Genomic DNA, 115,343 nt, shown 5'->3' with positions numbered 1-115,343 from the left:
TCGTGAGACCAATTTTCTGCGATCCCTTGCTCGCTTGAGGCAATCTCCAGAAGTGTAGAATAAGAGCTATTTTCACCGGAGCTATCAAACACACGGGTATATACCTTGTCTCCAATATTTAAGTCTTGTGTTGGATTAATTGTGCCTACAGCACTCCACGCAGTATTAGTAACATTATCACCATCAAACTCAACATCGATAACGTTATAAAAAGCATTCACTGTATCACCAACATCCCAAACAGCGAGGATGACATGGTAACCCTCACGATCTGGAACCTGACACTCATGTGTCATATTTGTTGGAGGTTGCTCATAGTTTCCATCCACTTCACAAAAGGGATTAAGATCAAACTGATCACGGGTTAAGGACGCGTTTGGATTCCAGTTCTCTTTGGTAATATAGTATTTCCAATCCCTGCTTACATGGTTCGCAGTGAAGTGCCACTTAAAGGTTTGCCAACCAGAACTGATATAATTCTTAACCCAGCGATCAGAAGACTGTTCATTTAGCTCTGACCAAGAGCTATTCCCCGCACTGGCAATCTGCCCATCAGCGGGTCCACTTTCCGGGAAGCCTTCATTACCCTCTACACTTTGTGGTTCCCACTGAACTGCACCGCAGTTTATATTCATCTCTCCAGAGTCGAGAGGATATTTACATAGTGTCCCACGTGCGGATGCAACCCCGCCATCAGCAGCTTCTACATAACCATGGCCAAGTACATTAGAGCTAATTCCAGTTAAAACTACAGCCATTAATGTATGACTAAAAAAAGGTTGTTTAAATACAGAAGCTAATTTGGTTTTTCGGTAAATCATATCTTTGCCTGTTATTCAATCTTGTCCGATGTCCTTCCCCAGTTAAGCTAGATCCTTCACTTACCGAAGCAGGTTTTACTTCAGAAGTAGCGTTAGCGACAAAGCTATGGACCGCCACTGATTAACACGGTTCCTAGAAACCAAGCAAAAAACCATTTAGATTGAAAATAGAACCCTGCTCTCACTAAAATTCATTAAAAGCAATATAAAACCACTTAAAAAAGCCAAGAGAGCATAAAAAACTGAAGTTATGATTCGAATTCACAATGCCTTGATAAAGTTAATGAACACTAACGACAATTACGGCCAGATTTTTGGCGCAAAAAAACAAGCCAATAAAAAACAAGGAGCAGTAGCCATGTTTTCCATATTTCCTGCACAATTACGCTGTAAAATGTCCAATTGTGGAGATCCATCAATAGTTATCTTCTACCCGCAAGCACAATAAATCCTGGTGACTGACAGGCAAACCGCGCACAAAAAGATATTTCACAACTCTACTTTGGTCCAATTCGAACCGGGATATAAATAAAGTCTGAGCGAGCGCATCTATGTATAGTTGAAAGCCTGCAAGTGTAAATAAATAGAGCTATATAACGTCAATTGCACTCTGAAAACTCTGCCTTCTAGAGTGAAGGACCCAAAACCACTAACCGAAACCACACGCCTATACTTTCGAACAGGAAGGACATTATCTCCACCTTAAAAAACTGAAAGAACTCACCAATAAAATCCCAAGCAATATTTCTCTTTCAATTTGTAATTAACTGATATTGATCAAGGTCACTGTGTGATGTACGGTTATATTGTTTCTGACCAAGCAGTCAAATAATTGATAATTATCCGATAAGGAGGCAATGTTATGGCAGTTCAGCTAGGTGGTAATTATGCTGCTTATCGATTCAGACCGGAATGTACCTGGGTGACAGGCACCAATGCAGGAGAGCTGCGTTCTGATGGTTATGGTTCCTGTGTAGGGCTAGTACTCTATAGCGGCGGCCCTAGAAAGATTGGTGTAGTCGCTCATTTTTCAGGATCAATGCAAGCTCCGCAGGTAAGAAATGATGCCCTTGAGATAATGGCAGCAGTCTGCCCTATTGCGCCGGGAAGAAAGTGGCGGGGATGGGTTTTTGGTGGCGTATCACTCAATGGTAGCTCTTCACATCAAACCATGCTTGGAAATGGATCCAGCTTGACACACACACGAGCGTTAGTTGATACCGTACGTGGCGTGTTGGAATTTAATCGCATGTTTGATGTTAATTTTAATATTACGAATATGGAAAGATTTAATTTCACTACCCAGGGAGTTTTCACTGAGATGACTTTACGTCAAGGTGGAAATTATCTTGGACATCAGGGTGTTAAGTTAGATCTCGCCAGCGGAAGAGTAACCTGGGATGATCTCAATCATGGTTCAGGCAACTCGAAAGCCAACAAGATGATTAATTCTATGTTTTGACCTTCAAAATTTGACCTGGCAGATATCTCACCACTGCTGTCAGGTCAAACCTTTCAGACCCACTTTTTATGAAGATGCCCACTTTATGAGAACATCTTTTACCCTCAAACTCTTGCCTTATAACTTTTGCAGAATTCAACATAATAACGCGAAGATATCAACAGATAAAAAGCTGCAGATGCGCTTATTATCAACCAAACATTTGATATAAAGTACAAGCTCCATAAGTATGCCAAAAATGGAAAAGTAAATATAATTAACTTATGAAAACCAGCTTTTGTTATATGAAGCCCTGCATATATAGAGACCAAAACTGATAAAGATGCACATACTAAAAGCAGTGAAGAAGACTGTAATGTCTGCATTAATAAACCCAGTAGGATAAAAACTATCAGCCCAAACCAACGGGTGTTAGGCTCAAGGGCTCCCATACTGATAGGCGCAGCCATATAACTAACAATATGGTACCCTGTTACTATTACCATAAGTGCTGCCCAACTATCCGCATTAGCCAAAACAATAGCTGCCAATACCCAGTTAACTAGAATGGATCGTCTGGAAATATTGTGCACTGGATCTAGCACCGCTAGCCAGCGAGGCATTTGCCCTACCTTGGCCATCGCAAATAAAATCCTTGATGAAGCTCCAAGGTACGTATATCCAGAAGCTGAGGGGCTAGTGATACTATCTGCAAGTAATATTAACGCCAAAAAGTGCAGGCCAAGCAGAGTGGCTAGATCTAACAGTGGTGAAGCAAAATTCAACCCCTGCCAGCCACCATTCTCTATCAACACCTGATGTGGAACGGCCTCCATAAAAGCAAATTGCAATGACAAATAAACCAAAGTAATGATTACTATCGATAGTGTTATAGCCAAAGGGATATTGCGTTTAGGATTTTTGATTTCACTAGCAAAAGCAACACTTACTTGAAATCCATTGTAGGAATAGATCAAACCTGCACCAATAATGGCTGAAAAGGCACTATGGAACTCAAACTCCTGACTGGAAGGAAGAGAAAAATTTGAGCCTATGTGATTTCGGGTAAAAACTACAATGAGTAATACTGTCAGAGCAAATAGTGGAGTAAAAATCTTGAGTACAGTTACAATATTATTGATTTTAGTTAGCCAACGAATACCATAAAAATTAATCAGTAGATATAGCGCTAAGATGCTAAGGGCAAGTAACTTTCCCCAAATCGTAAGACTATGACTTTCAATCAATAAAGAAGAGCCAATAGCAGAAGAAAGATACTGTGTAGTAGCCTGAGCCTCCGTTGCAACAACCATTAGAATGCCAAACCAATTGGCAAAGGAGAAAGGCATACCAAAGATACTGTTATAAGAAAAAGCACAGGCTTGAGCTAGCGCGCCTCGGACCGGATAAATCGACACGACACGCGCAAGACACAAACCTACCATCAGAACTAAAGCTGCAGCGAGTATCCACGCCATAAATGCCCAGTTACCTGCATATCTAGCCGTTAATTGGGCGCTAAACAGCCAGCCCGAACCTATCATGCAAGTAGCACTGAGCAATGTTGCGCTTAGTAGCGTCGCTTTTTTCTTACCACCCTTCTTATGATGCATGTTTGGTAGATTTTTATAATTTATATTTTGAGTAGATCACCATTTTACCAATCGAAGCATATCAATAGTTCTTATTCACCTGCCTGACTAAAAAACACACACAAGCTTTTGCAACTACTTATCTACAGTTCGCAGCATCCAATAGTTTTTTCGAACTTATATAAAATTACCAGGTTCATAACCTCTAAGAAGTTTTAAAGCCTAATGTTTAACTATTTGTCCTAGATATTCTGTGGTTAACAAATTCAATACCGATCAATTGAAGCACCTAGTATACTGTTTAACTATCAACCGACATCAAATAAGAATCATTCGTCGTGCAATGCCTCTAAACGGCATAGAATTCATCATTTTATCTGCTGATATATCTATTTTTTCTATCTTCCTTTAGCTCACCCAAAAGAAAAATATATTTGATTAATCGATCTATACCTGTACGAACATATTGCAAGTGCATTAGAGTCACAATGGATAGCAAATAGATTTTGGGGAACTCACCTGCATTGGCCTACGTTGGATTGAAGGCTATAAGTAAGCACCAACAAAAATAAAGCCATCATCTTAATAGTTATAAAACTATAAAAACTGGCAGCTCATATAGCAATGAAATACTATTTATTTAACTATCTGCAACTGTTTCAATAGATCGGCATACAAGTTTATCTTTTGTTTTAAAAATTGTGAGATCACCACTTTAAATTGATTATTCAAGACAGTGAAGTATTGTAAGGTTCCTCTGAAAATTATTAAGTTATTTTTCAACCAATTAATATCAATCAAAGATTGATTCAAATTCCATTTAAACATCTTCCCTAACTTGATATTTCAAGGAAATTAAATGCCTAAACACACAAAATAAAAAAACATAATCCCTTACTTTTGTTTAGCATTAGATTTCAAACATTCTTAAAAAATCTAAAACTACAGCTATCGAGAAATTTATTAAGATAAATGGGTATACAAACAAATAATTATGTGAAACCTTGCACAGAATCAGTACATTTGATTGCTAAATGGCACATCCCCAAAAAATTATTGAAGAAGAAGAGGATTTCCTATCAAAAGCATAAACACGATATAGCCAACCAACAGATAGACTACGAAGCTATCTAATAAATTCTGAGCTTTTCACCATCCTGTCTTGTGCTGCTTCCTATTTTTCCTCTGCCGGCAAGTAAGATCCAATCCATAACTCACTAAATAATCTCGTCGAAAGTTAGGGGCAGTCACTTTAGAATTTACAAAGCGACCAATTTCTGTACTTCAATGCATAATATGAATTAGGATGCAATAAATTTACTTCAGCTAATGAGTTAACGGTAATCCGCAATAAAATGTCTTCGCAGCCGACTATTACCATCTACTTTGTATCCTAACTCCGAATAGTTTCTCAACTTCAGCCCTCATTTTCTTGCTGTAGAAAAGCTGTAATCGGAAATGATGCCCCATTTCAAACAGAAACCTTTGATTAAGTTGTCCCAGAAACTTTCACCGCCCCCTAAACAAGTACCTTGCTCTTCCTATAGTTAGTGCCTTTTCCAGCAAGTGCTCGATGGTGATAGTAAAAAGAAGACATTTCCATTGGGCTCAGGATGGAAAAAAGTCATAATATGCTTTCTAGCCGATAAGTGAGCTTTGGGCCTCTGTTAAGCGAAGAAAGGCAGAGTTTGATCATTTCCAATGATCACCTGTTAATCCTGACTTGAATCGACTCTCAACTGTCGGTCTTATTTTTATGTGAATACGTGAGACCAACCAATTTCAAATTATGTAATAGCTTTCAACAATCAAAGGTATCAATTAAAATAACTAAAAGAGATTTAAGAAGCATGGAAATAGCTTTTTGAAATAAGGGTTATAGACACCTCTTTAAACACAATATCTGATACACACCCTAAATGAAATACTCCATCGCATTTTTTCCACATTGAATGTTATAAATTTAATGATGACCTATAAGGAGGCCTCCAATCCTTCTAATGACAAACTAAGCTTATTTAGAGCTTTGAAATATGGTTTACTTATAACTGAGATATTAGCTCGCACACGTAGAGAGATCTAATGCAACTTTTCAGAAAGATAAGGATTAATCTATTTACTCCAGTAAAAACTCCAAAAAGTTTTGTACAGCAGTTTTTAAAGGAGCATGATACTGTAACAACATTAATGGTTTATCGCTTTAAAAAATATGGAAAGAAAGAACTTACGAGTTGCTTGAGCACACTTTATGATTTGGTAGGGCTAACTTCTGCTCCTCACTCTAAGTCTTATTATCTTTCTCAAATAAAACAATTACAAAAGCAGGAAACCAAAAACTCAAGTAGGAATTTTATTTATAGAAACCTAGAAAAAATGAGGATCCCAATTTACATTCATTTCAGTGAGAACAGCACAGACTTCATTATTGATCACGAATACTTCTCAGGATATACAGGGCTGCTGGTTGTTAAATGTGCAAAACATCTATTACAAGGCAATAAAGCTAGATCCGAAAAGTATTATTTAAAGTTAAAAAGGCTCTACCATGGGAGTAGAAATCGCTCTCTTTTGAAGTACTCAATAGATTTCCTCAAGGCCTTATTTCTCATTGCTGGACTACTTTTGTACAACAAGAGGGACCCTAAAACAAATCCTTTTCACCTGAAAGGGTATAGAAATACAAAAAGCGATCTTGGCGATATTGTCATGATATCAGCTAAAGTGAGAACTGAAGAACCTTCTCTTGAGGATATCACTGAAAAATTCATTGTTTCTTTTACAGAATTAATGGGCAGAAAAAAAGCAAACATACTAATAACACAGGAATTTACACAAAATTTACCTAAACAACACATTATTGAGAAAAGAATCGGTAACACTGCGTGTGGATTTAACTTTTCCTTCAGTACACTAAATAAATCTGCCCGTCAGCAGATTCATCTATTAAAGAAATATGATATAGCCTATTACGGAATGGTTTTACTTGATGCTCTTGGAGTGGAAAAAAAATTTGACCGGCTGACAAAAGAAGACTTTATGCTGGGTTACTTGCCTATTGGGGATGATGAGTGCATCGCGGTCTATGCAATTGCTAGAGATACTTTGAATTTTACTATCAATAAATGTGACAAGGGGTATTGGATATACACCACAGCCAATAAAGCGGCCTTTGATATAAAAAAAATAATCTTTTTCTTAAGGCAATTCTCACTTGAATGTAATGTGGCGGACATCTAATGGCTTGAGGCGTATTTTTCACGGATATTGTGAATCATATCTTATTAAGAACCAATAAATTTCTATTTTGATATAATTCTAGATTCCAATAAAAATATATCAGGAAGAATTATAACTACCTCAGCCAATTAAAAATCAGTTAATCCAAATCGCCTGAACTCACGAGTACTAAATTCATAGTATCCGTTAATTTTCTTGCAAATGTACTGATAGTTTGGGTTATTTAGCTTTTCAGTCTTTGAGACTGACTCGTCAACTTTCTCAGCCGGTGCAACCTTATCTTGATGATAAACAACGGCTTTATCTGCAAAAATTGGCTCAATATTTAATTCACTGATAATTCTGTAAGCCATATCAATATCATCATACCCCCATGTACCATCATAAAATTCGTCAAACATTCCCACTTTGATAATATCTTCTTTTTTATAGATCATATTACAACCATAGAAATGGCCCCAGGGTTGTTCCGTATCAGGTAAGTCTTCTATCTTACCGATCCTTCTATCTTTTGTTAACCCATAATTCGATGGGCTTTTAAATCTGGGGCAGGCACTTAGATGTATATCAGTGCCGTCGATCATATCAACCTCAACGTCCTTGAAGTGAATGAACTCCCTCAACCCTGTCATACAGATGTTCTTCCCCTTGTTATTAATTATATTATTAATAAGCCTTAGGTAATTGGAGGATGGAATGCAGTCGCTATCTGTAAAAACACACCAGTCATATTTAGAAATCCTTACCCCTAAATTCCGAGCAGAATTAAGGGCAAAAGGATTGTCTAAAATCCGGCGATAAAGTAAGGTTAAATTCAACTTGTCTTTGTATTCCTTATAACAAGAATAAATATCTGAATCACTTGAATTGTTATCGACAACAATAACTTCGAAATCTTCTTTTGGATAATTTTGGACAGAGAACCCTCTCAGCATGTTGCGCAAGAGATCCGAATTATTATAACAAGGGGTGATTATGCTAAATTGAGACTTCATACTATCAATCGTTCCCTTGCTACCATTAAGTTCACTTTCACTACATAATACTCAATAAAATATTTAAGCAAATTTAACTTCCTCCCTGTGGCTGTAATTCAGAGATTTACCTTATGGGTAAGCTCCCATTCTCGCCTATCATCCGTGTACGCATAATGATTATCAAGGTGCCAAATTCTTAAACAATATTATTCATTGGGATCTTACTTGTGCAGTAGTATAAACATAATATTTGTCTCCTCAAGATGAAATTCATGCAGCTTGACAGCTAGCGATCTACAATAGAGTCGGGCTTGTACACAGATCAATTCAGATCACAACCTATAGATATTCACTAGTGTTATATCCATGAATACAGAAACCAACATTTCGCCTTTCAACTATAGATTGCATCTCAAGAATTTAGGGGTTCACATTCTTACCCCTTAAAGGACAATCCGGCATATACCAAGAGGATGTTGATTTTTTATATCACAATTATTATGAAATATTAAGTAATCATGATCAAACTTGCCCTAATACACAAAGGGAGTCTAAGGCCACAGTTATTATTAGTAATGAAACCCATATTTAACATTAGCATTCATACCAATGATTCGAGAATACCTATGAGTAGTCGCCCACTAAATAAGTGTTAAATTTCACGCAATAAAGAGCCTACATTTAATTAGCCGAAACCAGGCTTTAACATGTATTTCCCTCTTTTGTATTGTACAAAATCTACTTTTAGGGAAAGTGACTAACACCATGGGCTGTAGACTTTCCACAATCAATAAGCTGACAAACAGAATATATACATGCGCTCAGTATTTTTTAATGACGAAATAAATTCTTACTATGGTGCCAACATTCCCCCCTTATCCTGCCCACCCTACACGACTTTACTTACGCTTAAAGCGCCCTGATTTCTTTACGGTGTTCCACTTCACTTCTATAGATTCTAATTCATCATGTTTTTCTACACAGGTAGAATCAGAACATGCCTAGTCAGGGATTACCTGCTCATACTGAAATTTAAATCTCGTACTTATTGGCAGCTATTGTATCGGCGCTATGTGTTAGCCCGCCAGAATCCTATAAATCAACATCCAACTTTACTTCAATATACCTGAATTTTTTTGTATTACGTTGTTCAGGATCACGCTTCTTCTACTTACTCTGTGGAAGAGGATACCAATAAGTCGAACCCCTAACATTTTAAAAAATGCATTCAATGCCAATACAACTCTCAGTGGATACACAAGTAGTGTCTCTCTGGCCCGGTCGTTAATAAGTAAACACTCAAATTTCAGCTCCTTCTATAAAGTGGGAACATTCAACTGAGAAAGAAAGTTCCCCCACGAGTTTTAACTTATACTATGATTCGCCAAATCTGACTTAATGTATAAGTCATACATACCCCAGCAGGAAGACAAACAATACCCCATCAGAATAAAATTATTCAAAAAACCCAGGTAGAGGTTCGAGCAGATTGAAAAATATTCTAGGGGTTGTAAGGGTACATAGGTTATAGGCAGCATTTCACGAATGGCCACAACCCTTCGAAAAATCTTTAATACCGGAATTATGCCGTTCGGAGTTTGTTACACCGATTTTTCAGGATGATTCGTATACACCATTATGAATTTAAAGACTTAGATAGCCCTGCAAAGCCATACCTTGGTTACAAATTATTATTAGAGACAGAAATCTAAATAAAGCAACCAGACTTCCTCAAAATTACTTTACATGTAAAATATAATGTGATCTATCCAATCAGAGCTCTTTCAGTTGAGTAGGTTGTAGAATATGATTTATTCAAGTGTTCTTGACAAGATCCCTAAGTGTATTGATAAATTTTTCCGCGAAGTTTAAAACATTATCTTTCTTAGTAAGGGGAGAACAGTAAGAGAAAATAAATACTGAGTTCCTAATCGTTGAATAGGTTAACAGTGATATTGGGTGAGCACCATGTGTCTGGAAAGGAATAGCTGTTACAATTTCAAAAGATTTCATGTGCGTGCCCAAAGCTTTCATGCTTCCAACATTTGAAATACATAACCCTTCAGAGAAAACTGGTTTATTATTTTCATATTCTTGAGCCCAACCGATAATATCCCCTAGGATATAATTTTTAGGAAAGGCGAACTTACATGATTCTCCCTCCGCGGCTTGGCGATCAAGCTCAACTTGCAAGTATCTTGCTAGCTGCCAAATATTACTAGTATCAATATTAGGTATTACTTCTAAAGTGGTTACTGCTGAAAATGCACCCACTGCGCTTAAACCGATTTCTGATCCACATAAATCTCGAACATCTAAAGGTAAGAGGATTTTAATCCAGTCCCTATGATTAGGTAAAATTTTTGAGGCCTTAATAGCAACAGCACAAAAAAGTGCACTAGGCCTAACTTTGTAGCTCTTCCCCTGCTTTACAATACTTGAAAGATCCTCCATAGGAAATTGTCTATAAATAGCGTGCCCCTCACGCTCTGCAGCAAAGGCTGACTCTTCAACTGGCCATTTAAATAAATCATCTTTAGCGTTACATGACTCCTGTCTTGCGAAGTATTTGGAGGAGCGAAAGTAGCTCTCAACCGCTTCATACAAGGGCTGCCTTCCTAATCTAAATGTCTCAGGCTCCCTAAAATATATATCTAGAACACAAAAAAGAGTCATTACTGACCGGCCATCCAGGGCTGCATGGCTGCTTACCAGGGATATCCAGTCAACTTTATTCTGGGAATTTATATAGAACGAGAGCGTATAAGTACATTTTTCAACATCAAGTCCAACCTCGCCTCTACGCGTAAACTCCTCTTCAAAATCAAGAGGCCCATCTAATTTCACAGCTTCGAAAGGGATAGAATCAAATGACACATCACAACGCCAACGAAGTTGCTCTCCAGACTCCACACGTGCTTGTAATAGAGGATAAATTTTATGAATCGATGCAAACCCAGACTTTAATTGCTCAACGCTTAGTGGTGTAAGAACTTTAATGAAGGAAATAACTAAAGTACCTCCACAGGTCCTCCTGGCTAATTCTGTGAATATTGCTTCTTGAGCACCTAACACTCTGGAAAGGTTTTCACTGGACACAAAATATCATCTCCATAAGGCATATCTATGCTAACTAAAGTAATTCCTAGAGGAGGTAATAACAAAGAAAATTTAGTATTGAAGAGTGATTTTTTTCATACATTTCACACTTAATAGCTGCAATATTTTTTTACTTTTTAGCATCAACCAGGAAATTAATCTACGAAACTGAACTTATACTTCTCGTGTATTGAGTTAAACTCAACTTGGCTTCAGCCTACTAAAAGGACAGGGCAATTTAAAAACCCGATGTAAAACTTCGTTATAGATAGTTGCCAATACGCCTCCCAGAATATCTGCGTACATGACGGCAGTACACAAATTAATTTCAGAGAACATCTAATAAGAAGTGATATAGATTAACGCTTCACCAATAATACTACGGGTGCTCCCCATTAGGCTCCTTGAGCTCAGTATATTTAACTGGACAGTTTTTTTGAAGCCGCATAGTTTTAATCAAGGATGCAGTAAACACTAATTTTGCACTAAAGCGGAAATAATATAGAGTTTTGTACAAGCATTTCTCCCACCTTAATTTATCTTTAAAACTTTAGATCTAGCAATAGACAAAATGGTATCGATAATAATCTGATTTTGGACTCTTTATTTTTCTGCGGTTTTTGACGACAATTGATCCTAACCTTTTCCTACTCAGAGAATAATAATGAAGGATTTTTTGATTATAGGCGGTGGCCATAATGGCCTTGTCTGTGCCTGCTATTTGGCTAAAGCTGGAAAAAATGTAACGATTCTTGAGCGCCGGTCGATTGTTGGTGGTGCTGCGGTTACTGAAGAATTCTACCCAGGCTTCCAAAACTCTGTGGCAAGCTACACCGTGAGTCTGCTTAACCCCAAGATCATCGAAGACCTCCATCTACGAGAGCATGGCTTGGAAATCAAATTACGGCCGCAATCAAACTTCTTCCCACTTTCAGAAGCCAATAGTCTTTCCTTCCATAAGAATCTTGCAGATACACAGGCAGAGGTAGCACGTTTCTCTGAGAGAGACGCAGCTACCTTACCTGACTTTTATGCCATGCTGGAAACCGTTGCGGATATTTTACGCGAAGAGCTACTGCGCGCTCCTCCCAACGTGGGTGGTGGCCTTATAGACCTGGTTCGCGCTGGTGGATTTGGGCTTAGAGCGAAAAAGTTAAGCATGGCATCACGCCGAGACGCTCTGGACCTGTTCACCAAGAGTGCTACCAACGTGCTGGATGCCTGGTTCGAAAATGACCATGTAAAAGCTGCGTTCGCCTTTGACTCTATTGTCGGCAACTATGCCGCTCCAAGCACTCCCGGTTCCGCCTATGTGCTCTTGCACCATGTGTTTGGCGAGGTAAACGGTGAGAAAGGCGCTTGGGGCCATGCTATGGGTGGTATGGGTGCTATCACTCAGGCCATGCGTAGAGAGGCAGAGCAGCTCGGGGTCACTATTCGTACAGACGCTGAAGTTAAAGAGGTGCTTATCGATGGTGGTCGCGCTACCGGAGCACGGCTAAGTAGCGGGGAAACTATTGCAGCTAGTAAAGTAATCGCTAATGTCGGCCCTAAACTGCTCTATTCCCAGATGATTGACGAACAACATCTGGAGCCGGAATTTCACCGCAGGGTACGTGGTTTTAGGGTGGGGTCCGGCACCTTCCGTATGAATGTCGCACTGTCTGAACTGCCAGACTTTGCATGTAAACCCGGTACTCACGTACAACCGCACCACAAGTCGGGAATCGTCATTGGCCCTACCATCGATTACCTGGAGCAGGCCTATATAGATGCGGCTCAATACGGCTGGTCAAAGCAACCCATAGTAGAGATATTGATCCCCTCCACCATCGATCCCTCCCTAGCCCCCGAGGGCCAACATGTGGCCAGCCTATTCTGCCAACAATTTGCTCCAGAACTGCCGGAGGGTAAGAGCTGGGACAACTACCGTGAGCAGGCAGCTCAGACCATTATCAATACCGTCAACAACTATGCACCCAATTTCCGTGATTCCATCATCGCCCAACAAATCCACTCACCGCTGGATTTAGAGCGCAAGTTTGGCTTGATGGGTGGCGATATCTTCCATGGTGCCTTAGGCCTGGACCAACTGTGGAGCAACCGCCCTTTTATGGGCTTTGCGGATTACCGCACGCCGATTCAGGGCCTGTATCTCTGCGGTTCCGGTAGTCACCCGGGAGGTGGCGTTACTGGAGTGCCTGGGCATAATGCTGCGATGGAGATTTTAAGGGATAAATAAAAAATGACCCGCAGAAAGCAGGCCATTATCTGTTTGGATTCAGTAGTGGGGTATGAGTCGAACTCAACCCCCTTTCAGGCGCTACAATGATCTTGTTGATCTCTATTGCAATTAACGCGAGCTCACTCTTAATAGCAAATGATACCGCTTGAAATGCCTCTTTATTAACTCTCTTAGACTTTCTTAGTGGCAATCCAGCGGTCAACAAGTTGCTCTAACACCATCAGCGGTACGGCACCATTAGTTAGTACCACATCATGGAATTCACGTATATCAAATTTACTCCCTAACTTTTGACGAGCACGTTCTCGCAACTCCAATATCTTTAACATACCAGTTTTATAAGCTACAGCCTGACCCGGCATCACGAAGTAGCGCTCAACCTCAGTGGTGACTTCAGTTCTCGGAAAACCGGTCGTTTTCACCATATATTCAATTGCCTCTTCTCGACTCCAGCGCTTGTGATGTATACCGGTATCTACCACTAAACGAACAGCACGAAGCATCTCATCTTGTAATCGCCCAAGATCATCATAGGGATCATCTTGAAAACCAATCTCCTTGGCTAGCTTCTCTGTATAAAGAGCCCAGCCATCCGCATAAGCTGTATTTGATACGGCTTTAAGAAAAGTTGGCAATCCCTCTAAATCTTTTGCAATTGCCTCTTGAAAATGATGCCCTGGAATTGCCTCATGATAAGCCAAGGTTCGCATGGTAAATTTCTTTGTTTCATGGACTTCGCGCAGGTTTACATAAAACACCCCTCCGCGAGACCCATCAATTGCCGGTGGCATATAGTATGCCTTAGGTGCGCCTTGTTCTTTGAACTCCGCAATTCGCTTAACTTCAACACCCGCAGTTGGCTTTATATTGAAATAATCGTCAATACCTGCGTTAATCTCATCGATAATCAATTGATAGTCTTTGATAATCTGCTCACGGCCCTTATCTGAATTTTCATAAAGAAACCGAGGATCATTATTTATAGAGGAGAAACGGGTATTAATGCTTCCCGTATCAAGGCCTACAGAAGAAAAAATCTGCTTCATTTCATCTTCTATGCGTTCTACTTCCATCAAGCCCGTATTGTGCAGTTCATCGGGAGTCAGATTTGTAGTGGTATGAATACGTATTTGATATGCATAAAATTCATCACCTTCCGGGAGGGCCCAAACGCCATTATTCTCTGAAACCTTATACTGTAATTCTTGATAGTAAGCGATCAAGCTTGCGTACGCAGGATAGACATCTGTTTCAATTAATATTTTTCCTCTATCAAGGATACGTGTACGCTCTTGATCTGGTAAAGTTTCAAGAGTATCCAAGCGATTTTCCAGAGAGGTATAAAGTATGTTTTCATGCGCCGGAACGTTAATAAACCCTTGCATTTCTCTTAACACACGATCAATTACAAAGCGTGGAGGCAAGATCTTTTTCTGTTCCCGAATTTTCAACCCATCCAATACTTGAGAAAATTTTCTATCTACTTCACTTAAGCGGGAGAGATAATAATCCGCTTCTTTGACATTGTTAATTTGATGCAACTCAACAAGAAACTCCGGAAGAGTATTTTGCACACCAAACATTTGATTGAGAGGGTAATTATGATGCCTCCAGCGCTCCCCTTCTACTAGACTTTCCAGGTAGTACTCCAGAATATCATAGGAAATTGCCTGCCGGTCATTGAGGCTAGATCTGTCATAGCTCCTTAATGTAGATAGTTCATCCTTAACTATCTGTATCTCATGTTGCTTCATCTTTTCAGAAACATCATCAAGATGGGCATTATGGCCATCAATCCCAAATCGTTCCAGTATGCGGAAAATTGAAAGTGTTTCCGGGCTGGTACTTTGAATTTTTATAAAAGCTCGCTCAAAATATACATTGATAGACCATGGTTTAAAATAAATTGCATTTACGGCAAAGACCGAGACTGCAACCATCCCAAGCAATAGTATCCCGCCAACCCACTTGGCTGTTGTTTTTATCATTATTAGATCCTCCTAATTTGTGCCACTATTTTCACTATGCTCTTAAACAAAGCACAACCATTAGATCTAGATAATGCGTCAAACAAACCGAATAAAGCGATAAGATGCACATTGTAGATAGATCATGACAGAACAATGGCTTTCAGAGAGGCCTGAAGACCAAAGTAGCTCAAATATTAGCAAGCATGAATCTTCCACCATCCTTTCGATTCCAGCTGCGAAAACCACCATATCACCACGTTATTCTGCTAACAAATCACTCAAGAACTGCTGGAGGTCAAAAACTAGAGAACTATCGTGATTGGTCAGCAAAAACTATTACTGGTACCATCACCAACTACAATTCGAATATTCGTAATGCCATCATCGCCTAGAAAATTCACTCTCCCCAGATTTAGAAATTAGGTTTTGTTTGATCTATTGCGATAGATACCATAACCCCTTGGGATTGTATCAAGCGTGGAGGAACTGGCTCTTTATTTACTTTGCGGATTGGCGCACCCTGTACCAAGCCCCGTATATTTGTGACTCCGGTAATCTCGATAAGTGTAGCGATCTGTTTTTGGACTTAAGACACTAAGAATCAGGTGATACAGAGGCAGTGCAGATAAAAACAACTGATAAAAACGCTGACTAAAAAAATCAAAGGTAATTCAGTGGGAATACAAGAATATTGTCAAACGAAAAGGGAAGTTATTGCGTATAATATGAGCAAGGGTGCGCATATTGCTAAACATAGCATAGCTTGAGATTAATACTTGATTTTATGGATTTGTCGCCAACTTGAAATTCCAACATATAAAAACACCGGAGTTCAACCCCAGCCTTTTGGGCTTAAACTGAATAATAGCCCATTAAAGAAAACCAAAAGTAATTAACAATTTTTTATTTACTCGTGCAGCTTTTAAACAATGGAGATAACGCTCGGATAGTATCCATATAGAATCTCACCCAGTTGGCTTTGTCTAGTTGATGGCAGCCATAAAGACACCCTTTGTTTGGTGATCTGTAACTATTTCAATCAAAATCGTCGTTGACGATCAAGACATTGTATCGCCAGCAAAACCAAAGGCGTTCCATTGTTTGATAAATGGTAGAGCTTCACATCTGGTATGGGTCAGTTTTATTCCAACTTTCTTGGAATCTGTTTTTAGTTGATAATGATTCCATCCAATTTCATCTCCAAACAAAATGTGCTGCGCAGGAATATGATCTTGTTAGTAAGCTCAATAAATCAGTCAATCTTTTAATTCTCTAAAGCTCTTTGAATAGCTGGGCCAATTTGGCGTTTTCGCGAGATCACCCCTTTAGCAACAACCATATCATCTACTACCTGGTCCCCAAAAGCGGAGATAATAAGATCTTTGTCTGAGGTGTCACTCCAAAGTAGATAAGATTTATTTTCACGAGTGTCGACAATTGCGAAGATCAAGTGATCGATACCTTTCTCTTTTTTTATCTCGCCCATGGCAGACTTCAGTTCATACCTTCTGTTGATTAACTGCTGAGCTGTCAGCGTTTCAGCAACCCCAATGCCAACTTTTTTTCCTCCGAACTCAAAATCTTTAAAATCAAGTAAAACAATATCCTTGGCGGAAAACCCACCCAGATCTGATTTCTCTAGCAACATCCGCTCTGCAAACTTATCTACATCATCTATACCAGCTCTCTTTGCCAATTTTTTTACATAGACTTTGTCGTACTCGGTTGTGGTAGGTGATGTCAGGTTAACCGTATCCGAAAGAATTGCAGCCAACCCCATACACGCCAGATGAACTGGTAATTCAATAGCAAACTTCTGAGCATGATCAGTTAAAATTGTTGCGCTCGATCCCCATGGCCTAGTCTCTATACTGATTACATTTGGAATATTAATTGGCGATCCACCAATCGCATGATGGTCGATTATTGCTACGATTAAGTCTGGATCAACGCCAGTTGGCAATTGAGTGCCTTGATTAAAATCCACCAATCCAACAGTCTTTCCTGAGAAATTCTCAATTATTTCGGGCTCCTCAGCACCACATTGTTCAATGGCGAAGCGAGTCTCCGGATTGATTTTACTGGGAATTGCTGGCTTACCACCATAAATGAAGGCTGAGAGCAAGCTCCCACTAACGGAATCAGTATCGGGTATTTTATGCCCGGTCCAAACCAAATTCTGGGTGCCTTTTAACTCTTTCCTCAGATAGTCAGCAGCAACTTCTGGGGTAGACGTATCTTGCCCCAGGTCTGAGGAACTGATTTCCTGCGCACCTAATGAAGCGCCTACAACCCAACTGAGTGAAAAAAACAAGGCTCTCGAAAGCAGACCGGGGAAGTCTATTGGGCGGTGATCACTTAGTATTGACGGGCATGAGATTATAAACCTCACCGGCATCCTCCACAGTCATTTGCTGACAGATTAATAGAAACCTTAAAATAGCTGATGGCATGACTAACGTCCGTCCATCACATTCATTCACTCATTGCATATTAAGTGGATCGATAAACTAGCAAGCCTCTCTGTGTAAAGAGGTAAGCAGTTCGGACTATAGACAAGGTATAGGTACTTAGCGGACAAGCCATCCTCACCCTAACTTTACTGGCACTATTTGTCGCATGCGGCTACAAACAAACGTATTTCCCAGAAGGTCTAGTTACTTCACCCACTTTATTTATTGGCACCAAATAACCTAAGGACACTGATCAACACTCACCAAATATAAAGCCTAAACCGCCAACCCTACTGACGAAATTTAATAAAATATCTGCTAATCATCCATATCAATATGAGAATAACCAAGAACTCGGCCCAGAATCATTCAGATATTTCTTGGTGTAACACCCTCTTATCAGTGCATTTACCCCTACGCCTAGTACCAGTTAATTGAAACGCCTATGAATAGGTTGGCACCGAATTTTACACTTAGTAACGTAACCTATACCGTAATGAGTAAACATTACCATATCGTACTTTATATTGGTAAAAAGGCTGACCTGACCAGATATCGAAGTGATTCTTCGCTATCTGGAGCTATTTAAGGCCTTAAACTTGGCACAATGATAACCCAGGGCAGCATACTCGATCACTGTGAATCGCTAAAGCTACAAAGCGTTATCCTTCTCTGGCAGGAAAATTTAATCAATGTCAGCTGTTTTATACACTTCTTAAATGAATCCCACCTAATCCTGAAGACAGCGTTACAGGCCACTAATTAAAATCCTGGGCTTTATTGGATAAAAGCGTTAACGCGGCCAGTATGGGCTATGTAGACCTAAACACAATCAGGGCCAATATCAAAAATACGCCTAAACACCCTGATTACACTTTGATTCAACTATGCATTCGTGCAGCAAGCTCAATAAACATAGGGTACATGGTTTGATCCACTATCGGAGTTTCCTCTTTGATAATTTAACCCTGCTCCAATCTATCAACACTACGATTTCTGACTTATTACCACAAAGTGAAGTTTTCTAAAGCCTAAATACAAGTTCTTAACATTTCACCTACCCTTATTTCCAAATTAGATATGAGTAGCCACCAGAACCGATGCTTGTCGCAAAACTGAGACTTTTCTCCAATTTTTGGGTGCCCTGAATAATTCACTCTGCAAGGCTTGGTGTTATAATTTTGGCATTGTAATAATAACAAGGTGTAAAAAATGGCAAAATACATTTACCTCCCGGTAAACAGTGATGAAATGCTAGAGTTCGCGGAGAATATGGCGAGTGCATGGGATATTCCGAAGAATCAAATTCTTGCCAACAAGGTAACATCTGGTATTGGTAAGTCTATGTACCGCTGGATAGATAAGTGTCTCAGTAGCCTCAAATCTGGTGACACTCTTTATATTGTTGCTCATGGTACCGGCGGTGGCGATGGCAAGCAAATTGGTGCACAACGCAATAGTGGCAAGAATAAACAAGCAAAAGTTTTCGATAGAGGGATAGAGTCGTGGCAGGGCGGAGTATGGAAAACCTATACTCCCACGCAGCTAGCGGGCACGCTGGTTAAAGAGGGTTTGCCTGGCAATTTTGTCGATCTGCATCTCTGCGCTTGCGGGTCAGGTTATGATGGTGAGAAGTTAAGGCCCTGGGCCCAGCGTTTACGTGAGGCGATGGCCACTACCCATAAAAGCCTAGAGGTTACCGGGTATCTCGGCTGGTTTGATGCTACCGGTAGCTCTGTAAAGATTAAGGTTAATACTCAGTATTATGATTTGAATGAGCGTGCAGTCACCTTTTCTTAATAGTTATCGATTAAAAGGTGAAGTGGGCATCTGCAAGGATGTTCAAAACTCTGCGTGAGCTAGTCATCTATAGGCAGATTATTTCTCTCGGCGATCTGGAGAACAGATCGCCAGCTGTAACAGTTCCGGATTCCGGCTTTGAATTGGGCACGCCTAGCATTAGGCAGTTTTAGTTGTATTAATTCAGGACAAATCTGACACACCTTATTTTAATTGAGAGCTGTAATACGGACCACAATTATAAATTTCATGAATCAAATTCTCCCTAAAAGAATCATACTTTGAAGAATATTGCTTATCAAAAGAATAAACCTCCAGCCTCCATTTTCAATCAAGACTCGCAATTTAAAACACACGACTCACCCAAATTTTACTTTTGAAATTAAGTTCATCGCTATTACGCGCCTCTAGAACGGCCTACAATATTTGATAAGATTCAGCTTCAATCAATTAATCAGCCGGCAAAGATATTAGTTCTAAGTTATGCTTCCCCAGGACTGGCCCTATGGAGCCCATCCAAATCCATTGTGGTCAAACGGCTTACAGGGGCAAACGAACCAAACATTTCCTCACAAGGCAAACCAAGAGCTATTTCTTCTACGTATCAATTCACAATACAGCAGTGCTCTAGATTTAAACCGACAAACAGAGACCTACCTCCTTGTGAGTTCAAGTAGTGCCGGGTTATACGCTCCTTCAGTTTACAGTGCCCCAGCATATCAATACCAAGTTACCCGCTTTGTGAAGCGCACCTTGGAATGGAAGTGATGCCAATGCTCCGGAATAGGTTGCCAATTTACTTAATGAAATCCACTACCTCCCCGAAATTGATGCCCACTTGGATATATCCTTTAAAACTGATCATTATTGGAGCTCGATTAATGAACAAGAAAATTTCTACCCCACACTAGTACAGCTTTACCAAACAATTTCTTCCCATATTGCTGCCGCGGAACAGCTAAGTAGTAGGTTCTTTCTTTGCCACAATGATTTTAAGCACTGGAAATCTCATCACTGAAAAGACCGGGCGGCTTTATGCCATTGATTGGGAATACGCGGCTATGGGCGATCGCTTCTATGATCTTGCCGTAATCATTGAGGAACATCAGCTCAACAGAATTCAGCAACAATCCTTGCTCGAGCTGTATCTTAGGTGTAATCCGGCCGGAGAACATTGGCGCAGAGTGTACAAATATCTAGACTTACTCTGGTATGCCGTATAATGGGGCTCTGAGATCCCAAAAACAAATTTTTTGCTTAAAAAATAGTCAGAATCGGCGAAAACCTGCTCCGATCGGAACTCGCCTAACATTTATAGCCTCCCTCACCTAAAGGAGTTTAGACACTTGATGAAGTAAATGTTGTAAAATCAACACTTCCGTTACTAATAATTAACCTCTAAAAACCAGGAAAATAACTTATGCGAAATATTGTTTTTACATTGATGTTGTTTGTTTTGACAATCGGTAACGCACAGGCACAAGAGAAGCCTGAAGCATTCAAAACTATCGAGAATCTTCTAAATTACCTATCCGATGTAGACCATGAGCGTATGAGAGACACCGTAACTGAATCTTTTCTCTTGCTCGAACATGGTGAAGTATGGACGATTGAAGATCTAATTAAGGTAGCAAAGCCATCAGATACTGTTAGAACCAATTACTTTAGCATTATTGACTTTGATGAGAAGCCAGACCTAGTCACAATCAACTATTGGAATAAGGCCAATTTTGCTAAAAAGAATGAGAGCCAAGATGTTTATTGGCTCGAAAGCGCTATTCTAAAGAAAGTGAAAGGAAGGTGGCTCATCTCACAATTGCACTCTACAAGACTGCCATCTGGAAAAGTGCCAGAAAATGTGGTGTTTAAGCCATAAGGCTACCTTAATTGCCAATAAGTAAGAGCCAAAAGGGATTTTGGTCTTATACTTCAGCGCTAATGACGCATTGATATATCCTAATTGACTCAATCAATAGCCCCCTCCTCTCAAGTCAAATTCCTACTGTAAGTCATTTCCTAAGTATCAAACTCTATTGTTTACCACTATTAAGTAACTAAACTAAAAACTGAAAGTATATCCCTCTGGAAAAATACACTCTGACTGGAGAGCCCAGATAATCGAAGGCTGCAATAAGTAGTGACTGGAAATCTCTTTCTTCTTTACGGTGACCAATCACGATGCGAGTGATACAGCTGGCTATGGTCATGGCGTGGAAGCTAACTCCTTCTGTCGAGATCATAAGTCTGCCTAGGTCAACGGGATACAGATTAAACACCACATTGAAAATTGTGGCCTGGCTATTATTCGCTTTAGTGAAAATATAATAAATGGAATGCAGTGTTCGATGCTGGATGCTGCGTAGCGCTTGGTAAATCCTATATCACTCTGCATGATCAATCCTTGGTACCTGCGTTAAAAGAGGTTGATGGTGCCGCTCAAACCTGGGCACAAACACCTGACTAGGTTGACTCACTACACGGGTATCAACTTCAGCTTTATGCCATTAGAGAATCCAATATACCCAGATTTCCCGTAATGACTGTGGGGAACCTGATATTCACGGGAACAAAGCCAGGGTAATAGTCACCGAAGTTTGTTCAGATAGCTTGCGGTACCAATAGAGGAACTGGCTGTAGTTTAGATTGTGATTACGAACATTGGCGCACTTGGATTGAGAGCTTTTCTCCGAAGTTGATTGAGGGGGCATCGTGCCAGCCTGCCAGGGCAAATTAAATACTGTGGCTCATGTACCGCTTATATAGTGACTACTCCTTGCACATCAAGCTCACCAAATTTTATGAGGGAATATAGACTTCCTACAATGCGTTCAGGATCACCTATCACTAGCTTAACCTTTCATTGTGGAAATCTAATATCCCAAACAAGCGTATGCAGTAGCACGCTGGATCGCTTTGACTTTTTTCTACTGGGTTCATCGGCTATTGTTGTCTGGTAATCTGGGACCCAATTTGGCTACTAGTCCACTCCGCTAAATAACAATGGACGATTTCCTATATAACTCCTCTAGTCTTTTCAATACGGGTACACCAGAGAGGCAAGATTATCCCTCCTAGCTGCCGCTTTAAGCGTTTTCAGGCCTTCGCTTTCAGCTGCTTTTTGATCCGCACATAGATTTCTTCACGATGGATAGGCAGTGACCTGGGTGCACTTATGCCTATCTTCACTTGATTACCTTTAACCTCCAGCACTGTGACGGAGACATTTGCTCCAATCCTTAAGTTTTCACCTATCCGTCGCTTTAAAATCAACATACACATTTCCTTCAATAGTCAAAGTCTGGGTACTTCTGGGGTGGGGAAGTCTGGGCTTAGCGTTTGGAGGAAATGTGGGGTGGTGCGCGGGGGCGGTAGACAGAGAAAAGGAAAAGGCGGGCGCTAGGGTTCCAGAGCTTGGGAAAAGGCCCCAACCTGCTGAATGTACTCCACTTTATTGAAGACGAGCGGGTTTCTAGCGTATTATCCATATAGCCATCTTGATACTTATCCTATCAATTTGGTCAGCTGGCCCCGGGTGTTCCTAGCACCTTGGGTCAGCGCCTTTTACTTACTCTTATGTCACGCTACCGTTCTCCTTTGAGGGGATGGGTCTTTTAAAAGCTCTTGGCTCTTTTGAAGCTTTCAAAAATTTTCAAGCCTCTAAGGCCTTTTTAATCGGCTCGCTCAATTGCGACTTAAACACCAAAAATATCTATCGATTTTACGTAGCTTTGACATTGAAACAAACTGAATAAATTCCAATAAGATTATTTTCGCGCCTATATTTTTTGTATTTCCGCCCGGGGAAACTTTAGTCAATAATTGCAAGTTTCAATTTATATGGGAATTTCCTACGTACTTTTCCGAAAAGATTAAAGATCTAATTCCGTTTGTCGGCGGTGAGTGTTTGAATATGCCGAAAGGGCTACCCTTTCAGCTAGATCACCATTTGGAGCTGGCGGACTGGAGTGGCGGGCATTTTGATTCCAGAAAGCGAAGTTGTATTTCCGAAAACACGCTTCCTTTCCTAGAGCGGCTTGGTATCTCATCCATGCACTGGCTATATTCCAACCAGAAATTTAAGGGTCGCCTAAAGGCTTGGTGGGAGCAGTACAATAAGCTTGTAGCCAGCTCAATAAACGTTGGGTACGACATAGGCAACTGCCGGCGCTTCCTCTCAGGTGCCTCCTGCTAACCTAACTCCAAATACTCTACGCCACAATTGTCGATTTTCTATCCGAAATAAAATTTCCAAATCCTGAACACAAATTCTCAGAATTTCATGTCCCTTACCTATAAACCAGAGATAAAGAGCCATCAGAGCTGATGCTTGTCGTGTAACTGACACGCCGCTCCAATCTTTGGGTGCCCAGAATCGGTGTCTTTACTTTCAAATAACTGCAAGTTAAAAAATCAGAGGGTTCTCAAAGTGACCTATAAGTTTTTTAACTGTGAGTTTTGCGTTCATGTTAGCGTCTGTATTTGAGGCTGATTTGGTGTGCAGCGGAAAACCAGTCCGGCAACTATTAAATGTTTCTCAGCTTCTTTAACAATTCCTTACCGCCAGCACTCATCGGCATTTCCATATTCCTGTGCAAAAACTGATCTTTGTCTGGCCCTTCATACAATTGCCCAGCAAGATATAAAATTGAAATCATCTTATTGAGTATATTAGCCAGTGATGAATCGTCGATTTCAATGTTCAGTTGCTTTTTTCCAGTGGAGTAGGTTACATCAAGATGAGCCCCTAGCTTGTTTCGATAGTTTTTGATGTTTGTACTTTTATACAGATAATGCAACTCGGTGATCTGCTCCTCAAAGTCCCTAAAAATCTTATATTTTTTTGCTATCTCTTCATGAAGATTTCCATCTTCACACTCAAGCAAAAAATAGCTTTTAGATTCACTTCTCAATGTCTCGTCAAAACGAGCATGTAATCTATCAAATGTTAGGTTATCTGATCCCATCGTTTTTGCTGGATCAAGTAACGAAGCAATTCTCATAACTATCTCATACTGCAGAGAGCTTTTAATTAGCCCAAATGATTGAGGGGCAGTACGCTTAATCTCTCTAATTGAGTCTTCGCACCCGTATAGCTCCTCAAAAAGAACAACCAAACTTCTCAAACGATCAACTAGCGACCCGATTCTATGAATCTCTACCATAGCCTCTTACCGTATAACAGTTTATTAAATAGCCAGCAGCTCAAGTGTCTGCCCCCCCATTCTTAAACTCATTTTACCCACAATTAAATCAATAAGTTAGAGGCAGCTGTCTTTGAATTTAAGCTATGACTCTATACTTCTAGTTTTTACGCCTGTGATAAGCCCACCACTCTCTGCAGGAAAAAGGTTAATATTATCCACTAGGAATCGTCATCTCTGTAATTGAGATATGAACAGCCAGGCGATTGACCACCTCACGCCACTAAATCAATAGCGTGACTAGTGACGCTTACTGGCTGTCCTGCATCAGCCTGCAGTGTTTTGGTGGTTACACAAACGCTAGACACTAGAACTCCTACTCCACAGGCCTGTACATTGTTCTGATTGTCGATTACGGCAATGGTGCAATTAAGTACTGCAGCAGCTTGAATATCGCTATTTGTTGGCTCTGTCGTTAGTGCCGGCTCTGTGATCATCTTCGATGATGTAGGCAAAGAGAAGTAGCTGTGGGACACTTTAAAGCTTTATCAACTATTTAATGCTGGAAAGCGATATACCCAACCCGACATTTAATCCATTCAATACCAGTGCCGAAGCTCCCAAATTAATTCTGCGCCATCCTAAAGTTCGACAGAGATTAACTATTAGTGAGTTTTAACTAACCTATATTACAGCCGGAGAATTGGGTTATAAGTACTTGCGACTAGTGATGCAGCTTTCTCCACTAGCCAATATGAGACGCGGATATGTGGCCCTTTACTTAATGAGCATATTACTGAAGTTGGTATTTGTAAGTGGACAGAAAAACCTATCAATCAGCGGAGTGAAGAGCGCAAGGTTTATTTACGGTTTACCTACTCAAAATATCCAGGGCTACGACAAATAATAAATCAAACTAGGGAGCTACCACTTAAAAATTACCACTGTTCGCTTGCAGTTTCGTTTCAACCGAAGAAGAGACAGCCCAGAGCGAAGTAAGATGAGCATTGGTATCGACTGATGCCTGCAAGGCTATCAGACCAGTTTAAAGAAGCTCGCTATGCCGCTGGAGTTCGCCAGGACTTACCCAGCAGCGCCAGGCCGACATTTCACGAGGTGCGCGCACTAGCCTCTCACCTGCTCAAGAAATCCGGTCACAGCCCGGAAGAGATTGCAGAAATATGCGCCCATACGGATGCGGAAATTACTGAGAAGTTTTATCTCGGAGGGCATGAGCGGGAATACAAAGAAGTGGGTACCAGCATCGACCCGAAATTACTGGTCCGGAAGTGATTGAGAGTTTTTGTACGGGGTTTTTGTACGCTTGGGAATTGGTTTTTGTACGCTCAACCTGGAAAATTGGCTGAAAGCCGCATGAGATATAAAGAAAGATGGTCGGAGCGGCCGGATTTGAACCGACGACCACCACACCCCCAGTGTGGTGCGCTACCAGGCTGCGCTACGCTCCGATTTTGAAAAATCGCTCACTTCGCTAAGTGATTGATTTTTAAAGACATCGTGTCTCGATGTGGCGTGAATCATACCTGAGTGTAGCTGGATTGCAAGCCCAGGTTTACAGTTTTTTAGAAATTCTTTCTCCCGTCCAGCAAGGCCACTACATCTTTGAGTTCCGCTATCACTTCCGGTAGCACCTGCTGTAACTGCACCACTTCTGCCCTTTCACTACCGGTCTCTATCTGCTGGCGGGCTCCTCCAATGGTATAGCCCTCTTCATAGAGTAGCGCACGAATCTGGCGCACCATAATAACGTCCTGGTGCTGATAGTAACGTCGGTTGCCGCGGCGTTTAACGGGCTTCAGCTGTGGGAATTCCTGCTCCCAGTAGCGCAGTACATGGGGCTTCACGGCACACAGCTCGCTCACCTCACCAATGGTGAAATAGCGCTTACCGGGGATTGCAGGTAGCTGAGCATTATTGCTCGGTTCCAGCATGTTCCTCTACTCGTGTCTTGAGTTTTTGCCCTGGTTTGAAGGTGACTACCCTGCGGGCTGAGATGGGGATTTCCTCGCCGGTCTTGGGGTTGCGACCGGGGCGCTGGCTTTTGTCACGCAAGTCGAAATTGCCAAAGCCCGAGAGCTTGACCTGCTCGTTGCTTTCCAGCGCATTGCGGATTTCCTCGAAGAAATACTCGACGATCTCTTTCGCTTCGCGCTTATTAAAGCCCAGCTCCTCGTACAACTTCTCGGCGAGCCCGGCCTTGGTCAGTGCCTCTGTCATTGGATCCTACCAATTGATTCAGAGGCGTCGACTCCAGATCGGAAGCGGCCCAAACCGCGGCGGCTTTCAACCCGGAAGCAGACGCTCTCGGGGTGCAATTCAGTCTGCACACCGAGAGCATCATGCCCTGTTAGCGCAGACTAGCGTTATATTTTTCTTCTAATTTACCGACCACCGCATCTACAGCGGCATTGATTTCTTCGTCATTAAGGGTGCGTGACGAATGCTGAAACGTCAACCCCAAAGCGACACTTTTTCTATTTAAATCAATACCTTTGCCCTGGTAGACGTCAAATATCTTGAGGTCCGTCAAGGTTTCACCGGCGGCCTCGGTGGCAGCTTCCACCAGACTGGCGGCGGGAACATCCGCGTCGATCAGCAGGGCCAGGTCGCGGCGCACTTCCGGGAACTTGGACAGCGGGCGGAATGCGGGGGCTTTACCCTGGCCAATCGCTTCCAGGCTGAGTTCGAATACGAAGGCGGGCTTGGCCAGATCCAGCTTCTTCTGCAGCTGCGGGTGCAGAGCACCGATAACCCCTACTTCGCGGTCGCCGCGCATAATCTTGGCGGTTTGGCCGGGGTGCAGTGCGGAGTGTTGACCGGCAACAAAGCGGAATTCATCGGCGACACCGGTGCGAGCCAGCAGGGCTTCCACGTCGGCTTTCACGTCGTAGAAATCCACGCTGTCTTTGCTGCCAGTCCAGTTTTCCGCAAAGCGGTTACCGTAGGCGAGACCAGCGATCATCTGCTCCTGGTACAGCTCGGCGCCAGGTACAAAGCGCAGGCCGGTTTCAAACAGGCGCACGCGGTTTTGCTGGCGATTGAGGTTGTACTGCAAGGCTTTGCACAGGCCCGGCAATAAGGTGGTACGCATCACCGCCAGCTCTGCGCTGATCGGGTTTTGCAGGGCCACCGGGTCGGCTTCCGGGTCAAACAGGGTGGCGCTGTCGCTATCGATAAAGCTGAAGGTAATCGCTTCGTAGTATCCACGGCTCAGTAGGGTCTGCTCCAGATTGTCCTGGGCAATGGTGCTCTCCGGGCGCGGGGCAATTTCCAGCTCGGCGGTAAAGCTTTCGCTGGGGATACGATTGTAGCCGTAAACACGGGCCAGCTCTTCCAGCAGGTCGGCTTCGATGGCGATATCGAAACGGAAGCTGGGGGCGAGGAAGGTCCAACCTTCGTCATTCTGATCAATCTTTTCCAGACCCAGACGGGTAAGAATGTCGACGATTTCGTCATCGGCCAGCTTGATACCCAGGCCCAACTCTACCTTGGCACGGCACAGGGTAATATGGCGCTCGGCGGGCATGGTTTCAGTCAGCTCGCGCACGTGTACCGGACCTGGCTCACCACCAACGATATCCAGTAGCAGTTGGGTAGCACGCTCAACCGCTTTCTCTTGCAGGTGGTAGTCCACGCCGCGCTCAAAGCGGTGAGAGGAGTCGGTGTGAAGGCCGTAGGAACGGGCTTTACCGGCAATCGCCAGCGGGCTGAAGAAGGCGCTCTCCAGGAAGATATGTTGGGTACCTTCGGTAACGGAAGAATCCAAGCCACCCATAATACCGGCCATGGCCAGTGGCTTTTCTTCGTCGGCAATCACCAGGGTGCCTTCCTGTAGCTTCACTGCCTGGCCATCCAGCAGGGTCAGCTCTTCACCGGCTTCTGCCATACGCACCTTGATACCGCCGGAGAGTTTCTCCAGGTCGAAGGCATGCATGGGCTGGCCCAGTTCCAGCAGTACGTAGTTGGTCACGTCTACTACCGGATCGATACTGCGCAGGCCGCTGCGACGCAGACGCTCTTGCATCCACAGAGGTGTTACCGCTTTGATATCGATATTGCGAATGACACGACCTACGTAGCGCGGGCAGGCGGCTTCGGCTAGCAGGGATACGGGCAGGCTCTCATCGATCTGCTGGGGTACCGGGGCAACTTCCGGGCCTTCAACAGCGCAGCGATTCAGTACGCCCACTTCGCGAGCAATACCGGCAACACCGAGGCAGTCGGAACGGTTCGGGGTGAGATCCACTTCGATGGTTTCGTCGTCCAACTGCAAGTATTCACGCAGATCGGTACCCGTGGGTGCGTCTTCCGGCAGTTCCCAGATACCGTCGTTGTCTTCGCCCAGTTCCAGTTCGGTCTGTGCGCAGAGCATACCGAAGCTCTCTACACCACGGAGCTTGGCTTTTTTGATTTTGAAATCGCCCGGCAATTTGGCGCCTACCAGGGCAAAAGGAATTTTGATTCCGATGCGCGCGTTGGGAGCACCGCACACCACCTGCATTTCACCGTCGGGGTGGCCGGCCACTTTACACACACGCAGTTTGTCGGCATCCGGGTGCTGTTCACAGGCGACAATCTCACCCACAACCACTCCGGAAAAATCACCCGCTACTTTTTCTATGCCATCCACTTCCAGGCCGGCCATGGTGATTTGATCGGCCAGTTCCTGTGTGGTGAGTTTCGGGTTTACCCATTCCCGCAACCAGGAGTTGCTGATTTTCATAGTTGATCTCTTTCTGTATTCCGTCAGCGCAACTTGGTGCGCATTTCGCCCGGGGTATTTATTTCGCCACCCGGGCCTCCACAATTCGATTGCTAATGCGAACCGCCTCAGCCATTCGCGCTCTCACTGGGCTAGAACTGTTTCAAGAAGCGCAGATCGTTATCGAAGAACAAGCGCAGATCGTTAACGCCGTAACGCAGCATGGCGAGGCGCTCGATACCAATACCGAAGGCAAAGCCGGAGTATTTTTCGCTGTCGATATCACAGGCGGCAAACACGTTCGGGTGCACCATGCCGCAGCCGAGAATTTCCAGCCAGCCGGTGCCGGAACATACGCGGCAACCTTCACCACCACAGGCGGTGCACTGGATATCCGCTTCTGCAGACGGCTCGGTGAATGGGAAATAAGACGGACGGAAACGCACCGGCACTTCCGCTTCGAAGAAGGCGCGCAGGAATTGGTCGATGGTGCCTTTCAGATGCGCAAAGCTGATGTTCTCGCCGATTACCAGGCCTTCTACCTGGTGGAACATGGGCGAGTGGGTCACATCGGAGTCGCAACGGTATACGCGGCCCGGGCAGATAATGCGCAGCGGCGGAGACTTTTTCTCCATGGTGCGGATCTGCACGGAAGAGGTATGGGTTCTCAGTACCGTGGTAGGGTCCACGTAGAAAGTGTCGTGCATCGCGCGCGCTGGGTGGTGCGCGGGAATATTCAGGGCTTCGAAGTTGTAGTAGTCCTGTTCGACTTCCGGGCCGTTCTCAACTGTAAATCCGATGCCCGCAAAGAAATCTTCTACACGCTTTAAGGTGCGGGTAATGGGGTGAGCATTGCCCTGCTCTTCACCGCGTCCCGGCAGGGTGACATCAATGGTCTCTTCAGCCAGCTTGGCATTGATGGCGGCCTGCTCCAGCATAGTGCGGCGCGCATTAATTTTTTCCTGCACCTGCTGCTTGGCTTCATTGATCTTGGCACCCGCAGCCGGGCGCTCCTCAGCAGACAGCTTGCCCAGGCCTTTCAGCAGTGCCGTCAGCTGGCCCTTTTTGCCCAGGTAATCAACACGCACCTGATCCAGTGCGGCGAGGCCATCGGCCTTCTCCACCAGCTCCATTGCCTGCTCGGTGAGGGACTGCAAATCTTGCATCGAACTGTTCCCGTTTGAATCCAACTTCGATTGAGGCCGATTGGCCCTAGTTTTGTGCTTGTTTTAACCGGTGCATTTGCACCGCGGGGATTCCCCTGGCACCGCCACCGGTAAAAAATAGCGGAAACCCCATAAAAAAATAGGGAAGGGCCGCTACAGCCCTTCCCTATTTTAAGTATTCAGTTTTACAACTGAAGTGACAGCTTACGCTGCCAGGGCTGCCTTAGCTTTTTCAACTACGGCAGCAAAAGCGGCTTTATCGTAAACAGCCAGATCAGCCAGTACACGGCGATCCAGTGCGATTTCCGCTTTCTTAAGACCTGCGATCAGGCGGCTGTAGCTCAGGCCTTCTGCACGGGACTGGGCGTTAATACGGGTAATCCACAGAGCGCGGAAGTTACGCTTCTTAACGCGACGGTCACGGTATGCGTACTGACCAGCTTTAATAACTGCCTGCTTGGCAACGCGGAATACGCGTGAACGCGCACCGTAGTAACCTTTAGCCTGCTTCAGAATCTTCTTGTGACGACGACGCGCCTCTACACCACGTTTTACACGGGCCATAACTCTATCCTCTTAAACCTTTGCGATTTGGGCCAATTACTTGGCGCGCAGCATACGATCGACCAGACCGGCATCAGACTTGTTCATAGTCTGGGTGCCACGCAGCTGACGCTTACGCTTGGTGGTCATCTTGGTGAGGATGTGGCTCTTGTTAGCGTGCTTGTGCTTATAGCCCGCAGCCGTCTTCTTGAAGCGCTTGGCAGCGCCACTGTGAGTCTTTGCTTTCGGCATTTTGTACTCCAAAGTGAATATTCGCCTGCATAACAGGCACCTTTAGTATCTGCCGACAACCTGAGCCATCGGCACTGTGAGAGTGAGGAGGCAGCCGTCGCCCAATCACTTCTCAAAGGAGGATCCGGGAATCGCTTCCCCAAACCTCACTTTTTCTTTTTGCTGGGAGCGAGAACCATCAGCATCTGGCGACCTTCCATCTTTGGTCGCTGCTCTACAATGGCCAGCTCTTCCAGGTCTTTTTCGATGCGCTGCATCATTTCCATACCCAGCTCCTGGTGAGCCATTTCACGACCACGGAAGCGCAGGGATACTTTGGCCTTGTCACCCGCCTCCAGGAAGCGGATGAGGTTGCGCAGCTTGATCTGGTAGTCACCGATATCGGTGCCCGGGCGGAATTTCATTTCCTTGATCTGCTGCTGCTTCTGCTTCTTCTTGGCGGCATTCTTAGCTTTCTTAGCTTCGAATACGTGCTTGCCGTAGTCCATGATCTTACAGACTATCGGCGTGGAGTCCGGGGCAATTTCAACGAGATCCAAGCTAGCCTGCTGTGCAGCTTCCAGCGCTTCATTCAGGGAGACAATGCCTACCTGTTCGCCATCAGCGCCAATCAGGCGGATTTCTGACGCTTCAATCTGATCGTTTATGCGGGCCTTTTTGGACCGTCCCTTAGTGTCTCGTTTAATAGCTATGGTCTCCCAGTTGCCAAGTTGTTATGCATTATCTTCGGACAAACGGCCGCGGCGACTGACGTCCTGCTCAAGAATCTCAAGGAAAGACTCATAAGTCATGCTTCCCAGATCCTCACCGCTGCGGGTGCGCACGGCAACCGTCTGGCTCTCTACTTCCTTATCGCCAATGACCAGCAGATAAGGGACACGCTGGAGCGTGTGCTCGCGGATTTTAAAGCCGATCTTCTCGTTTCTCAAGTCAGCACTGGCGCGGTATTGCAGCGAACCAAGGCGGGCCTCCAAGTCACGACAGTAATCGGCCTGACGATCGGTAATATTCATGATCGCCACCTGCTGTGGTGCCAGCCAGGTGGGGAACGCGCCTTCGTAATGCTCGATCAGAATTCCGATAAAGCGCTCGAAGGAACCCAAGGCTGCACGGTGCAACATCACCGGGGACTGACGCGAACCATCTTCGGCGACATATTGCGCATCCAGACGGCCCGGCATAGAGAAGTCCACCTGAATGGTACCGCACTGCCATACCCGGCCGAGACAGTCTTTCAGGGAGAATTCGATCTTGGGTCCGTAGAAGGCGCCTTCACCTGGCAGCTCTTCCCACGGCAGGCCCGCGGCATCCAGCGCATCGGCCAGGGCTTTCTCTGCCTTATCCCAGCTTTCATCAGAACCTACACGCTTCTCCGGGCGAGTGGAGAGGCGGTAAATAACATCATTAAAGCCGAAGTCTTTGTACACGGAGTGCAGCAGATCCATAAAGTCAGAAACCTCTGACTGGATCTGATCTTCGCTACAGAAGATATGGCCATCATCCTGTACGAAGCCGCGCACGCGCATCAGACCGTGCAGGGAACCGGAGGGTTCACTGCGGTGACAGGAGCCAAACTCCGCCAAACGCAGCGGCAGATCGCGATAACTGCGCAAACCTTGATTGAACACCTGCACGTGACAGGGGCAGTTCATGGGTTTGATGGCAAACTGGCGCTCTTCACTGGTGAGCGTAAACATGTCATCGGCAAACTTATCCGCATGACCAGACTTCTGCCACAAGCTGAAATCTACCAGCTGCGGAGTCTTGATTTCTTTGTAACCAAACTCGCGCTGACGGCGGCGCATGTACTGCTCGACAGTACTGTAAATAGTCCAGCCATTTGGGTGCCAGAACACCATGCCGGGCGCCTCTTCCTGGATATGGAAGAGATCGTATTTCTTGGCCAGCTTGCGGTGGTCGCGCTTCTCTGCCTCTTCAATACGACGCAGGTAAGCTTTTAATTCTTTCTTGTTGGCCCAGGCGGTGCCATAAACACGGGTCAACATCTCGTTGCTGGAATCGCCGCGCCAGTAAGCACCAGCCACCTTGGTTAGCTTGAACGCTTTCAGCCTGCCAGTGGAGGGCACGTGGGGGCCGCGACACAGATCTTCGAAATCGCCCTGGCGGTACAAAGAAATATCTTCGTCGCTGGGAATGCTGTCGATAATCTCAGCCTTGTACTCTTCACCCATATCACGGAAGTACTGCACCGCTTCTTTACGGGGCATCAGTCGGCGGCTGACTGTAATATCTTCCTTGGCCAGCACTTCCATACGCTCTTCGATCTTTTCCAGGTCTTCCGGCGTAAATTGGCGCTCGTAGGCAAAGTCATAATAGAAGCCATCTTCGATAACCGGGCCAATAGTGACCTGGGCCGTCGGGTACAGCTGCTTAACGGCTTGTGCCAGTAAGTGTGCAGCGGAGTGGCGAATGACTTCCAGGCCTTCGGGCTGGCGGTCGGTGATAATGGCCAGATTGACATCGCGATCGATGACATAGCTGGTATCAACCTCTTTGCCGTCGACTACGCCAGCAAGTGCAGCCTTGGCCAAGCCAGGACCGATATCTGCGGCAACGTCATGCACGGAAACCGGAGCGGAAAATTCTCGACGAGAACCATCGGGGAGAGTAACAACGAGCATTGTTTGTCCTTTCTCTCAGTGGCGATCCCTACCAAAGACCGCATGAAACTATCCATGAAGTAGTTCATGGAGCTATTGATTCAGATGGGTAACCATCCTTTTGAAGATGGTAGACCCGAGCGGATTTGAACCGCTGACCTCTGCCATGTCAAGGCAGCGCTCTAACCAACTGAGCTACGGGTCTAGAACTCTGCAGCGGGGGAACCCAGTGCTGCGAAGAGCGCGAACTTTAGCACCGCTTTTCAGTGTTTTCAACAACTTACTGAACTTTTTGCAGAGTTTTTTTAAGTTATCGTGTCGGTGAGGGCAGCCGAAAAAGCCGCCCTCAACTAAACTATTCCACCTCCTTCAGGTGGGCAATCTCATCTCGCAGCTTCGCTGCAGATTCAAACTCCAGGTTTTTTGCGTGCTCATACATCTGGTTCTCCAGCTCAGCAACTCGCGCCCAGCGCTGCTTATCGGACATCGGCTTGTCATCGACCTTATAGGCTCCCTTCCCTTCTGCCACCTTGCGCTTACTTTTAGGCACACCGGGCGCCACAGCGCCCTCAAGAATATCCGCAACACTTTTGCGAATCCCTTTCGGTGTAATGCCATGCTCCTTATTGAAAGCAATCTGTTTTTCCCGGCGGCGACGAGTCTCTTCCAGCGCGCGCTCCATGGAGCCGGTTACTTTGTCCGCATATAAAATAGCCCGCCCCTCAAGGTTGCGCGCCGCACGCCCAATAGTCTGGATCAGGGAGCGATCAGAGCGCAGGAAGCCTTCCTTATCGGCATCGAAGATGGCCACCAGGGCAACCTCTGGCATATCCAGCCCTTCTCGCAGCAAGTTAATACCAACTAGCACGTCAAACTCGCCGATGCGAAGATCGCGAATAATCTCCACCCGCTCGACAGTATCGATATCGGAGTGGAGGTAGCGTACCCGCACGCCATTCTCCGCCAAGTATTCAGTCAGATCCTCTGCCATCCGCTTTGTCAGCACGGTAATCAGCACTCGCTGATCCGCTTCCGCGCAGCGGTGAATTTCAGAGAGCGCATCATCAACCTGGGTCTGGGCCGGGCGGATTTCCACTTCCGGGTCAACAAGCCCTGTGGGCCGCACCACCTGCTCGACCACCTGCCCTGCATGGTCGCCCTCGTAGGGCCCCGGTGTTGCCGAAACGAATACTGTTTGCGGGGCCAGGTGCTCCCACTCCTCAAATTTCAGGGGGCGATTGTCCAGGGCAGAAGGCAGGCGAAAACCATACTCCACCAAAGTTTCTTTGCGCGATCTATCCCCGCGATACATGCCGCCGATTTGTGGCACGGTTACGTGGCTTTCATCGATAAATAGCAGTGCATCGTTTGGCAGGTAGTCGAATAGCGTGGGGGGCGGCTGGCCAGCATTGCGGCCGGAGAGGTAGCGGGAATAGTTCTCCACACCATTGCAGTATCCTAACTCCTGCATCATTTCCAGGTCGTAGCGGGTGCGCTGCTCCAACCTTTGCGCCTCCAATAACTTGTTATTACCTCGCAACTGCTCCAGACGTACTCGCAGCTCATCTTTGATTTCATCAATAGCGCTGACAATGGTCTCACGCGGGGTAACGTAGTGACTCTTGGGGAAGATGGTAACCCGAGGAACTTTCTTAAACTGCTCTCCAGTAAGCGGGTCAAACAAGGTGATCTCTTCAATCTCTTCATCAAACAGAGACAGGCGTACCGCCTCCAAATCGGAGTCGGCCGGGTAGATATCAATAATATCACCGCGCACACGATAAGTTGCGCGGCGGAAATCAGCATCATTGCGCGTGTATTGCAACTCCGCCAACCTGCGTAAAATTGTGCGCTGATCCACCAGGTCGCCACGATCCAAGTGCAATACCATTTTTAGGTATTTATCAGGATCACCCAGACCGTAAATAGCCGATACCGTGGCAACGACCACAACATCACGCCGCTCTATCAGTGCCTTGGTGGCGGAAAGGCGCATCTGTTCAATGTGCTCATTTACCGATGCATCTTTCTCAATAAAAGTATCCGAGGAGGGAACATAGGCCTCGGGCTGATAGTAGTCATAATAAGAAACAAAGTATTCGACGGCATTCTTGGGGAAAAACTCTTTGAACTCGCCATAGAGCTGGGCTGCCAACGTTTTGTTGTGAGCCATCACTATCGCCGGGCGCTGCAAGCGCTCGATAATATTCGCCATCGTGAAGGTCTTACCTGAGCCGGTAACCCCTAGCAGTGTTTGATGACTCAAGCCGTCATCTATACCCTCGGATAACTGCTCGATCGCCAGCGGCTGATCCCCGGCCGGCTGATACTTAGATTCCACCTTAAAAGGTCGCGACTCCATACACTTCCCTCAACCACTCAATCGTTCATGCAACAGCGGATTGTAGGCTGTCGTCATACCACCCTCAAATACAAGAGAATAGCGTCCTACCCCGCCCCACCCAGACCTGAGGCATTTTGCGCACAGGCCAAATAAATAATTTCCTGACAAATCAATTAGTTAAAGATCAAAAAAGGGGTTGACCTCGCCAGGAGTGCTCTATAATATACGCGCCATCTCAACGGCACAGCCGAAAAGATATTCCGCCTTAGCTCAGTTGGTAGAGCAAATGACTGTTAATCATTGGGTCGCTGGTTCGAGCCCAGCAGGCGGAGCCAAATTTCAAAGCGCAGCTTAATTTGCGCTCTATAAGTTAGATTAAATTCCGCCTTAGCTCAGTTGGTAGAGCAAATGACTGTTAATCATTGGGTCGCTGGTTCGAGCCCAGCAGGCGGAGCCAAACAAAAACCCCGCATAGCATGCTATGCGGGGTTTTTTCTTATTCACTTTCTTCATACTTCACCGCACTTCCCTCACCCCATGGGCAGAATGGCTTTTACCTATATTCCACCCTAGGGCTTACAAGCCCCCAAAGTCAGGAGCTCATCTAACAGCTTACCTGGCAAGCTAGTGCAAGCCGCCCTCACTGGTAACAGGAAGACGCTCCACCGTAGCCATTTTTATCTGGGGCTTCACAGTGCGAGACCGGGACCAAACAGCATCGACTAAACCTTGCTTTGAGGTGTAACCACTTACCGCCTCAGACAAAATCTGATGAACCCTTTCACAATGATGTTCTACGCAAGCCTGCCTCAACCCTGCAATCAATCGCTGCAAGACCCCAGGGTCCAAAAACTCTTCTTCCGCACGCATTATCATCGAGTGATCAGTGCCCAATACATTGTCACCGAGTAGCAGCTCTTCATAGAGCTTTTCCCCAGGACGCAAACCTGTCACTTGAATCTCAATATCCCCATCAGGATTTTTATCATCCTTCACAGAGTGCCCCATAACCCTAATTAGCCGCTCAGCAAGGTCATATATAAGGACTGGTTCCCCCATATCCAGAACGAACACATCGCCATTGCGCCCCATATTGCCTGCCTGCAATACAAGCTGAGCCGCTTCAGGAATGGTCATAAAGTAACGCGTCACTTTTGGATGGGTTACAGTGACAGGACCGCCCGCATTAATCTGATCCGTAAACAGGGGTATCACCGAACCCGAAGACCCCAACACATTACCAAAGCGCACCATGCAAACCCGCATTTGAGTAGAGCGACGCCCATAATCCTGGCACACCAACTCCGCGAAACGCTTGGTAGCCCCCATTACGTTCGTAGGGCGTACAGCCTTATCGGTGGAGATCAGCACAAACTGCTCCACCTTAGAGCCCTCCGCAGCCTCCAGAACCGACAAGGTGCCCAGTACATTATTGTCCGCCCCCAGAACAACATTTTGCTCAACCAGGGGAACATGCTTATAAGCAGCGGCATGATAAATGGTATTAACCGAGAAACCCTTGATGATATCCGCCATCCGGACTCTATCCCGAACATCGCCAAGCAGCGCGGTCACCCGAAGTTGATACCCCTCATCCTGCTGCTGCTGACGAAGCTCGCGCTCCATTTGATAAAGCGCATACTCTGAAGATTCCACCAGCACCAAATGAGCCGGGCCCCACTGGGCAATCTGCCTGCAAAGCTCCGATCCAATAGAGCCGCCAGCGCCCGTCACCAGCACTACTTTGCCGCTAATGGAACCAGCTATCAAAGCCTTCTCAGGCTCCACCGGGGCCCTGCCTAATACATTCTCATAGGTTTGGGACATATCTTCGGTACGGCCTGCTGCATCAACCAGCTCCTCTACGCCAGGAATAGCTTTGACTACCAACCCCTGATCACGGAGCCCTCTCGCTATTTCTCGGCGCCGGCGCTTTGGAACACCAGGCATCGCCAGCAATACTTCAGCAATATCATGCTCAGCGACCACATCAAGTATGCTTGAAGGGGAGTAGACCATAACACCATCTATCAGGGTCTTTTGCTTTGAGGTGTTATCATCAAAAAAGGCAACCGGCTTGTAGACCTCACCGTGAAGCAGGGCCTTGTAAACTTGCAGGCCAGCAGTACCAGCCCCATAAATTGCCACTCGCGTTTTATGAATTTCCAACGCCATTTGATAGTAAATTCGGACGAGCCACCGAGACCCCCCAACTGCTATCAACGCGAAACACCAGTAAATTACGGGAACCGAGCGAGGGACACCTGCGGTCGTCAAATAAGAGGCAACCGCAAGCAGAATTGAGGATGCGGTAACTCCCTGGAGCACAGCAATAACCGCTTTCTGCCCCATATAGCGGATAACTGTGCGGTAAAGGCCAAGCTTTAGAAATATTAAACTGCTAGAGCAGATCGTAATAATCAAGCAACCCAGCATTGGGAGTGTTACGGCTTCAGCTAATCCATTCAATCGAATTGCCATCGCCATAAAAAAGGCAGCACTCAGCATTGCCAAGTCAAACAGCAACATCAAAACCGGCTTCCTAGCCCTCTCCAGCTTTCGCCAAATTCCCATCACAGGATTACCCCATACATAAAAATCAACCAATCCGTGGCGCCAATTAAAAGCGACCGTTGAAATCAAGTTGCCGCGAAAGCAGAAAAAGTGAACGCCAGGACAGAGGCTGCGATCATCAGAATCAGCTGCAGGTAGAGCGCTTTTGCCACCCCGATACGAATAGCCAAGCGCTGATAAAAATGCTCTCGATGCGCCTCCCACCAACGCTGCCCGCTAGCCATTCGCCACAACAATGTAATGCTGGCATCCACCCAAAAAGGGCTAAAAACAATGATTGGAAACCATAACTCAAAGGCCCCTCTCTGCCATCCAAATAAGCTTAAGGTAAACGCCGCCAAGCCAATGCACGTCGACCCTGCATCTCCCAAGAAAATTTGCGCAGGAGGCCAGTTAAAGCGCAAGAAAATTAATGCGCACACAACGAATAAGACACACACCCCTGCCAACTCCCAGTCTTCCACCAGGAGGAATGCCAGACAAAGAGATGAGAAGCCGATCACAGTCATACTGCCAGCAAATCCATCTATACCATCCATAAAGTTGTATAGATTGATCATCCAGGCCCCGCCCAACACAAAAAGGGGAAGCCACCACCACTCCAGCCCTACAGGTAGCGCAAGGACAACCATCAAAGCAGCAATCAACTGGAAAGCCAAACGTACCTTCGCCGCCACATGCCTAATATCATCCATGGCAGATACGGCAAGGAGCAACACAAAAGACATATAAACAGGTAACGGGAGGGAAGCAGGCCCTACAGCCATGCCCAGTCCGCAGCCCGCCAACAGTGCCCATCCGCCTGTGCGCGGAATTGGAGCGCTGTGCATTGAACGGTGATTAGGAACATCTAAAGCCAAATTTCGCATGCGCAACAGCAAGACAAGCGTCACGCAATAACTCAGAGCCCCTCCAACTAGCAAGGGAAGCCACCAAGCTGACATCGGATCCACTAAACCTCTCTCCTCAATGCTATACGATTGGCGTGAGATAGCGCCAACACTAAAAACTCAAATAAGTGCTGACGCCAAATTCACAGCAGAGGGGGTGATTGAACCCTCTCTCTAACCCGATTAAGCAAATAGGTAGACATAGACCCCTTACCCACTCAGCAAAGAAGACCTTAATCCACCGCTAGTCAGAAGCAGCTACAACCGAATGCGCTCACGATTCTTATCCAGGGTGGCCGCCCCAATCCCTTTGACATTTAGAAGCTGATCCAAGGATGTAAAGGGTCCATATTGTTCCCGATACTCGATAATCAACTGCGCCTTAGCCTCACCAACTCCAAGAAGCTTGCCAGCAAGCTCCCCAGCAGATGCACTGTTTACATTGACCTCAAAGGCAACTTGCTGCTCACTCTCAGCCCCATCGGCAAATACTACTGATGAGGAAAAAAATGAAAGTGCAATAGCTAACAGCAAAGAAAGTAATGAATGAGTTTTAATCATGTTCGACTCCCAGTGAAAGTGTTCTAGTTTCACATTGGGACAGCTCTACCTCCCCAAGCCGGGACATGATACCAACAGGTCAAACAACACTTTGCCCGAGGGCTATTACACTACATCACACCCGGTCTAGGCAAACAAACCTTAATTTCCTGCAATTTCAGTCAATATATCTTGAAGGGCGACCATGGGGTTCTTTGCTGCAGTAATAGGTCGACCTATCACCAAGAGGTCAGCACCTTGATCCAGCGCCTCAGAAGGGGTGAGAGTCCGTCGCTGATCGCCGGCATCACTGCCCGCAGGACGAATTCCCGGGGTCACCAGCTCAAAGTCGGGGCCGCAAGCCGCTTTTAACGCTTCAGCCTCACGGGCAGAGCAGACCACGCCATCGAGACCACAAGACTGTGCTTGTGTAGCCAGATTTAGCACCTGCTCCTGAAGCGGTTTAGCAATCCCAGTGGCAGCCAGCTCTTCCGGGGTGGTACTGGTCAATACAGTAACTCCAATCAACAATGGCTTGCGAGCACCAAATTCACTCAGAGCATCTACAGCCGCTCTCATCATGCGCTCTCCACCACTAGCATGCACATTCACCATCCAGACCCCCATGCGCGCAGCCGCCTTAACCGCCGCAGCGACAGTGTTGGGAATATCATGAAATTTCAGGTCTAGAAACACCTCAAACCCGCGGTCCACAAGGGCACGAACCAGATCGGGCCCAGCAATAGTGAAAAGCTCCTTGCCAACCTTTACCCGACAAAGCAACGGATCTAACTGGTCAGCCATGGAGAGCGCGGCATCAGCGCTGTCATAGTCAAGAGCAACAATAACTGGGGAGGAGACTTGAGACTGCAAAGAAATACCTCTTAAGGATTAGGTTATACGGTGGCCGAGGGAGCTGATCACTCACCCTCGATCCCTTTGACTGATCGGACAGAATCCCAGTGCTTACAACTGGGGCACAACCAATGCAACTGGTTACCAGAAAAACCACAGTTGCTACACCGGTAGTGTGGGCGACTAGCGATCAACTGATCGACAAGCGCTTTCAGTAGGGAGAGATTTTCCCTCGATCTACCCTGCGCAGTACCTATATATAAGTCCAGAAAGCGGCCAAGCCCTCGCAAAGAAGGACGCAGAGCAAGCTGCTTTCCCATAAAAGCTGCAGCGGCAGCTTCGCTATCCTGCTCCTGAATTCTGCTAGTCAGGGCAATCAACACACTATTTGAAGGATGCTCCTTGAGAAGCGACTCAAGATAGCGGTCCAACCCCTTCCCATCATTAAGCTCCACGTAGCAGGTGACTAACAGCTCTAGAATCTCTGGGATATAGTCTGGACTTTGCTTGGGGATCCGCTGCAATACTTTAATGGCATCTCGCTGCTTGCCGAGCAAGTATTCGAGTCGCGCCCACAACAGGCAAGCCCTGACCGAACTTCGATCATATCCTAAAGCCGCGTCGAGATGCTTTCGCGCACTCAAGTAGTCTTTGCCGGTAATAGCCTCCTCAGCCAACTCACAGCAAAAGTGTGCCTGCACAGGAGCCCAGTCCGCTGACAGCCGCTTAAAGCGACGGCCATGCAGTAGATTTACTGCATGAATAGCCTTAGCCCACTCTCTCTCATCCCTATAAACTTCTATCAAGTGCTCGAGGCTGGTTGCACGCAGCTCCTGTGAAGTCTCAACCAGCTCTTGTAATAGTCGCTCGGCTCTATCCAACCAACCAGCAGCAATATAGTCGCAAGCCAGCTCAAATTGGGCCTTGTGCTGGCTCTGCCTTGATAGACTAGGGCGCGCCAGCAGGTTCTGATGCACTCTAATAGCCTGGTCGTACTCCCCTCGCCTACGCAAGAGGTTCCCCAAGGCCAGGTGTGTATCGAAAGTGACCGGGCTTACCTCAAGAGAATCAATAAACTTCTCAATAGTGTCATCGGGATGCTCACTGAGTAAATAGTTGAGCCCCTGAGCATAGGAGCGGGCGAGGGATTGCTCCTGCTCACTAAAGTCAGGTTTTTTCCTGGTACTGCCTCGACCCAGCACCCAACCGATTGCAACCGCAGCCAGTAAAAAGAAGAAATAGGCTAAGTCCAGCAAGTCAGTCTCCGGTAGCCTTATGATGAACAGCCTGGAGTTCGCGCTCCATCTTTTTCAGCTGCTTGTTAAGACCTCGCACGCGGCGACGCTGGGAAAAAATTGGCAAAAGGCTGGCGAGAAATCCGAGCAGGACACCCAGCAGCAACATGCAGATAAGCCAAACACCAACGCTGCCTGACTGCAATGAGTAGCCTGCAATAACCGGGGAGATTACCTGGGAGTTTTCCACCGCGAAATAAATTCCGAGAGCAACGCATACCAGGGCCAGAAGACCGAAAATAAAGTGCATCAGCCAGCGCAGAAATGACAAGGGAACCTCCACGTTCCACTAAAGGGTGACTCTAATAGCCAATAGAATTTTCTGGCGAACGGTACTGCCACTCGAGGAGCGCTGCCCCTCTGATCCCGCAAGCCCTAAGATGCAATCATACTTCGATCCCAACCACATCATGCATACTGCGATTGACTCTGTCGCGCAACTCTTTCCCCGGTTTGAAATGAGGCACATACTTACCCGCTAACGCCACAGCATCCCCCGTCTTGGGGTTACGCCCAGTGCGCGGCGCTCGGTAGTGTAGGGAAAAACTACCAAAACCACGTATCTCAATACGCTCACCCTGCGACAGGGAGTCAGACATAGTATCCAACATCACCTTCACCGCCAGCTCTACATCCTTAACTGGCAGCTGATCCAACCTCAACGCAATCCTTTCGATCAGTTCGGACTTGGTCATGCGCTCCGCAACCTTTGTAAGTCATTGATTTTCTGGAGTAGAGCGCCAATCATCTAATAGAAAGCCGGACTGGGCAACCCCAGTCCGGCTTTCGGGTCACTCCAAGCACTAAACTTGGAGCAATGAACACTTAAAGACTATTAATCTTTGTTGCTCATCTGTGCCTTGATCAGGTCACCGATAGTAGCGGGCTGAACCTGCTCAGACTGCTTCTTGCTGTGATCCTTGATGGCTTGCTTCTCGTCGTCCTGATCTTTGGCTTTGATAGACAGGCTGATCACGCGGTTCTTGCGATCCACGCTGGTGATCTTAGCTTCTACTTCTTCGCCTTCTTTCAGAACGTTGCGAGCGTCTTCAACCTTGTCGCGGCTGATTTCAGAAGCACGCAGAATGCCTTCAACTTCATCCGCCAGGGTGATTACCGCTTGCTTAGCGTCTACTTCCTTCACGATACCATTGACGATGCTGCCGCGATCGCTAGTGGATACGTAGTCGGAGAACGGATCGGACTCCAGTTGCTTGATACCCAGGGAGATGCGCTCGCGCTCGGAATCGATGCCCAGGATAACAGTCTCGATTTCGTCGCCTTTCTTGAACTTGCGAACAGCTTCTTCGCCAGCTTCGTTCCAGGAGATATCGGACAAGTGAACCAGACCGTCGATGCTGCCGTCGAGACCGATGAAGATACCGAAGTCAGTGATGGACTTGATCTTACCGGAGATCTTGTCGCCCTTAGCGAATTTACGCGCGAAGGCATCCCACGGATTTTCCTGGCACTGCTTGATACCCAGGGAGATTCGACGACGCTCTTCGTCGATATCCAGGATCATCACCTCTACCTCGTCGCCAACCTGGACAACTTTGGACGGGTGGATGTTCTTGTTGGTCCAATCCATTTCGGAAACGTGTACCAGACCCTCGACACCTTCTTCCAGCTCTGCGAAGCAGCCGTAGTCGGTCAGGTTGGTTACAACCGCCTTCACGCGGCTGTTCTCTGGGTAACGCTGCTTGATGGATACCCAAGGATCTTCGCCCAGTTGCTTCAGGCCCAGGGATACACGGCTGCGCTCGCGGTCGAACTTCAGTACTTTTACTTCGATCTCGTCGCCAACGTTCACGATCTCGCTTGGGTGCTTGATGCGCTTCCAAGCCATATCGGTGATGTGCAGCAGGCCGTCGATACCGCCCAGATCTACGAAAGCACCGTAGTCGGTCAGATTCTTAACGATACCCTTAATGCTCATGCCTTCTTGCAGGCTTTCCAGCAGCGCTTCACGCTCTTCAGAGGTTGCAGCTTCCATCACAGCGCGACGGGAAACCACTACGTTATTACGCTTGGCATCCAGCTTGATAACCTTGAACTCGAGCTCTTTACCTTCCAGGTGCGCGGTGTCGCGAACCGGGCGAACATCGACCAGAGAGCCGGGCAGGAATGCGCGGATATTGGCAACGTCGACAGTAAAGCCACCCTTAACCTTGCCGCTGATAACACCTTTAACCACTTCGTCAGCTGCGTGAGCTGCGTCGAGGATTTTCCAGGCTTCAGCGCGCTTGGCTTTTTCACGGGACAGACGGGTTTCACCGAAACCGTCTTCTACAGCTTCCAGGGCAACCTGTACTTCGTCGCCCACCTGCAGCTCAACTTCACCTTTATCGTTGGCGAACTGAGCAGCAGGGATAACGCCTTCAGACTTCAGGCCCGCGTGAACGGTTACCCAGTCTTTGTCTACGTCAATTACAACACCAGTAACAATAGCGCCCGGTGCCATTTCAACGCTTTTCAGGCTCTCTTCAAATAGATCAGCAAAGCTCTCGCTCATTACATTACCTATAGTGCTGGGTCCAGCCGTTGGTAACTGTTGAGTTTAGTCAACCGCCAGCCAAGACCCCAACCGCGATGCCAGAACGCGGGTCGGATTACAACAACGGCCGGGCAATTCTGGCAAAACCCGGCCGTTATCGTTAAAAACTATCTGCTGCTGACCTCTGTGGTTCAGGGCGCAATTCGCCTCTGCACCAGTGCCAGCACTTCGTTGAGAACCTCTTCAATCGTCACCCCAGTACTATCGAGCTCTACCGCATCTTTCGCAGGAGCCAGGGGTGAGGCTTTTCGGTTCATATCCTGTGCATCACGGGCACGGATGTCCTCCAGCAGGTCGCGGAGGCTAACAGAAACCCCCTTCTCCCGCAACTGAGCCTCGCGCCTTCTGGCGCGCTCTTCTGCACTGGCGGTCAAATAGACTTTGACTGGAGCATCGGGAAATACGGTCGTACCCATATCGCGGCCATCAGCAACCAATCCAGGCTGTAGTCGAAAATCACGCTGGCGCTGCAACAGTGCGGCGCGCACCCCAGGAATGGCAGCGACAGTAGAGGCCGCCATACTCACCCGCTCCATACGAATTTCATGGCTGACTTCGCGCCCTTCCAGCAGGACCTGCAGACAACCATCACTGATCAGAAAGCGAACATCCAGATCTCTGGCAACCTGGGTCAGAGAATCCTCATCGGCCAGATCCACCTCTTTTTCCAGGGCCGCCAAAGCTGCAGCCCGATAGAGAGCACCAGAATCCAAAAGAACAAAGCCCAGCCTATCCGCCAGCAACTTTGCGATAGTCCCCTTACCAGAACCACTGGGGCCATCAATTGTGACGACCGGTGGCAGCTTGTTCGTTTCATTCATAGTTTTGTACAACTCAACTTCATTGTAAGCCGCGCAAACCGGCCCCTCCTTAACTCATGCCTTAGGTCATGCCAACTGCAGATTTAGACCTGCACCGACGGCCAGCTCGGCAAAATTTGGAAAGGAGGTCGCCACATTAGCGCAGTGGAGGATGCGAATTGTATCCTTTGCGCGCAACGATGCCACCGCAAAAGCCATCGCAATACGATGATCCCCCAAACTATCCACAGTGCCGCCTGAAAATACAGCATCTTCAATAGAACCATCGATTACAATTCCATCCGCGGTAGGCTCCGCGCTCACCCCCAAGGCAGAAAGGCCGTTAGCCATCGCCTGAATACGATCACTCTCCTTCACACGCAACTCTTCGGCGCCGGTCAATACCGTCTGCCCCTGGGCACAAGCGGCAGCAATAAAAAGTGCGGGAAATTCATCGATAGCCAGTGGCACCTGATCCTCTGGAATGGCAATCCCCTTTAAAGGTGCATAGCGAACCCGAATATCCGCAACCGGCTCCCCCCCTACAGTACGCTTATTTAAAAGCTCAATATCGCCACCCATGGCTCGCAGGATATTAATAATCCCGTCGCGGGTGGGATTGATGCCCACATGCTCCAGCATCACATCGGCTCCCGGGGAAATAGCCGCAGCCACCATAAAGAAAGCCGCAGAGGAAATATCCGCCGGCACATCAATACGGCAAGCCTTAAGCCCCCCACTACCACGCAAGGTCGCACAGGCGCCATTTCGCTCCACCGCATAACCAAAGCCCTGCAGCATACGCTCGGTATGATCTCGAGTGGGGGCCGGTTCTTCGGTACTAGTCTCACCTTCTGCATAAAGGCCTGCAAGTAGTACCGCAGACTTCACCTGGGCACTTGCCATTGGCAACCGGTAATTGATCCCTGACAGAGGCTTGCCGCCTTTGATCAATAACGGCGGACGCCCCTCAGGGCCAGTCTCAATAGCCGCGCCCATCTCTCGCAATGGGTTGGCAACTCGATTCATAGGGCGCTTAGAGAGGGACTCATCGCCGGTTAGGGTAACGTCGAAGCCCTGCCCCGCCAGCAAACCAGCAAGCAGGCGCATCGAAGTCCCGGAGTTGCCCAGATATAGGGGGCCAGGCGGTGCCTTTAAGCCATGAAGTCCCACCCCGTGTATTGTCACTCGGCCCTTGTCCGGCCCCTCAATCACCACCCCCATATCGCGGAAAGCCTGCAGAGTAGCGAGGGCATCTTCCCCCTCGAGGAATCCCTCCACCTCTGTCACACCTTCAGCCAGGGAGCCCAGCATTATTGAACGGTGAGACATGGATTTATCTCCAGGAACACGGAGTTTGCCACTCACTGTGCCACCCGGCTGGGCAATAAAAGTTACTTCCTTAGCTTGCATAGGTTCTGAATACGCTTGTTTTGCCAACATTTTTGTAAAGTGATCCCGCGCCGCTTTAGCGCGGGTAAAAACCCCCATCAGCGCCGCGCTATCACCGGAGGCAATGGCACTGCGCAGTGAGGAGAGGTTGAGACTGTAGAGGTCGATCGACTGTAAAATGGCATCCCGGTTGGCCAACATAATGTCCCGCCACATCACCGGGTCGCTGGAGGCAATACGGGTAAAATCGCGAAAACCTCCAGCAGCATAGCGAAAGATATTTTCATTCTCGGCGTCGTGGGCCAAGGTATCCACTAGGCTGAAGGCGATTACATGAGGTAGATGACTGGTTGCAGCCAGCACCTCATCATGCTCTTCTACCGACATTGTCAGCACCTCAGACCCTGCAGCCTGCCAAGCCTGAGCCACCAAGCGCAGGCGATCGACATCGGTATCAGGAGCTGGAGTGAGGATGACACGGTGATCGCGATAAAGGTCATCTCGTGCGGCACTAACCCCGCTCTTCTCAGAGCCTGCAATCGGGTGCCCTAGCACCAGGAAGTTCGGCACCCTGCCCCAGACCTTTTCCGCCGAGCGTTGCACACTTCCCTTAACACTGGCAGCATCGGTAACCGTTACACCTTCAGGCAGATTGTCCTTCAACTGCGCAAACACCGACTCCACCGCCAAGGTTGGCACAGCAATAAAAACCAGGTCTCCCTCCTCCAACAAGTCGAGCGCTTCCGGCAGACTGGTATAGGCACGATCGACCACGCCCAGCTTCTTTGCCTCTTCACAGACCTCCTCTTGGAGTGCGACACCGATCACCTCACGGCAGGCACCCGCCGCCTTTAGGGACAATGCGAAGCTACCACCAATAAGGCCGACACCAACCACCAATAAGCGACCTATATGAGACTTCTCCATCACAGAACACCGCGCGGGTAGGACCCGAGCACTTTCAGGTCCGAGGCACAGGCGCCAACCTCTTTGAGTGCCTCTGCAATATCATCTGTATTCCGGTGCCCTTTGAAATCTACGAAAAACACATAGGTCCAATTTCCAGACTGGGATGGGCGGGTTTCCACCCTGGTGAGATCGATTCCATAACGGCGAAATGGCTCTAGCAAATCGTGCAGCGCACCCGGCTCATTGCGCATAGAGACCATCAGGGAGGTTTTGTCATCGCCGCTGGCGGGCACCCGCTGGGTACCAATGATCAAGAAGCGCGTAGAGTTATCCGGACGGTCCTCGATTTTCTCAGAGAGCACTTTGAGACCATATAATTCGGCAGCCATATCTCCGGCGATTGCCGCTGCGTTCCACTCCCCTTTAACACGCCTGGCCGCATCCGCATTACTGGAAACCGCCACCCTCTCCACGTTCGGGTAATGTGCATCCAGCCATTTTCGGCACTGGGCCAGACTCTGAGCATGGGAGTAAATCCGCGTGATCGATTCAGGGCGGGTCACGTCAGAAATCATTAGATGATGGTGAATTCGCAGCTCCACCTCACCACAGATACTGAGGTTGGAGTTCATAAAGTTGTCCAGGGTATGATTAATCACACCCTCAGTGGAATTTTCCACGGGCACTACACCGTAATTTACGGCGCCGGCTTCCACCTCGCGAAAGACCTCATCAATGGCCGCCAGCGGACGACTCTGCGCAGAATTACCAAAATGCTTCAGGGCCGCCTGCTGGGTAAAGGTACCTTCTGGCCCGAGATAAGCCACTTTGACCGGCTCCTCCAAAGCAAGGCAGGCAGACATAATCTCACGAAACAGCCTTGCCATTTCTTCATCCGTCAGGGGGCCGTCATTGCGCTCCATGGCGCGACGCAGTACCTGCGCCTCACGCTCAGGACGATAGTAGAGCGCATCCTCACCTGTCGCTTTCTTTACTTCAGCCACTTCCAGTGCACAACTGGCTCGCTCGCTGATTAATCGCGCAATCTCTGAATCAATACTATCAATACGATTGCGCAGCTCCAGCAGGCGCTGGTCGCCTCCCACGGTTTCCTCTGTCATCCGCTTTCTACTTTCTCCTGAAGTTAATAATTGTCTGCTCTCTAGCCTTTGCGGGCTTCAAAGTCTGCCATAAAGGTCACTAACGCCTTCACCGCCTCAAAAGGCACAGCGTTGTAAAGGGATGCGCGCATGCCACCCACAGAGCGATGCCCCTTCAAACTCAACAGCCCAGCTGCTTCAGCCTCTTGTAAAAACGGTTTATCGAGGCGCTCATCGGCCAGCACAAATGGGACATTCATCCGCGAGCGACTGGACTTTTCTACCGGACTGGAAAAGAAATCGCTGCCATCGAGAAACTCATAGAGTAACGAGGATTTTTTAGCGGCCTGTTGGGCCATAGCTTCAACCCCGCCCTGCGCCTTAAGCCACTGGAAAACCAGACCGGAAAGGTACCAGGCAAATGTGGGCGGGGTGTTATCCATTGAACCGGCATCGGCTGCCACTTTCCAGCTCAAACTGCGCGGAATATCTTTCATCGCCCGATCCAGGAGATCATCGCGCACTAAAGCGACCGCAATTCCCGAGGGCCCGATATTTTTTTGCGCGCCGGCATAAATTACACCGAACTTCTCCACGTCGATCGGGCAGGAAAGGATATTTGATGACATATCCGCAACCAGAGGGCAGTCCACTTCTGGAACATAATCAAACTCGATACCGCCAATAGTCTCGTTGGGCGTGTAATGAAGATAGGCCGCACCCTCGCTCTGCTGCCAGCTATTCTGCGCTGGCACATAACTGAAATTGCGGTCCTCGCTAGAGGCAACCACATTCACATCACCATAGCGCCGGGCCTCTTTAATCGCTTTTGCGGCCCATTGTCCCGAGTGGATAAAATCTGCCTGCTTAGAGCCGGCGCCAAACAAGTTCCAGGGTATCGCGCTAAATTGCCCGGTAGCGCCCCCCTGCAGAAACAGCACCTTATAGTTATCTGGCACCTGGAGCAGATCGCGCAAGTCCTGCTCCGCGCGCTCAGCCACCTCAACAAATTCCGGCGAGCGGTGGCTAACTTCCATTACTGAACAACCCAGACCCCGCCAGTCCATCAGCTCCAGCTGTGCCTGCTGTAAGACCGGTTCCGGCAGAGCCGCTGGACCAGCGCAGAAATTGTATTTCCTCATGACCTGATTTCCACAAACTAAAAATGGTTTCAAATTCAACTAGATATGCCGACGCACAAAACACCATCTTGGGAGATGGATATCACGCTTTTAAGCATTTCTTAGGGTGCCAGAGGCAAGAAAGGCCGCGATAATCGCAGCCTTTCTGTTGGTAGTTTGGGGTGGGTCACTCGGCCCCACCGTTATCTTCACCCTCTTCTTCCGTCTCCTCGATGCGCCCGAGGCCCACGAGTTTTTCACCGCTCTTGAGTCGAATGACACGGACACCCTGGGTATTGCGCCCCAGCACCGAAACCTCATCGACTCGGGTGCGCACCAGAGTACCCTGATCAGAAATTAACATCATTTCCTCACCCGGGTGGACCTGACAGGCTCCGACCAGAGCGCCGTTACGCTCGCTTTCGGCGATTGCGATAACCCCCTGGGTACCTCGACCCTTGGTGGGGAACTCGCTGATCGCAGTGCGCTTACCGTAGCCGTTTTCAGTCGCCATCATCACGGAGCCTCCCTCTTCAGGGATTACCATGGCGATCACTTCCTGCCCCTCCTGCATGCGGATACCACGCACACCGCGAGACACGCGTCCCATAGAGCGCACATTGGCTTCGGAGAAGCGGGCTGCTTTACCAGCACTGGTGAGCAGCAACACATCGCGCTCACCATCGGTTACCGCTGTAGCGACGAGACGATCGCCCTCCTCCAGCTCAATTGCGCGCAAACCAACGCTGCGCGGACGGGCAAAGGCCGTCAGTGGAGTCTTCTTCACGGTGCCATTGGCGGTGGTGAAGAAAATAAAGTGATCCTCATCGTATTCAGACACTGGCATCAGACTACTAATGCGCTCACCCTCTTCGAGGGGCAGCATATTGACCACCGGGCGGCCACGAGAGGCGCGGCCAGCAGTCGGCACTTCATAGACTTTGAGCCAATACACCTTGCCCTTGTTAGAGAAGCACAAAATAGTGTCATGGGAGTTGGCGATCAGCAGGTGCTCGACGAAGTCTTCATCTTTCACCTGGGTGGCCGACTTACCCATACCACCACGACGCTGAGCTTGGTAATCGGTCAGAGGCTGGCTCTTGGCATAGCCACCGTGGGAAATGGTCACCACCTTGTCTTCCGGGGTGATCAGATCTTCTACGGTCAAATCCTGACGGGAGGCAACAATATCGGTGCGACGCTCATCACCAAAGTCTTTTGACAGCTGCTCCAGCTCCTCGCGAATCACTTCCATCAAGCGCTCAAAACTGCCGAGGATATGCAGATACTCGGCGATCTGCTCCAAGCGGTCCTGGTATTCCGCCAGCAGTTTGTCGTGCTCCATACCAGTGAGGCGGTGCAGGCGCAGTTCGAGAATGGCCTGAGCCTGAGCTGGGGACAGATAGTAAGCGTTATCGCGCAGGCCAAATTCTTTAGGCAGGTCATCTGGGCGGCAGGCATCGGCGCCAGCGCGCTCCAGGAACTGCTGTACGTTACCCACCGGCCAACCCTTGGCTAGCAGCGCCTCACGGGCTTCCGCCGGCGTTGCGGAGGATTTAATCAGTTCAATGACCGGATCAATATTGGCAATAGCAATAGCCAAGCCTTCTAGAATGTGGCCGCGCTCGCGTGCTTTACGCAGCAGGTAAACGGTACGGCGGGTAACCACTTCCTGGCGGTGACGTACAAAGTGCTCAAGCAACTCTTTCAGGTTCAGCACCTTGGGCTGGCCATCAACCAGAGCTACCATATTGATGCCGAACACGCTCTCCAGCTGGGTCTGGGAATAGAGGTTATTCAGGACCACATCACCCAGCTCACCGCGCTTAAGCTCAATCACTACACGCAAGCCGTCTTTATCGGATTCATCGCGCAGCTCAGAGATACCCTCAATCTTCTTCTCTTTCACCAGCTCGGCAATTCGCTCGATCAGGCGCGCTTTGTTCAGCTGGAAGGGAATCTCAGTAATGATGATCGTTTCGCGATTGCTCTTGTCATCGCGAACAACGTCCGCCTTGGCGCGCACATAGATGCGTCCGCGACCAGTGCGGTAGGCTAGCAAGATACCGGCACGGCCATTAATGGTTGCGCCAGTGGGGAAGTCCGGCCCGGGAATATGCTCCATCAAGTCGTCAACAGACAGCTCAGGGTTAGCAATCAGCGCCAGGCAGGCATTAACAACTTCCCCCAAATTGTGAGGAGGAATATTGGTGGCCATGCCCACAGCAATACCGGAGGAACCGTTTACCAGCAGGTTCGGTACTCGGGAAGGCAGTACCTCCGGCATCTGCTCGGAGCCATCGTAGTTGTCGACAAAATTGACCGTTTCTTTATCGAGGTCGGATAGCAGCTCGTGGGCAAGCTTATCCATGCGAATTTCGGTATAACGCATGGCGGCCGGGCTATCACCGTCGATAGAACCGAAGTTACCCTGGCCATCCACCAGTGTGTAGCGCATAGAGAACGGCTGAGCCATACGCACAATGGTGTCGTAGACCGCGGTATCTCCATGCGGGTGATATTTACCAATCACATCGCCAACGACACGCGCTGACTTTTTATAAGGTTTGTTCCAGTCGTTTTTAAGCTCGCTCATAGCGAAGAGCACACGACGGTGTACCGGCTTGAGACCATCGCGTACATCCGGCAGTGCGCGCCCGACGATCACGCTCATGGCGTAGTCGAGATAAGACTGCTTTAGTTCTTCTTCGATATTAATCGGAGAGATTTCTTTGGCTAATTCGCCCATGGCTTACGGCGTTCCTTTTATAGCGCGGGCATGGATACTGAGCCCGGATAAGCGGGCGATTCTAGCACAGTTTGACGCCTTTGGATGGCAGTCCCCACGCACTTCCGAGCCTCACCTACAGCTGTTGCTGTGGGCAGACTCTGCCGCTAAAGTAAATCCCTATCTTAACCGTCGCCACTTACCTCCCATGCCCCAAGCAATAGATACCCTGATTCATGCGCGCTGGATTATTCCGGTAGTCCCCGAACAAAAAGTGTACGAGAACTGCTCACTCGCTGTTGAAGGCGGACAAATTACCGCTCTGCTGCCATCGGCAGAAGCCAAGATACGCTTTAAAGCAAAGCGGGAAGTAGAACTTGGACATCACGCCCTGATTCCCGGACTGATCAATACTCACAATCACGCGCCCATGACACTATTGCGGGGTTATGCTGATGACCGCCCCCTCAAGGAGTGGCTGGAGAAACATATCTGGCCAGCGGAACAACGCTGGGTGGGGCCGGAGTTTGTCGCAGATGGCAGCCGCCACGCTATTGCTGAAATGTTGCGCTCGGGCACTACCACCTTCTCAGATCAGTACTTCTACCCAGAAGCCGTAGCAATCGCCGCTCGGGAAACCGGCATCCGCGCTCATATCGCCTTCCCGATATTAGACGCACCCACCCCCTGGAGCCGCCACGCCGAAGAGGCCTTGCACAAAGGCTTGGCACTGCGCGACGACTACCGCGCCCATGAACGCATTGAAGTGATGTTTGCACCACACGCCCCTTATACAGTTGGCGATCAGACCCTGGAAAAAATCGCCGTGTGTTCCGCCGAGGCGCAAATTCCCGTGCAGATCCATCTGCATGAGACTTACCAAGAAGTGGAAACTGCGTTGAAACAAAATGGTGAACGCCCCACCGAACGACTACAGCGGCTAGGCCTAATGAGCCCACAAACGCTCTGTGTGCACATGGTAGCAACCAATGAACGGGACATAGAGTTGTTAAAAACCAGTGGTGCGCATGTGGCCCATTGCCCATCCTCCAACCTCAAACTGGCCTCCGGCTTCTGCCCCACGGTCGAGATACTCGACGCCGGTATCAATGTATCACTGGGCACCGATGGAGCCGCGAGTAACAATAGTCAGGACCTTTTTGCCGAGGCCAGTACCGCCGCCCTGCTCGCCAAAGCCGTAAGCGGCAAGGCCACTGCGCTTCCCGCTCACCAGGCACTGGCGATGGCCACCATCAATGGTGCCCGCGCCCTGGGAATTGAAGAGAAGACTGGCAGCCTGGAAATCGGCAAGAGCGCCGATATTGCCGCGATCGATCTATCCGGCCTCGAACAGCAACCAGTGCATGACCCTGTATCACAGTTAATTTATGCCAGCGGTGGGCACAATGTCAGCGATGTCTGGGTTGCCGGCAAACAACTGCTGGAGGAACGCCAGCTGTTGACCTTGAATGAAGCAGAGGTAATCCAGCGGGCGCAATTATGGCGTGATAGAATCGCCGGCCATTCACGCTAGGCGTAATTGGTTACGGTAATTCAACTGCTATAAGCAGCCAGCAATTAACGATTAACCGGGCAATTAAATTGACTCTCTTCGTCATTTATTGCCGCCCGTGAAGTACGGAAGTAGTCATTCGACCTCCTCGTATTCGCGGACTAGGACCGGCTAATAGCCGGCGACAGCACCTCAGTGCTGAACTAACCCGGCACAAATTTATTTGCGGGTTGATAGCGACGGAGTATGCAGAGAATTTCATGAGTAATGTAGATCCCGCGGAAATCGCCAAATTCGAACAACTCGCCAGCCGCTGGTGGGACAAAGAAGGTGAATTTAAACCCCTTCACGAAATTAACCCATTGCGTGCTAATTATATCGATAGATACGCCTCGGTGGCTGGTAAAAAACTGTTGGATGTCGGTTGTGGCGGTGGCATTCTAGCCGAGGCAATGGCTCAGCGAGGCGCGACGGTAACCGGTATTGATATGGGCGAAGCCCCTCTCAATGTCGCCAAGCTACACGCCCTGGAAAGTGGCGTATCGGTAGATTATCGACGTATTACAGTGGAAGCACTTGCCGAGGAAGCCCCTGGAAGTTACGACGTTGTCACCTGCCTGGAAATGCTCGAGCATGTACCCGATCCTGCCTCGGTAATCCGCGCCTGTGCCAACTTGGTCAAACCCGGCGGGCACCTGTTTTTTTCGACGATCAACCGCACCCCTAAAGGCTGGCTTTTCGGGGTGGTGGGAGCGGAATATATCCTACGCTTACTACCCAAAGGTACCCACGAATACAGCAAATTTATTCGACCTTCGGAAATGGGTGCCTGGCTGCGCGAGGCGGATCTGGAGTTACGCGATATCACCGGCATGACCTACAACCCGGTAACCCGCACCTATAAACTGAACCCCCGCGACGTCGACGTCAATTACCTGATGTATGCCAGCAAACCCGAATAAGCGAACCATAGAATGAAAGCAGTTTTATTTGATCTGGATGGCACACTCCTCGACACCGCACCAGACTTTATTGTCGTACTCAATCAGTTGCGCCACCAGGAGCAACTCCCTCCCCTGCCCGATCAGGTTATCCGTGGCACAGTCTCTAGCGGCTCGCGAGCACTGGTCACTCTGGGGTTTGGCAAGCAGGAAGGCGATCCTGAATTTTCCAGCCTTTTGCAGCGCCTACTGGATCTTTACCTGGCACACCTCGCAGAGCAGACCGTACCTTTTCCCGGCATAGAGCCATTGCTTGATACGCTGGCACAAAATGAAATCCCCTGGGGTATCGTTACCAACAAGCCCGAAGCGTTTACTGTGCCCCTTATGCGAGCATTCGAATACCTGCCGCCAGCCTCCACTGTGATTTGCCCGGATCATGTGAGCAAGTCCAAGCCGGACCCTGAAGCCATACTGCTCGCCTGCAGTAAAATAGGCTGCACTCCAGCAGATGCCGTTTATATAGGAGATCATCAGCGAGATATCATTGCCGGCCAGCGTGCGGGCATGCCCACCATTGCGTGCGCATACGGGTATATTGATGCCTCCGATGATCCCGCTAACTGGGGTGCCGATCACCTGGTCAGCTCAGTGGATGAAATCTGGCCCCTACTCCAGCAACATTATATTTAACCTTCGAAACCATGCCCGGCCCGATGCTGGGCGCCAGCATCAGGATGTTTCATGTCTGAATATGCCGGCGACTATGTCGCTCCATCAAACCTACTAAAAGATAAAATCATACTTGTTACCGGCGCTGGTGACGGTATTGGCAAGGTTGCAGCAAAGACTTTCGCCGCACACGGAGCCACTGTAATCTTACTGGGACGCACCACTCCAAAACTCGAAATGGTCTATGACGAGATTGAGGCCGCAGGAGGACCGCAGCCGGCCATTTTCCCAATGGACCTCAATGAAGCCAAAATAGAGCACTTTGAAAGTTTTGCCGAGGCCATTGAACAGGAGTTTGGCCGTCTCGATGGGCTACTTCACAATGCCAGCCTCCTCGGGCAGCGCACCCCTCTGGCAAATTACAATTTCTCCGCCTGGCAACAGGTTATGCAGGTCAATGTTAATGCCGTATTTGGACTCACCAAAACACTACTGCCATTACTAGAAAAATCCGAAGCCGGTTCAGTGGTATTCACCAGTTCCAGCGTAGGCCTAAAGGGAAGGGCTTATTGGGGTGCCTACTCTGTATCAAAGTTCGCAACGGAAGGCCTTATGCAGGTGTTGGCCGATGAGTTGGATGGCGTATCCAATGTACGGGTGAATAGCCTCAACCCAGGCGCAACTCGCACCCCAATGCGTGCAACAGCCTATCCGGCAGAAAACCCCAAGTCTGTGGCGGCACCAGAAGAAATTATGCCCACCTACCTCTACTTAATGGGCGATGACAGCCGTAGTCAAAGCGGCAAACACTTTAGCGCTCAAAAACGCTGAGCCCATGTAAACAGTAAAAAACCGGGTAAAACCCGGTTTTTTACTAAGAAGGATACCCTTGCATTACTTACTTGGGGATTTCTCTCCCAATGAATCTCTCTGCCCAACACCCTTATCGGTTGCCGCATGCTCAGGCACATCCGCAAAGATATCCCCTTCAAATTCCAACATCTCACTGCCATCGAGCATTTCACCCTTCCGAGCACCATTTACAGAAAAGTTTTGCTCTATGTTTTTACCCTGCTGTTCCTGAGACAGAGTAACCACGCTCGTCGCGGCAAAGGCCTCCCCTGCAAAAGAGAGTTGCAACCCCTCCAAACTGAGACAGCCTAGTGTGGCCAATAAAACTGCGGGAGTGATAAGACTTTTCATTTTTCCGCCCCTTGATAGTTTTTGCCTATATTTTTAACCCAGCTAATAGCTAAGCACTCGAAAATCCCCTAAGACAAGGCTGCTATTACGGACGAGCCCACCTAAACAATGAAGAGCGTCAGGATGGCCCGTCTTAATCGAGGGTATTTTTCCATGTAGGTTCCACTAAAAGCGTGCTGAGACGCACAAATCCAATTGTCCATCGTCAACTGCTCCGGCAAAATAAAGCCAACAACCGGCAAAAACGTAATAAATAGTCATGACTCGAATTTTTATAATCTCCCTTCTAGCAATCCTTACCCCCAATGTTTATGCAGATTCACTAGGAAAGCAGCTCAAGCACTGCTCTAAAGTGACGTCCAATACAGACCGATTGGCCTGCTACGATAAGCTCAGTAGCTCCATTGAGAAGCGAGCCGAACAAGATTTTGGCCAGGAGTTGAAGCAAATCAAAGAAGCTCCAGAGTCTATTGAGGCAAGAATCGCTGAGATTCAAGAGGGCGCCCACAATAAAAAGATTGTCATTCTGGAGAACGGCCAGATCTGGAAGCAAAATGATACAGGGCGCGTATTCTGGAAGGCCGGCGATCTCGTTACTGTAGAACGCGCGATGCTTGGATCCTTTTTTATGAAACCCGCTGACGGCGGAAAAAAGATGCGAGTTAAGCGCCTAAAATAATTTATCTTTTACTAACTGGGCGTTTGCTACGCCCAGCCCCTCCCCAAAAAACCCATCAGTCAGCCTTTATTGGGCGCAAAATTCAACTTTCATCTATCGTTAAGGTGAAAAGGGCGCCAAGAGCGCCTGGAGAGACTGAACAAAGCATATCGTTCACGCAGTCAACAGAAGGTTTAAGCACTTGTCCCGAGAAAACTTTTACTCAAGGGATGAAGACTGGCTGAAGGATACAGACAACGCCCTCTCCGATTCCTGCTCCAATGCGGAAAATCGCGGTCAGGCAGAAGATGCCGAACCCGATATCGAAGAGATCCATTCAGTTGGGGAATCGCTCAGCGAAAGTGGCAGCACCCCAATGCAAAGCTATCTCAAGCACCTATACAGACTTGAGCTGCTTACCCCCGAGGAGGAACACAGTACCACCTGCCTACTGCGGGATCTCGAAGATACCCTGATTGAGAAATTACAGCAGTGCGGAACCGAGCTTGTGCAATTGCGTAGTGAAGGCGTGGAGCAGCGGGGCAGTACCGGTGCCTATGACCACGGCCTGATAATTGCTCGCACGGAGATGTTACTGTCACTCGAAGAACTCACCCGACGGGAAAGAAGCAAACTCGGTGGGCTTCTGAGACGCTTTCAGGAGCAAAGAAAAAAGCTGATTCAGTGCAATTTACGCCTGGTAATCGCTATTGCCAAGCGCTTTCGCAATCCCTCAATCCCTTTTATTGATCTGATTCAGGAGGGGAACGTCGGCTTGATGAAAGCAATAGAGCGCTTCAAGCCGCAAATGGGCTACCGATTTTCAACCTACGCCTACTGGTGGATTCAGCAGGAAATACAACTGGCTATGCGACGCAATGAAGATTTGGTTCGCCAGCCAGCCAATGTGCAGGATGACTTACGCACAATTTACCGTGCTATCGGCGAGGTACGCGCGTTAGGCCAGCCCGCATCCGATGAAAATCTGGCTAGACACACGGGGCTTGACCTGGAGCGAATTCAAAGCTTGCTCAAACTACCCGGCCCAACAGGCTCACTGGACGACCCTGTCGCAGACGACCAGAGCAGTACCCGCTTGGATTACGCTCCCGCCGACGAACTTTACAATACCGATGAATTGGTCACCAACCAAGAGCTGGCAGAGCGACTACGCGAAGCTGTCGACCGCCTGCCAGCTAGGCAAAGGACGGTATTGAACCTGCGCTATGGACTGATTTCAGACAAGGATTGCTCTTTCAGAGTTATCGGCGAACAGCTTGGGCTCAGTCAGGAACGCGCCCGCCAACTGCACTCCGATGCCATTCGTCAACTGAAACGTCAGTGGCGATAACCGTCCAAAAACTCCGCGGCCTGGGGCTGATCTCAGCCCCAGCCAAACTTGAGGAAGCCGGTGGCGGTCGATAGGTAGCGTGCTTGCCTTCAATCACTTTCCCACTAGTCTTAGTTACAGCTCTTGCAACTATGATCCTCACAACCCATGCGTAAATATTCCAAAAATGGTGTAAGCGGCAACACAGCATTGGGCTGTACACTTTTGCTCGCCTGGACTCTCCCCGGAGCCCCTGCCACTATCGCCGAGCAGGAAATTATTATCAGCGCAGGAAAGGGGCTAGGAAATGTCCTGATGCAGAGAGACTCAATTTCAGCCGCCAAAGTAGGCGGTATCAACTATTCCTACCTGTTCACCTCTTTCAACAATGCCAATAATTCCTGGCAGTGGTGGGGGCAAGGCAGTTATTCCTATATTCGCCTGGAACACCTCAATAAAACCCAGCAGCAAAATATTCTAGAAATCAAACCGGTGCTGCGTTGGTATCCGCGCAGTGAACCCCTCGGTAGCTTTGGCGAGGCGGGTGTCGGCGCTTCTTATTTAAGCCAGCAGGAGTTTGGTGATATTCGACTCAGCACCAAGGTAAATTTTGCCTTACATTTTGCTCTGGGCTATCGCTTCAGTAGCGGCCATACACTATCGCTGCGCTATAGCCACTTTTCCAATGCCTATACGAATATCCCCAATCCCGGTTTCGATTTTGCCTCATTTAATGGGCACTTTAATTTTTAATCAGCCTCTGCCTAGCTGGAAGAACCAACTAAATCCCGATAGATATTTATGGTCTTTTTAACGATTTCTTCATGAAAAAAACCATTTAACTCCACTTTATCCCGCCGCTCCATTAAAGCCAGCCCCACATCACATAAAGCTTGTGAACCTCCCCGCTCAACGACTCCCCTGGGGAAGCAGCCCTCCAGCACCTCTCCAGCACAAGTATCTTTATAGGCAACCACAGAGCACCCCATCGCCAAAGCCTGCATAGCACTTTGGCCGCTAGGCTCACCAGGGCTGGCCAAACTGAAAGTCAATTGCGAGGAGGCATAGAGCTCCCGTAAATCCTTTCTCTCTCCCAGAAAAAGTACTTTCCCTTCCAGCCCCAACTCTTGAGCCAGTTGCTCCAACTTGCGGATATGGTGTAAATCACCACCCTTTGATGCCCCTACCACCAACCCCAATAAATCCTCCCGGCTAGTTACGGCCCGCGCCAGAGCGTGCAAAAACACCTTCAGCTCACCCTTTTCAGACAAGGGGCCCGAATACAGCCACCAATTTTTTCCCTCCAGTTGCGGATAGCTATTCAGGAAACGCAGATGCCATTGGCCTGATACAGGTTTACTGCGATCGAACTCCCGAGAGCTAATGCCCCAGTGCACGATATGGGTAGGATTAACCAATTTTTCCCCAAGATGCGCTTTCAGGTGGCTGGCAATTCCATCGGATGATGCGATCACACATGGCCCGGAAACCAACCCTACATCCCTTCGACTGGGCGAATAATAACCATCGACATGAGTGACCAAACTGGGGCGTGTATTGACATCCATACCATCCCAAGCTCGCCAGACCACCTGGGCGGTTAAACGCCCATGGACATGGACCACATCGGCATTTAAATTCTGTAGGACACTGCGTAAGCGGCGCACAAGGGCCATAGCCCAAAAAGGCTTCTTGTTCAAAGGCAATGGGATATGTTGGACATCATGCAGTTCGAGGCGCGCCACCAAGGCCCCCCCGGCTGAGATCACAATTGGTTTTGCGTCCTGCCGAGCCAACTCCTGAATGAAATCCAGCGCAGCCTTACCTCTATCTCCAGGCTCCAATTCAGGCCAGATTTGTACAATTCTCAAAACATCTACCGCAAAAGTGGAACAAAGAGAGTATTTTGACCCTCACAGAAGTAATTTCCCAGTAGATTCCACACAGATTTGCAACAAACCCCTCTGGCAAGGCCAATTTACCTGCGCAGTCACTTGGTATCAGACGGGCTTCTCGAGTGCTAACATGATTCGCCTCAACACATTCAGGGAAAAGTAATGTTCCAACGCTACTTCACACGGTCAATCGCTCTTGTTCTTATATTATTTGTTGGCACAGCCTCTGCAGCCGAAACAGATCAAGGTATTTTCTGGAAAGCCACCAAGGAGGATAAAACTGTCTACCTGCTGGGATCTATCCACCTGGCCACAGAAGACTATTACCCAATGCGCTCCCAGATAGAGCGTGCCTATGCCCAAAGTGATGCCGTTGCTGTTGAAGCTGATATCCTCGCCGCCGAAAGCGATATGTTGATACAGCAGAAAATTATGATGGAGTCTGTTTATCAGGGAGAACGCAGCCTGCGTGATGACCTCCCCGCAGATTTGTACAAGAAATTACAAGCCTGGATGCACAAACGCAACATGCCGGAGGCTATGTTTATTCGCCAGCGCCCAGCCATCGCCATGATTTCCATGAGTATGATCGAAATGCAGGCCCAGGGGCTCAACCCGGAACTGGGTATCGATCGCCACTTCCTAAGTAAGGCTAAAAAGGACGGTAAACCGGTATTGGAGCTGGAGGGGGTTCTACAGCAATTCCAACTATTAAATGGCCTGGATAATCCCGCCCTTTTACTCCAGCAGACGCTTGAGCAGCTGGAAGATATCTCTACCTTTTTGCCAAAGCTCACCAGTGCATGGAAAGCCGGAGACGACAAAGCTCTCAATCACCTGATTATTCTCGATGGCCTTGAAGAAAGTCCCGAGTATCAGCCGCTTTATGAAAAATTATTTTTTCAGCGCAATGAGAAAATGGCGAACAAAATAATCTTAAAAGCGCCGAAGTATCAGAAACTCTTTGTGGTTGTCGGCGCCGGCCATTTAGTCGGCCAAGGCAGCATTGCTGAGCTGATGAAGCAAAAAGGCTATAAGCTGGAGCGCATCTAAACTTTCACTTATCAGGAAAACAATTGAGCTGTAACCTGCTTCATTTCCACCCAAGAAACACTTGCACAAGTATACACAGCTGCAGGTGTTTCACGGACTTACTTAAGTACACCCATCCCTTACTCGACCATACCCCAAGACCTTCTCTTTATAAGTAAACCCTACCCCAGAAAACCGAAAAATCATCAAACCTACTTGCTAAACTGCAACAATACGCAGCTAAAGATACAGCCGCCTCTAAGGACACTGCATGAAATACTACGCCCTGTATTTCGCCCTAACCTGTGTACTTTTATCTCCCTTCGCCACTGCTGATAAGGCCAAAACTGAAGGGGGACTAAAAATTACGTCCAAGGATGAAAATTTTTCTGCAGAACTCGGCGGCCGCATTCACTTTGACACATATTTTTTTGACAAAGATAAAAACTACTATGACACCATCTTGTTTGATACAGAACTTGAAGAACCCGTAAACACTACAGATTTTCGTCGAGTACGACTAAAAATGCGGGGAAAATTGTGGAAATGGGAATACGAACTGGAAAGAGACTTTGCCTCCTCTGGAACTGGAGGATTAAGGACTGTATACCTGGGCACTAAAGTCTTTGATGGAAGCCTCCGCATAGGAAATTTTAAACCCAGCCGTTCGATGAACCAACTCACTTCCTCCAATCAAATCACCATGATGGAGAGATCCTTTGCCTCATCCGCTGGTATTTACGACAACCGCGGCAGGCAACAGGGAATTGGCTGGCATACCCATTGGTGCTGTCATACCTATGGGGTCACCCTTTTTAATCTGCGCAACCCCGGTGATCCACGCAACGAGGGTATTGGTGCCGCCACCCGATTTACCTGGGCCCCAATCAGTAACTTCGACAGTACTGTACATCTGGGCGCTTCATTCAGCTATGAAGACGCCAATGAAGACACGCCACCGCGCGAGGCACTAGTCGAATACGCAGGGCGTCGCGGCCCAGAACAACTGGTTGCACTGAGCCCCGGTGGTGGTGAATTTTTCTTCGGTGATTTTGGCGATGATGAATTTTATCAGGGCGACCCCGGTGGAGATGTGTGGATTCTAGGATTAGAACTCGCTGGCGCCTACGGGCCTTTTTACGCCCAGTCTGAATACGCTTTTGGGAATTTTTCCGGAGATTTCTATTTATCCGAATTTACATTTTTTGAGTTCTTTGGTGCGCCGCCTCGTTTTTTTTGTGACCCATATACCGGTTGTTTTATCGGAGACCAAGATGTACGCACTTGGTATATCGTGGGAAGTTGGGCGATCACTGGTCAGCACAAACCCTATGATGAGAAAAATGGAGTTTTCAGATCTATCAAACCTACTCCACCAGAGAGCGCCTTCGAGATTACTGCACGCTACGATACCATCGAAAACCGGGATATTCCCGGCATGAAGGTAAGTAATTTTGTTTTTGGGTTTAATTACTATTTTAATCCCAAAGTGCGCCTGATGCTGAACGTGACTCTCGGGGATGATAAATTTACCGGCGATCAAACCAAGCAGCTTGCTATTCGTATGCAGGGATTCTGGTAAGCGGAACAACCCCGGTGGAAACCCACCGGGGCTTTAGTAGGAGCGGAACGTTAGCCCACTTGCTGAGCCTTAGTGGGGTCGAAAATTTCAACCTCTCTAGCTTGGCCGGTTTTACCAACAGGATTTTCAAAACGACTTAGCGCCTGCTCTCTTTGGCGTTGCGCCTCCAATACATTAGCCTCTTTGATGTGCCCGTAACCTTTAATAACCTCAGGATAACTGAGCAATTCAATAGCCGCCTGGTGGTTTTGTTCGTTCAACTGCCCCACCACTTTCTCAACCAGTTGCTCATACTCAGTGATTAAAGACCGCTCCATACGTCGCTCAGCGGTATAGCCGAAAATATCCAGAGCAGTACCGCGCAGGAACTTTAATTTGGCCAAGGCTCCGAATGCTTTGTGCATCCAACCACCAAACTTCATTTTGCGAGGACGCCCCAACACTTTGTCGAAACGGGCCAGTAATGGCGGCGCCAAGTTGAATTCGAGGACAAAGTCTCCGCTAAAATTCTCCTGCAAGGATTGAGTAAAGCGCCCATCAGTGTAGAGGCGCGCAACCTCATACTCATCCTTGTAAGCAAGTAACTTGGCATAATTTTGCGCAACCACTTCGGCGACCGCTTGGCGCCCGGGTACCTTAAGGGTTTCCGCCGCTTTAACTTTATCCACCAAAACTTGGTAGCGCTTAGCCAACTCTACATTTTGATAGCCTGTCAGATGCTCAACCCGGTGGGCAACAATTTCATCCAGACCTTTGGGTAGCTGTACAGGCGTCCGATCGTGAGCAAGCAACCGGTTTAGAACTTTACGGTCTGCCGCAGCAAGACGCCCGGCAGCAAAGCCCTGCAGATTGCCCTCCACTGCCACACCATTCAGCTCAATTGCCTGCAACAGCGACGCCTGAGAAAGTGGCAATAGGCCTTTTTGCCAAGCAAAGCCCAACATAAATATATTGGCCGCCAGAGTGTCACCAAGTGCAGATTTGGTCAGACGGTGAGCCTCAACAGAATCCAGAGCGTTAACCGCGTTACTTAGGGTATCGAGAACCGCTTGTGGAGAGTGAGCATCCTCACGCCCCAAAACGGTGGCAGCGGTGGGGCTCAGGTGGGTATTCACCACCGCACGACTATGGGTTTCATCCAGCTTGGCCAAACAGGCGGCGAGATTTCCCGCAGCGATCAAATCACAGGCCATCAGTGCATCGGCGCGACCATCGGAGATTCGCACCGCTTGCAATGCTTCTGGGTGGGCTGCAAAACGAATATGGGAATACACCGCGCCGCCTTTTTGCGCGAGGCCAGTCTGATCCAGGGTACTGCAGGCTTTGCCTTCTATATGGGCCGCCATCGCCAACAGAGCACCAATAGTCACCACCCCGGTACCACCCACTCCTGTCACCAGGAAATTAAAGGGCTCATCCAGACCCGGCAGCTTTGGTACAGGCAGCTTTTCTGCCTCTGTGCGCAAGACATCGCCAACGCCCGCACCTTTAGCCAAGCGCCCACCTTTTACCGTCACAAACGAGGGACAGAAGCCATTGATACAGGAGAGATCCTGATTACAACCGGTCTGGTTAACACGGCGCTTGTCCCCCAAAGCTGTAGAAACCTTTTCCACGGCAATACAGCTGGATTGCTGCACACAGTCGCCACAGCCTTCACACACCAACTCATTAATAAAGGGGCGCCCCTCAGCCTGGGGGAGTAAGCCGCGCTTGCGCTTACGGCGCAATTCAGTAGCACAGGTCTGGTCGTAAATAATGACCGTACACCCTTCCACCTCACGCAACTCCTCCATTACCGCCGGCATATAATCCCGATGGCGAATCTCTACCTCGGAAGGGAAGCTCAGGGCGCCCTGATATTTGTCTGGGTTGTCCATCACCAGAACAACCTTCTGCACACCCTCGGCCAGCACTTGGCGGCAAATCATATCCGGCGCCAACTCTCCATCATGGGGCTGGCCACCTGTCATGGCGACGGCATCGTTGAACAGGATTTTGTAGGTGATATTTACCTTAGCGGCGACAGAAGCGCGAATTGCGAGGACCCCCGAGTGGAAATAAGTACCATCCCCCAGGTTCACAAATACATGCTTTTCATCGGTGAAAGGCGCCTGCCCCACCCAGTTGACTCCTTCGGCGCCCATTTGGGTAAAGGTGAACGTCTCGCGGTCCAGCCACTGAGCCATATAGTGGCAGCCGATTCCGGCAAGGGCGCGACTGCCCTCAGGCACTTTGGTGGAACGGTTATGCGGGCAGCCGGCACAAAACATGGGTAGGCGAGAAACATTGGAACCCGCTTGTTGCGCGATGCGCTGGGCCAGGGCATTAAGGCGCATCAAGCGATGTCGCCCGCGCTCACCCAGCTTATCCTGATCCAAAATCAGACCAAGCACCTGGGAAATAATGGCCGGGGATAGCTCACCATAGGCAGGCATCAGCGGTTGATCGTGTTCATCTACTTTCCCGAGAATACGCGGGAAATTAGGGTCTTTGAGGTGAACATTGTACAGCTCCTCTTTCAGCTGCACCTCCATCAGACTACGCTTTTCCTCCAGCACCAGCAAAGTATCTAAGCCGCGGGCAAACTCCTGAATTCCAGGTACATCGAGGGGGTAGGTCATCCCCACTTTGAGGATACGAATGCCCAATTGCTGGGCTTTTTCCTCATTAATCCCCATGTCCTCGAAGGCCTGCATCAAGTCCAGGTGAGCCTTACCGGTAGTGACGATACCAAGAGTGGCATTAGAGTTTTCCAGCACTACCTTGTTCAGCTTGTTCGCCCGAGCAAAGGCCAGAGCCGCCGGGCGCTTATAGCGCCACAGGCGCTCTTCCTGTTCGAGGGGGTTATCCTGCTTGCGGATATTCAGGCCACCTGCGGGGCGCTCGATCTCAGGATAATTGAACTGTACCCGCTGGGGATCGACTTCCACGGTAGCGGAACTATCCATATTCTCTGCCAGAGTGATCATTGCCACCCAGCAGCCACTAAAACGGGACAACTCCAGGCCATAGTGGCCATAATCCAAGACCTCCTGCACAGTTGCAGGATTCAAGACTGGAAGATGCATATCCACGAAAGCAAATTCCGACTGCCCCGGGTAGGAAGAGGACTTACAGCCGTGGTCATCCCCAGCGATAATAAGAGCACCACCCTTTGGCGAGGAACCCGCAGCATTGGCGTGACGGAAGGCATCACATGAGCGATCCACGCCCGGAGTCTTGCCATACCAGATACCACAAACGCCATCGACTTGAGCGCCATCGAATAGGCCAACCTGCTGGGAGCCCCACACGGCCGTCGCGGCCAGCTCCTCATTCACGCCCGGCTGGAATCGAATATTGTGCTGATCCAGTAACTTTTTGGCCCTCGAGAGCTGCAAGTCATAACCACCGAGGGGAGAGCCGCGGTAACCGGAGATAAAAGTTGCGGTATTTAAACCGCGAGCTTGGTCCATCCGCATCTGGTCAATGGGCAGACGCACCAGCGCCTGGATCCCCGAAAGAAGCACACGGCCTTTGAGGGTGGTAAAGCGATCATCCAGTGAGATTTGTTTTTTCCCCTGGGAGTCCACCGCGCGCTGGGGACTGGCTACTTTTTCAGTCATACACCTAGTTTCCGGTCATTTATTCTTCTCGAAACCCAGTTCGAGTTATAAGTCATTATTCTTCCGAATTGCTCCGTCTCGGTAGTTAGCTGATCACTTTTTCGGCACCCTGCAAAACTCTCTGGCGGGTAATTACAAAAAGCGCTCAGGCTGAAACGGATTGGTCAGGTCATACTAGTGCGTTAAGCGCAACAGAGCATTGCTTTATTTACGTAAATGTGCGTAAATTTGTGATGAAAATCTCGATCGAGCAATTTTTTATAGGATAGGAGTCTTTATGAAGCGTTCGACAGACCTGGATGATTTCGACCGCAAGATTCTGCGAGCGCTGCAGGAGAACGCCGATTATTCCATGGCGGAGCTCGGAGACAAAGTCGGTCTTTCCCACACCCCCTGCTGGCGCCGTATCAAAAGGCTGGAGGCGGAGGGTATTATTCGCGGCCGCGTCACCCTGCTGGACCCGCGTAAATTGGACCTGGGAGTCACAGTATATTGTTACGTGACCATCCACAACCACGATGAAGAGTCCCTGAATAATTTCGAGACTGCGGTACAGGATGTTCAGGAAGTGGTCGAATGCTATTCAACCAGTGGCGACAAGGACTATGTTCTGCGTGTAGTAGTGGACAGTGTTGAACATTACGAGCAACTGTTAAAACGCTCACTGGTGCACCTGCCCAATGTAGCCTCGGTGAATTCCACCTTCGCCCTTAAACAAGTGAAATATACCACTCAGTTGCCGCTCTAGCAGAATAAGAGGCTGAGGCAATACCAGAGTCTCATGAATGAGCCCCATAGTTTGTGGGGCTCAAAAAACCTATCAAGCCAACGCCCGCAGCTTTTGCATTAATCGATCCAATGCCTGTTGCAGATTCAAACCATCACAGCGCAAAGTAATATCCGCATATTTGCGGTAGAGGATCTGGCGCTCCTCAAATAAACTGTCAAAACTTTGCTCCGGTGCTTTGGCTATCCCACGACTTTCATAATTGTGGATTCTCCGGCGAAGTTCATCTGCGGAACATTCCAAAAACACGACTGTGCCCTGCGCACGCAGATTAGCCATTCCCTCAGCACTGTAGACCGCGCTGCCCCCAGTGGAAACCACATGCTTGGGCAGCTGCGCTGCGGCAATGATCTCCCCCTCTATAGCCCGCAAATTGAGGTAGTCACTCTCCGCCATAATTTCCTGTAGTGTTTTCCCCTCCCGCGCCTGAATCAAAACATCTGTATCAACAAAATCCAGGGCCAGCTCTTTGGCCAGCAACACACCCAAAGTACTTTTACCTGCACCCGGCATGCCAATCAGAACAATACTTTTTCTTTTTTTCATCTTTTTACCTGTTCGCAAAAATCAGAGCGAAGCAGTGATCAACGTTAATCGCCGCGGCGAGGGAAAAATACAGCGCGCAGCCAGCCAAATAGGCTATTACCTTGCAGCATATATTTATCCAGCTCATCCATATTGTGAGCCTGGCGGAAAGCATCGGCAAAAAGCGCCTCGCGGGTAATCATTCTCCGTTTGGGGTTAATGGTTTTTATCGGCTTGGCTGGATTCCCTGCTACCACTGTATTGGCTGGCACATCCTTGGTGACCACACTACCCGCGCCGACAACGGAATTATCACCAATGCTTACGCCTTTACAAATAGTCGCACTATCGCCAATCCAAACATTATTCCCAAGACGCACCGGCGCAGTGCAACGAAAAGGCCTGGTACGATTATAGAGGCCATGCCAATCGGAATCAGAAATATAAACATTAGCGGCGATCATACAGGCATCGCCAATTTCTATGGACTGCGCAGCCGATATCCGCACTCCGGGAGAAATCAGCACATAGTTCCCAATGGTAATAAAAGCCTCGCGCCCCTTGTGCCCAAAGGTAGTAAAGCGAATGCACTTTTCCGCATTAGAAATTAAATGGGGATAATTACCCAGGCGAACATTCCCTCCAAAAACATGTACTGAAGAAGGGTCCATCACCTCAGGGTCAACACCTACCGCATCAAATTGAGGAAGTAAAAAATAGTGCGTGCGCCAATTGCGCCAACGCAACTGCAGGCGCTTTAACCAATAAGGCCTATGATCCTTGCGCATAATTAAATATCTACTTGATGGGGCAAACTGCCCACAAAAAATCGCAATTGCTTTTGTGCAAGCGCCGGTTTAGTGTTTGGGCCAAGTAAAATAGCAAGCAGTAAAATATGTCCATTCATTTGCCCATCGATATCAGAGCCATCAAGGGGTTCCTCGCTGCCCACGAGGGCGAAGCGCTCTATCATCTTGCCGCTGAGACCAGCAGCCTCGGCCCCTGCCTCGAAGTAGGCAGCTACTGCGGTAAGTCCACAATCTACTTAGCCTCAGCCTGCAAACTAACCGACAGTGTCGTGTTTGCCGTGGATCACCACCGCGGCTCCGAGGAGCATCAACCGGGTGAGGAATACCACGATCCCGATTTGTTTGACCAAAAAGCCAACCTAATGGACAGCTTCCGAACCTTTCGAGCCAATATGAGAGCGGCCGAACTGGAAGACTGGGTTGTGCCCGTGGTAGCTCCCTCCTCGGTGGCCGCGCGCCACTGGAATACCCCACTGGGCCTGGTATTTATCGACGGAGGCCACTCCCTTGAAGCGGCACTGACCGACTACCGCAGCTGGTCCAGGCATATTGTGCCAGGCGGCTACCTGGCCATTCACGATATATTCCCCGACCCCGCCGATGGCGGCCAAGCCCCCTATGACATTTACAAGCTCGCTCTAGCTTCCGCTCAATTCGAGCTGGTCGAAACTGTCGACACCCTGGGCATCCTGCGCCGTATCTGAAGGCAGGCACACCGAGGTAAACAAACCGCTTGCCGGCGTCAGGTCGGCGAGTGCATCTGCCGCAAGCAACATCGCACCCACGGTCCAGGTGGTTTTCTCCTCGGGCCAAACCGCCTGGTCTCGATAGACATACCCTGTCCAGTAGCCACCATCGCTGTCCTGCCAACGGTGCAGGCCGCGATAAATAATCTCCGCACGCGCCCGCTGCCCCGAGGCCAATAGGGCCATAGTCAACTCGCAGGATTCCGCCACGGTCACCCAGGGCTCATCATTGACACAACGGCAACCCAAACCGGCCACCACAAACTCATCCCAGCGCTGCTGTAGCCGAGCACGCGCAGCTTCGCCTGTAAATGCGCCAGTGAGCACAGGGTAAAACCAATCCATGGAAAAACGCGCCTTGCTCTCCCAGGTACGGTCAAAACGCTCGGGCTTACTCTGTAGGGCCTCACCTAATGCCGTGCGCCCCCGCACCCATTCCGGTCGAGCCACCCCCAACACACTGGCAATATTGATCGCACACTCAAGGCTTTTAAAAACTGAGGCACAGCCGGTAATCAGGGCATCCTCTTTGGGCTGTCCCCCGGCATCCACGGCCCAGTGAATTTCACCGTATTCAGTCTGAAGACCCAGGACAAAATCGATAGCGCGCTCAACCATCGACCAGTACTGCTGTAGAAAACCTTTGTCACCACTGATCAGGAAATAGTGCCAGACCCCAGTGGCTACGTAGGCGACAAAATTCGTCTCCCGACGCTCACCGTTATCGATCTCTCCATCTTTATAAGCCGCCCACCAGCTGCCATCCGGCAATTGAATATCCGCCAACCAGCGATAGGCTTTCTCCGCGGCACCAAATTCTCCGGCGATAGCCAATCCCATGGCCGCCTCAACATGATCCCAAGGATCGGCATAGTGCCCTTTAAACCAGGGGATTGAGCCATCGGGTAATTGCTGGGAAAGGATATAGGCTGCGCTATCACGCACAAAACTTACGGGGAAAAGGCTTGTACTCTTTTTGGGGGGCAATATCGTTTCACTCATGGGTTCACCTCCCCTGCCAAACCCAGGGGCTCAGGCGCCCGCTGCTCCGCTTTCACAAAATAGAGCGCGACACTTTTCCCCAAAAGAGGATTCAACAGCTTTTCAGCCACACGCGTGAGTGCGGGCCGCTTCATCAAGTCCCACACTAACAAGCGATGGTAAGCTTTCACCAAGCGGTTATCTGGCTTATCCCAAAACAGACATTTCAACCACCAATAGGGCGCGTGCAGTGCGTGCGCCTTGTGCCGAGCGAAATGGCGATGTCCCAGGGCTTCAATACTCTGACGCAGCTCTCGCTCACGGAAAATACGAATATGCCCCCCCTCCACCTGATGATACGCATCGCTAAGCTGCCAGCAGACCCACTCGGGAAAATACGCCGGCACAGTAGCGGCAAAGATACCTGAGGGCTTCAATACGCGGTCAATTTCTGCGAGAACCGCTTTGTACTCATGAATGTGCTCCAATACCTCGGAGCAGATCACCACATCGAATGTAGCGTCGGCAAACGGCAGCTGCAAACCATTGGCAACCCCAAGTAACAGGCGCCCTTTGGCGTGTTCAGAATTATTAAAAGGCTCTGCCCGCTCATTGGCGGTACACACATCATCTAGGCACAGATCGATGCCGTATACATCCACCTCATCAGTGATCATCAAATGAATGGAGTGACGCCCCTCGCCACAGCCCAGGTCCAAAACTTTTTGTCCCGGGCGAAGGTTCAGGTGTTGCGGATCTACAGTAATCATTAAGCAGCCTCCGCACCGCTAACATCTGTATCGACTAAGCCCGTTTCGTTCTGTTGTTGCACGACAGACTCGCCAAGTATTTCCCGGTAGTAAGCCACCAGGTTCGATGCCGCCAAACTCCAACAGAACTTGTTTTCAATACGCGCCCTGCCTTGAGCGCCCATATCCGCTTGCAAAGATTTATCCGCCAGAACACGACCAAGGGCCTCCGCCAGCGCATTACTGTCACCGGCCGGGACGACGATGCCGGCGTCGCCGACAACTTCTGGCAGCGCGCCTCCATCACTGGAAACCACCGGGGCCCCACAGGCCATCGCCTCACCCGCAGGCAAGCCAAACCCTTCATACAGTGATGGGCAGGCCACTACTGTTGCACTGCGGTAGTGGTTCACCAGTTCTTCATTGGAAATCCCAGAAACAAACTGCACAGCATCTTGCAGTTTCAACTTCTGCAACAGCTTTTCGGTAGCGCCGCCTTTGCGCAAACGGCCAACCACCAATAGCTCCAGCTCAGGAAAGCGCTCACGCAATCCGGCCATGGCCTGCAGTAAGATTCCAAGCCCTTTGAGCGGCTGGTCCGCCGAAGAGGTCGTCATAATACGCAAGGGTTGGCGTTGCACCTTGTTATCGGGGCTGAAGATCTCTGTGTCGATACCGTTATAGATCAGGTGTATTTGCTCCGGCGCCACCCCGAATTGTTCGATGATGTCCCGCTCTGACTGGCGCGATACCGTGACAATATGGCGCAACTTCCTCGAAACCTTGATTTGCATATTCAGGAAGTTGTGCCAACGTAGCACCAACAAACGAAAGCGCCAGTCCGGCGCCGCATCCAGGGCTAGCTGGCGATCGCGGGTAATGGGATGGTGAATAGTGGCAACAACTGGGAGGCCGCTACGCTCGATATCCAACAGCCCATAGCAAAGCGATTGGTTATCGTGAACTATGTCGTATTGGGGACCATGCTGACGTAAGTATTTACGCACGCGACGACCAAAAGTATATGGCTCGGCAAAACCGCCGGTCAGTTTACTCAGCCATTCAAAGAAGTCTGCCCAAGAGAGCAGATGTTTTGGTCTAAGGGCACGGCTGGGCTTTTCTACTTCATAGAGATTGAGTCCGGGCATCTTGATCAAGTTCACCCGCTCATCCAGCTCTGGGTAGGGCTGGCCGGATATCACATCGACCGAATGGCCGGCATCAACCAGAGCCTTACTCAAGTAACGGAGATAAATTCCCTGGCCACCACTGTGCGGATGACTGCGATATCCCAGTAGACATATTTTTAGTGGCCGTGTCTCGCCAGCCATTGGACCGTCTGCACAATTTCCCAAGGCGGTCATAGATTCCCCATCTGCTTGTTCTGAGACCCACACTCATTAATCAAAAAGGCAGCCCCTGCTGTGAAGCCTGGCTAAAGCAATCGACCAATCCGGGGCCCTACGCTGATAAAGCGGAAGAATACACTGGCGGGGAAATGACTGCTAGGCAGAAGTAATCCACTCTCTTGGCCAGTCTGCCCTTCCGCGTGGCTTCTGAAGCCAAATAAAGTACGCAGCGAACTTCTATCAAATACATTATCAGCCGATGAACTACACCAGATCTCTGCGCTGCGCATACCCCATTTAAAAATATTTTTGCCTGCGCCAGGTTTACTCTCAGCCCAGTCATCAGAGGCAGGATGAATAGAAAGAAAAGTGTGACAAGAATTTTTAGCAAAAGAGATGGAAAAATAGCCTATATATTTATTTTTGACCGGCAAAAAAATGCCCGCCAAAAGGCGGGCCAGGTTTCTCGAACACACTTTCAGGAGGAGAGTTTCAAGTACGTTACGCACTTAAATTTAGGTATAGCAGAGTATCGTTCTATCCTGTGTCCCTGCCGGCATTCCTGTCGTAAAAGCCGTTCAGTATTTATGCCGCCGGCGCACGAGAAACCGTGATTAAACCCGATGCAAATAACTTTGGTATTCCACATCGGTAACTCGGGCGCCAATCTCCGCCATCTCCTGGCGCTTCAGCATAAGGAAAAGTTCGACAAACCGAGGATCGAGATATTCTCTCCACAAGGCACTCTTATCAAAGCGCTTCAGTGCCCCACTCCAGGTATTGATCAGTTGCTCGCTTTGCACCTGATAGGCATCGCCTTCAACCGGATCGGGAGCTTGTAACTGGTTCTCAATTCCGTGGCAGACACCGGCCAAAATACCCGCCAAGACCAAGTAGGGATTCACATCGGCACCGGCAATGCGGTGTTCGATACGACGAGCCTCGGGATTACTGGCTGGTACTCGCAAAGTGGTGGTGCGGTTGTCGTAGCCCCAGCACAGATTCAGCGGCGCGTGAGAACTCTCTTGGAAGCGGCGATAGGAATTGCTGTGTGGCGCAAAGAAAGCCATCGCATCATTGGCGGTTGCCAACATACCTGCCGCTGCCTGACGCAGCAGCTCGGAGCCCTCTTCACTGCCATCATCAAAAACATTTTTACCATGGCTATCAATCAAACTCATATGCACGTGCATACCGTTGCCAGCCTGATCCCCAAAGGGTTTAGCCATAGTGCTTACACGGAAGCCGTGGCTGCGCGCCACGCCTTTCAGAAGGCGCTTAAATAACAGAGTTTGATCCGCCACCTTGACAGGATCGGCACTGTGCAACAGGTTAATTTCAAACTGACCGGGCGCACACTCTGAGAGCACTGAATCAGCTGGAATACCCTGCGCCTCACAAGCGGCACGCACATCGGCAAAAAAGTGACGCTGCGCGTTCAGCTCAGACAAATCATATACATCGGTAGAGGGCACCAGTTCGGCATCGTTGTCGCTGACTGGGCGCGGGCGCGCCAAGTGATCAACGTCATCGCGCAACAAATAGAATTCCAATTCGGTGGCACAGACTGCGGTATAACCGAGCTTCTGCAGGCGATCCACCACCCGCTGCAGCTGGGCACGTGGATCGGCATAGAGCGAAGAGCCATCCGCCTCGTGCAACTGCATATGCAGCTGTGCTGTTACCTCCCGGTGCCAGGGCGCCAGACTGATCGGCGATACCGGCAGACAAACACCATCACTGTCACCACTGGCAAACACCAGAGGGCTATCTTCAATATCCCGCCCCCAGATATCCAGGCTGACAGCGCTACGCGGCATTTGCAGGCTTCCCTTCAGCAGCTTCTCCGCCGCTTCTGCTGGTAGCCATTTGCCGCGGGGGACACCATTGATATCGAACATAAAGCCTTCAATCCACTTTAGGTCCGTGTGTTCTGCCAGGAATTTGCGCGACTGCTCCAACAGTTCTGGTTGGGCAGTAAATTCTTTTTCTTGTGACATAAGTTGCCTGAGGTAATCCTGTCAAACCGCAGAAGCGGCCCAGAGCGGTCACCTGCATTCTCCGTTGACGGATAGTGGGTGACAGCCTTGCGCCGCTTCCAAAAAAGGGGCTAGACCCCGAGTTTACGCTAGAGCTTTAGCGGTGTCGTCAAGTGCGCGATGCGCTTTTTCCACAAGCTCATCCACCTGCTCAGTGGTAATAATCAGTGGCGGCGCAATCACCATGGCATCACCCACGGCACGCATGACCAAACCGTGCTTGATACTCAGATCACGACATACGCCACCGGCAGTGCAGTCATCATCAAAGCGGGCGCGGCTGGCCTTGTCTTTCACCAGTTCCAAAGCGCCGACCATACCCAGGCTGCGCGCCTCACCAACGATGGGGTGCTCAGCCAACTCTGCCCAACGTTTGGCAAGGTAAGGGCCAGTCACATCGCGCACATTCTCGATAATCTTCTCATTGCGCAGGATATTAATAGTGGCCAGGCCTGCCATACAGGCCGCAGGGTGCGCAGAGTAGGTGTAGCCGTGGGTAAATTCCCCGCCCTTGCTCTTGATCACATCAGCAACGCGATCACCTACCATGGTACCGCCGAGAGGGAAATAACCATTGGTCACCGCTTTGGCGAAAGTCATCAGGTCCGGCTTGAGGCCGTAGTAATCTGCACCAAACCATTCACCAGTGCGCCCAAAGCCGAATATCACCTCATCCATCACCAACAGAATGTCGTATTGATCCAATACTTTCTTCACTTCTGGCCAGTAGGTTTCCGGCGGAATGACCACACCACCTGCACCCTGGATAGGTTCGGCAATAAAGGCGGCCACTTTCTCAGGGCCCAGCTCCTGGATTTTTTCGTCGAGGCTGCGCGCGGCTTGAATACCGAACTCCTCTGGGGACATTTCCCCGCCCTCAGCAAACCAGTAAGGCTGCTGTACGTGTTCAATGTAATCCAGCGGCTGGAACTGCTTGTGCATACCGCTCATACCACCCAGGCTGGCACCGGCGATGGTGGAGCCGTGATAACCATTTTTGCGGGAAATCACAATGCGCTTCTCGGGCTTGTCCTGCAGATCCCAGAAACGGCGAATCAGGCGCAAATTGGTGTCATTCGCCTCAGAACCGGAGCCGGTGAAGAACACATTGCTCATACTGGCGGGAGTTACTTCTGCCAGGGCATCTGCCAGCTCGATAGATGGCACGGTAGTGCACTGGAAGAAACTGTTATAGAACGGCAGGGTATTCAGCTGCTCATAGATTGCATCGCTAATTTCCTTACGGCTATAACCCAGGTTGCAGCACCACAAACCAGACATGCCATCCAGTAGACGATTACCATCGATATCGGTGATATAAGCGCCTTCAGCACTGGTGATCACCCGGGTGCCCTGTTGCCCCAAGTCATTGAAGTCAGTAAAGGGGTGCAGCAGGTGCTCGCGGTCGTGTTGTTGCAGCTCACTTTTGTTCATATTTCGCTCCTGGCTTTGCTCTGGGGGCTCTCCACAGCACCGGACGAGAGCCCGCATGCATCGAATGAGTCATCCCGCAATTGATCACCTACCCTCCGGAGCCCATTAACGTGCCTTGCCGGACAGGGTATTGCTTCCAAAATTTGTGATCACATTCTAGTGGCGAGACTGACGGAAGCGCAAGATCTATCTATGCCTCAGGTTAACAATAGGGTCCAGAACCGCAGTTACCCTTAGCTTGTAGAAAATCCTGACCTGAAATTGCGGCAACAAGAACCCTTACAACAGGGATACGTGAAGACTCTCACAGTGACCTATCAAGATGGCTAAAAAGGTCGGGCTTGTTGGCCTGGGCTGGCTCCTATAAATATGGCTGTAAAAGCGCCTGCCCAAGCCCTAGAGTAATTCTTCGGCGGGAATTGAGCCGAGCCCCTCCTCAATATCCTGACGAATAGCAAGGCGCACTCGCGCCACATCGCCATCGGCAATCGCACCAAGCAGGTCCTCGTGACGGTCCGGCAACTCTTGTACACCGAAGCGCTGGAACACCAGGTGCTGCAGGGGAGCTGTTTGCAGCCATAGGCTCTCTATCAGCGAGAGGATGATATGGGGATGCCCCAGGCGATAGAGGGTAAAGTGGAAATCGAGATTGGCCGTCACATACTCCTCGATATCCTTCTCTCTGAGCGCTTTAGTGACTCGAGCATCTAGCTGTCGTAACCGCTCGAGGGCCCCCCGTCCTACAAAGGGCAGCGCCTGCTCTGCGGCCTGACACTCCAGCGCAACCCGTGCCGCACAAATCTCTGCGAGCTTTTCTGGCGTCATGGTGGGCACAGTGACACGGCGGGTATCAGACAGCTCTAGCGCTCGCTCCGAGGTCAGGCGCCGCAAGGCCTCACGTACAGGCATCGGGCTGCAATTCAAGTCCGCCGCCAAACCCCGGATAGTGACCGGGTGCCCCGGCAAAAACTTGCCACGCAGAATGGCATCTCGCACCTGAAAGTACACACGCTCCTGGGTAGTGCGAAACTCCTCCTGCGGAGGGCTAAATTCTGGTGCCATCTTCATGCGGCCCCAACCTTTTGCAACTTATGGGGCAAATCATCGGAACCCACTTCGATAAGATGATCTGCTACCCGGCCGGTCTGCCAGATTTCATAAAAGTCGTCTGCCACCTGCCGGCTCATTTCCACCACTTTTTTCCAATAGCGCACACGCTCATCCGAGGGCATCTTATAAAAGTCGTTGCGATCCGGGATCTTGCCAAATGGTAACTGCTCCACAAATCCCGGCGACGGTGCGATCAGTAGTGTCGACATCATGGCATCGCCACGCACACGTCGCCAGGACAACCCCTTGTCGAACCAACCGGGCACCATAAACGGGAAGAAATGCGGGTAGAGCACTAATCCACGTGGATGACTGAAGCGCAAATCAAAGTGGTAGTCTGTAATCCCGCCATCGCGATAATTTCCCAAGGGTGCGCCAGCCGGGTTGCGCACACCCGCCATTACCAGTGGTATAGAACCACTGGCGAGCACCACCTCACGAACATTCTCCCGAGTGAGGGGGGTATTCGCCGTACTCAGATTGCCAAACTTCACAGTGGCCTGGGCCCGGGAGTGAAACACTACGCGCTCCCAAAAGGCTTTAAGGCTATGTCTGGAAACCGCATTGACCAACGCAGACGTGAAGAGCGCCGGAGCGAGAATGGCCCGCTTTTCACTTGCCAGGGGGCCACGCCCACGCGCTGTCACGAAGTGACTTTGCCACAAGGGATTCTCCACCACCTCGCGCGCACCACTTTCCCCTAACACTTCCTGTAGAATCGCACCACCCGTCGCCGTAATCTCAGCCGGGGTGGGCTTGGTATCGCCGTAGCTCTGGTGAATATATCCATATTCAAGACGTTCCAGCGCCGCCAAAGGATTCTCCATGGCGTAGCACATATTGCGAAAACTGCCGATTGATGAACCCAGCGTCGCAATAGGCTCACTGCGACCTTTAAAAAAAGCCCCCATAAGAACCCGATCCAGCTGACTGATAACCAGCCACTTGGGGCCCCCAGAAGCTCCCACCAAGGTTGAGAACTGCCCTTGATGTAATCCCTCCTCGCGAACCCTACGCGCCGCTTTGGCGCCGGCCAGTAAAATGCAACTGCGGTTCTTCACATAAATTCCTTATCAATTTACCTAAAAGCCAAAGTCAAATGAGAGCCTTGCCAGGGCCAATTACCATTCGCCGCTGTTCTCCATCGACTTCCAGGGTTCCCTCGGTTCCAGGGGCTCGCCATTTTGTAACAGTTCAATTGAGATACCGTCCGGCGAACGGAAAAAGGCCATATGGCCATCGCGAGGGGGACGATTGATCGTAACCCCCGCATCCATCATTCTCTGGCAGACGGCGTAGATATCATTCACTCCATAAGCCAGGTGGCCAAAGTTTCGCCCGCCACTATAGGACTCCGAATCCCAGTTGTAAGTGAGTTCCAGCGTGGGCGCTTTATGCTGGCGAGCACTATCGACATCCTCAGGGGCCGCAAGATATACCAGGGTGAAACGCCCTTTGTCATAATCTTTGCGATGCACCAACTGCAAGCCCAACTTCTCACAGTAAAACTTTAAGGATTCTTCCAGGTTGGCCACGCGGACCATTGTGTGCAGGTATCTCACCCTCTACTCCTTCCTGTTGCCAGGATCTACAATCGCGGAATAATAAATAATTCAGCTTCGCCTGGCGAAAAGCAAATGTATAAAAAATTCTATCGTGCATTTTCTCAAGCACCCAGCGGCAGCCCATCCTCCATGCTGCACATGGCCTGTCACTCCCATCATTACTGGCCCGATGTGACATTGGAGGCAGTCCAACAATACTGGCAGGATGCGGCACTGCTCGCCGATGACAAGTGGGGACCTATTTTCCAGGAAAAAATACCCGCCTGGCAAAGTGCCGTCGCTCGAACACTAAACCTCCCCGACGCTTCTCAAATAGCTATTGCCCCCAATACCCACGAGCTTGTCTACCGGCTACTTAGTGCCTTTCCCATCACTGAACCCCTACATATCCTCACTACAGATGGAGAATTTTACAGCTTCACCCGCCAGCTGCAGCGGCTGGAAGAATTGCCCAACATACAAGTAACCCGTATACCCAAACACCCCTTCTCCACCCTGGCAGAGCGCTTTGAGCAGGAACTGCATACGGGAGACTACCAACTGGCTTATGCCAGCCTGGTGTTTTTCGATTCTGGCGTGGTATTCCCCGACCTATTGCGAATCGTCGAGCAGAAGCCAACCCAAACCCAGTTTGTAGTCGACGGTTACCATGGGTTTTTTGCCCGCCCAATCGACCTGAGTGGTATTGCTGACAAAGCATTTTTTACTGCCGGCTCGTATAAGTACCTGGGTGCCGGCGAAGGGCTGTGTTTTATGAGCATTCCTCGCGGCTGCTCCCTACGACCACTAAATACCGGCTGGTTTGCCGAAATTGCGGAGCCTGAAAATCGCCGTGGCCATGTCAGCTATGCGGACAACTGGCTGAGATTTGCCGGGGCAACTATGGATTATTCCTGCCTGTACAAGGGTCTTTCCATTTTCGATCTATTCCGACGCGAAGGTATCACCGTAGATAAAATCCACCGCTATGTCCTCAATGCCCAAAGCCGCTTCCTGAACACAATGGACAAAAACAGCCACCCGCTACTCAACCGGGAGCGCCTAATTCACCACGACCTGAAGGAGGGCCATGGCCACTTTTTCACGTTCGATTGCGGCACAACAGAAAACTCAGAAAAGCTACAAAAAGAGCTGAAAGCCCGAGCAGTCCTTTGTGACAGGCGCCAACAGCTGCTGCGCCTGGGCTTTGCTATCTACCATGATGAAAATGAAACTTATCAGCAGGTTTTTGGCTCTCCCCAAATAAATTCGGAGGCGCTGTTATGCTGATTAACAGGCTAAGCCAGCCGGCAGCCTCTATTGATCAATACTTTGATCCATACTTTTGCGGACGATGTAACCTTAAAAACTGGAGAGCCCGGACCTAATCATGAAGCTGCTTCTCCTCAACCCAAATACCACAGAATCTATGACGTCACTAATGGCGGGCGCCGCACAAAGGGTTGCATCTCCGCGCACCAAAATCGTAGCAACCACCGCCAAGATCGGCTTTCCTTATATTTCGAGCCGGGTCGAGGCCGAAATTATCGCTAGTGATATCCTCGAGACAATTGCTGAACACCACACACAGGTAGACGCAGTCATCATCTCTGCATTCGGGGACCCAGGTCTCATTGGTGCGCGCCAGTTATTCGACATTCCCGTGATCGGTGTTGCCGAGGCGGCAATGCTGACCGCTTGTGCACTTGGCCAGCGCTTCTCGATAGTCACATTTAGCGATAGTTTGGCGGACTGGTTTCGTGATGGTGTGCTGCGTGCCGGTCTCGAAAATCGCTTCACCGGCATTCGCCTACCTAGCGAGCGTTTCCAATCAATCGAAACTGTACAGGAAGAGCTTAGCGAGAGCTTGGTTCAGCTCGTAGAAGAAGCTGCATACACTGACCGGGCAGATGTCGCCATCCTCGCTGGAGGACCGCTCGCCGGTCTTGCCACAAAGATTTCTGGCAGACTGCCGATTCCTGTGGTCGATCCAGTCCCTGCCGCTGTCGTGCAGGCAGAGGGTCTTGTACGGCTCAACCCAGGTATCGCCCGCGCAGGTGGTTTCGCCCGTCCGCCCGCGAAAGACACATTGGGCCTCCCCGATAGCCTCTCCAGGCGAATAGAGCACACTGACTGAGCTTCTTCCAAGACTACCTTATAATCTCCACTCTCCCGATAGCTCTGGCTCAAAGAATTACGGAGGTTGGATTTAGCCAGCCAGATACAGCCTGCGATTAAGCATCCTAAAAACGAATGCAGCCACGTGTTTCTAACAGGCGTCGTTACCTTCTTCTCCTGAGTTTTGTTTTCTACCAAGAAAGATGAAACTTATCAGAAGAAATTTAGCTCTGATTAAGTTGGCAGCACTTTCCCGGCCAAGTGGCAAGCCAATATTGCCAAGCAGCTTGTCTACAGCTCCGCGATGATCCGTTATGCTGACCTTCTTGCTCAGCTACGGTTCAGAAAGGCATTGATAGTATTTGGCACCTAATGCATCGGAGTGATGCCAAATCCATAGCGATTGATAAGGAAAAATCATGAAGTTAGTAAAATTCTCGACAATCACAGTACTTACTCTGCTTATCGCCGCTTGCGGAAATGGGCAGGCTCCCTCCGAACGGGGAACCCTGGTCTCTATTGCGGCCCAAGGTGAGGCACGTCAGGCTCCCGATGTTGCCAATTTGTCTGTAGGCGTGGTAACCGAGGCAGACGACAGTAAGCAAGCCATGCAAGATAATGCCGAACAAATGGCTACGCTAATGAAAGCGATTAAGAAAGCCGGCATTGCCAAGAAAGATATTCAAACCAGCGGCGTCAGTCTTTCTCCCCGCTACCATTATCAGAGAGATCAGAAACCCAAAATCGTCGGCTATACTGCGCGAAATACCCTCAACATCAAAGTGCGCAAATTGGGTGAGCTGGGAGGTGTACTGGATGACCTCACCGCCGCCGGGGCCAACCAAATTAACGGTCCCAGCTTTGAGATTGGCGAGCCAGAACCAGTAAAAGCTGAGGCTCGCGAAAAAGCCCTATTGGATGCCCAGGAGCGCGCGACTATTTACGCTAAAGCACTGGGCATGAAGGTTCGTCGAATCGTGAGTATTTCTGAACAGGGTAGCGGCGGTATGCCCCGCCCTATGATGTTAAGAGGCCAGATGGAGTCAATGAAAGACAGTGCTTCAACCCCTATTGCCCCCGGTGAGACTACCGTAGCTGTCAATTTGGACCTGGTCTTCGAGCTGAAATAATCAATTACTTCTATATCGGCCCCGCAACTCTATGCGGTGCCGGTATTCTACTCACAGCTGTTAACCATCCCCCTCATGCTCCAGAAATACCTCCACTGCCGGCTCGCTGGGGTATTTGAAAACCTTGCCTTCCTTCATGACAAACTGCACCCGTTGCAATTCAGAGATATCCTCCAGAGGATTTCCTGCAACCGCAATAATGTCCGCGAGTTTGCCCTCGCTGATACTGCCAAGCTCGTCTTGAATCTGCAGTAATTGTGCGGCATTCCAGGTTGCAGAGCGGATGGCGTCGGCAGGAGTCATTCCCCCCTGTACCATCAAGACAAATTCCCGCGCATTCTCTCCATGCCGGGTCACACCGGTATCGGTCCCAAAGGCAATTTTAACTCCACGTTTATAAGCCTTGGAAAAAGTCTCTTGCATTAGAGGCCCCATAGTGGCGGCCTTGGGACGAACAATTTCAGGTAAAAAGCCATCAATCGCAGATTTCTCAGTTACCCACTCTCCTGCCATCAAAGTCGGAACAAACCAAGTGTTGTTCCTACGCATGAGATCCATCACCTCTTCATCCATGTAAGTACCGTGCTCAATGGAGTTCACACCGGCGCGAATAGCTCGAATCATGCCTTCCTTACCATGGGCATGTACCGCCACGGTAAAGCCATAATCTTTGGCAGTGGCAACAATTGCCTCCAACTCATCCTGCATAAATTGTGGATTTTGCCCACTTTTGGCAACACTCAGCACCCCGCCAGTAGCAGTGATTTTGATGAGGTCTGCACCATCCTTATAGCGCTGACGAATCGCCTTGCGCGCGGAAATAGGCCCATCCACAACACCATCGGCCGGGCTGGGATTCCCTACTAAGTCATGGCGGCGACCATTCGTGGGGTCGGCGTGACCACCGGTGGTTGCGATAGATTTTCCCGCAGTGTAAATCCTCGGTCCCTCAATAGTGCCTGCTTCAATCGCTCGCCGCAGACTGACGGTAACATTATCGTGATCACCCAGATTGCGGATGGTGGTAAAGCCCGCCTGCAAGGTACGGCTGGCCGCATCGACACCGCGCAGAGTGAAATCTGCCGGATTCCAGGTATAAGATTCCGTATAAGCACGAGGACCAAACTCATAAGTGAGGTGGCTGTGCATATCCATCAACCCTGGAAGCACAGTGTAATTGCGCAAGTCGACAAGAGTTTCCCGCTCCCGCTTGGCAAACCCTTTTTGTACCGATTCAATACGGCCATCCACAATATGAATGGTGCGATTCTCTAACAGTTTTCCATTACTGCTATTGAAGAGTTTCCCCGCATAAATAGCGAGTTCTTCAGCAGTAACCTGCTGGCAAAACAGACCGGCAAAAACAGCCAGCGCCGTGACTGTGCGGCGAAAGAAGCAGCCTCTCTTGGAACTTGTGGTCATTGTCGTCACCAGTAAGTCTCTTTTAGATTTGTAATGTTTTTATGGACAGCTGCTCAATTTAACGCAATCGCCGAGGCGAGAGGAAGCCCTATGAAGATCTATGAGTTTGCAAGCGCCCCCAATTGTCGTCGAGTTCGCATGTATCTTGCGGAAAAAGGCATCGAAGTTGAATTTACCCATGTAGATATTACCAAGGGCGAAAACCTCAGCCCCGAATATCGCAGTAAAGATATCAACAAGAAAGTTCCCGTATTGGAACTGGATGATGGCGCTTATATCTCTGAGTCCGTAGCGATTCAACGATACTTCGAAGAACTACACCCGGAGCCGGCACTCTTTGGCCGCGATGCAAAAGAAAAAGCCCTAGTGGAAATGTGGAATCGCCGTGCCGACTTCAACTTAATGTTTCCAGTAGGAATGTGCTTCCAACACGTTTCTGGCTTTTTCAAGGACCGCATGAATGTCTATCCTGAATTCGGCGAGGATTCGGGCAAACGCGCGATAAAATTTATGGGGGCCCTAAACGACCACCTCTCTGATCATGAATTTCTGGTTGGAAATTATTTCTCAGTAGCCGATATCAGCATGGTGTGCAGTCTCGATTTTGGCAAAGTACAGAATCTGCGTCCGGATGCCGAAAAACACCCCCACCTCATCCGCTGGCGTGAGCAGCTCAAGCAGCGCCCAAGCTTCAAGGCCTGAGGTAAATTTCTGAAAAACTATTCGGAATAGCCTGCCCAGTGGAGGGTATCAGGTTTTGAAAAAAACCACTAAACGCCCATAAAAAACGCCCCGGTTTATAAGAAACCGGGGCGTTTTTAGTATGACATCAATTTTTTATTGATCTTTTGCGGGTAGTACCTCTACAGGACCAATATCCAGGGCTTCAACCTCTCCCTTAATCTTTTCCAGATCGCCAACAATGACCCAAGTAAATTGATCTGGTGCAAGAAACTCTTGCGCAGAGGACTCTACCTGCTCCTTATTCAACGCGGCCACCCTTTGAGGATAATCAGCAATGTAATCTTCCGGCAAGCCTTTTTCCACCTGCCAGTTGATACTGGACAATAACTGCCCTTTGGTTTGGAAGCGTGCACTCTGTTTTAGCACCTCATCGTTTCGATAGTCCTCCAACTCCTTCTCGGTAATTGGGCGGTTAGTCAAATACTCCTGATATTCTTTGATTAATTCCTTGATGGCCGGGGCTGTTTTATCGGTCTGCACCGGGGCAAACAGAATGTAAGGCCGCTGACCTTCCGTATCCATGGAAACCGCTCGGGCGCCGTAGGACCAATGCTTGTCTTCACGCAGGTTCATATTAACCCGCGAGGTAAACTTGCCAGCAATTGTATTGGCCATCGCATCAAAAGCTTCAGCACCCTGCGGCTGCCAAGGTGGCATCACCAATCCAGCCATGATGAAACTTTGCTGGGCGCCTGGACGATCCAGGAGGTAAACCCTAGCCTTTTCCGGACGCGCCACCTTGGCCACATCAATTTGTGGCAACTCCTCTTTGGGCGCTTTCCAACCACCCAGAGTTTCATTCAGGAGCGGCTCGATCTCTTTTTCTGTCACATCACCAACAATGGTGAGAGTGGCATTATCGGGACGCACCCAGGTATTCTGGAAGTTCACCAGATCTTCGCGAGTGATCGACTTAATGCCTTCAGGTGTGCCAGAGCCGGTCAAGGGGGCGCCATAGGGATGCTCGTTACCAAAGAGCAGTGGCGGCAACTCACGCAGTGCCAATCCCTGGGGTTGTGCCTTTTCCTGGGCGATAGCATCCAGGCGATTGGACTTTACCCGCTCGAGATCAGACTCGGGGAAACTGGGCTCGGTTACTACCTTGGAAAATAACTCCAGTGAGGGTTTCAACTGTGACTTAAGGGCACTCATACTGATGGAGTTGTAATCCAAACCACTGCCACCACCAATACTTACCCCTAGTTCCTCTGCTCTGGCACTAAACTCCAAGCTATCGAGATTGCCGGCGCCCTCATTCAACATTTGTGCCGCAACTGAAGCGAGCCCGGGTTTACTTTTGTCTGCTGAGGCGCCACTGCGAAATTGCAGATTCATTAACACAACCGGCGTATCGTGGCGCTCAGCCAAAACAACCCGAAGACCATTTTTCAGGGTAAAGTTCTGCTGCTTAGGTAATTCCAGCTCTACATTTTTATCCACCTCCGGCAGCTTACTGCGGTCTGCCCCCTCGGTGGCTGCGGTGAACTGCTGCTGAGGTTGGATAATCAAAGTGTAAGAGTCATCTTTAAGCCACTGCTCTGCAACATCCTGCACCTCACGAGCGGAAACCTTGGCATACTCTTCAACACCTTTCAGAAGTGCGCCGGGATCGTCATAGTAAAATTCCGAGCGGGCGAGGATATCGCTCTTACCACCAAAGCCACCGGTTTTTTCCAATCCTTTTACCAGGCTGGCGAATTCACCCTGCTTAACCCGGCGCAACTCTTCTGCGCTGACGCCATTTTTAGCAAACTGCTGCAACTCCTTATCTAAGAGTTTTTCCACTTTATCGACAGGCTGCCCCGGCTTTACATCCACCACAATAATCAGCTGACCTGCCAACTGGCGACCGTAATAAAAAGCACTCACACTGGTCGCTACTTTTTCATCCCGAACCAATCGGCGATATAACAAGGAATTTTTACGATTTGCCAGCAGCGAAGTCATCAGCTCCAGGGCATGCTCTTCCTCACTACCAATGGCGGGGACATTCCAAACCTTGTAAATACGGGTTTGCGGTACTTGGTCGTGAACAACTTCGCGCTTTTTCACCTGGGTGGGTAACTCCCAGTTTTTGATTCGAGGTTGCACTTTAGTACTGGGAATATCAGCAAAATATTTGCGCGCCTTGGCCATCGCCTCATCAACACTGATATCACCGGCAATAACCAGGGTAGCGTTGGCGGGTTGATAGTGATCTGCAAACCACTTCTTTACATCTTCAAGGCTGGCATTATCCAGGTCTTCCATGGAACCTATAGGTGTCCATGAATAGGGGTGATCCGCAGGGAAGGTACTTTTGGCAATAATGTCAAAAGCCTTGCCGTAGGGCGCATTCTCTCCCTGGCGCTTCTCGTTTTTAACCACTCCGCGCTGCTCATCCAGCACCTCCTGGGTAATAGCACCTTGGAAGTGGCCCATCCGGTCAGACTCCATCCACAGAGCCATATCCAGAGCCCCCTTGGGAACTGTGGCAAAGTAATTGGTGCGATCGTTACTCGTGGTGCCGTTCATATCGGTAGCACCGGAGCGCTGAAAGGGTTCAAAGTATTCGCCGGGAAAGTTCTCACTGCCATTGAACATAAGGTGTTCAAATAAGTGCGCAAAGCCGGTTTTACCCTTCGGCTCATCCTTGGAGCCCACCTTGTACCAGATGTTGGTAGAGACAACCGGGGCCTTGCGATCCTCGTGCACAATAACGGTCAGTCCGTTAGGCAAAACCTCCTTGTGAAAGGGAATATCCAGTTGAGGAGGCGGTACGAATGCTTTCTGATCCGTAGCCGCATCTTTACTGCTGGCTGCGGCTTCCTTGTCCACGGAAAGAGCGTGGGGGGTATCATCGGTAGACTGATTACAGCCGGCAAGACCGGCAGTAGCGATAACGACACTGAAGAACACTGGACGCAAGTCCATATTGTCACTCCCTAGTAATAACCACGGATTCAGGATGGCAAGTTTAGGCCAGTATCCAATCCATTTACCGGCTCGCCCTCCGCAGTAACGAACCAAAAACCTGGCACCAGAATGAGGCACCAGGTCACTACATCAATCTTGAGACAAAAAAATGGGCACTAAAGTGCCCAAATAAATACATCACAGAGAGAAGCGATGATGCCAATCGCCAGGGATCAGGTCATCGGCACATCTCCCGTGCCGAATTAGGTTATGCTGCCACGGTGCCGGATTTGTTCTCCGTATCACCGGTCACAGAGTGGTATCCGAAGCGTTCTTCAGCAATACGGTCGGCCACATGCGCTGTGGTCTCGCCAGTCTCGTCTGCACGCACAAACACTTCTTTCATGGTGCTGCCGATTTCTTCGATATGGGCCTTCACCTCTGCGGCGTCGTAGTCACCTTTTTGCTGGTAGTAAACATCAATAATGCCGCCGGCGTTGATCACATAGTCTGGCGCATACAGAATACCTTTCTCGCGCAGAGCCGCTGCATGGCGCTCCTCGGCCAGCTGGTTATTGGCTGCACCAGCCACAGCACCCACCTTCAGGCGGGAAATGGTGTCGTCATTGAGGATGGCACCCATAGCGCAGGGAGCAAACAGATCCACATCCAGATCAAAGATCTCATCTGCGGTCACGGCAATAGCACCCAGCTCAGTTACCGCACGGTCGATATTGTCCTGGAAGATATCGGTCACAAACAGTTCTGCACCAGCGTCTTTCAGTAGTTTACCCAGGCGGAAGCCCACGTTGCCCACCCCCTGAATAGAGACCTTCAGACCCGTAAGGTCGTTTTTGCCCCAGCGGTGTTCGACAGCAGCCTTAAGGCCGACAAACACCCCATATGCAGTGGAGGGAGAGGGGTCACCGCCGAATTCAGAACCCGCGAACAGACCGGACACATACTCGGTGGTCTCGCCAATTACGCTCATGTCGGCAACACTGGTGCCGGAATCCTCTGCGGTAATATAGCGGCCGCCCAGGGTATTGATGAACTCACCCATGGCGCGCAGCAGCTCGGGAGTCTTTTCCTTACGCGGATCGCCAATAATGACGGATTTGCCGCCACCCAGCTTCAAGCCAGCCATAGCAGACTTGTAGGTCATGCCTCGTGAAAGACGCAGAACATCATTCAGAGCCTCGCCGTCATCGGCGTATGGCCACATGCGGCAACCACCCAGGGAGGGACCTAAATTCGTATTGTGTACCGCGATAATTGCTTTGAGACCACTCTTAGCATCTTGGTAAAACGCCACTTGTTCGTGCTTATCGTAGGCGGAATGGGAAAAAATACTCATTAACTGTTCCTCTCCGGAAGGCCGGTTCTACAGCTGGGGAACAACCACAGCCCTTATCTGTTTTTATTTAGGGGTAAGATTATATCTAGCTTCGGCAGATAAAGTTTGCATATTTTGCACAGAACAGCACTGTAATAGCTAAATCCTCATACGAATTATTTTTTTTTAGGACAGTGCCCCCTACGGAAATATACTGGGCCATACAGTCATCGATCTTGACTGCCCCTTCAACTCGGCATCTTTGCGCTTAATCAAACGGATATGATTTCTCCTTCTTTAGCCCCCTGTTACCCGCTTCATTCTGGTCTGGTAGAATCCGCGCCTAAATCGACCCCCGAGAGATCAACTCGATGCTGAATGCCGACGCTCTGAAACAACTTTCACAACTGAAAACAGATATTCGCTCCAGTAAGGAGTTTGCCGAGGGCCGGGTTCGCGGCAGCAACGGCAAATTTGGCTTTGTGGAGCTAGAAGATGGACGCGAGGCTTTTTTACCTCCCAATGAGATGGAACGGGTTTTCCCTGGTGATCGTGTCCGCGTCAGCCTCACGGAAGAGAAAAAAGGCAAGCTCAGCGCTGAGCTGGATACCCTGATCGAAAGCCAACTCGACTATCTGGTTGGGCAATATGTGCAGCGGGGCCAGGGGCACTTTATCCAGCCCAGCCAGAACGGCTTGTCGCGCTGGATTTTCCTGCCTCCCAAGGCCCGCGGTAAAGCACAGCCCGGAGAGTTTATCGCTTGTAAAATCAATCGACACCCGTTCAAAGATGGCCGCGCCCAGGCAAAAGTGGAAACGGTCATTGGCAAGCCCGATATCCCCGGTATTGAGCATGCTTATGTAGTAGCGCAATTCAAATTGCCTGAGCAGTTTGGCCAGCCTGCGCAGGCCCAGGCGCAAGAAATCAGCGCTCAACTCGCCGAAGTGATCTCCGAGCGCCAGGATCTGTCTGAACTGGGCTTTGCCACAATCGATGCGGAAAGTACCCGCGATATGGACGACGCCCTCGCCGTCACCACCCGCAACGAAGGCTGGACCCTGCATATCGCCATAGCCGACCCCTCCAGTGTGATAGAAACCGGCAGCCCCCTGGACAAAGAGGCGTTCGAGCGCGCTCACAGCCAATACCTGCCCGGTGAAACCCTACCCATGCTGCCGCGAAACCTGTGTGAAAACCTGTTCTCCCTGGTACCCGGAGAACTGCGCCCGGCCCTGGTGGTTCATATTGATATCAACACTGATGGCAGCCTGGGCGAGAGCCGCTATGAATTTGCTGCGATTCGCTCCCAGCACAAGCTGAGCTACATCCAAGTGAGCCAGTTCATTGAGGGCGACGAATCCGCCGTACCAGAAGAGCAAAAACAGAGTTTGCGCAACCTGGCTGCCGTTTTTGAAGCTCGCTCTGCCTATCGCGCAAATCACTCCCAGGCGATGGAAGACCGCCCCGATTACGAGATTCACCTCGACGACAAGCGCAAGATCGCTCGTATCGAAAAGCAGGAGCGCAATATTGCTCAGCGCATGGTGGAAGAAGCCATGCTCGCCACAAATATCAGCATTGGCGGCAAACTGGCTGAGCTGCAACAGGGCTGCTTCTCGGTACACCTGGGTTTTCGCGAGGAACGCATGGGTGAGGTACGTAGCCTACTCAAAGAGTTACTACCGGAGCATGCAGAGCAAGACCTCGGCGAATTGCCAAATTACCTAGCCCTGGTTAAGTATCTGGAAAGCCATGGCGATGCACAGATGCAAAACCTGTTGTCGGTTCTGAAGCGCATGCTGCGCCCCGGCCAACTCGACAACAAAGCGGGAGCGCACCTAGGTCTGGGCCTTGAAGCCTACGCCACTGCGACCTCCCCCATTCGTAAATACAACGACCTGCATAACCATCGGGTACTGCGTGCCGCCCAACAAGACGGCCCTGCTGCGGCGCTTGGTGACGAACAGATCGAAGCCCTGCAGGACAGCCTGACCCGCGGCCGCCAGGCCAATCGTGCGCTCGAGCAATGGCTTTATGCCCAATTTATGCAGGACAAGGTTGGACAGGCGTTCAGCGGCAAGATCACCCTGGTCAATGGCGCCGGTCTCGGTGTGCGCCTGGACGAATTTGGTATTGATGGATTTGTTCGCCTAAATGGGGATAAAAAGAACCTGCCGAATTTTGACGGCAAGCACCTTACCCTTACCTACAACGAACAGAGCTACCAGCTGGAACAAACTATCAGCGTTAAAGTTTCCTCTGTAGATGTCGATAAACGCCGCATCTCCCTGGAGCTCTTACCTGAAACTTCAGCAAACGAAATGGCTATAGAGAAATAAGCCAAGTAGAACCCCAAAGAGCCCGGCACCCGCCGGGCTCTTTACTGTTATGCCCTAGCTGCGCCAATTTAAACGCAGAGCATAAAACCAACCCATAACAATGCCCGAGGCCACCAATGAGCAATATTGCTGAGCTGAACCCTAAACCGCTATGGCAACACTTTGCCAAACTCTGTGAAATTCCCCGCCCATCCAAGCATGAAGACCGCGTTGTCGAACACATTGTGGAATTTGCCAAGAATCGCGGCTTAGAAGTTCAGCTCGACGAAATTGGCAATGTCATTATCAAGAAGCCGGCTACCCCCGGCATGGAAAACCGCCAGACACTGGCACTGCAAAGCCATGTGGATATGGTGCCGCAGAAAAATGCCGATACTGATCACGATTTTCTGACGGACCCCATCAAACCCTATATCGATGGTGAGTGGGTAACCGCAGAAGGCACCACCCTGGGGGCCGATAACGGCATCGGTGTAGCTGCCATCCTCGCCCTGATGGAATCTACAGATATCCCGCACCCAGCCCTGGAAGCACTGCTGACTATTGATGAAGAAGCGGGTATGACCGGAGCGAAAAATCTTAAGCCAGGTTATTTCGAAGCAGACCTGCTGTTAAATCTCGATACCGAAGATGAGGGAGAACTCTACATCGGCTGTGCCGGTGGAGTGGACGTTAATGCCGCCTTACCCTACACCGCCGAGCCTCTGATGGCTGATGCTCAGGCTTTCAAACTCACTGTACGCGGTCTACGCGGTGGGCACTCCGGCCTGGACATTGACAAAGGTCGCGGTAACGCCAATAAAATTGCCAATCGTGTTATTGATACCGCTCAGCGAAGCATTCCCCAATTGCGCATTGCCAGCCTCGATGGTGGCAGCTTGCGCAATGCCATCCCTCGGGAATCTTTCAGCACTCTGGTTGTACCGAATAACGCACAGAAACAGTTACAGGAAATTGTTGAGCAAGAGAGCGCGCAAATTGCACGCGAATTCGACAATGAAGCAGCGCTGGAGATTTGCTTAGAAGCAGCCGAAGCACCGAGCAGCGTTATGGATGAAGCGAGCCAGCTGAAATTAATCCGTGCTATTCGCGCCTGCCCCAACGGTGTAGAACGCATGAGCACCGCACTGGATGGTATTGCCGATACATCCAACAACTTGGCTCGTGTAGTAACTGTTGAAGAAAATGGCCAACATCAAGTAAAGATGCAATGCCTGGTGCGCAGCCTCTCCGACAGCGCCCGAGACCACCATGGACTCGACGTAGCCGCCATATTCGAGCTGACCGGTGCAAAAACCAAACTGGGCAATGCCTATCCCGGCTGGACGCCAAACCCAGCCTCACCACTACTTGCCATGATGCGGGAAGTGTACAAGGAAATGACTGGGGAACATGCAGAAGTAAAAGTCATCCACGCCGGCCTGGAATGCGGTCTTTTAGCCAAGCCATACCCCAACTGGGACATGGTCTCATTCGGCCCCACTATCCGACGCGCCCACTCACCCGAAGAGCGAGTGCATATCCAGAGTGTGGCTAACTTCTGGGATTATTTTATTAAAGTTGTGCAGGCCATTCCTGCCCGTAGCTAGCTTAACGATCAACCTATAGAGCTATCTTTAGCAGTATCATCCTTTTTTATTGCCTGCCCACTACAAATCATCTAAGTAGGCAGGCGACCCCCAACAAGAAAAAATCTAGTCAGCAGTCTTCTTTCTCAATCTGATTTACTTTTTTATCCCATCAATTAATAAAATATTTTTCATTTTCCAAAGAGTGCTCAGCGCCTTTATAAAAATTCTTGCTCTAGAAACCACCATGGAACTTCCCTTGAATACTTTAGGTCAATAGAATCGCTTTAACACAACATGGAAGAACTATGAAAAGTGTGATTTTTGCCGGTATTCTTTTCCCATCCTTCGCATTCGCCTCTGCAAATCTGAATAACCACCTTAGCCTTGGTGTAGGTACACAATATGGAGGCCTTTTAGGTATCAAGTACTCAACCACCTATGGGACCGACACTTTTTATATCGGAGGAGGGCTGGCCGACAACCTTGATGAGGAGTATGGAATAACCCTTGGGTGGGAAAGAAGCTTGAACCCGAAACACTCCCTCGGCTTACTTGTAAGAACAAAAGAGCTAGATTGGGAACATTATATTTATGAAAATTCAAACCTTCTCAGCGCATCGCCGAACAATAAGTCATTATCTGAATTCAAATATAAAGGACGTTATGAAAGCTATATCGCAGGATCCTACACTTACTTCTTCAATAGATATGACGAGGCCAGCCTCTTAGGTGGTATCAGTTTGGGAAAATCCTACCTAAAAACTAATAAAGATGGCTCATTCCGAGATGGGACCGAGCTAAAACTACATTTCGGCTATCAATTCTAAACATTCACAGGGAACGATATTAATGAAAACTATCAGTCTAGCAATTTGCTCTCTTATGTTAACGGGCTGTGGGACTTTCACCACCCTCTCCAGCACAGACCGTGAAATTTCTGCAAATTTAAAACGGCAAAAATCCAACTGTGAATCCATCCCGAGAGTCTACAGCGGTCTTTCCTACAATATATGTAAAATGCATTCAGACAGTGAATCAATAAATGTCGACTTACTTCTCGGCGTGTACCTCGTAGACAGCCTCTTTTCCACCGCAACTGACACAATAGTGCTTCCATTTACCATGATTGAGCAGAGGAAGAACGGAAATATTTCAGTCTCCAGCAGTCAGTATTAACAACAGTATTTAAGTAAAAACAGAGAATAAAAGCCGCTGGCAGATCTATGAAGTATCAATTGCTGCCAGCCTCTTATAAATTAACAACATTTCCTATGACAGTTGAAAAACCCTATTGACCTCGACAACACAAAGAACTTAATAAGGTTAACTACTCCCCCCCGCTGAAGGGTGCTGAGAAATCCAATGTTTGGCAATATCTGACCTTCTACAAATCCAAACTTTTTCATGATTTTGGATATAGTCAATAAATTGGAGTAAAGCCATTGCACGAGCGGGATGGCCACTGATTCGGCCATGTAAGCCAACCGTTAACATTTTCGCCTGACTCTCCCCCTCTAGCCAGAGAAGATCAAAAGCATCTTTTAAAATTTGAAAAAAATCTTCTGCCGAAGCGCAGCCATTTGGGAAAAGATATCGAACATCATTATTCACAAGGCTATAGGGAATGATTAGCCTAGGCTTTGGGGTGTAACTCCAGTATGGCAAGTCATCGCTGTAGGAGTCAGAACTATAGAGGACCTGGGAAACTTCCCCTAGAAGTTTGCGAGTATTAGCACTAGTGCGACCAATATACCAACCAACTTCTCTCTCTCCAGTTAGTCTTTCAATGCATTTATGGGTTGTTCGTATATGCTCTCGCTCAACAGCTTCATCAATATGGCGATAATCTAACCAGCGATATCCATGCCCTGCTATTTCATGACCTGCGGCTACCAATGCCTGTGCCACACTTGGGTTCAATTCCAGTGCCAACCCACAGGCGAAGGCCGTTAGTGGGAGTTTGTTAGAGTTGAAGATATTGAGGATACGCCACACGCCAGCCCGGCTACCATACTCATACATACTCTCAACACTGAGGTCTCTTTCCCCTAAACGCGGCTCCCTACCAAAGAGTTCATGTAAGTAAGCTTCCGATTGATCATCCCCGTTTAAAACACAAGATTCAGCGCCTTCCTCTATATTCAGTACAAATTGAACGGCTATCCTGGCCCCATTCGGCCATTTTGGATCCGGAGGCTGCCCTACATAGCCTTCTAAGTCACGCTCAATCATCAACCCAGCTCAAAGGTTGTTACACCGAAAATACGCTCATGAGCAATATTGGGCTTAGAGCCTAGGTACATACGTGCACAACCAAATACCTCTTTCATATTATATTTTTTAACTAAAGCCATGGCTTCTTGATTATTTTCCGGCACGTCCAAAAATACAGCCCCTCCTGAAGAAAACTTTGTCAATTCAATCAATAGCGCTTCAGCCAACTGACCGTTATTGGCAAATAAAGGGCCCACTTTACAACCTTCACCACAGCGGCGAATTACCCCATAACCTTTCAACGTTCCCGATTGCAACACCCCCAAAGCCTGAGCCCCTTCTTGATTCAGCCAAGTACGCAAAAATTTTTCCCTTCCTGCAGGGAAGCAGGTCATGTCATATTGAAGAAGCTGATCGAAAGGAATCTCTGCAAGAGGTAATATTTCAAAATTTCCACTACCATTTGAAGCCACTTTTAAAGGCACGGCCATACTAAAACGCAAGTTGCGATGAGAGAATTTAAAGCCCCCCTCCCCATAGAAATCCTGCATCTGGAATGCAGCATCCAGTCCCACTGAAGCTCCTGGGCTTAACCTTTCAAGCATTCGTTGACGGCGAAAATACCAAAGTTTACGACCAAGCCCCAATCCTCGGTACTCTGGCTTCACAATAAAGAAGCCCATAAAGCCATATATTCCCTCATAAGAGGTAATAGCACCACCGCCTATCATTTTTTCCTGAACCAGTGCAGCGATAAATGCTTTAGAGTCCGTTTGCCAAAAAGTTTCAGCATCATGCAATCCTGGATTCCAGCCCTCTTGAGCTGCCCAATTTACCAAGACATCGACTTCAGGGCGCTGCATATTACGTATAGTCATTGTATCTTTCATATCCACCCCTATTGATAAAGAGACTGAGATCAACTCCATTAACAATCTAGTTAAATGTGACTTTTTAACTCTGGTTAACTTTTTGGTGCAAGAAATTTAAAGGGAGTTGCCGGCTTAAGCTGCGAAGATATTTCACCACCAATATCACTCGGGGTATCCAGCTTCATGGATAAAACCTTCGCTCCGTTTTTAAAATCTAAATTACTAAAATCCAACCACACTACCGAAGGATTAATCACGGAGTCAAAGTAATATCGCATTCTCTTTTGATCTATCACTGAACGCCACAAGGTCGAAGCAATATTAGGTTTCCCTGGATCACTCATCCCAAGGGGCACACTCACAGCGCGTATCTGTGAGAAGACTGAGGCTATTGCCTTTCGATGATCTTTAAAATTTGGTGATGACTCAAGGGCAAAGCTAGCACGGACAAAACGATCTGCTGCAGTTATGGTCCCTGGCAGAAAATTCTCACCACCAATCTGGCTCCAATAAGTATTAATCGCCAGTTGTTGGCTATATATCGGAGAATTGGTCATGACCTTATATTGTTTGCCATGATGGACCTGTAGTGCTCCATTGATATACTCGAATATCGCAGAATCCCCACTGGGATCGGAGATTGAAATATGCGCAGTAGCGGGCTTACCATCGGGCAAATCAGCTCCTATCACAGTAAATGGATCTGCCTCCATCGCTGTAACCACTTCTTCAACAGATGCATAATTGTCCAGCATATATTGAAGCCAGGCTCCAACTGAAATTGTCGGTTTTCCACGCTTTTGAGGGTTCCCATATTCAGCCTCGGCCAGATAAAGTAGATTCCCAGCCAAGCCTGCCTCATTAAGGCCATCAGAAGTTGCCGCCTCATAAATACTTATTACTACCGAACCGTACTTCGAAGTCCAAGTTATCGACTGTTGGCCAACACCTCCATTTCTCTGCATCCCTTTTGGGAACAACCAAAAGTCCATTGCAGCTGTGGTATCACTCCAGTCCATGCTTCTCCCTGTAATATAAGAACCATCACCAGCCTCATAAAAAATTCTAGTGCAGGCACTGGCATTGCTTTGGCTCAACCCAACAAACAAGATCAGAGCTGTACCAAGTAAACCGCGAACAAATTTATTGTCCATCATCTTTTCCCTGATATACATGCCATTAATTTCCTCTTAAATTTTTAAAGCCACACCGATCAACCACTAATCAACCCTATTTCAATAACGATCAAGCCATCTTTAATGGCCAAGTCTAGCTTTAGCTACCAACAATAAACGACAACATGTGGAAAGAGACGAAAGCGATTTAATTGAATATTTCCACTTAACCCTGATCTCATAAAAAGACGCTTAAATATTCATTATGAAGATCGCCCACAAGCCTTAAAGCGATCCTGAACCTCACCATCTGATAACGTGAACAACAGCCGTTTGATACATCTAATTAGAATCCCTTGTGTTTAGGCACGACAGGAGTATTTCTGTCATATAATTCTACGTTGTGATTTAATCAAATTCTGACTGCAGCAGTATTCAGTACAATAAAGCCAGTTAATATCAAGCCCTTCTATCAACATTCAATCAGCAAAGACGGGATTTTATGAACACTATAGGAAGATTGGTTATTCTTGTTCGTGACTACGAAGAAGCTATTACTTTTTACCGTGACAAACTTGGTTTCGAAGTATTTATTGATTCAGAGGCTCCGCCATTAAGATTCGTTCACCTTCGCCTACCTGAACAGAAAGACATGGGTATTTGGCTCTTACAAGCCTCCTCCAATAGTCAATTGGATCAGGTTGGCAGGCAGACGGCGGGTCAACCCTGTGCAGTTATTTATACAGAGGATTTTGATAATGAATATAAGCGCCTAATAAATAATGGAGTAAAATTTATTAAGCCAAGAGCCTCAGATTCCAACGCCGAGTTTGCCCATTTTGAAGACCTCTATGGCAATGAGTTTATACTTGTCCAGCTGCAAACAGAAGTGGTTGATTAAACTGCTTTTTCTACCAAACTTGCCACTGCTAGCACTCAACTACGGTGGCAGGGGTTCAATTTAAATCTCTCCGAACTCACTATCTGCGCCTCATTCATTCGTTAGTATAGAAGCCATACTATTGCAAAATTTACTGTTTACTTCTCTTTCTCTATCACATATAAATCGGGCAAGACTCGCTCTACATGTACCAAGTCCCATACTTTTATACCTATTGATCTAACCCGAGCTAATTACAGGTCAAATTTTCAGCATCGGAGTATGCATAACCAGTCCAAAACTGGTGCGTCAAAGAATAAAAGGAAGTTTGTTTCTTAACATAATAACACTCAAAACATATAGGGCCCTTCAGGCCATTGAACTACGGGCACTAACTCAAAGAATGAAGCAGCCCGAGGCTCAACACTATCATTTGGAAGTACCATGAAAAGAAACTTGATAATGCTGGTACCAGGACTTACCCGTGTCACCAGTACTGCACAATTGTCCGAGTTTACAGAGGGGCTTATTGCCGCGAGTGAACGTATACCACTCACCCCCATAGCGGCGCCCACTATTCCCCCGGGCGTTCAGCGTTTAAGAGCCACCACCGCAGGGCAGGAGATGGAACTGGACCTGGTTGAAGCTTATTGGAACGACCTGGTACCCAGTATTACCCAACAGACATTAAAAACTCGCCTCGCCAGGGGCTTTTCACTTATCTGGTTCTGGCTCGCTAATTTACATATTTGGAAAGGGGTACTGCGGCGAAAATACCTCACCTTTGGGCTAACCCTGTCAGCGCTAGCCTTTATAGTTTGGTACCTGGGTACCATTATACTATTTGTTGAAGCTATTGAACCTGCCGCTGATAATCCATTCTTCTCTCTGGTAGAGGAATTGAAAAGATCTGTTGAATATATTGGTGGCTGGCGTATTTGGGCAGTGGCAACAGCGATTGTCGCTCTCATACCCGTATCACTACTGGTTGATATCTCAGATTTTTGTAAGCGCTATCTAACCAATGAGCCCGCGGCCAGAGGTAAACCCGCTGTGCGCTTTGAGATTATCAGACGTGTGCGCGAGCAACTGCAAAGCAGCCTAGCCTTAGAAAACTATGAATCAGTTACAATAGTCGGGCATAGCTTTGGTAGCGTAGTTACTGTGGATCTCTTTGCAGACCTTCCCTCCTTTGGCACGCCAGTGCGAATTCTAACCATGGGCTCATTAATCGAAGTTCTGGGTAAACAGGCCCCATGGCTACAAAACGAAGTTCTAGAGTTATCCCAGCGCGATGATCTGATTGAATGGATTGATATCAAATCCCACTCCGACTGGTTTGCCAGCGGCTCAGCCGTACCTGAAGCTCATAATTGCTATGAGAGGGTAATCGGTTCTTATGGCACTTTTCCAGATAAAATCGCGGCTAAAGTACATTCCCGCTATTTCGACAATCAGGAAGCAGTCAGATTTCTATTGTCATATTTTGAACGGCAGGGCTCCGCTAAAGTTTGTACAAATGAAGAAGCCTTAGAACCAGCTTAATGAAAGTTGAGCGATAGTAGCCATCCAACTATCGCTTACTTGAAGTAACAATCAGAATATCCATAAACGTCAACAGCAAGGAGAGTACAGATGTTGTCCACCCCACCCAAGGTAGCATCCGCTCTGTTATACATAGTTCTAGCTCTAGCCATCAGCAGTTGCTCCCAGCTAGCTCCAAGATATGATGCGGAACTCTATTCAGATCTCACTGAGGTGAATGCAGAACTGATGCAGTTCTTTTCCTCAGTTTCTCATGGTACAGATAAAGAATCCTATGCTAAAAGAGACCAAAACTACCATGCATTAATTGGCAAGATTGACGCCTTAGCGATGCAATCCAACACCCGGCCAATGCCCAATAAAGATACACTCAAGAAAATCAACAACTATTTGAGTTCTACAGGAGCAGATATCGTTTTCAATGAGCAGCCACCCAGTGTCAATTCACTTAAAAAAATCTCTAGCAGTCTTAATCGAATGCGTAAAGAAGACGAAGACAAGGGGCTTCGCTCTACCATTGTGGCGCTTTTCAAGAATGAAGTTGTAATCTCTATGGACCAGGCTTTAACTTACGAATCCTTCTTAAACCGCTGAGGACTTTGCCATGTCACTGGACGTAACCCAATTGATCTCAGATATTAAAGATGCAGCCTCTACCGTTATTGAGCATGACATCACAGAAATCCGTGGCTTCTCAGAGCGCCAGTTATCCGCTCTAGCCCTTCAGGCAAAATTGATTGCCAAAGCCATCGCGGAAAACGAAATCGGTGAGGACTTGAGAGATTACTTTCTTGATTCTATCGAGGATATGGCTTTGAATTTTGCCAGAACCCTCCGCGGCCTTCTCGCTGTAACCATAGAAAAAATCTGGAATGCCGTCGTGGGAGTAATTTGGACCGCATTGGAAGCCTGCACAGGTATTTCATTAAAAATTGCTTCCTGAGCATTCAGTAATTATATAGCCCCACAAATGTCACGGACTGACTGTGGGGAATGCCATGATGTAATTGTTTTTATATTTCAAGCAGTTTTACGGAAATAGCATTCTTCATTACCGCCACACTGCCCCTCTAAATCAGCTTCAGATTCCGCGAACAATTCAAGTAGCCATCCGGGAAATATCGAAGTAATCCTTTGCTAAAGATAAGTCAATCCATTTACTTCTTCCTCTTCAAGGTTAATATCGATAAGCGCCCAGCGGCTTAAAGACACATTACCAAACAGAGAATAATAATTGGCCTTGCTGAAATATGGGGTTAAGGTTGGACTACTGGCGTGGTGTGACCGGCTCAGATAAATCTGGCCAGCAGCCCTGCCCCCTACTTTTAAACGGTTAGGGGAGTTCTCCGATGACCCTACCCTTTAACAGAACCAGGTGTCTGCGACTGCACTCAAACTATTGCAGCTCAGCCACAAAGGCTTTCACAGAGAAAACGGCCCCGTTACGACCATCCTGCTGAAAGAACAATAACCTACAATCTCTGCAGGCATTGATGCTGAACATTCTATCCTGCCCCGCCAAATTTCGGACAAAAAACAACCAATTCGTCATTTGGAAACAGCTCACTAGCTGCCGCGCCCCAGTTTCCGCATAATTAACGTCCGCACACGCAACTGAACACCAAATGGCCTGATGTATGTGGTTTAAGAACCTTCGTATTTACCGCTTAACCAAAGAATTCTCTCTGGATGCCGAAAAACTAAACGAGCTACTGGAAGCCCAGGCATTTGTGCCTTGCGGTAGCCAGGACAGTGTCCGCTACGGTTGGGTCTCTCCCCTAGGCAGACACGGCAGTCAATTGGTACATGCCACCAATGGCTACCTGATGGTCTGCGCCAAGAAGCAAGAAAAAGTTCTACCAGCAGCCGTTATCAATGAGAAAGTAGAAGAAATGGCCCAGGCCATTTCAGAAAAAGAGGCCCGACAGGTGGGCCGCAAGGAACGTCAAAACCTCAAAGATGAGGTACTGCTGGAAATGCGGCCCAAGGCTTTTGCACGGTCCCGCTTGCACTTCGCCTATATCGCCCCGCAGGAAGGCTGGGTAGTGGTTGATGCTTCCTCTGCCTCCGCCGCTGAAGAGTTATTAGAAAATCTACGCGAAGCCATTAGCAGCCTCGCGGTAGTCCCTCTATCAGCCAAAAACCTGCCACAACAAACAATGACCCACTGGCTCACCGCTCCCGAGGCCCCCGCTCAATTTGATTTCGGACACGAATGCGAACTGCGCGACCCAAAGGACAGCGGCAGTGTGATCCGCTGCAAAAACCAAGACCTATGCGCCGAGGAAATTCACAACCACTTGGTTGCTGGCCTGCAGGTACATAAATTAGGGTTGGTTTGGCGCGGCGGGGTCGATTTCCTGGTGGACGACCAACTCTCCGTGAAACGGGTAAAGTTCAGCGATGAGCTGCTGGAAAAGGCAGATAACACCGATGCCGAAAGTGCGGCGCAGCGCTTCGATGCAGATTTCGCAGTAATGGCACTGGAAATTTCAGCCCTAATCAAGGATCTACTCAATGCCTTTGGTGGCGTTAATACCGAATCTACCAGCGTAGAGGAGATGGTCGCTAAAGCCTCCCACTCTGAAGCTGAAGAGCTGGCGCGAGAAGTAGAAGAAGTGGTCTTCTGATAGCCTTGTTTTACTGCAAAAGAAATGAATGGAGCAGTGAACAATAACCTGACCCTGAGCGGGACGAAAGCCCCGCCCAAGGTCAAAGTGTCGCTTTCTGAAGCTCAGATCTCCACAACTGGTCGGCCCGGCTCACCCCACAGCACATGGTATTTGCGCTGCTCGGGCTGATCTACCCGTGAAAAGGTGTGCGCACCAAAGAAGTCCCGCTGCCCTTGCAGCAAGTTGGCTGGTAGGGACTCTGAACGGAAAGCGTCGTAATAGCTCAGAGCTGAAGACAGCGCCGGTACCGGAATGCCATTGAGAGTTGCACTCGCCACTGCCTGGCGCCAGTTAGCCTGGTGGTCGGCGATCTGCTGGGTAAAGAAGTCATCTAATAACAAATTAGAGAGTTTGGAGTCTCGATCGTAGGCGTCACTAATCGATTGCAGGAATACCGCACGGATTATACAGCCGGCACGCCAGATTCTCGCAATTTCCGAGAAGTTCAGCTGCCAGCCCTGCTCCCGCGCAGCCAGTTTCATCAGGTCAAAACCTTGGGCGTAAACACAGATCTTGGCGCAGTAAAGGGCATCATGCAGCTGCTGGATCGCTTCCTCACGCTGCTCTGCCGCTACCTGGGTGAGAACTGGGCCCTTGAGTTTCTGCGCGGCGCGGGTGCGCAAAATTTTGCGAGTAGATAGGGAGCGGGCGTAAACCGCCTCGGCAATGCTCGGCGCAGGGCAGCCTACTTCAAGACTGCTGATAGCCGTCCAAAGGCCGGTCCCCTTCTGACCCGCACGATCCAAAATCACATCCACCAGCGGTTGTTCGGTAACAGAATCTAGGGTGGAAAGCACTTCAGCACTGATATTAATCAGGTAGCTGTTTAACGGGCCTCGATTCCACTCACGGAACACTTCGGCAATCTCCGCCGGTGACATCGCCAAGGCACTGCGCATCACATGGTAAGCCTCGCAGATCATTTGCATATCCGCGTACTCGATGCCGTTATGCACCATTTTTACATAGTGCCCAGAACCAATAGGGCCGATATAAGCCGCGCAGGGCTCACCCTCTTTCACCGGATTACCCGGCTCAAAGCGTTCTATAGGCTGGCCACTGGCCTTGTCCACTTTGGCCGAAATCGCGTGCCAAACAGGCTCGATACGGCTCCAGGCGTAGCGATCGCCACTGGGCATCAGAGACGGCCCAAATCGCGCACCAACCTCACCACCGGATACTGCCGTTGTAAAGAAGATCAGCTTACCTTCATAGCGCTTGGCACGCTCTACGGAGTCAGTCCAAAGGCTGTTACCCGTGTCCACAACAATATCATCAGCCTTGAGGCCAGCATCCAACAGTTTGCAACAAACATCATCTACTGGCGCCCCTGCAGGTACAGAAAGAATGATCAAGTGCGGCGCTTTGACCTTAGCCAATAACTCAGTGTATGAATTACAGGTTTCCACACGCGCAGGCCGATCACCACGTTCCTTTTTATCCTGTTCTAGCAGTGCATTGAGCCGGTTGTGATCCAAATCGAAGGCACAGACCCGATAGCCATTATCAGCCAAGTTCAAGATCAGGTTCTTACCCATCACACCAGCGCCAATAAAGCCAATGTCGCACTGTGAATCAGACATCAAATTCTCCGTCATAAGATAGGGGGGCTTTCAAGGGCGCGGAGTATAACAATATGAGTCCGGGGCAGGGAGAGCAAAAACCAAACAAAACCGTCCCCAGCCATAGTAAAAACGGCTTATGAAGTAGAAACTGGTACAGCGTAGCCCTTCACCAAGGACTTCCTCAAATTAGCCAGTAACGTGATAGCTTTTATCCTTTAATGCCAAATACACGCTCATTAAGCCCCACAAAAGCCTGCCCGAGTTAATTTAGATATTTAAAGCACTACAAAAAAACCTATGCAAAATTACACGCTGTCCGTTGATGCTAATTCAATCCACAACAAGACATTTACTGGAAGCCTCACGCTTTTCATCGGGTTTCTAACTATTTAGATATGTTCAAATATATTTCCTTTAATTTCCAACTCAAGTGAAAATTAGACTAACGAAAGTCTATAAATAGTCAATATTTTCTTAACTGCTCAGAACTGGGAATACATCGACAGATTAAATCGACCCAATGGAAAATTACAATCAATAAAACCTTTCCATAACCAGGAACCCAGCCACCGATAGTAATTTGTTATTAGCAGCCATAACACCCCACCAGGAAACATCTTATAAACAAACATGAAATAAGGATTAAAATAAAGTTGAGAAAACTGACAAACCAAAAGCTATATAAGCACTTTTAACTTGTTGAGTTTAATGAGAGAACAAATCCTAAATTCCTGTACTTTTGCACAACTCAAAACACATCAGAAATCTTAATAAAGGTCTACAGAACAAAAATAATATAAATCTGAGAATGCCATTATCAACAATATAAAAATTTTTTATATGTAACGCTGAGCTACCCCCGTGCCCATCATAAATAAAACCAACCTATTAATAGATTGAATTTGAGGATAGGAAATACGCCTCACAAATAAATTTGCGTCTATTTGGGCTAGACATCCCCCCAACAGCCATCCCAACACGTCTTTATAAATGGAAGGGGTTGGAACTGGGTCGGCTCCTATTATTGAGGTCTACTAAGTTTCATCACTTTCCAGCGATGATGAACGCTTCAAAAGGTAGCGCATATAAATTGACCAAGCATCAAGTAATGTGCCTGCATTAATAATTAACAGAAATATTAGGAACACCATTATTATGAAAAAGATCCTTACCGCTGCTTCTATCTGTTTAGCCTCTTTTGGGATAGCCGGGCTCGCGAATGCAGAAACCTGGTCTCCCCCAGGTGCAATAGCCCTAGCGAGTGATGGTAACCTCGAAGTAGAGAAAGGTATCCTGCTTCAATGTAAACTTTCTGGAAGTGTCGACTCTACAGGAGCAGATGCCTCAGTTGGAAGCCTGGCCCTCTCGGGAGGTTTCCTTAACATTTGCGGCACTATTTCTTTTAGCGGGCTACCATATGCCCTTGTAGGACATGCAAACAATACTGTAACCCTAAAAAATGTAAACGTAGCAGCTGTATCAGGTAATTGCGCGGGAGATTTGAATGGTAGTTTCGACCAGTCAACAGGCAAAATTACCTTTAATGATGCCCAAATACCTAGTACTGGATCAGGATCTCCTTGCGTTATAAATGGCGTTGTATCTACCAATCCACAATCATCGTTCACTGTACCCTAGATAGCCCCCTATAATTTAGACGCACGGGGTACTATCAGCAATCATGATGGTGCCCCTTATACAATTAATTGACTTATAGCAAAACACCCACCTAACCTAACTACCCTCAACTCACCCATCTCCAGCCAAAGAGCCTAAGCTTTAGCAATCGGCTAAAAATTCATAAAGAAATATTCAAAAAACTGGCAAATTATCAAATAGCAAGTTTACATTTAAAAACGCACCTCAATTTGTCAGAAGAACCTATCCAACAGATCAAGGTGCTCTTAAAAGGGCAATTAATATTTAAATCTGTCAATCAGACATAATCTCAGAGTTTAAAACCCTTTACTTATACTGAACCCAACAATACGAGGCTCTAAAGTAAATACATTTGTGGTGAGACCTGAATCATCACTATTAGTAAACATGTCTGTGATCGGTGCATCATCAAATATATTCTTCACATAGAGCTGCATATACAATTCTGAGTTAGGATGACTCAAACTGACTGAAGCATTGAGGTTACTCCAGGCCTTTAAACGATCATACTCTGTATTGTAAACCCTTGCATAACTCTCCGATTGACGATAATAGTCAGTTCGCAAAGTTAGGTCCCAATCTTCGATAGGAATTGTATGCTCCACTCCCAAATTTACTGTGAACCGTGGGGCATTTGGCAGTTCATTGCCACTTAAATCGGCGGCAAAGCCTCTCGCTCCATTCGGTGCATCAGTGAGCGGGTTATAGGGGTCGATATTTAGCCACTCATGGAAATACTGGCTAGACTCTATTTCCGGTGTGAAAGAACCCCATCTACCCGTAGTATCACATAAAGCCCAAAGCATTAATGGGTATGGTATTGCAAATGTCGCCTCCACTACATCTTTCGGCGCAACACAGTTAGAAGGAACTTGAAGACTTGGACGAACCACTAACCAATCCTCATGTCCTTGAGTACGGTTCATTACATCAATAGACTCTTCACCATCTGCAATACGGGTCTTTAGATAACCCATATTCATATCTAGCCGAGTATTGTCTGTAAGCTGCCATGCTAATTCCAGCTCAATCCCCATACTCTCTGCATCAAAGTTTTCGTTTAACGAAATACGGTCAACAATTTGGGAAACTTGATAGTCGCTATAGTCATAGTAAAAAGCATTAGCGTTGAGAGTTAAGCTGCCATCAAATAAAACATTCTTTGTTCCAATTTCAATTGCATTAACAAATTCAGGTTTAAAAGTTTCATCTAAAGGTTGGTATTGCACAACATTGGGATCAATATCTGCGCGAGGGGGATTGGTGCCGCCCCCTTTATAACCGTGGGCAAGGGAGAGATAAAGCATAGTTTCATCGGTAAAGGGCGTATCTGTACGCCAGTCTAGTACAGCGCGCCCAGTGTACTCCTTCCAGCTTTGAGTAACGGCATCACCCTCCGGATACCCTTTATAAACCAGCCCCCCAGAGGCAGGGCCAGGAACGATCTCACCGGTATCATTATCAGTTTCTGTTCCCAGTAATAACTGACTGGGTACCGGTGTGGAACGCTTGCGATCATTCGTGTAGCGTAGACCAGTGGTAAGCTTTACATCATTATTAATTTGCCAGTAGGTTTCGCCAAAAATAGCCCAGGATCGTGTTTCCACTAGATTTCGACTGAGGAAATAATTATGACCTTCCTCATCAATATTCTCTAATGAGTTGTAATCCACATACATACAATCTTGAAAACCCTCAATGTTCTGAGGGTCCGTGCAATTCTCTGTACCCAAACCAGCCTCAGGATCATCAACGCCATTGTATACATGCTCGGCAATCAGGGAGAACATATTATTAAATACAAAATAATCATCCTGAGTCTTAAAATCTAGATAATTAGCTCCCACAACAAAATTCCAAGGGCCATCAAAGGATGTTTGCAATCTGAATTCTTGACTCCACTGTTTGTTATCAGATCGGCTGATATCCACTGCCAAGACGCCATCCGAAGGTCCTAACTGTGGATCGGTATAGATCCCACCGGGCGTAGGGCCTGGATCCAATCCATATTCAGTAGAATCACTAAAAATCGAATCTGACACATACCGGTTGTAATCTTGGGAAGAGTAATAGTCGTCCTTGGCATATGTCGACTGGGAATAAAATGTAAGAGTATCACTCATTTCCCATGCAAAATTTAACTGTACCAAGTCATTCTCAGCGCGAAACACAGGATCAAAACTGGTAGCAATTTCACGCAAATCCCTGGACTGCTCAGCATTGGCATAAGGATTTGGAAGAAATTCCTTCATTACCGGATAATAGCCTTGAAGAAGTGCTTGCGGAGCAACAACAAATGCAAGCCCCTTAGCATTGGTTGTACCATATGCTTCATCACTATAGATTGAGCCGGGTAAACAACCTTGACTAAAAAAACCTGTGAAATTTTCTGGTACTTCAACATCTCCAATCATTGAAACGCCTGGATCTGTCGTACAAAGCTGCTTCCCTGTTCGTGAACGCTTATCATCCTCCTCAAAATGCTGCCAAATTAGATTGGCGCTAAATGTTTCTGATGGCTCCCACTCAAAAATTGCCCGAGTGGAATAAAGATCACGATCATTAACGTCATTGTCTGTATAGGTATTAGTATCAAATCCATCGCGCTTGGTCATAGCACCGGAGAGGCGTAACCCCATGGTCTCCCCAATGGGTAAATTAAACATACCGCTAGTACGCTTCGAATTATAACTACCTATCTCCGCTTTAATTTCAGAGGAAAATTCATCCTCTGGCATAACCGGCAACATATTAACCACACCAGCTGTGGCATTACGACCATACAATGTGCCTTGTGGTCCGCGTAGCACTTCCACCCGCTCAACATCAAAAAACTCCTGCTCAAACAACCTGTTACGAATCAATGGAGCATTATTAAAACTCACTGCCACTGCAGGATCTGTGGCGGCAGAAACTGCCTTGGTGCCAACGCCGCGAATGGAAAAGTTATAGGTACTAAAATTTGATTTGGAGAAATTTACATTCGGTATCGCCCGTAGTAGTTCCTCACCACGTTCGATCTTCAAGGCATCCATGCTATCCCCAGAGAGTGCCGAAACTGCAATAGGAACATCTTGGATACTCTCCTCAATTTTCTGGGCCGTTACCGTCACTTCCTCGATCGGCTGTTTGGAGCGGCTACTTCTTTCCGTATCCTGTTCCTCCTGGGCTAGGGCCGCAGTGGAAACGGTAGACATCACCAGACAGGCTATTGCAGCGCTGTACCAGGGCGTTGTTTGATTGATCGGATTGGTGGCACGAATCGCTTGTGCAATCAAATTTTTTTGCTTACGCAGGCTCATCATCATTCTGATTCTCTCTATTATATTTTCTCTGTTTTTCTGTCAGCCAAACACCACCTTATCTCAGGCCTAACTAGGTTTAAGACGCATTTACAGCACAGTCGGGGGGATCTAACCCCAGATTTTTCAGATCCACATTTACTAAATATTCGCCCCCAGAAATCAAGGAGATTAAATAAAACAACAATTAACACAACCAAACAATAGCGGTGACCAAAAGTTACAAACTCCGTCTTCTCAGCGTTACACTCACTAAAAAGGGCAACTTATTTCAAGCAGGAAGCTCTCACCTTTCATAAATAAAAAAGACTAGCCTCCAAAAGGTCTTTTCGAGTGTAGTTCAAGTAAGTGCAAGCGGATTTACAATTGGGGATAAATATAGCTTTTTAGAAAATCTTTAAATCTGCAAAAACCATCTGAAGATGAAGGAGACAATAAAAGTAGAGAATTTTTCTATTTGAGAGGCAAGCATCAATATGCTTAGGTGAATAGGCGTAAATTCAAGTACCAGATTCTAAAATTTGCACAGATAGACTTAACCTATAATTTAAAACACTTGTACTTAACCAATCTTTAATTGGATGATAGCCTGATTAAATATCCGAGAAAAACAGGTTATGAAACCTCCTCCACTGCCCGCCTAACCCTAATTAATGCGCGCTGGATAAGTTCCTTTACAGATTCCTTGGAGATCCCCATGCGTTCGGCAATATCCTGGTAAGTCAATCCCTCAAAACGGTGAAATTTGAATGCCGCCCCTGCACGTGGTGGCAGCCCCAGAATTGCTTTTAAGACGCACCGACAATCCTGCATACCTATTACTGTACGCTCCGGTGTAATAACATCGGGAATTTCATAATCAAGGGAAAGTGACTCATGGAAGGCTCGACATCGAGACTTGTGGTACCGACTGTGACTAACCAACAGATTTTTAGCTACCGTATAGATATAGTTTCTTGGATTTTCTATCTCTATATCGGACTGATTAAGGTGCCAGTGCAACTGAGCAAAAACCTCTTGCACTAAGTCATCAACATCAGCTGAAGCTACTCGAGAAGAAAAGTATCGTTTTAATCCTGGGCGATACTTATCCACCCAAGCTGAAATATCTTTTTGATAAAAATTATCCATAGTGAAACACACATGTGATTCAAATGATATTTAGTGCTCCCCCGACACAGAAAAGATTAGACAAACAACCAATGCAAAATCCACGAAATCCAGAAATTTATTCTTGTTATTTATCTGTAACAACTCCCCCCTAAGAACCAAGCCAAGCAAAACACAAAAACTACTTGGTCACAGTGAAAGGAGATTAAAAACAACCAAGTTAAGGAGAGTTAACAGAATAACCTCACAAAATTTTTTGATAAATGCTTGAAAGGACTATTTGAGAAAAATGAAACGCCTTTTTATAACTGAGAGCAAAAAACCAAATAATCTCCAAAACTAATTTCCTACTTCTCACCCTCAAGCTGAGTATCAACGAAATTAATCGAAGTTAATCTACCAATCGAGGACCTTTCAAGCAAACTGTGCCGCCCCCACCTTGTTCCAACGAGAGATTCCCAATGCTCATCAACTCAGAATTGCCAATCATTCTATGCAAAGCCGTCCTCACATATAGGTAGCGCCAACCAAACAAATCACAAGATGGTACAAATGCATACCCTACGGAGAGTAAAGAGTTATGAAATCAAGCCATAGGGCCATCGATTGAAGTAAGAGGTAGAATTGAATGACAATTCATAATCTCAATAACATTCAAGACTGAAAGCTCCAAGCTTACGAATATGAAAGGGTTTCAATCATTTCAGTAAAGGTAAGAGACCCACCTCTTTTACCATCAGCTGGCTCAATCAAGATTTTTCAAGTATAAAAATACAAAAAATTCACTCTAGGGAAGGATGGTAGTCAATGAGTTTTACTTTCAATCTCCATTTTTTAAAGGTCTTTCTATTTTTAAGTCTCCTTGTTGGTACAACAACCACCCATGCCAAATCTCCTGTTAATGAAGAGGCATTTACTTTCACGACCTGGAATAAGCAGACTGCAGAAGGCTATAAGGGCTTCTTTGAGGTAATTGAGAATCGTAGTAATCCGGAGAGCCGCTCACTGAAACTTCACTATGTGCGCTTCCCTACAACCGGAAAAAAGTCGGGCCCGCCGATTATTTATCTTGCCGGTGGCCCTGGTGGATCGGGCATCATGGCCGTCAACTATCGTTTTGATATGTTTATGGCTTTGCGGGAGTACGGCGATGTGATCGCCCTGGACCAGCGTGGCACCGGCCGCTCCAACGATCTGCCTCACTGTGAATCTCGGCAGGTTGTTCCCGCCCTGAAAAAAACAACTGATAGCCAATACATCGAATATCATCGCGAAGCTCTGCGTGAATGCCTAGCATTCTGGCATCAAAAGGGGGTCGATCTAGCCGGTTACAACACCCTGGAAAACTCTCGCGACCTGAAGGCGCTGAAACAACATCTGGGGGTAGAGAAGATTGTGTTATGGGGCACTTCTTACGGCAGCCACCTTGCTCTAGCGGCAATAAGGGAGATAGAAGACTCCATAGACAGAGTGATCCTTTCCAGTGCTGAAGGCCTGGATCAAACTGTTAAATTACCCGCGCGAACGGGTTCTTATTTAGATCGACTGCAACTCGCCCTGGACCAGCAACCCGCAGCCAAAGTGGCCTACCCTGACATCAAGGTTCTTATCGATAGAGTGCACACAAAGCTGGAGCGGGCCCCAGTCAAAATCCATATCCCTCAGCGGGAAGGCCACACTCTGGAGTACCTGCTTCAGCGTAGAGATATGCAACAAATTGCCTCCGCTTTTATTGCCGACCCCAAAAGTGTCGCCCACTTGTTAGGCTTCTATCGAACTCTTGATTTGGGGCATGTTCCGGCTTTCGATCGAGTTCCCAGGCGCTACTTTCCCGATGGATTCTTGAGTCCAGGCTCTCCAATTTCCCTGAGTGCCATGCCAACGGCAATAGATATAGCCTCAGGTATAAGCACACAGCGAAAGTCTGAAGTGAAGGAGCAAGCAAAAACCGCCCTGTTAAGTGACTACCTCAACTTTTCCTATCACTACGATGGTTTGGCTGAACAGTTAGACCTGGGTGATGCTTTTCGCAGCAACCCCCATAGCAATATTCCCATTTTGCTATTCAGTGGCACTCTTGATGGCAGAACTTACATAGAGAGCCAGCAAGAGGCAATGGCAGGACTTAGTAATGCCACACTGGTAACAGTAGAAAATGCCGGTCACAATTTATTTATGGCATCCCCAGAGATACAAGACACCATCAACTCGTTCATGGAGGGGCGCCCAATCGAAAAAACCACTCTTACGGTGGATTTACCAGATTTTTCACCACAATAAGGCTTGCCCACCCAGATTGCGGTAGGTCAATAGTGCCTGCTGCCATATCCAGCCCACATTCCCTCGTTTACCCAGCCCTTGCACATTAATCTTTCAATAGATGAAATTGGAGGCGGGGGATGACCAATATCACCGACGAAGTTCATCGTGGTGCCATCTGCGACCTGCGAGCGTTGCAACAACCCGGTCTACAGACTTTCAAACGATATATTCGTGGAAGTTTGCCGGGACCGCCCTTTTGGCGGCTCACAGGTATGCAGCCAACGGAAGCAGGGTTGGGCAAAGCCACCTACTCAATGCCCATCACTCCCTGGCTGGCAGACGGCACCGGGGTTTACTGGGGTGGTATTTACGCGATGTTCGCCGACGCGCCCCTCGCCTCTGCAATTTGGACGACTCTCCCGGCCGGTAAAGTACTCAGCACCTCTGAGTTGAATATGTGTTTTATCCGGCCAATTACCAGCAACACCCAGAATATTGTTGGCCGGGCCACGACTGTGCATTCCGGTAGTCAGGTGGGGCTCTCCAGCATTCAGATCAACGATCAAGATGGCAGAACCCTCGCCTATGGAAGTACCCGCTGCCTAATTGCAGACTTCCCAGTCAATCCCGATCAGGAGCTACCTCTGCCAGACCTGGGACCAACCGATCCCCCAGACCCCTATCTCAGACCGCCACCCAAACCCTATTTCTGTGATATGGGGCATCTGCCGGAACAGGTACCTATTGAGCTTCAGCGAACTACCATCAATGAGGGTCGCATTCACCCCGTATGGTTGCTCACCGGTTACCGCGCCATCGAAATCGAGAACGGCCGCTGTATTTCTACCATGCCCTCATCCCCCTGGTTCTCTAACGGCACCCTGTCTATCTACGGAGGGCTGCTGGCCTGGGCGGCGGACTTCACTATGGGGGCGGCCGTATATTCCACCTTACCGGCGGGCAGTATATTTGCCACCTTAGATATGCATATCCGCTTTGCCAGACCGGCCAAGCTCAACAGTGGGGACCTGATCCTCGAGGCGCAAGTTCTTCACCGCGGCCGCCAGCTACGGGTTTCCTCTTGTAATATCGATACCCCCAGCGGCAAACGCGTGGCAATTGCCACGGGCTCAGCACTAATGATTCCAGGGGGTGCACAAATGTTGAGCGATGGTAAAGAGCCCGATGAGATCATTGCTACCGCTACCTCTGGTAAGCCCTGGACCCCTTAAATCAAATTCCCTGCCAGCACCGCGGCTATCTTCAGGTAAAATGCCCCACATCTATGAAAGGGGTAAGTCCCCAATTACACTTTGACCAAGTAGCCACCAAACTTACTGGCGGCACAATCCAATTACTAATTACTAATTACTATTGCAGGAAACATACTATGGCCTCACTGCAAGACCAGCTGTTACAAGCAGGACTCGTCGACAAGAAAAAAGCCAAACAGATCGGTAAGGAAAAGCGCAAGCAACAGAAAGTTGCAAAGAAATCTTCACAACCACAGGTAGATGAAACGAAGTTAGCCGCGCAGCAAGCGCGTGCGGATAAGGCTGCACGGGATCGCGCCCTGAATGCCGAACGTGACGCTGCGGCTCAACAGAAGGCCATCGCAGCACAAATCAAGCAGCTGGTGAACAACAACCGCCAGCCCTACTCAGGTGAAACCGCCTATAACTTTACCTTTGATAAAAAAATCAAAACTATCTATGTCAGTGAAATCCTGCGGGATCATCTCATTGCCGGCCGGTTGGTGATTGTCGCCCAGGGTGAACAGTTTGAACTGGTACCCAGAGTGATCGCCGACAAAATTGCCGAGCGCAATACCGAAATCATTGTCAAACCTACCGAAACTTCGACCTCGGTGGACGAAGACGACCCCTACGCCGACTTCCAGATCCCCGACGACCTGATGTGGTAAGCCGGTACATGGAGCAACAAGTTACACAGACAGTGGAACAATGGCTCACCGATGTTGTGGTGGGCCTAAACCTCTGCCCTTTTGCGCGCAAACCACTACGCGCAGGCCAGATTCGTTATAAGGTCTGTAAGGCAAACAACGAGGATGCTTTACTGGCAGACCTCCTTGCTGAGCTTCAACGACTCGACAGTACGCCGGAAAACGAACTCCTGACTACCCTGCTGATTATTCCAAATTACCTAAAGGATTTTGCTGACTACAATCAATTCCTCGATCAGGCCGAATGGCTACTGAAGCGCAACCATTACGAAGGTATCTATCAGCTGGCCAGCTTCCACCCGGACTATCAATTCGCAGGTACTGCCCCAGAGGATGCCGAGAACCTCACCAATCGGGCACCCTACCCGATTTTGCACCTGCTGCGGGAAGAAAACCTAGCCAAAATGATTGATCTTTACCCAAACCCGGAAGCTATTCCGGAAAATAATATCCAACGGGTAGAGTCTCTTACTCAGGAGGAGAAGCTAAAACTCTTTCCTTACCTTTTCCAGCAGCTGAAAAAATAAACGATGAAGCCCATCGCAGAACTTCTTCGCTTGAAGAAGAAACTCCGCATTATTGGCTTTGACGATGCCCCTTTCCAAAAAGAGCGGGGCTCACCTGTAAACATCAGCGGGATAATATGTACCGATACCCGCTTTGAAGGCATGCTCTGGGGTGAGGTACAAAAAGACGGCATGGATGCTACTGAAGTTATCACGCAAATATTGCAAAGCAGCAAGTTTTACCCCCAGATTAACGTGGTACTGATTGATGGCGTCGCCGTTGGAGGCTTTAATATCATAGATCTCCCCAAACTGGCTGAATCCTTGAAGCGCCCCTGTATCGCGGTAATGCGTAAACCACCGGATATGTCAGCCATTAATAAAGCCCTGAAAAACTTCCCTGATTATTCACTACGCAGGGAGATTCTAC

The 115,343-nt window shown here is 48.5% G+C and carries 92 protein-coding genes and 4 tRNA genes (2 of these 96 cut by a window edge); 40 read left to right on the top strand and 56 right to left on the bottom strand.

The annotated features are described in order from the left end of the window. Window positions 1–821, bottom strand: partial view of a lytic polysaccharide monooxygenase gene (locus tag ACJJIO_RS16970; protein ID WP_444909181.1) — the 5' portion only. The gene continues 661 nt to the left of window position 1, outside the view; only the first 821 of its 1,482 coding nucleotides appear in the window; the start codon lies at window positions 819–821; the stop codon falls past the left edge of the window. An 862-nt stretch (window positions 822–1,683) separates the two neighbouring features. Between ACJJIO_RS16970 and ACJJIO_RS16965 the strand changes: the two genes are divergently transcribed. Continuing rightward, window positions 1,684–2,283 carry a hypothetical protein gene (locus ACJJIO_RS16965; RefSeq protein WP_444909180.1) on the top strand — a complete coding sequence of 200 codons (600 nt, stop codon included), beginning with the start codon at window positions 1,684–1,686 and terminating at the stop codon, window positions 2,281–2,283. 104 nt (window positions 2,284–2,387) lie between these two features. On the opposite strand, the gene ACJJIO_RS16960 is transcribed toward ACJJIO_RS16965, so the two are convergent. Beyond that, window positions 2,388–3,875: an APC family permease gene (locus ACJJIO_RS16960; RefSeq protein ID WP_444909179.1), complete on the bottom strand. Its 1,488-nt coding sequence runs from the start codon at window positions 3,873–3,875 to the stop codon at window positions 2,388–2,390. Between the two features lie 2,061 nt (window positions 3,876–5,936). On the opposite strand from ACJJIO_RS16960, the gene ACJJIO_RS16955 reads away from it, so the two are divergent. Next, a complete protein-coding gene (locus tag ACJJIO_RS16955; RefSeq protein ID WP_444909178.1) occupies window positions 5,937–7,091 on the top strand; it encodes a hypothetical protein in 1,155 nt (384 codons plus the stop codon). Window positions 7,092–7,219: 128 nt separating this feature from the next. Here the strand turns inward: ACJJIO_RS16955 and ACJJIO_RS16950 are convergent, their stop codons facing one another. Together ACJJIO_RS16950 and ACJJIO_RS16945 are read right to left on the bottom strand one after the other, a co-directional pair. After that, entirely contained in the window at window positions 7,220–8,086 is an 867-nt protein-coding gene (locus ACJJIO_RS16950; protein ID WP_444909177.1) for a glycosyltransferase family 2 protein, read from the bottom strand. A 1,797-nt stretch (window positions 8,087–9,883) separates the two neighbouring features. Continuing rightward, window positions 9,884–11,167 carry a hypothetical protein gene (locus tag ACJJIO_RS16945; RefSeq protein ID WP_444909176.1) on the bottom strand — a complete coding sequence of 428 codons (1,284 nt, stop codon included), beginning with the start codon at window positions 11,165–11,167 and terminating at the stop codon, window positions 9,884–9,886. A 664-nt stretch (window positions 11,168–11,831) separates the two neighbouring features. On the opposite strand from ACJJIO_RS16945, the gene ACJJIO_RS16940 reads away from it, so the two are divergent. Next, window positions 11,832–13,409, top strand: a complete 1,578-nt coding sequence (locus tag ACJJIO_RS16940) for a phytoene desaturase family protein (RefSeq protein ID WP_444909175.1) — start codon at window positions 11,832–11,834, stop codon at window positions 13,407–13,409. Window positions 13,410–13,582: 173 nt separating this feature from the next. Here the strand turns inward: ACJJIO_RS16940 and ACJJIO_RS16935 are convergent, their stop codons facing one another. Continuing rightward, complete coding sequence (locus tag ACJJIO_RS16935; protein WP_444909174.1) at window positions 13,583–15,400, bottom strand: DUF885 domain-containing protein; 1,818 nt, start codon at window positions 15,398–15,400, stop codon at window positions 13,583–13,585. A 1,246-nt stretch (window positions 15,401–16,646) separates the two neighbouring features. Beyond that, on the bottom strand, window positions 16,647–17,696 hold the full coding sequence (locus tag ACJJIO_RS16930; RefSeq protein WP_444909173.1) for a manganese-dependent inorganic pyrophosphatase: 1,050 nt from the start codon (window positions 17,694–17,696) through the stop codon (window positions 16,647–16,649). A 1,351-nt stretch (window positions 17,697–19,047) separates the two neighbouring features. On the opposite strand from ACJJIO_RS16930, the gene ACJJIO_RS16925 reads away from it, so the two are divergent. The 4 genes from ACJJIO_RS16925 to ACJJIO_RS16910 all read left to right on the top strand — a co-directional run bounded on the left by ACJJIO_RS16925 (window position 19,048) and on the right by ACJJIO_RS16910 (window position 22,099). Further along, window positions 19,048–19,635 (top strand): hypothetical protein, encoded by a 588-nt coding sequence (locus ACJJIO_RS16925; protein WP_444909172.1) that lies wholly within the window; start codon window positions 19,048–19,050, stop codon window positions 19,633–19,635. 986 nt (window positions 19,636–20,621) lie between these two features. Then, window positions 20,622–20,858 (top strand): phosphotransferase family protein, encoded by a 237-nt coding sequence (locus ACJJIO_RS16920; RefSeq protein WP_444909171.1) that lies wholly within the window; start codon window positions 20,622–20,624, stop codon window positions 20,856–20,858. A 197-nt stretch (window positions 20,859–21,055) separates the two neighbouring features. Then, complete coding sequence (locus tag ACJJIO_RS16915; protein ID WP_444909170.1) at window positions 21,056–21,511, top strand: nuclear transport factor 2 family protein; 456 nt, start codon at window positions 21,056–21,058, stop codon at window positions 21,509–21,511. Window positions 21,512–21,973: 462 nt separating this feature from the next. Then, complete coding sequence (locus tag ACJJIO_RS16910; protein WP_444909169.1) at window positions 21,974–22,099, top strand: YtoQ family protein; 126 nt, start codon at window positions 21,974–21,976, stop codon at window positions 22,097–22,099. 629 nt (window positions 22,100–22,728) lie between these two features. On the opposite strand, the gene csrA is transcribed toward ACJJIO_RS16910, so the two are convergent. The 3 genes from csrA to ACJJIO_RS16895 all read right to left on the bottom strand — a co-directional run bounded on the left by csrA (window position 22,729) and on the right by ACJJIO_RS16895 (window position 25,312). Further along, window positions 22,729–22,908, bottom strand: a complete 180-nt coding sequence (gene csrA, locus ACJJIO_RS16905) for a carbon storage regulator CsrA (protein ID WP_444884303.1) — start codon at window positions 22,906–22,908, stop codon at window positions 22,729–22,731. Between the two features lie 1,250 nt (window positions 22,909–24,158). Further along, on the bottom strand, window positions 24,159–24,797 hold the full coding sequence (locus tag ACJJIO_RS16900; protein ID WP_444909168.1) for an AbiU2 domain-containing protein: 639 nt from the start codon (window positions 24,795–24,797) through the stop codon (window positions 24,159–24,161). Window positions 24,798–25,051: 254 nt separating this feature from the next. Continuing rightward, window positions 25,052–25,312, bottom strand: coding sequence for a hypothetical protein (locus tag ACJJIO_RS16895; protein WP_444909167.1), 261 nt, complete (start codon window positions 25,310–25,312; stop codon window positions 25,052–25,054). 484 nt (window positions 25,313–25,796) lie between these two features. On the opposite strand from ACJJIO_RS16895, the gene ACJJIO_RS16890 reads away from it, so the two are divergent. Beyond that, entirely contained in the window at window positions 25,797–26,069 is a 273-nt protein-coding gene (locus tag ACJJIO_RS16890) for a site-specific integrase (RefSeq protein WP_444909166.1), read from the top strand. A 99-nt stretch (window positions 26,070–26,168) separates the two neighbouring features. Here the strand turns inward: ACJJIO_RS16890 and ACJJIO_RS16885 are convergent. From ACJJIO_RS16885 to uvrB, 11 genes are all read right to left on the bottom strand, one after another. After that, window positions 26,169–26,245, bottom strand: a tRNA-Pro gene (locus ACJJIO_RS16885). A 114-nt stretch (window positions 26,246–26,359) separates the two neighbouring features. Then, window positions 26,360–26,728 carry a MerR family transcriptional regulator gene (locus tag ACJJIO_RS16880; protein ID WP_152452791.1) on the bottom strand — a complete coding sequence of 123 codons (369 nt, stop codon included), beginning with the start codon at window positions 26,726–26,728 and terminating at the stop codon, window positions 26,360–26,362. Further along, entirely contained in the window at window positions 26,709–27,014 is a 306-nt protein-coding gene (gene ihfA, locus ACJJIO_RS16875; RefSeq protein WP_108733837.1) for an integration host factor subunit alpha, read from the bottom strand. The genes ACJJIO_RS16880 and ihfA overlap by 20 nt, the downstream gene beginning before the upstream one ends. Before the next feature lie 130 nt (window positions 27,015–27,144). Then, window positions 27,145–29,520, bottom strand: coding sequence for a phenylalanine--tRNA ligase subunit beta (gene pheT, locus ACJJIO_RS16870; RefSeq protein WP_444909165.1), 2,376 nt, complete (start codon window positions 29,518–29,520; stop codon window positions 27,145–27,147). A gap of 131 nt (window positions 29,521–29,651) precedes the next feature. Beyond that, window positions 29,652–30,665, bottom strand: coding sequence for a phenylalanine--tRNA ligase subunit alpha (pheS, locus tag ACJJIO_RS16865; RefSeq protein WP_252082361.1), 1,014 nt, complete (start codon window positions 30,663–30,665; stop codon window positions 29,652–29,654). 204 nt (window positions 30,666–30,869) lie between these two features. Continuing rightward, complete coding sequence (rplT, locus tag ACJJIO_RS16860; RefSeq protein WP_252082363.1) at window positions 30,870–31,229, bottom strand: 50S ribosomal protein L20; 360 nt, start codon at window positions 31,227–31,229, stop codon at window positions 30,870–30,872. Between the two features lie 36 nt (window positions 31,230–31,265). Continuing rightward, window positions 31,266–31,460: a 50S ribosomal protein L35 gene (gene rpmI / locus ACJJIO_RS16855; RefSeq protein ID WP_020413351.1), complete on the bottom strand. Its 195-nt coding sequence runs from the start codon at window positions 31,458–31,460 to the stop codon at window positions 31,266–31,268. 146 nt (window positions 31,461–31,606) lie between these two features. Continuing rightward, window positions 31,607–32,146, bottom strand: coding sequence for a translation initiation factor IF-3 (gene infC, locus ACJJIO_RS16850; protein ID WP_252086004.1), 540 nt, complete (start codon window positions 32,144–32,146; stop codon window positions 31,607–31,609). A gap of 27 nt (window positions 32,147–32,173) precedes the next feature. Further along, window positions 32,174–34,102 carry a threonine--tRNA ligase gene (thrS, locus tag ACJJIO_RS16845; RefSeq protein ID WP_252082365.1) on the bottom strand — a complete coding sequence of 643 codons (1,929 nt, stop codon included), beginning with the start codon at window positions 34,100–34,102 and terminating at the stop codon, window positions 32,174–32,176. 107 nt (window positions 34,103–34,209) lie between these two features. Further along, window positions 34,210–34,286, bottom strand: a tRNA-Val gene (locus ACJJIO_RS16840). A 150-nt stretch (window positions 34,287–34,436) separates the two neighbouring features. Continuing rightward, window positions 34,437–36,443: an excinuclease ABC subunit UvrB gene (gene uvrB, locus ACJJIO_RS16835; protein WP_444909164.1), complete on the bottom strand. Its 2,007-nt coding sequence runs from the start codon at window positions 36,441–36,443 to the stop codon at window positions 34,437–34,439. A gap of 241 nt (window positions 36,444–36,684) precedes the next feature. Between uvrB and ACJJIO_RS16830 the strand changes: the two genes are divergently transcribed. Both ACJJIO_RS16830 and ACJJIO_RS16825 read left to right on the top strand, forming a co-directional pair. Then, a tRNA-Asn gene (locus ACJJIO_RS16830) sits at window positions 36,685–36,760 on the top strand. Window positions 36,761–36,806: 46 nt separating this feature from the next. Beyond that, window positions 36,807–36,882, top strand: a tRNA-Asn gene (locus ACJJIO_RS16825). 167 nt (window positions 36,883–37,049) lie between these two features. Here the strand turns inward: ACJJIO_RS16825 and ACJJIO_RS16820 are convergent. The 13 genes from ACJJIO_RS16820 to gyrA all read right to left on the bottom strand — a co-directional run bounded on the left by ACJJIO_RS16820 (window position 37,050) and on the right by gyrA (window position 53,207). Next, window positions 37,050–38,999, bottom strand: coding sequence for a polysaccharide biosynthesis protein (locus ACJJIO_RS16820; protein WP_444909163.1), 1,950 nt, complete (start codon window positions 38,997–38,999; stop codon window positions 37,050–37,052). A gap of 65 nt (window positions 39,000–39,064) precedes the next feature. Further along, window positions 39,065–39,943, bottom strand: coding sequence for an MraY family glycosyltransferase (locus tag ACJJIO_RS16815; RefSeq protein WP_444911007.1), 879 nt, complete (start codon window positions 39,941–39,943; stop codon window positions 39,065–39,067). A gap of 204 nt (window positions 39,944–40,147) precedes the next feature. Continuing rightward, window positions 40,148–40,450 carry a ComEA family DNA-binding protein gene (locus ACJJIO_RS16810; protein WP_444909162.1) on the bottom strand — a complete coding sequence of 101 codons (303 nt, stop codon included), beginning with the start codon at window positions 40,448–40,450 and terminating at the stop codon, window positions 40,148–40,150. Window positions 40,451–40,591: 141 nt separating this feature from the next. Beyond that, window positions 40,592–41,302, bottom strand: a complete 711-nt coding sequence (gene pyrF, locus ACJJIO_RS16805; RefSeq protein WP_444909161.1) for an orotidine-5'-phosphate decarboxylase — start codon at window positions 41,300–41,302, stop codon at window positions 40,592–40,594. Window positions 41,303–41,349: 47 nt separating this feature from the next. Next, on the bottom strand, window positions 41,350–42,540 hold the full coding sequence (gene lapB, locus ACJJIO_RS16800) for a lipopolysaccharide assembly protein LapB (RefSeq protein WP_444909160.1): 1,191 nt from the start codon (window positions 42,538–42,540) through the stop codon (window positions 41,350–41,352). A gap of 1 nt (window position 42,541) precedes the next feature. Beyond that, complete coding sequence (locus tag ACJJIO_RS16795; RefSeq protein ID WP_252082373.1) at window positions 42,542–42,850, bottom strand: lipopolysaccharide assembly protein LapA domain-containing protein; 309 nt, start codon at window positions 42,848–42,850, stop codon at window positions 42,542–42,544. A gap of 115 nt (window positions 42,851–42,965) precedes the next feature. Then, window positions 42,966–43,274, bottom strand: coding sequence for an integration host factor subunit beta (gene ihfB, locus ACJJIO_RS16790; protein ID WP_252082375.1), 309 nt, complete (start codon window positions 43,272–43,274; stop codon window positions 42,966–42,968). A gap of 140 nt (window positions 43,275–43,414) precedes the next feature. Next, on the bottom strand, window positions 43,415–45,094 hold the full coding sequence (gene rpsA, locus ACJJIO_RS16785; RefSeq protein WP_252082377.1) for a 30S ribosomal protein S1: 1,680 nt from the start codon (window positions 45,092–45,094) through the stop codon (window positions 43,415–43,417). Window positions 45,095–45,267: 173 nt separating this feature from the next. After that, entirely contained in the window at window positions 45,268–45,957 is a 690-nt protein-coding gene (gene cmk, locus ACJJIO_RS16780; protein WP_444909159.1) for a (d)CMP kinase, read from the bottom strand. A gap of 66 nt (window positions 45,958–46,023) precedes the next feature. Next, window positions 46,024–48,255, bottom strand: a complete 2,232-nt coding sequence (locus tag ACJJIO_RS16775; RefSeq protein ID WP_444909158.1) for a bifunctional prephenate dehydrogenase/3-phosphoshikimate 1-carboxyvinyltransferase — start codon at window positions 48,253–48,255, stop codon at window positions 46,024–46,026. After that, window positions 48,255–49,358, bottom strand: a complete 1,104-nt coding sequence (gene pheA, locus ACJJIO_RS16770; protein WP_252082383.1) for a prephenate dehydratase — start codon at window positions 49,356–49,358, stop codon at window positions 48,255–48,257. The genes ACJJIO_RS16775 and pheA overlap by 1 nt, the downstream gene beginning before the upstream one ends. A 41-nt stretch (window positions 49,359–49,399) precedes the next feature. Beyond that, entirely contained in the window at window positions 49,400–50,479 is a 1,080-nt protein-coding gene (gene serC, locus ACJJIO_RS16765; RefSeq protein ID WP_444909157.1) for a 3-phosphoserine/phosphohydroxythreonine transaminase, read from the bottom strand. 166 nt (window positions 50,480–50,645) lie between these two features. After that, window positions 50,646–53,207, bottom strand: a complete 2,562-nt coding sequence (gyrA, locus tag ACJJIO_RS16760) for a DNA gyrase subunit A (RefSeq protein WP_252082387.1) — start codon at window positions 53,205–53,207, stop codon at window positions 50,646–50,648. Window positions 53,208–53,394: 187 nt separating this feature from the next. On the opposite strand from gyrA, the gene ACJJIO_RS16755 reads away from it, so the two are divergent. From ACJJIO_RS16755 to ACJJIO_RS16740, 4 genes are all read left to right on the top strand, one after another. Next, window positions 53,395–54,720 carry a TRZ/ATZ family hydrolase gene (locus ACJJIO_RS16755; RefSeq protein WP_444911006.1) on the top strand — a complete coding sequence of 442 codons (1,326 nt, stop codon included), beginning with the start codon at window positions 53,395–53,397 and terminating at the stop codon, window positions 54,718–54,720. 239 nt (window positions 54,721–54,959) lie between these two features. Beyond that, window positions 54,960–55,661, top strand: coding sequence for a bifunctional 2-polyprenyl-6-hydroxyphenol methylase/3-demethylubiquinol 3-O-methyltransferase UbiG (ubiG, locus tag ACJJIO_RS16750; RefSeq protein ID WP_252082389.1), 702 nt, complete (start codon window positions 54,960–54,962; stop codon window positions 55,659–55,661). Window positions 55,662–55,673: 12 nt separating this feature from the next. Further along, on the top strand, window positions 55,674–56,333 hold the full coding sequence (locus ACJJIO_RS16745) for an HAD family hydrolase (protein ID WP_444884291.1): 660 nt from the start codon (window positions 55,674–55,676) through the stop codon (window positions 56,331–56,333). 51 nt (window positions 56,334–56,384) lie between these two features. Beyond that, window positions 56,385–57,143 carry a YciK family oxidoreductase gene (locus tag ACJJIO_RS16740; protein ID WP_444889836.1) on the top strand — a complete coding sequence of 253 codons (759 nt, stop codon included), beginning with the start codon at window positions 56,385–56,387 and terminating at the stop codon, window positions 57,141–57,143. Between the two features lie 63 nt (window positions 57,144–57,206). Here the strand turns inward: ACJJIO_RS16740 and ACJJIO_RS16735 are convergent, their stop codons facing one another. Next, window positions 57,207–57,515, bottom strand: a complete 309-nt coding sequence (locus tag ACJJIO_RS16735) for a hypothetical protein (RefSeq protein ID WP_444909156.1) — start codon at window positions 57,513–57,515, stop codon at window positions 57,207–57,209. 259 nt (window positions 57,516–57,774) lie between these two features. On the opposite strand from ACJJIO_RS16735, the gene ACJJIO_RS16730 reads away from it, so the two are divergent. The 3 genes from ACJJIO_RS16730 (at window position 57,775) to ACJJIO_RS16720 (ending at window position 60,256) form a co-directional block, all read left to right on the top strand. Beyond that, window positions 57,775–58,194, top strand: coding sequence for a hypothetical protein (locus ACJJIO_RS16730; protein WP_444909155.1), 420 nt, complete (start codon window positions 57,775–57,777; stop codon window positions 58,192–58,194). Window positions 58,195–58,375: 181 nt separating this feature from the next. After that, complete coding sequence (locus ACJJIO_RS16725) at window positions 58,376–59,524, top strand: sigma-70 family RNA polymerase sigma factor (protein ID WP_444909154.1); 1,149 nt, start codon at window positions 58,376–58,378, stop codon at window positions 59,522–59,524. A gap of 147 nt (window positions 59,525–59,671) precedes the next feature. After that, on the top strand, window positions 59,672–60,256 hold the full coding sequence (locus tag ACJJIO_RS16720; RefSeq protein ID WP_444909153.1) for an acyloxyacyl hydrolase: 585 nt from the start codon (window positions 59,672–59,674) through the stop codon (window positions 60,254–60,256). 11 nt (window positions 60,257–60,267) lie between these two features. On the opposite strand, the gene ACJJIO_RS16715 is transcribed toward ACJJIO_RS16720, so the two are convergent. Then, the gene (locus ACJJIO_RS16715; protein WP_444909152.1) at window positions 60,268–61,374 is read right to left on the bottom strand and encodes a glycosyltransferase; all 1,107 of its coding nucleotides are present in this window, start codon (window positions 61,372–61,374) and stop codon (window positions 60,268–60,270) included. Between the two features lie 186 nt (window positions 61,375–61,560). On the opposite strand from ACJJIO_RS16715, the gene ACJJIO_RS16710 reads away from it, so the two are divergent. Together ACJJIO_RS16710 and ACJJIO_RS16705 are read left to right on the top strand one after the other, a co-directional pair. Next, the gene (locus ACJJIO_RS16710; protein ID WP_444902734.1) at window positions 61,561–62,451 is read left to right on the top strand and encodes a TraB/GumN family protein; all 891 of its coding nucleotides are present in this window, start codon (window positions 61,561–61,563) and stop codon (window positions 62,449–62,451) included. A 250-nt stretch (window positions 62,452–62,701) separates the two neighbouring features. Beyond that, on the top strand, window positions 62,702–64,012 hold the full coding sequence (locus ACJJIO_RS16705) for an OprO/OprP family phosphate-selective porin (protein ID WP_444884284.1): 1,311 nt from the start codon (window positions 62,702–62,704) through the stop codon (window positions 64,010–64,012). Window positions 64,013–64,062: 50 nt separating this feature from the next. Here the strand turns inward: ACJJIO_RS16705 and ACJJIO_RS16700 are convergent, their stop codons facing one another. Next, entirely contained in the window at window positions 64,063–67,620 is a 3,558-nt protein-coding gene (locus ACJJIO_RS16700) for an indolepyruvate ferredoxin oxidoreductase family protein (protein WP_444909151.1), read from the bottom strand. 277 nt (window positions 67,621–67,897) lie between these two features. On the opposite strand from ACJJIO_RS16700, the gene ACJJIO_RS16695 reads away from it, so the two are divergent. After that, on the top strand, window positions 67,898–68,368 hold the full coding sequence (locus ACJJIO_RS16695; RefSeq protein WP_152452743.1) for an Lrp/AsnC family transcriptional regulator: 471 nt from the start codon (window positions 67,898–67,900) through the stop codon (window positions 68,366–68,368). 72 nt (window positions 68,369–68,440) lie between these two features. On the opposite strand, the gene ACJJIO_RS16690 is transcribed toward ACJJIO_RS16695, so the two are convergent. Next, window positions 68,441–68,953, bottom strand: coding sequence for a shikimate kinase (locus ACJJIO_RS16690; protein WP_444909150.1), 513 nt, complete (start codon window positions 68,951–68,953; stop codon window positions 68,441–68,443). A 44-nt stretch (window positions 68,954–68,997) separates the two neighbouring features. Continuing rightward, window positions 68,998–69,720 carry an acyltransferase gene (locus ACJJIO_RS16685; RefSeq protein WP_444884281.1) on the bottom strand — a complete coding sequence of 241 codons (723 nt, stop codon included), beginning with the start codon at window positions 69,718–69,720 and terminating at the stop codon, window positions 68,998–69,000. A gap of 107 nt (window positions 69,721–69,827) precedes the next feature. Between ACJJIO_RS16685 and ACJJIO_RS16680 the strand changes: the two genes are divergently transcribed. Beyond that, window positions 69,828–70,445: a class I SAM-dependent methyltransferase gene (locus ACJJIO_RS16680; RefSeq protein WP_252082408.1), complete on the top strand. Its 618-nt coding sequence runs from the start codon at window positions 69,828–69,830 to the stop codon at window positions 70,443–70,445. Here the strand turns inward: ACJJIO_RS16680 and ACJJIO_RS16675 are convergent. The 9 genes from ACJJIO_RS16675 to gloA form a co-directional block, all read right to left on the bottom strand. Further along, on the bottom strand, window positions 70,380–71,489 hold the full coding sequence (locus ACJJIO_RS16675) for a prenyltransferase/squalene oxidase repeat-containing protein (protein WP_444909149.1): 1,110 nt from the start codon (window positions 71,487–71,489) through the stop codon (window positions 70,380–70,382). The genes ACJJIO_RS16680 and ACJJIO_RS16675 overlap by 66 nt on opposite strands. Then, window positions 71,486–72,238 carry a class I SAM-dependent methyltransferase gene (locus tag ACJJIO_RS16670; protein ID WP_444884278.1) on the bottom strand — a complete coding sequence of 251 codons (753 nt, stop codon included), beginning with the start codon at window positions 72,236–72,238 and terminating at the stop codon, window positions 71,486–71,488. Before ACJJIO_RS16670 ends, ACJJIO_RS16675 begins: the two co-directional genes overlap by 4 nt. Beyond that, window positions 72,238–73,581, bottom strand: coding sequence for a glycosyltransferase family 4 protein (locus ACJJIO_RS16665; protein WP_444909148.1), 1,344 nt, complete (start codon window positions 73,579–73,581; stop codon window positions 72,238–72,240). Before ACJJIO_RS16665 ends, ACJJIO_RS16670 begins: the two co-directional genes overlap by 1 nt. A gap of 71 nt (window positions 73,582–73,652) precedes the next feature. Next, window positions 73,653–74,015: a hypothetical protein gene (locus tag ACJJIO_RS16660; RefSeq protein ID WP_444909147.1), complete on the bottom strand. Its 363-nt coding sequence runs from the start codon at window positions 74,013–74,015 to the stop codon at window positions 73,653–73,655. A gap of 165 nt (window positions 74,016–74,180) precedes the next feature. Next, window positions 74,181–75,566 carry a glutamine synthetase family protein gene (locus ACJJIO_RS16655; protein ID WP_444884276.1) on the bottom strand — a complete coding sequence of 462 codons (1,386 nt, stop codon included), beginning with the start codon at window positions 75,564–75,566 and terminating at the stop codon, window positions 74,181–74,183. 123 nt (window positions 75,567–75,689) lie between these two features. After that, entirely contained in the window at window positions 75,690–77,096 is a 1,407-nt protein-coding gene (locus ACJJIO_RS16650; protein WP_286036970.1) for an aspartate aminotransferase family protein, read from the bottom strand. Between the two features lie 339 nt (window positions 77,097–77,435). Continuing rightward, window positions 77,436–78,101 carry a GntR family transcriptional regulator gene (locus ACJJIO_RS16645; RefSeq protein WP_444909146.1) on the bottom strand — a complete coding sequence of 222 codons (666 nt, stop codon included), beginning with the start codon at window positions 78,099–78,101 and terminating at the stop codon, window positions 77,436–77,438. A gap of 2 nt (window positions 78,102–78,103) precedes the next feature. Then, a complete protein-coding gene (locus ACJJIO_RS16640; protein WP_444909145.1) occupies window positions 78,104–79,210 on the bottom strand; it encodes a patatin-like phospholipase domain-containing protein in 1,107 nt (368 codons plus the stop codon). A 60-nt stretch (window positions 79,211–79,270) separates the two neighbouring features. Beyond that, window positions 79,271–79,711, bottom strand: coding sequence for a lactoylglutathione lyase (gene gloA / locus ACJJIO_RS16635; protein ID WP_252082423.1), 441 nt, complete (start codon window positions 79,709–79,711; stop codon window positions 79,271–79,273). Between the two features lie 75 nt (window positions 79,712–79,786). Here gloA and ACJJIO_RS16630 point away from each other — a divergent pair, with 75 nt between their 5' ends. The 3 genes from ACJJIO_RS16630 to ACJJIO_RS16620 all read left to right on the top strand — a co-directional run bounded on the left by ACJJIO_RS16630 (window position 79,787) and on the right by ACJJIO_RS16620 (window position 82,941). Beyond that, on the top strand, window positions 79,787–80,983 hold the full coding sequence (locus tag ACJJIO_RS16630; RefSeq protein WP_444886757.1) for a hypothetical protein: 1,197 nt from the start codon (window positions 79,787–79,789) through the stop codon (window positions 80,981–80,983). A gap of 100 nt (window positions 80,984–81,083) precedes the next feature. Next, window positions 81,084–81,830 (top strand): aspartate/glutamate racemase family protein, encoded by a 747-nt coding sequence (locus ACJJIO_RS16625; protein WP_444909144.1) that lies wholly within the window; start codon window positions 81,084–81,086, stop codon window positions 81,828–81,830. A 400-nt stretch (window positions 81,831–82,230) separates the two neighbouring features. Then, window positions 82,231–82,941: an SIMPL domain-containing protein gene (locus ACJJIO_RS16620; protein ID WP_444884270.1), complete on the top strand. Its 711-nt coding sequence runs from the start codon at window positions 82,231–82,233 to the stop codon at window positions 82,939–82,941. A 60-nt stretch (window positions 82,942–83,001) separates the two neighbouring features. Here ACJJIO_RS16620 and ACJJIO_RS16615 read toward each other — a convergent pair whose 3' ends face one another. Further along, on the bottom strand, window positions 83,002–84,363 hold the full coding sequence (locus ACJJIO_RS16615) for a metal-dependent hydrolase family protein (RefSeq protein ID WP_444909143.1): 1,362 nt from the start codon (window positions 84,361–84,363) through the stop codon (window positions 83,002–83,004). A 90-nt stretch (window positions 84,364–84,453) separates the two neighbouring features. On the opposite strand from ACJJIO_RS16615, the gene ACJJIO_RS16610 reads away from it, so the two are divergent. Next, window positions 84,454–85,065 (top strand): glutathione S-transferase family protein, encoded by a 612-nt coding sequence (locus tag ACJJIO_RS16610; RefSeq protein WP_252082433.1) that lies wholly within the window; start codon window positions 84,454–84,456, stop codon window positions 85,063–85,065. Window positions 85,066–85,200: 135 nt separating this feature from the next. Here ACJJIO_RS16610 and ACJJIO_RS16605 read toward each other — a convergent pair whose 3' ends face one another. Further along, entirely contained in the window at window positions 85,201–88,020 is a 2,820-nt protein-coding gene (locus ACJJIO_RS16605) for a M16 family metallopeptidase (protein ID WP_444909142.1), read from the bottom strand. A 250-nt stretch (window positions 88,021–88,270) separates the two neighbouring features. After that, window positions 88,271–89,359: a Glu/Leu/Phe/Val dehydrogenase dimerization domain-containing protein gene (locus tag ACJJIO_RS16600; protein WP_444909141.1), complete on the bottom strand. Its 1,089-nt coding sequence runs from the start codon at window positions 89,357–89,359 to the stop codon at window positions 88,271–88,273. 350 nt (window positions 89,360–89,709) lie between these two features. Here ACJJIO_RS16600 and ACJJIO_RS16595 point away from each other — a divergent pair, with 350 nt between their 5' ends. From ACJJIO_RS16595 to ACJJIO_RS16580, 4 genes are all read left to right on the top strand, one after another. Beyond that, window positions 89,710–91,677 (top strand): VacB/RNase II family 3'-5' exoribonuclease, encoded by a 1,968-nt coding sequence (locus ACJJIO_RS16595; RefSeq protein ID WP_444909140.1) that lies wholly within the window; start codon window positions 89,710–89,712, stop codon window positions 91,675–91,677. Between the two features lie 116 nt (window positions 91,678–91,793). Beyond that, window positions 91,794–93,266, top strand: coding sequence for an aminoacyl-histidine dipeptidase (locus ACJJIO_RS16590; protein ID WP_444909139.1), 1,473 nt, complete (start codon window positions 91,794–91,796; stop codon window positions 93,264–93,266). Between the two features lie 287 nt (window positions 93,267–93,553). Next, window positions 93,554–94,075: a hypothetical protein gene (locus tag ACJJIO_RS16585; RefSeq protein WP_444909138.1), complete on the top strand. Its 522-nt coding sequence runs from the start codon at window positions 93,554–93,556 to the stop codon at window positions 94,073–94,075. Between the two features lie 22 nt (window positions 94,076–94,097). Beyond that, window positions 94,098–94,424 (top strand): YceK/YidQ family lipoprotein, encoded by a 327-nt coding sequence (locus ACJJIO_RS16580; RefSeq protein WP_444884263.1) that lies wholly within the window; start codon window positions 94,098–94,100, stop codon window positions 94,422–94,424. 147 nt (window positions 94,425–94,571) lie between these two features. On the opposite strand, the gene ACJJIO_RS16575 is transcribed toward ACJJIO_RS16580, so the two are convergent. The 3 genes from ACJJIO_RS16575 to ACJJIO_RS16565 all read right to left on the bottom strand — a co-directional run bounded on the left by ACJJIO_RS16575 (window position 94,572) and on the right by ACJJIO_RS16565 (window position 97,488). Continuing rightward, complete coding sequence (locus ACJJIO_RS16575; protein ID WP_444909137.1) at window positions 94,572–95,480, bottom strand: polysaccharide deacetylase family protein; 909 nt, start codon at window positions 95,478–95,480, stop codon at window positions 94,572–94,574. Continuing rightward, window positions 95,480–96,352, bottom strand: a complete 873-nt coding sequence (locus ACJJIO_RS16570; protein ID WP_444909136.1) for a GNAT family N-acetyltransferase — start codon at window positions 96,350–96,352, stop codon at window positions 95,480–95,482. Before ACJJIO_RS16570 ends, ACJJIO_RS16575 begins: the two co-directional genes overlap by 1 nt. A 74-nt stretch (window positions 96,353–96,426) precedes the next feature. Continuing rightward, window positions 96,427–97,488: a bile salt hydrolase gene (locus ACJJIO_RS16565; protein ID WP_444909135.1), complete on the bottom strand. Its 1,062-nt coding sequence runs from the start codon at window positions 97,486–97,488 to the stop codon at window positions 96,427–96,429. 463 nt (window positions 97,489–97,951) lie between these two features. Between ACJJIO_RS16565 and ACJJIO_RS16560 the strand changes: the two genes are divergently transcribed. From ACJJIO_RS16560 to rdgC, 5 genes are all read left to right on the top strand, one after another. After that, window positions 97,952–98,350, top strand: a complete 399-nt coding sequence (locus ACJJIO_RS16560) for a VOC family protein (protein WP_444909134.1) — start codon at window positions 97,952–97,954, stop codon at window positions 98,348–98,350. A gap of 423 nt (window positions 98,351–98,773) precedes the next feature. Then, window positions 98,774–99,874 (top strand): alpha/beta hydrolase family protein, encoded by a 1,101-nt coding sequence (locus ACJJIO_RS16555; RefSeq protein ID WP_444909133.1) that lies wholly within the window; start codon window positions 98,774–98,776, stop codon window positions 99,872–99,874. 90 nt (window positions 99,875–99,964) lie between these two features. Next, entirely contained in the window at window positions 99,965–100,468 is a 504-nt protein-coding gene (locus ACJJIO_RS16550) for a hypothetical protein (protein WP_444909132.1), read from the top strand. Window positions 100,469–100,478: 10 nt separating this feature from the next. Beyond that, window positions 100,479–100,817, top strand: a complete 339-nt coding sequence (locus tag ACJJIO_RS16545) for a hypothetical protein (protein ID WP_252082473.1) — start codon at window positions 100,479–100,481, stop codon at window positions 100,815–100,817. Window positions 100,818–101,511: 694 nt separating this feature from the next. Beyond that, window positions 101,512–102,504, top strand: coding sequence for a recombination-associated protein RdgC (gene rdgC / locus ACJJIO_RS16540; protein WP_444909131.1), 993 nt, complete (start codon window positions 101,512–101,514; stop codon window positions 102,502–102,504). 104 nt (window positions 102,505–102,608) lie between these two features. Here the strand turns inward: rdgC and gnd are convergent, their stop codons facing one another. Further along, window positions 102,609–104,129: an NADP-dependent phosphogluconate dehydrogenase gene (gnd, locus tag ACJJIO_RS16535; protein ID WP_444909130.1), complete on the bottom strand. Its 1,521-nt coding sequence runs from the start codon at window positions 104,127–104,129 to the stop codon at window positions 102,609–102,611. A 1,137-nt stretch (window positions 104,130–105,266) separates the two neighbouring features. On the opposite strand from gnd, the gene ACJJIO_RS16530 reads away from it, so the two are divergent. Next, a complete protein-coding gene (locus ACJJIO_RS16530) occupies window positions 105,267–105,749 on the top strand; it encodes a PraA/PraB family alkane oxidation protein activator (protein WP_252082480.1) in 483 nt (160 codons plus the stop codon). Window positions 105,750–106,066: 317 nt separating this feature from the next. Here the strand turns inward: ACJJIO_RS16530 and ACJJIO_RS16525 are convergent, their stop codons facing one another. Together ACJJIO_RS16525 and ACJJIO_RS16520 are read right to left on the bottom strand one after the other, a co-directional pair. Beyond that, the gene (locus ACJJIO_RS16525) at window positions 106,067–109,078 is read right to left on the bottom strand and encodes a TonB-dependent receptor (protein ID WP_444909129.1); all 3,012 of its coding nucleotides are present in this window, start codon (window positions 109,076–109,078) and stop codon (window positions 106,067–106,069) included. A gap of 609 nt (window positions 109,079–109,687) precedes the next feature. Next, window positions 109,688–110,203 carry an RNA polymerase sigma factor gene (locus ACJJIO_RS16520; protein WP_252082484.1) on the bottom strand — a complete coding sequence of 172 codons (516 nt, stop codon included), beginning with the start codon at window positions 110,201–110,203 and terminating at the stop codon, window positions 109,688–109,690. Between the two features lie 786 nt (window positions 110,204–110,989). Between ACJJIO_RS16520 and ACJJIO_RS16515 the strand changes: the two genes are divergently transcribed. The 5 genes from ACJJIO_RS16515 to ACJJIO_RS16495 all read left to right on the top strand — a co-directional run. Then, window positions 110,990–112,462 carry an alpha/beta hydrolase gene (locus ACJJIO_RS16515; protein WP_444909128.1) on the top strand — a complete coding sequence of 491 codons (1,473 nt, stop codon included), beginning with the start codon at window positions 110,990–110,992 and terminating at the stop codon, window positions 112,460–112,462. Between the two features lie 119 nt (window positions 112,463–112,581). Next, window positions 112,582–113,676, top strand: coding sequence for a PaaI family thioesterase (locus ACJJIO_RS16510; RefSeq protein WP_252082487.1), 1,095 nt, complete (start codon window positions 112,582–112,584; stop codon window positions 113,674–113,676). Window positions 113,677–113,834: 158 nt separating this feature from the next. After that, complete coding sequence (locus ACJJIO_RS16505) at window positions 113,835–114,368, top strand: DUF2058 domain-containing protein (RefSeq protein ID WP_252082489.1); 534 nt, start codon at window positions 113,835–113,837, stop codon at window positions 114,366–114,368. An 8-nt stretch (window positions 114,369–114,376) separates the two neighbouring features. Then, window positions 114,377–114,934, top strand: a complete 558-nt coding sequence (locus ACJJIO_RS16500) for a DUF1415 domain-containing protein (protein ID WP_252082491.1) — start codon at window positions 114,377–114,379, stop codon at window positions 114,932–114,934. 3 nt (window positions 114,935–114,937) lie between these two features. Further along, window positions 114,938–115,343: the 5' portion of an endonuclease dU gene (locus tag ACJJIO_RS16495; RefSeq protein WP_444884251.1), read on the top strand. 182 nt of this gene lie beyond the right edge of the window; only the first 406 of its 588 coding nucleotides appear in the window; the start codon lies at window positions 114,938–114,940; its stop codon lies off the right edge, out of view.

The organism is Microbulbifer mixtoriginis (SeqCode) (assembly GCF_052467235.1).
This window is presented reverse-complemented; position numbering and strand designations above follow the sequence as displayed.

Excerpts from the sequence above, each read along its gene's own strand:
- ACJJIO_RS16965 (WP_444909180.1), top strand. The coding sequence starts at position 1,684 with ATGGCAGTTCAGCTAGGTGGTAATTATGCTGCTTATCGATTCAGACCG.
- ACJJIO_RS16960 (WP_444909179.1), bottom strand. The coding sequence starts at position 3,875 with ATGCATCATAAGAAGGGTGGTAAGAAAAAAGCGACGCTACTAAGCGCA.
- ACJJIO_RS16955 (WP_444909178.1), top strand. The coding sequence starts at position 5,937 with ATGCAACTTTTCAGAAAGATAAGGATTAATCTATTTACTCCAGTAAAA.
- ACJJIO_RS16950 (WP_444909177.1), bottom strand. The coding sequence starts at position 8,086 with ATGAAGTCTCAATTTAGCATAATCACCCCTTGTTATAATAATTCGGAT.
- ACJJIO_RS16940 (WP_444909175.1), top strand. The coding sequence starts at position 11,832 with ATGAAGGATTTTTTGATTATAGGCGGTGGCCATAATGGCCTTGTCTGT.
- ACJJIO_RS16935 (WP_444909174.1), bottom strand. The coding sequence starts at position 15,400 with ATGATAAAAACAACAGCCAAGTGGGTTGGCGGGATACTATTGCTTGGG.
- ACJJIO_RS16925 (WP_444909172.1), top strand. The coding sequence starts at position 19,048 with ATGGCAAAATACATTTACCTCCCGGTAAACAGTGATGAAATGCTAGAG.
- ACJJIO_RS16920 (WP_444909171.1), top strand. The coding sequence starts at position 20,622 with ATGATTTTAAGCACTGGAAATCTCATCACTGAAAAGACCGGGCGGCTT.
- ACJJIO_RS16915 (WP_444909170.1), top strand. The coding sequence starts at position 21,056 with ATGCGAAATATTGTTTTTACATTGATGTTGTTTGTTTTGACAATCGGT.
- csrA (WP_444884303.1), bottom strand. The coding sequence starts at position 22,908 with ATGTTGATTTTAAAGCGACGGATAGGTGAAAACTTAAGGATTGGAGCA.
- ACJJIO_RS16900 (WP_444909168.1), bottom strand. The coding sequence starts at position 24,797 with ATGGTAGAGATTCATAGAATCGGGTCGCTAGTTGATCGTTTGAGAAGT.
- ACJJIO_RS16890 (WP_444909166.1), top strand. The coding sequence starts at position 25,797 with ATGCCTGCAAGGCTATCAGACCAGTTTAAAGAAGCTCGCTATGCCGCT.
- ACJJIO_RS16880 (WP_152452791.1), bottom strand. The coding sequence starts at position 26,728 with ATGCTGGAACCGAGCAATAATGCTCAGCTACCTGCAATCCCCGGTAAG.
- ihfA (WP_108733837.1), bottom strand. The coding sequence starts at position 27,014 with ATGACAGAGGCACTGACCAAGGCCGGGCTCGCCGAGAAGTTGTACGAG.
- pheT (WP_444909165.1), bottom strand. The coding sequence starts at position 29,520 with ATGAAAATCAGCAACTCCTGGTTGCGGGAATGGGTAAACCCGAAACTC.
- pheS (WP_252082361.1), bottom strand. The coding sequence starts at position 30,665 with ATGCAAGATTTGCAGTCCCTCACCGAGCAGGCAATGGAGCTGGTGGAG.
- rplT (WP_252082363.1), bottom strand. The coding sequence starts at position 31,229 with ATGGCCCGTGTAAAACGTGGTGTAGAGGCGCGTCGTCGTCACAAGAAG.
- rpmI (WP_020413351.1), bottom strand. The coding sequence starts at position 31,460 with ATGCCGAAAGCAAAGACTCACAGTGGCGCTGCCAAGCGCTTCAAGAAG.
- thrS (WP_252082365.1), bottom strand. The coding sequence starts at position 34,102 with ATGCTCGTTGTTACTCTCCCCGATGGTTCTCGTCGAGAATTTTCCGCT.
- uvrB (WP_444909164.1), bottom strand. The coding sequence starts at position 36,443 with ATGGAGTCGCGACCTTTTAAGGTGGAATCTAAGTATCAGCCGGCCGGG.
- ACJJIO_RS16820 (WP_444909163.1), bottom strand. The coding sequence starts at position 38,999 with ATGGGAATTTGGCGAAAGCTGGAGAGGGCTAGGAAGCCGGTTTTGATG.
- ACJJIO_RS16815 (WP_444911007.1), bottom strand. The coding sequence starts at position 39,943 with ATGTCAGCTTGGTGGCTTCCCTTGCTAGTTGGAGGGGCTCTGAGTTAT.
- ACJJIO_RS16810 (WP_444909162.1), bottom strand. The coding sequence starts at position 40,450 with ATGATTAAAACTCATTCATTACTTTCTTTGCTGTTAGCTATTGCACTT.
- ihfB (WP_252082375.1), bottom strand. The coding sequence starts at position 43,274 with ATGACCAAGTCCGAACTGATCGAAAGGATTGCGTTGAGGTTGGATCAG.
- rpsA (WP_252082377.1), bottom strand. The coding sequence starts at position 45,094 with ATGAGCGAGAGCTTTGCTGATCTATTTGAAGAGAGCCTGAAAAGCGTT.
- cmk (WP_444909159.1), bottom strand. The coding sequence starts at position 45,957 with ATGAATGAAACGAACAAGCTGCCACCGGTCGTCACAATTGATGGCCCC.
- ACJJIO_RS16775 (WP_444909158.1), bottom strand. The coding sequence starts at position 48,255 with ATGGAGAAGTCTCATATAGGTCGCTTATTGGTGGTTGGTGTCGGCCTT.
- pheA (WP_252082383.1), bottom strand. The coding sequence starts at position 49,358 with ATGACAGAGGAAACCGTGGGAGGCGACCAGCGCCTGCTGGAGCTGCGC.
- serC (WP_444909157.1), bottom strand. The coding sequence starts at position 50,479 with ATGAGGAAATACAATTTCTGCGCTGGTCCAGCGGCTCTGCCGGAACCG.
- gyrA (WP_252082387.1), bottom strand. The coding sequence starts at position 53,207 with ATGGGCGAATTAGCCAAAGAAATCTCTCCGATTAATATCGAAGAAGAA.
- ACJJIO_RS16755 (WP_444911006.1), top strand. The coding sequence starts at position 53,395 with ATGCCCCAAGCAATAGATACCCTGATTCATGCGCGCTGGATTATTCCG.
- ubiG (WP_252082389.1), top strand. The coding sequence starts at position 54,960 with ATGAGTAATGTAGATCCCGCGGAAATCGCCAAATTCGAACAACTCGCC.
- ACJJIO_RS16745 (WP_444884291.1), top strand. The coding sequence starts at position 55,674 with ATGAAAGCAGTTTTATTTGATCTGGATGGCACACTCCTCGACACCGCA.
- ACJJIO_RS16740 (WP_444889836.1), top strand. The coding sequence starts at position 56,385 with ATGTCTGAATATGCCGGCGACTATGTCGCTCCATCAAACCTACTAAAA.
- ACJJIO_RS16735 (WP_444909156.1), bottom strand. The coding sequence starts at position 57,515 with ATGAAAAGTCTTATCACTCCCGCAGTTTTATTGGCCACACTAGGCTGT.
- ACJJIO_RS16730 (WP_444909155.1), top strand. The coding sequence starts at position 57,775 with ATGACTCGAATTTTTATAATCTCCCTTCTAGCAATCCTTACCCCCAAT.
- ACJJIO_RS16720 (WP_444909153.1), top strand. The coding sequence starts at position 59,672 with ATGCGTAAATATTCCAAAAATGGTGTAAGCGGCAACACAGCATTGGGC.
- ACJJIO_RS16710 (WP_444902734.1), top strand. The coding sequence starts at position 61,561 with ATGTTCCAACGCTACTTCACACGGTCAATCGCTCTTGTTCTTATATTA.
- ACJJIO_RS16705 (WP_444884284.1), top strand. The coding sequence starts at position 62,702 with ATGAAATACTACGCCCTGTATTTCGCCCTAACCTGTGTACTTTTATCT.
- ACJJIO_RS16700 (WP_444909151.1), bottom strand. The coding sequence starts at position 67,620 with ATGACTGAAAAAGTAGCCAGTCCCCAGCGCGCGGTGGACTCCCAGGGG.
- ACJJIO_RS16695 (WP_152452743.1), top strand. The coding sequence starts at position 67,898 with ATGAAGCGTTCGACAGACCTGGATGATTTCGACCGCAAGATTCTGCGA.
- ACJJIO_RS16690 (WP_444909150.1), bottom strand. The coding sequence starts at position 68,953 with ATGAAAAAAAGAAAAAGTATTGTTCTGATTGGCATGCCGGGTGCAGGT.
- ACJJIO_RS16685 (WP_444884281.1), bottom strand. The coding sequence starts at position 69,720 with ATGCGCAAGGATCATAGGCCTTATTGGTTAAAGCGCCTGCAGTTGCGT.
- ACJJIO_RS16680 (WP_252082408.1), top strand. The coding sequence starts at position 69,828 with ATGTCCATTCATTTGCCCATCGATATCAGAGCCATCAAGGGGTTCCTC.
- ACJJIO_RS16675 (WP_444909149.1), bottom strand. The coding sequence starts at position 71,489 with ATGAGTGAAACGATATTGCCCCCCAAAAAGAGTACAAGCCTTTTCCCC.
- ACJJIO_RS16670 (WP_444884278.1), bottom strand. The coding sequence starts at position 72,238 with ATGATTACTGTAGATCCGCAACACCTGAACCTTCGCCCGGGACAAAAA.
- ACJJIO_RS16665 (WP_444909148.1), bottom strand. The coding sequence starts at position 73,581 with ATGACCGCCTTGGGAAATTGTGCAGACGGTCCAATGGCTGGCGAGACA.
- ACJJIO_RS16655 (WP_444884276.1), bottom strand. The coding sequence starts at position 75,566 with ATGTCACAAGAAAAAGAATTTACTGCCCAACCAGAACTGTTGGAGCAG.
- ACJJIO_RS16650 (WP_286036970.1), bottom strand. The coding sequence starts at position 77,096 with ATGCGGGCTCTCGTCCGGTGCTGTGGAGAGCCCCCAGAGCAAAGCCAG.
- ACJJIO_RS16645 (WP_444909146.1), bottom strand. The coding sequence starts at position 78,101 with ATGGCACCAGAATTTAGCCCTCCGCAGGAGGAGTTTCGCACTACCCAG.
- ACJJIO_RS16630 (WP_444886757.1), top strand. The coding sequence starts at position 79,787 with ATGTATAAAAAATTCTATCGTGCATTTTCTCAAGCACCCAGCGGCAGC.
- ACJJIO_RS16625 (WP_444909144.1), top strand. The coding sequence starts at position 81,084 with ATGAAGCTGCTTCTCCTCAACCCAAATACCACAGAATCTATGACGTCA.
- ACJJIO_RS16620 (WP_444884270.1), top strand. The coding sequence starts at position 82,231 with ATGAAGTTAGTAAAATTCTCGACAATCACAGTACTTACTCTGCTTATC.
- ACJJIO_RS16615 (WP_444909143.1), bottom strand. The coding sequence starts at position 84,363 with ATGACCACAAGTTCCAAGAGAGGCTGCTTCTTTCGCCGCACAGTCACG.
- ACJJIO_RS16610 (WP_252082433.1), top strand. The coding sequence starts at position 84,454 with ATGAAGATCTATGAGTTTGCAAGCGCCCCCAATTGTCGTCGAGTTCGC.
- ACJJIO_RS16605 (WP_444909142.1), bottom strand. The coding sequence starts at position 88,020 with ATGGACTTGCGTCCAGTGTTCTTCAGTGTCGTTATCGCTACTGCCGGT.
- ACJJIO_RS16600 (WP_444909141.1), bottom strand. The coding sequence starts at position 89,359 with ATGAGTATTTTTTCCCATTCCGCCTACGATAAGCACGAACAAGTGGCG.
- ACJJIO_RS16595 (WP_444909140.1), top strand. The coding sequence starts at position 89,710 with ATGCTGAATGCCGACGCTCTGAAACAACTTTCACAACTGAAAACAGAT.
- ACJJIO_RS16590 (WP_444909139.1), top strand. The coding sequence starts at position 91,794 with ATGAGCAATATTGCTGAGCTGAACCCTAAACCGCTATGGCAACACTTT.
- ACJJIO_RS16585 (WP_444909138.1), top strand. The coding sequence starts at position 93,554 with ATGAAAAGTGTGATTTTTGCCGGTATTCTTTTCCCATCCTTCGCATTC.
- ACJJIO_RS16580 (WP_444884263.1), top strand. The coding sequence starts at position 94,098 with ATGAAAACTATCAGTCTAGCAATTTGCTCTCTTATGTTAACGGGCTGT.
- ACJJIO_RS16575 (WP_444909137.1), bottom strand. The coding sequence starts at position 95,480 with ATGATTGAGCGTGACTTAGAAGGCTATGTAGGGCAGCCTCCGGATCCA.
- ACJJIO_RS16570 (WP_444909136.1), bottom strand. The coding sequence starts at position 96,352 with ATGAAAGATACAATGACTATACGTAATATGCAGCGCCCTGAAGTCGAT.
- ACJJIO_RS16565 (WP_444909135.1), bottom strand. The coding sequence starts at position 97,488 with ATGGACAATAAATTTGTTCGCGGTTTACTTGGTACAGCTCTGATCTTG.
- ACJJIO_RS16560 (WP_444909134.1), top strand. The coding sequence starts at position 97,952 with ATGAACACTATAGGAAGATTGGTTATTCTTGTTCGTGACTACGAAGAA.
- ACJJIO_RS16555 (WP_444909133.1), top strand. The coding sequence starts at position 98,774 with ATGAAAAGAAACTTGATAATGCTGGTACCAGGACTTACCCGTGTCACC.
- ACJJIO_RS16550 (WP_444909132.1), top strand. The coding sequence starts at position 99,965 with ATGTTGTCCACCCCACCCAAGGTAGCATCCGCTCTGTTATACATAGTT.
- ACJJIO_RS16545 (WP_252082473.1), top strand. The coding sequence starts at position 100,479 with ATGTCACTGGACGTAACCCAATTGATCTCAGATATTAAAGATGCAGCC.
- rdgC (WP_444909131.1), top strand. The coding sequence starts at position 101,512 with ATGTGGTTTAAGAACCTTCGTATTTACCGCTTAACCAAAGAATTCTCT.
- gnd (WP_444909130.1), bottom strand. The coding sequence starts at position 104,129 with ATGTCTGATTCACAGTGCGACATTGGCTTTATTGGCGCTGGTGTGATG.
- ACJJIO_RS16530 (WP_252082480.1), top strand. The coding sequence starts at position 105,267 with ATGAAAAAGATCCTTACCGCTGCTTCTATCTGTTTAGCCTCTTTTGGG.
- ACJJIO_RS16525 (WP_444909129.1), bottom strand. The coding sequence starts at position 109,078 with ATGATGATGAGCCTGCGTAAGCAAAAAAATTTGATTGCACAAGCGATT.
- ACJJIO_RS16520 (WP_252082484.1), bottom strand. The coding sequence starts at position 110,203 with ATGGATAATTTTTATCAAAAAGATATTTCAGCTTGGGTGGATAAGTAT.
- ACJJIO_RS16515 (WP_444909128.1), top strand. The coding sequence starts at position 110,990 with ATGAGTTTTACTTTCAATCTCCATTTTTTAAAGGTCTTTCTATTTTTA.
- ACJJIO_RS16510 (WP_252082487.1), top strand. The coding sequence starts at position 112,582 with ATGACCAATATCACCGACGAAGTTCATCGTGGTGCCATCTGCGACCTG.
- ACJJIO_RS16505 (WP_252082489.1), top strand. The coding sequence starts at position 113,835 with ATGGCCTCACTGCAAGACCAGCTGTTACAAGCAGGACTCGTCGACAAG.
- ACJJIO_RS16500 (WP_252082491.1), top strand. The coding sequence starts at position 114,377 with ATGGAGCAACAAGTTACACAGACAGTGGAACAATGGCTCACCGATGTT.